Source organism: Enterococcus innesii (assembly GCF_022846515.1).
Taxonomy (GTDB): Bacteria; Bacillota; Bacilli; order Lactobacillales; family Enterococcaceae; genus Enterococcus_D; species Enterococcus_D innesii.
In genome coordinates, this window is sequence record NZ_AP025635.1 from 466,374 (window position 1) to 581,716 (window position 115,343).

Consider the following 115,343-nt stretch of genomic DNA (forward strand, 5'->3'; position numbering starts at 1 on the left):
TAAGACTTGCTGTTTGACCCGTTCTTGGATCTCCATTGCCACTTTAGGCACTGACATCCCATAAGTGATATAGCAGTAGATATCCACTTTGATCCCTGTTTCATCGATCGTTAAGTAGACCCCTTTGCCATGAGCTGCGCGACCTAATAATTCAGTGACACTGTTTGCCAGTGTTCCTCGCATCCCATAGACACCTTCAACTTTAGAAGCAGCGATCCCAATAATGATCTCGATCACTTCTGGCGCGATGACGATCTCGCCTAATTCAGGACTTGCATTTAATACAAGGTTTTTATCTTCATTCATACGTTTTTGCCTCCATTCTAAACAGCTGTACCGTATTGTTTGTAAAAAAATCGCTCGTTTTTTCCGTTTGAAGCAAACCAACGCTTGATTCAATCAATAACATCCATGGCACAGTGTTTCTTCTCGCTATAAGTTTATCATTTTCTGCACTGAGAATCTATAATAACCCACTATTCTCAATGAATTTTCTGAAAAACAAGGTCGATGAATCAGAGAATGATCAATTCTTTTGGTGAATGTGTCAACACTGTATTGCCCGTTTCGGTGATCAAAAGATCATCTTCGATACGAACGCCGCCAATTCCTGGAAGATAGATTCCTGGTTCATCTGTAATGACGTTTCCGACAACAAATGCTTTATCAGCGCGGAAAGATACATTTGGTCCTTCGTGGATCTCTAAACCAATCCCATGACCTGTTGAATGACCAAAGGCATCTCCGTAGCCAAAGGAAGCAATGTGATCCCGAGCGATCGCATCTAGTTCAATTCCGGTCATTCCAGGTTTTGCTGCTGCCAAGACTTTTTCTTGTGCTTCAAGTACGATTTGATAGATTTCCTTCAATTTATCGCCAGGATCGCCTACTGCAAAGGTTCTAGTCATATCCGACACATAGCCTTGATAGTAACAGCCAAAGTCTAACGTGATCAGATCACCTTGTTCAATCACTTTTTCACTGGCAACTCCATGGGGCATTGCTGAACGCAGACCACTAGCCACGATCGTTTCAAAAGATACACTTGTGGCACCTAATGAACGCATAAAGAAATCCAACTGATTCGCCACTTCGATTTCCGTCATTCCTGGGCGGATCATTTTCAAAATATGTTCAAATCCTTGATCGGCGATATGGCAGGCTTGTTGGATCAATGCGATCTCTTCCTCATCTTTGACTTCCCGCAAAGCCTCGATCATCCCCGATACAGGGGCTAGTGATGATTCCTCGATCAAGTCTTCTAAGACGGAGTATTCAGCAAAGCTGACGAAACTTTCTTCAAATGCTAAGACATTGATTTCTTCATTCTGGCAGATGGTTGCAACTTCTTCAAAAATCGGCCCGCTATTTTTTACGATCTCAAATCCTTGGGCTTGAGCAGCTGCTTGTTCTGTATAACGAAAATCTGTTACAAAAAAGGCTTTGTCTAACGTAATGACTGCTAAACCAGTTGTACCAGTAAAGTTTGTCAAGTAACGCAAATTGTATGGGCTGGTGATCAAGAACCCATCAATCGAATCTTTTCTCATTGCTTCACGTAATTTTTCGACTCTTAACATGTATCGTTCCCTACTTTCTTTTTCTATACGATAGTATTATAACAAACTTCCAGAAAAAGCGGAAAGTAAGCGAAAAGTTTTCTAAAAAATCAAACAATACGAATGAAAAGAATGGTATTTTAAAAAGACTCTAGTTTACTCTCTCGTTATTCTCTTCTAAATAGCTTCAATGCAAAAAAAAGCAACCCAGTCGATGGATTGCTTCTTTGATAATTATCTTTTCCGTCCCAAAAAGAACGATACGACAGCCACGAAAATGACTGCGCCAATGATTGCCGGCACGATTGCCATTCCTGCCACTTGTGGTCCCCAAGTGCCGAATAAGCCTTGTCCGATTGATGCGCCCACAAGTCCTGCGACGATATCAAAAATGCAACCGCGTTTTTCTCCTGCGATAGCACCGCCGATCGACCCGATGACCGCTCCCACGATCAATGTCCATAAAAAGTGCATAATAACCCCTCCTAAACTTTCTTATAAAAAGGGTAACACATTGAGAATCAATTGGAAAAACATATGCTCTCTTGTTATTTTCTACGGGTAATTGCCCGTTTCAAGATATCGAAAAAGCCAAGAGAATGGACCATATGATCTGGGTCAACGTATTCCCGAATTGCCCGCAGAACTTTTTTTGGTTCTTTTGATGAGAAGGTATACGTCCCATTCTTTTTGGTCCGAATCGCATAACGCGGGATCCAACGTCCTTTGAACAAGACCGAAGCGATCACATAGTCGACGTCTTCCCAAGGAATTTGAATAAACTTGCGTTTGTCACGATCATTGTAAAACTCAAAGGCATTATCGCCGATCATGATTTTGCCGTATTCATTGATACCTAAAAAAGACGTAGCATCGATCGTCAAATCAACTTTTGTATTAAGAGATTGTACCATTTGCGCTTACTCCATTCTATATCGTCTTATTGTTACCTATTATACGTGTTTGCGGCATATTTGGCGAATAAATAAAAAGATGCTTGGGTTTCCCCAAGCACCTATCATTGAAAAGATTATAACAATCCGATCAAGTGTCCACCGATACCGACTAAGAATAGACCGATAATAATGACGATTGGAGAAACTTTTTTCTTCAATAACCACATACATAACAAAGTAAGCAATAGTGCAGCTAAACCAGGAATCAATTGATCCAAGTTGTTTTGCAATGTTGTTACTTTTGTATCAGTCAATGCACGGCCTTCAGCTACTTGTTGGAAGGCTTGTTGCAAACCAGCTGAACCGGAAGGCAAGTTTGCCCAGTCGACATAGGCACCTTCATCAAGCGGTACGCTTGAGACAACTGGTGCAAAGGAAATCGAAACCCAACGTTGAACAAGTGACCCTAATACGAACATCCCTAAAATAGAAGCACCTTTTGTTACATCTTGTAGCAAACCACCTGAAAGGTCATCTGTGATTTTAGAACCAGCACGGTAGCCGAATTCTTGTGTGTACCACATAAATGCCCAACGGATGATGTTCCAAGCAACGAAGAAGATGATTGGGCCTAAGATGTTTCCGCCTAAAGCAAGAGAAGCACCTAATGCACCTAACATCGGACGGACAGTAAACCAGAACACAGGGTCACCGACACCGGCTAAAGGACCCATCATCCCAACTTTTACCCCTTGGATCGCTACGTCATCGACAGGCGCGCCATTGGCACGTTCTTCTTCTAACGCTAGTGTTACACCTAAGATTGGTGATGCGATATATGGGTGAGTATTAAAGAATTCTAAGTGACGCTTCAAAGCAGCGGCACGGTCTTCTTTTGTTTTGTATAATTTTTTGATTGCTGGAATCATTGAGAATGCCCAACCACCATTTTGCATACGTTCATAGTTCCATGAACCTTGAATGAAGGTAGAGCGCCATGCTACGGCTAAACGATCTTTTTTATTTAATTGAATTTTTTCTGCCATTTTTTTCTCCTCCTTCGATTCTAATAGTCATTCAAGATATCGCCTAGAGGGTCGCCAGTGTTACTGCCGCCTCCTCCATTTGATGATCCGCCCATTTTAGTTAGGTTCAAGTAGATCAAAGCGATTGCTACTGCCAAGGCACCGATAGCGATCAATGTCAATTCAGAGATAGCTGCGATAACGAAACCGATAATAAAGAATGGCCATACTTCGCGAGTTGCCATCATGTTGATAACCATTGCGTAACCAACGGCAACAACCATACCACCACCGATAGCCATACCATCCGTCAACCATGCAGGCATTGATTCTAAGAAGTTTTGAACAGTTGCAGCAGGGATTGCCAACAATGCAGCTGCAGGAATCGCAATACGAACCCCTTGCATACATACAGCGATCACGTGCCACATTTCAATTTTACGAATGTTGCCTTCTTCAGCAGCCGCATCCATAAAGTGAACGATTGGCACAGCCAATGTACGAACGATCATTGTCAAGAACAAACCAGCAACAGCTAGAGGGATTGCAACGGCAATCGCTGTATCAACACCAGCAGTTCCTTGTCCACCTAAAACTAAAATAATTGCAGATGCAACAGACGCCAATGCAGCATCAGGTGCAACAGCGGCACCGATGTTTGCCCATCCAAGTGCGATCATTTGTAATGATCCGCCCAAAATGATACATGCTTCCAAATTACCGGTCACTAAACCGATCAAAGTACACGCGATTAGCGGTTGATGGAATTGGAATTCATCCAAGATTCCTTCCATACCAGCTAAAAAGGCAACGAGTACTACTAATACCATAGATATAATAGTCATGATAGACCTCCTATTTAGTTGAATACGTTTCTATTTATTTGCCAATTCATTTTTGGCTTTGCGTAAGATTTCGTCCATGTTGTCTCGAGAGTCATTTGGTACTTTACGCACATCGAATTTGATGCCGCGTTCTTTTAGATCTTCAAATGTCTTCACATCGTCCGTACCCATCGACAATACTTTACTTACAACAACTTTCCCAACAGAGTGAGCCATTGAACCAACGTTCACTTCAGTGATATCAACGCCGCCTTCAACTGCACGCAACACATCTTGTGGGTTTTCAAATAAAAGTAAAGCTTTCGTATTCCCGAAACGAGGGTCTTTAGAAACTTCAATCATTTTATCCACTGGAATGACGTTCGCTTTTACTCCTGGAGGAGCTGCTTGTTCGATCAGTTTTTTACGCAAGTCATCTTTTGCCACCGCGTCAGAAACAACGATGATCCGAGATGGATTGACTGATTTTGTCCAAGCTGTTGCGACTTGACCATGCAACAAACGTGAATCGACACGTGCAAGTACGATTTTGATTTTGCCATCGCCTAGAACAGTTCCCGGAGGAAGTGATCCTTTAGGTTGATCGTCTTGCACTGCTTTTGGTGCTGCCGCTTCTTCTGGTTCAAGTTCTTCTGGTTTGACCTTGACCCCTTCTTTAGCTGTTTCAACGATATGCGCAGCGATTTCATGCGCTGTATTCATTGAAAAACGTGAAGCATAGGCTTCGATCACCATTGGTAAATTCATACCAGCAACGATTGCCCATTTGTCTTTGTGATCTTCAAACAAGCTGTTCGCTTGGTTGAAAGGAGTACCACCCCAAAGATCAACTAAGAATAATACTTCTTCTTGATCGTCAAATGTAGCAATTGCTTCTTGCATTTTTGCCTTGATGTCATCTGGACCTTCACTTGGCATCAATGTAACAGCTTTAACATTTTCTTGTTCGCCGAAGATCATTGAACCAGATTGCAAAATGCCGTTAGCAAATTCTCCATGACTTGCTAGGATAATTCCTACCATCTTTTTACCTCCTATATCAAAATTGAAAAATGTGACACGAATACGAAAGAAAAAACAACATCGAAAAACTAAGGGTGACTACCTTCTTTTTCCAAAATATCCTTCAAAAAGATTTTACGATCAGCTGGAACTTTGCGTATCTCCACTTCAATGCCTTGGTTTTGCAAGTAAAGCAATGAAGCAAGATCTTGATCATTGACTGACACGAAATTAGTGATCATCCGTTTTCCCATTGAAAAGCTCATGCCGCCGATATTGACGGAACGAATGTCAATGCCTCCTTTGACCAGAGTCACGACATCTTGAGGGTTGGTAAATAATAACATGACTTTTTGCGTATTAAATAATGTGTTATGCGCCACCTCAAGCATTTTTGCTACTGTCACCACATTAGATTTGATTCCTGGTGGAGCAGCTTCTTTCAAGAGAAACTTCCGTAATTGGTCATTTGCGACCTCATCACTGACCACGATGATTCGATTGATACCAGTCATTTTCGACCAAGCTGTGGCGACCTGACCATGAATCAACCGATCGTCGATTCGGGCAAGACGTATATCCATTCCCATTGTGCAAGCCTCCTACATCCATCGATCCGCTTTTCATATTGAGGATCTGTTCTTTTTTCAATCACCTCCTGTATCCACTTATATAGAAGCAAGAAGCGTGCCAAGTTTTTACGATACACTATTCTTGAAAAAACCTTAAGAATCAGCATTTGAATAATACACTAAAAAAGATACACTAAAAAATACTGTATCTTTTTTAGTGTATCTGTATTATTTTTCATGATTATTGGTATTGCTCTTTTTCCCGATGGTTCTTTACGAGTTCCATCAAGTAATACTCTTCCGCATCAGGAATCTCAATATTCATCAAACGACTAAACGACTGGACATGGACATGAAGCAGTGCGTAAAGTGGGTCCGAACGCATCGCCTCTAGCTCTTTCTCCCCAACTGTCAACGGCTGCCGCAAAATGATTCGTTCCAGCATACCTGCACTATGCATGACAAAGTTGATCAAAAAGCCTTGCTGCGCTTGCCCTAATTCAAGATCACGAATGATCTCCTGGCTGAACTTCCATAAAGGATCGACCACTTTTTTCGGATTGATATACGTAAAGTTTTCTTCTAGATACTGGACGCAGATTGCTTTCGCCTGTTGGTCATCCAGCTGAACTTCATCTTCAAAACTCAAATCATTCTCTAATAGGATATCATCTAACAAAAGATCGACATCTTGGTCAATAAAACGTTCCAGCGAAATAAATGGCGCATCTATATGGGGATCGATGATCCCCGTTGCAGCAATCAATCGATAACGCTGTTGAATCTGTTCCAAATCCGTTCTTAGATCCGCCACCGATAAGGTCACCACTTCAACATTTTGGTTTTGCCGTTTTGACAATGAACTTTGGATCAATTCTTTGATACGCTGCGCCGTTCCTTTTCCTGAAGCACAGACCGCTAAGATCGCTTTAGGGTGGTGGTTTTGTGTCACTGGTTCTTCCACAGTGACCGCTCCATATCCACGGAACTTCCGTAACGAATCATACAGTTGATCGAGGTCCGTTCCAATAACCGATGCTTTACGGACCGTCTCAAGGACGATGGAGGTGGTCACCATGTCGACTGTCCGCACAGCCACGCCTGTTTCCCGCTGGATCTCATTATTAAAGGTCGCTAAAGACCCCATGTCGACTAACAGGATCACTCCGCTACCGTCATTGACAGCACGCACACTATCCACGATTTTTTTCAACGCCACAGCCGGTGGCATATCTAACGGCATGTCCACCGCGGTAACTTGATCAACTTCCAGCAACTGTTTGACCACTTGTACCATACTACTGGCTGTGCTGTTGCCGTGGGCTGCAACGACGACCCCAATTTTCCCAGAGGAATGAGAGGTCCTAAGAGAAACCAGAAGAACCGCTAAATAATAAGATTCGCTCTCCGGAATCGCCACTTGGAAACTATCACCAATAAAATCGCGGACTTCTTTGGCGACTTCAAACTCTTGCGGGTAGTCAGCTACCATCTGACGAATATTGTCATTGGTTTGTCGTTCTTCTCCTAGATGGATTTTTTTCAAAAAGGAGCTGATGTGTAAGCTCATGGCATAGATAAAGTTTTGCTGAAAATCGTAATTTAAGCGTTGCCGAACCATCTCGTAGATTTGATTTGTTACACTGATCACTTTCTGGTCGACAAACTCACTTAGTTTATTGACCGAGTTAAAGGAAAACCCGTGATCTTTATAAAAAGACTTTAAGTGAACATTAATATCTGTTGAGATAAAATGATTGATCGCCTCTTGGTCTAACCCATCTGCTTTTAGCAAAGCAGCCTTGTCGCCGATAATATCGTAAAGATTATAAGGCAATTCATAGGAATCTGATTGGATATTGTTTAAGTTTTGATTCGGCTGAACACTGATTTTCGGTTCAAGGATCTTTGAAAGCTCTGCCAGCTCATTGCGACGATTTCCCAAGACGATCAACCCTGAACGGATCCCTTCTGGAAGATCTAATAAATCGATTTCAATTTCATCCTGCTGCATATGGTTTAGAAATCCACGGGCACAAACAAGCTGCACGTTCGACTTCAATTGCCCGATATTCCCAAAACTAACACTGCCGATCAGTGCTTTGACCACATCCTCTGTCAAGGTGATCGTCCGTTGGATGCGGGTCGCCTCTTGCCCAACTAATACCCGAACAAGGTCGACTTTTTCTGACGCCGGTCGTTTTTCAAAGAAAGGCAATTGAATGTTAATGGGAATCCGCCGGGTGAAGGTATCTAAGAGTGTTGAGTTGGGGTCTTCCGTAGTCGCTCCAACGATTCGGACATTCGCTTGATGGTTTTTGCCCGTCTCTCCTAGACGACTGAAGGTTCCATGATCCATAAAGTAAAAGATCATTTCCTGACCTTCTGGTGGTAAGCGATGGATCTCATCGAGAAATAGCATACTTTCATCTGCTTGATCGATAATACCGATTTTCTCTTGATCGGCACCCGTAAATGCGCCTCGCACATAACCAAACAAATGACTCATCAAAAGTTCCGGATTATTCGCATAGTCCGCACAGTTAAAGACAATCAATTCTTTGTCTTCGGCAATCACCTGATTGCTTTTGGCAAACTGAAACATCGCATGGGCAAAGTAGGTTTTCCCAGAACCTGTAGGACCTGTAATCAAGCAGTTTAGCCCCTTTGGCGGATACAAAATCGCTGCTTTGGCTTGCTCAACGGCGTTTTTCATACTGCCATTGGCACCAATGATTGTCGCAAAAATATCCCGGTCAGAAGGCTGTCCTTGTACTCGCTGAGGGAAAGCTTTTTCCCTTTGGGGACGATTTTCTTTATAGCTTGGGACATACTTTTCAGAACTGCTTGCGTCAATACCTGCTGCCCAATAGCGCACAGGACGTGAATCACTTTTTTCAACGCGTCCTTCTTTGACAAGCTGATTTAAATCTTTACTGGCATTACTGCGCTGAATGGCTAAGTGATCGGCAACTTCCGAAGTAGACAACCCCTTTTTCTCCCCTAAGCCGCTCCGCGTGTTTTCAAGGATATATTGATAGATACGTTCGATTCGCTTGCCCAACAGCTTCGCCTCCTTGTTTTTCCACTTGAATACTTTACTCATTTTTCTATAAAAATGCAACTTTTTTCCACATAGAAAAAACAAAATGCTTTGCATTTAGTAGCAATAGAAAAAATTTCCACCTGTTACTTTCAGCATAAAGCATTTTGCCAAAAAAAGATATTCAAAAGTCAGGATGCGTTAGGCTTTTTCATTAGGAATGAACGCTGGCACCTGGTCTGGAAATCGTTGTAGTTCTTTTTGCATCCATATCACATCGTGCCATTGATTGAACTTATAGCCGACATGCGCAAAATCAGCAACTTTCCGATACCCAAGTTTCTCATGAAAAGCCTCGCTTTGTTGATTGCCTCCTGTAATACACGCAGTCAGATTGACCACGTTTTGCGCTTTTAATTTTTCCTCAAGCGCTTGGTAAAGAGCGGTACCGAGCCCTTTTGCTTTTGCATCCGGGGCTAAATAAACGGTTACTTCAACGGTCCAATCATAGGCTGCTCGTTCTTTATAGGCTGATGCATAGGCATAACCGACGATTTCACCAGCCTCTTCTGCAACGAGATACGGGTAGCGTTTCAAGGTCTTGGCGATGCGTTCCGCGAATTCTTGAACCGTAGGCACCTCCGTTTCAAAGGTAATCGGTGTATTATCTACATAATAAGCATAGATTGCTGTCAAGGCTTGGGCATCTGCAATGGTGGCAGAACGTATCGTCATAGAATCCCTTCTTTCAGTAAATTTTTTCCAGTATACTCTTTCTAAAGAAAAAAAACAATCCGCTTTTGACGGATCGTTTCCTAATAATTGATGATTTAGCGGGTTTTTTCAGCGCCGCAATACACGGTGAGATGTTGTGGCAGCACCTGTACTGTGATTGGCAACTCAGGTCCTGGATCGCCATCGACACTCGTTTCGATCGTTGCCCCATCCTCCAAACGAATCGCAGCTTTATCAAAGGTTTGATAACCAAGAACATCATTTGATTCCGTAACTCCTTTGAGAAGCTCAGGCACACTTTTGACAGTTTCCCAAAGATTTGTATCCTTCAAGTAGATCAGATGCAATTTGCCGTCATCGGTACTCGCTTTAGGTAAAAGAGATTCAAAACCGCCAATCGTATTCGATGACCCAACGATCATCGTACTACTTTCCACAGCGATCGTCGTTTTTTCGCCATTATTTTCGGCGATCACTTCAAACTGATGACTTTCATTTTTCCGCACTTCCCGTAGACCAGAAACAAAATAGGCCATTTTTCCCAGCTTGGTTTTTTCTTCAGCTTCCACATTGTTGATCGCTGCTGGAATCATACCGATCGCCACCACATTGGTAAAATAAGCTTGATTGACCTGCCCAATATCGATTTTGCGGGTGCGATCCACTGCAAATGATTCGATGGCTTCCTTAGGATCTAGTGGAATCGCTAATGCTCTGGCTAAATCATTTACTGTTCCCAGCGGGAAGAAACCGAAATTTGGTCGTTTGTCATGAGGGGCTAAGCCATTGACCGCTTCATTGACGGTACCATCACCGCCCATTGCGAAGACACTGTCAAATTCTGCTGCCGCTTCAGAGGCAAAACGCGTGGCATCTCCTTCTTTTTCAGTATGTTTGACTACGACTTCCGCAAAGCTTTCCCGCAACTTGTCTGCTGCCATTTCCTCAAATTCTTTCGCTTGTTCACCACCAGAACTTGGATTGACAATCAATAATGCTTTCATAAAACAGCCTCCTTGTTTAGGTTCATTTTCTATAAATCCAGTATAACAAGTTTCACAAAAACTGTCTTAAACAACCTCCACTCCTCCGCTGCAAAAAAACACAGCCTATTTAGACTGTGTTTTTTCGAGCACTCACTTTATTTTATTAAACCAATCGTTTACGCAAGCGCCCAGAAATAAAATCAATGATCGTGACCGTCACAACGATCCCCAATAAAATGATCCCCACGCGGCTCCATGAACGTGCATTGATAGCAAAGATCATCGGTGTACCGATCCCGCCTGCCCCTACGATCCCTAAGATCGAAGCCGAACGGACAGCCAGTTCAAATCGATACAAGGTAAAAGATAGAAATTCTGGGATCAGTTGCGGCAATGTCGCAAAGCCTAATACATCCCAGCGGCTTCCTCCCGCACTAATGACGGATTCCGAGGGACCATGATCCATGTTTTCGATCGCTTCGCTATAGAGTTTTGCCAACATCCCAACGGAATGGACACTGACCGCCAGCACTCCGGCAAAGGAGCCGGGACCTACCGTTTTAATAAACATAATGGCTAAGACGATTTCTGGAAACGTTCGAATCGCCGTCAGTACGATTTTCCCAACTCCCGATAACCAGCGAGGACTATTTTTGCTGCGCGCCGCCCAAAAGGCAAAAGGAATACTTAATAGTGAGGATAAAAACGTACCCACAAAGGCGATCGCAACGGTTTCGATCATCAAACTGATCAAATCTTCGCCATCACCGGTATAAACATAGCCCCAATCAGGATGGATCAGCCCATAAAAGATTGAGCCGACAATTTGACCGACATTTTCTTTGACGCCGGCAAAAGGTACACCAGCGAAAGCCCAAATATAAAGGAAGATAACGACTACTGCGATCAGCCAATTCCGTATTTTTTTCTTTTTCGGTTCTGCTGGCAACATCATAACAATCGCTCCCTTAATCTATTACTGATGGTATCAATCACCAAAACAACTGCAAAAATCACTAAGACGATAATCGACGTCTGGTCATATCGAAACTGGCTTAAAGATCGTTGTAAGAAAACACCGATTCCGCCTGCGCCGATATACCCAAGAATCGTCGATGCCCGCACATTGATCTCAAAGGCATAAAGCAAGTAACTGAGAAAATGGCTCATGACTTGCGGTACGACTGCATAGCGGATGATATCAAACTTCGATCCTCCAGAAGCCGTGATCGCTTCGATTGGACCTTCATCAATCGTTTCAATCGACTCATAAAACAATTTGGTGATCATCCCAAAAGAAAACACAGAGATGGAGATCACCCCGGCTACGGGACCGATTCCGACAATGGCAACAAATAAAGCCGCCAGCATCAAATCAGGTACTGTCCGAATGATATTTAAAACAAAACGGAAACAACCGCTGATCCAATGATTCGTCATGATATTTCGTGCTGCTAAAAGTGAAAACGGAAAGGCCGCCAGTGCACCAAAGGTTGTACCGATGATCGCCATTTGGATCGTTTGCAAAATCGGCTCAACAATGATTTTGGCATATGCCCAATCAGGATGAGCCATCTTTTGTAAAATGACATTCATTTGACTGCTGTTGCTAAAGAACCGTGCCAAATCAACGCCAGAAATAGAGCCGCTAACGAACAATACCACTAAAAAAATGACGAGCCACAGAACATTTTTCCATAGTCCGCTGCGTTTCGGCAACGTATTTGTCGTCATTGTCCTGCCCCTTCCTGCTCTTCCATGATCTCGCTACCATAAATCTGTTTCAATCGCTGATCAGTCGCTTCACTGACAGGGCCATCAAAAACCAAGCCCCCATCTCGTAACCCGATGATCCGTGTGCCGTATTCTCTTGCCAATTGGACAGAATGTAAATTGACTACGATAGTGATACCCAGATCTTGATTGATCCGTTTTAAGTCATTCATGACTTTTTCAGTGGTTAATGGATCTAATGATGCAACCGGTTCATCCGCTAAAATAATTTTTGGCTCTTGCGTCAAAGCCCGAGCAATCGAAACCCGTTGCTGCTGACCGCCAGATAATTCATCGGCTCGAGTATAAACTTTTTCTGCAAGGTTGACCCGCTGCAGTGATTGATAAGCCAACTCCTTGTCCGCTTGCGGAAAGAGACCCAGCAGCATTTTGATCGTGGGATGATAAGCCACTCGCCCCGTTAAGACGTTTCGCAAGACACTCGAACGTTTCACCAAATTGAAGCTTTGGAAAATCATGCCAATGTCTCGACGAATCAAGCGTAGCTCTCTTCCTTTTGCTTTTGTGATCGACTTGTTATCGATTAAAATCTCGCCGCTTGTAATCTCGTGCAGTCGATTGATGGAGCGCAACATCGTTGATTTGCCTGCACCGGATAAACCCACGACGATGACAAATTCTCCTTTTTTGATATCGATGTTCAAATCCTTCAACCCCAACACCCCATTTGGGTATTGCTTGGTCACATTTTGAAATGAAATAATCGTTTCGTTCTCTAGAGCCATGATTCTCCTACTTTCTTTCCATTAGATAAAAATTGCTGTCCATTCGAAAAGGGTACCTCAAGTACCGGTACCCTCCCGATCTATTCATCTATTATTGTCCGACTTGTTCCGCATACTCTCTTACAATGTCGAAATTGCTGTCTTGTGAAACAACGTATCCTTCATGCGAGTATATATCAGAAATGATTTGTTTTCCTTCTTCATCTTTTCCGATCGCGATAAAGGCATCTTGGATTTTTTTGTCCCACTCTTCACTCATATCGCTGCGAACACTGATCGTATCGTTCGGGATCGGTTCGGTAAAGTACATTGGTTCTACCTCATCCATGATTTCAGGGTAATCATTTTTGACCGTGTTACGGGCATCTTCAAAAACGAAGGCCGCGTCAACGTCGCCATTCAAGACAGATAAGACCGCTTGGTCATGGCCTTTGACTTGAACAGTCGTCACATCCGTATTGATATCGATGCCTGCTTTTTTCATTTCTGCTACTGGCCAAACATAACCGGCAGAAGAAGTAACATCTTGCGTGGCAATCGTTTTGCCTTTTAAATCTTCCAACTCTTTGATGTCACTGCCGCTTTTTACGACGATCATTGAACGATAGCTATCAACCAATTCATCCGTTGATTCGCCACCAGGCTGCTTGATGCCATAACGCTGCGCTTGCAACAGTACCCTAACATTGCTTTGTTCATTTGCTAAAACGTAGGCATTCGGCGGTAAAAAGCCGACATCTACTTGTTTCGAAGCCATTGCTTCAACGATTGTATTGTAGTCAGTGGAAACACTCACTGTGACTGGAATCCCCAATTCATCACTTAACAATTGCTCAAGTGGTTTTGCTTTTGCTTCTAATGTTTCTGCTGCTTGTGATGGGACAAATTGAACGGTCAACTTTTCTGGTACATATCCTGCTTCCTCAGCCGCCGAGTCAGTGCTTGCTCCACCTGAGCCACATGCCGCCAGCGTAACTGCCGCCACCAAACCTAAACCAAACATTGCCGTTTTCTTCCAAACTTTCATCACTTTTTCTCCTTTTCATTAAAAAAATCGAACTCATGGAATTCCGAACTTTCCTTTTTGATTATAAAAAACCAACGAATTAAAAACAATCTTTTTCGAATTACGAACGTTTTCTTTTTTGATAATGTTCGTGTTTTGACAGAAATCATTCGTGAGCAGATTCTCAATAATCAACGTTTTTCGAAAGTTTCTTTCCATTTGTTCTACTTCCTCAGAGTATCAAATGAATATAAGGTTTATGTTATCAACGTGTAAAGATTCCGTTAATCGCAAAAGGAACTTTGTGAAGAACAAAGCATGGATATACTTGCAATTCTTGCCCTAAGTGCACAAAATTTCTTAAAACGTCTAACCAGAAGATGCCCGCACACTTTTTTGAACGAAACAACACAAAAAAAAGCAGAGAATTCCCTTAAGAACCTCTGCTTTTGAACTCATTCTCTTACTATAGAAAGAGTACGTTATCCTTGATCCGTTGACAGCTGCAACAAGAGTACATGCTCGTTATCAATCATTTCACCCGTCAAACCAAAGCCATTGCGTTCGTAAAGCTTCGTTGCGATCTCGTTGCCATTCACAGCGGAGATCCTTAATTCTTGCGCTTGGATATGGGTTTTGAACCAATCTAACCCAGCAAGAAACGCCTGAGTGCCTAACCCTTGATTTTGGAATTTTTCTGCGATCATAAACCGCTCGATCCACCATGAAGTTTTTGGATAATCCTCATCCGCCTCGTAAAAACTAAATAGCATAAAGCCGACCATTTCCTCCTCATTGTATAGGGCAAACGCCTGACGAGGTTCCTCATAGATTGCCTCTAACATTGAGTACCAATTGGGCGCAACAAAGTCTTCTTGCTCCTTCGTTGTCTTCAAATTCATACACGCACGATAGTTTTCCTTCGTGATTTCTTTTAATTGAATCATTGCTTCGCTCCTTTTAAAAGTCATTAATATTGACTACTTTGTTAAAACGGTTTCATTGATGTATAAAAAAACACCCAGGTTACTTTTACGTAATCTGGATGTCATTTTCTTATGCTTCTTGCGCTACTGGATAAACAGATACTTGTTTTTTGTCGCGGCCTTTACGTTCGAAACGAACAACGCCGTCAACTTTTGCAAACAATGTATCATCTCCACCGATACCTACGTTTACCCCTGGGTAAATTTTAGTACCGCGTTGGCGATAAAGGATTGATCCGCCTGAAACGGTTTGACCGTCAGCACGTTTCGCACCTAAACGTTTTGATTGAGAGTCACGTCCGTTAGAAGTAGAACCCCCACCTTTTTTGTGAGCGAAGAATTGCAAATTCATTTTCATCAACATGAGATGCACCTCCTAGTTTTCTTTAGTAGTTTTGATTTGGATATAATCGTTGTACTCTTCTTGAACTGATTGCAAGCCGATCAACAAATTCTCTAAAAGAATTTGTGCGATATTCGACTGCTCTTGGGTCAAACGAGAAGGCAGTGTGACTAATAAGTACCCACCATTTTCGTTATCTGCTTCAACTTTTGGCGCAACGCCAGCCAAAGCATCGATCCCATTGACTGCACTGATCGCTAAAGCGGATGCTGCAGCACAGACGATGTCTTTGCCGTATTCTCCTGCTTGTGCGTGTCCAGCCAGTTCAAAAGAAACAATCCGACCAGAGTCATTTCGTTTGAATGTCCCTTTGATCATATTCGTTACCCTGCTTTTCGTAAGAATTAAGCGTTGATCGCGTCAATAACAACTTTTGTGTAAGGTTGACGGTGACCTTGTTTACGGTGTGAATGTTTTTTAGGTTTGTATTTGAAAGTTACGACTTTCTTTTGTTTGCCGTGTTTTTCAACAGTCCCTTCAACAGTTGCTCCTGCAACGATTGGGGCACCTACTTTTGTTGATTCGCCACCTACTAAGATAACTTCATCAAAAGTAACCTTTTGTCCAGCTTCAACGTCTAATTTTTCAACGTAGATTGCTTGACCCACTTCAACTTTTACTTGTTTCCCACCAGTTTTGATAATTGCGTACATGCTCTACAGCACCTCCTTATAATATACTTAGACTCGCCATCCCAAGTGACTTTCGTACTTACTACTTGTTCTGTGCGGTTGTAGCTGTGGAGTCCACAATTACAACAGATTAACTTTATCAAAATGTTTTCCTAAAGTCAATCACTAATTAGGGAAAAGACAGAATTCTTTTGCTACTAGTCATTTCCTTTTGTGCATTTTTTATTTTCTATTACTATAGAAGAAAGAGCACAAGTGAAACAGAATTGGAGGAGTTTTCATGCAATACCCCAAAGAATTAGCCATTGCCGTTCAACAGGCGTCCCGCAATTATCCATTGGAAGGATTTGTTCCCGGTCAAGGACCGCTGCAGCCAAAACTGATGATCGTTGGTGAAGCCCCTGGTCGAACCGAAATCGAGAATTTTATTCCTTTTAGCGGACAAGCAGGAAAAGAATTGATGAAATCGTTGGCTTTAGCCGGTTTGACCCGTGAGGATGTCTACATCACTAGCGCTGTCCGCAGCCGCCCATATTCCGTCAAAGAACGGATCAACAAGCGCAGCGGTGCCCATGAGATCGTCCATCCCAATCGTACACCTACCAAAAAAGAAGTCTTGCTACACGCACCGCTGCTTGACTACGAGTTGTCCGTTGTAGATCCGCCCGTCATTGCAACTGTTGGCAATATCGGACTGCAGCGATTATTAGGCAACGCCTATTATATCAAAGACCACCATGGCGAAGTGATCCGTTCCAAAATACAAGAAAGCAATCCGACAAAGGATGGCTATCAATGGTCGGAAAAAGAATATTTGATCGTGCCGATGTATCATCCCGCTGCGATCTTTTACAATCGAACGTTGACTCCGCAAATCGAAGCTGATTGGCGAGGGTTAAGAAACATTCTCTCACAAATAACAGCCGACGAATAACGACCAGTCCCCTAGCCCTATTGCCAATACGCTGGAATCGTCTGCTCATAGGCGGTGATTTTCGCCTCTTCCTGCAAGGTGATACTGATTTCATCGAGACCGTGGATCAATTTGTGTTTCCAGGTAGCATCGATTGCAAAGAAATGCTCCTCCCCGGCAACGATCACACATTGCCTCGGCAAGTCGATGCTGATTTTTTCAGAAGCAGGCAGCGAGGCGATCCTTTGGCGAACAGTCAAAGGCAGCTCGATGGGCAGCAGCCCGTTTTTGGTGGCATTCATATAGAAAATATCACCGAAGCTACCAGCAATCACGGCTTTGAAGCCGTAATCCAACAGCGCCCAAGCCGCATGCTCTCGAGAAGAGCCAGAACCAAAATTATCACCAGTGATGAGGATTTGAGCGGTCTGATATGCTGGATCATTCAAGATAAATGCTGGATTAGGCTTGCGTTGCGGTAAATAGCGCCAATCGTCAAATAAAAATTCGCCAAACCCCGTTTTTTCGACGCGCTTCAAATAATTTTTCGGTAGGATTTGATCGGTATCAATATTGTCATTCATCAAAGGCAGCGTCGTACCTTCAAATTGCGTAAAAGCTTCCATTAACCAACACCTCCAACCACTTCTCGTACATCGACAAAACGACCATGAATCGCAGCAGCTGCTGCCATCGCTGGACTACAGAGGTGCGTCCGCGCGTTTTTCCCTTGCCGTCCAACAAAATTGCGATTTGACGTGGAGGCACAGTGGACCCCTTCTGGTACTTTATCAGGATTCATTCCTAAGCACATGGAACAGCCAGGCTCTCGCCATTCAAAACCAGCCTCGATAAAGACTTTGTCTAAACCGATCGCTTCCGCTGCTTTACGGACAGGGCGTGAACCAGGAACGATAATACCCGTGACCCCTTCTTTGATGGTTTGACCTTTCAAAATCGCCGCTGCCTCTTGCAGATCAGACAACCGACCATTAGTACACGATCCAATAAAAATGTATTCAATGGGGATATCAGCAGCTGTCTGTCCAGGTTGCAGCGCCATATATTCATAGGCTTGCTGATCATTGTGATCCCGCACTTCAGGAAACGCTTCGCTGACCGGTACCCCCATTTCTGGATTGGTTCCCCAAGTGATGTAAGGTTCTAAGGTTGCTGCGTCTAAGGTGATCAGGGTATCATAATTGGCATCTTCATCGGTATAAAGGGTTTGCCAATCAGCCACCGCACTGGCAAACGCTTGTGGCGCAAAGCGTCGATCCTTCACATAAGCAAAGGTCGTTTCATCAGGTGCGATCAAGCCCATTTTCGCCCCACCTTCGATCGACATATTGCAAATGGTCATGCGTTCTTCCATCGTCAGGCTACGGATCGTTTCGCCAAAGAATTCTACGGCATAGCCACCACCAAAATCAGTGCCATGGGTCGCGATCAATGCCAAAATAATATCTTTGGCGTACACCCCCGGCTGTAGCTGACCGGTGATCTCAACGCCCATCCGTTTCGGTTTCCTCTGCCAGATGGCTTGCGTCGCAAAGACATGCTCCACTTCACTCGTACCGATCCCAAACGCGATCGCGCCGAAAGCGCCATGGGTGGCAGTATGGGAATCACCGCAAACGATCGTTTTTCCTGGTTGCGTCAAGCCTACTTCTGGGCCAACCATATGGACAATTCCTTGGTTGGCAGAGCCATTGTCACACAATTCGATCCCAAAATCATGACAGTTTTTACGTAACGTATCCATTTGCTTTTTTGCAACCAGATCGGTGATAGTAAAAATATCTTTGGTAGGCACATTATGATCCATCGTTGCGAAGGTTTTTTCGGGACAACGGACTGTCCGTCCCGCTTGCCGCAACCCTTCAAAGGCTTGCGGTGTCGTCACCTCATGGATCATATGCAGATCGACGTAAAGCAGCTGAGCCTGCCCTTCTTCTCCTGTGATGACATGCCGATCCCATAGTTTATCAAACAGCGTTTTCCCCATAATTGCTCACTCCTAACTGTGCAATAACCGCTTCTGTAAAGGCAGTTGTCGTTGCCGTACCACCTAAATCACGGGTCAAGATCCCCGCATCCATTACCTCGTAACAAGCACTTTCGATGGTATCCGCCAGCTCTTCCTCTTGAAAGGACTCTCTTAGCATCATCACGACAGACAAAATCATGGAAACCGGATTGGCGCAATTTTGCCCAGCGATATCCGGTGCCGAGCCATGGATCGGTTCATATAAAGAAACCCCTTCTGCGCCATGACTTGCGCTAGGCAGCACTCCTAATGACCCTGGCAAAACCGAGGCTTCATCACTTAAAATGTCGCCAAAGAGATTTTCTGTCACGATTACATCAAAGTCTTTGGGATTTTGGATGATTTTCATAGCGGCGGAATCAACATATTGATGAGTCAACTGACAATCTGGGAATTCCTGTGCCGTTTCTTCCGCTAACCGGCGCCAAAGTCGGCTAGTCGCCAACACATTTGCTTTATCGACAGAGAGAACCCGCTTCTTCCGCGTGCGGGCGATCTCAAAGGCTTTACGCAAAATCCGTCGAATCTCTGCTTGATGATAATGATTGATGTCGTAGGCTTCTTCAGGTTTTTCTGCTTTTTCGCCAAAATAGATACCGCCAGTCAACTCACGAACGATGACAAAATCTGTCCCCCGAAGGATCGCTTCTTTAATGGGAGACAAAGCAATCACCGCATCAACTACTTTGATGGGTCGAATATTGGCGTATAGCCCTAACGCTTGACGCAAATTCAAAAGTCCTTTCTCGGGTGTTATCGGTGCGTTTTCCCAAACTGGATCACCAATGGCTCCTAAAAGGATCGCATCCGCCTGTTGGCAAGCTTGTAGTGTTTCTTGTGGCAATGGCTCTCCAGTAAGTGCCAGCGCCGCACCACCAAATGGTCGCTGGTCAAAATGAAAGCACTGGAGATGGTCAGGACAAGCCGCTTTCAATACCGCAAGGGCACTGTCCATAATTTCTGGTCCAATGCCATCTCCTGCTAAAACAACGATCTTTTTCAAACAAGGACACCTCGTTTCTTCAATGCAGCGCTGGCCTGCACATAGGCTTTGGCTGATGCCTGCAAGACATCAAAGTCTAAGCCAATCCCGCTGATTTTTTCATTGGTATCCTGACATTCAATGACCACGTGCACTTCGGCTTGCGCATCTTCCCCACTGGTCAAGGCAGTGATCTCATAATTCAACAGCTTTGGCTGCTGCTGGAAAATCTGATCGATCGAGTTGTAGATTGCTTGGATACTGCCGGCACCGATAGCTGATGCCACTTGTTTTTCCTCATCTTTGATGATAGAAACCACCGCTCCTTGATGGCCATTGGACACATATTGTAGCTGAACGGCGTCCAACTCACAGCCGCCTTCTTGACTGCGGCCTTGATCAGCCACCAAAGCCAGCAAATCTTGTTCGGTCACTTGTTTCTTTTTATCTGCTAACTCTTTGAAACGTTTAAACAATTCGTTGGTTTCTTCTTGGTCAAACTGGTACCCCAGTTGCTGCATTTTATCGACGAAGGCATGGCGGCCAGAAAGTTTGCCTAAAGGCAACGAGTTGGTTTCTACCCCCACCAACTGTGGGGTAATGATTTCGTAGGTCTCAGGATTTTTTAAGACGCCATCTTGATGAATCCCAGATTCATGGGCATAGGCATTGCCGCCGACAATCGCTTTGTTTTTCGGTACCGTGATTCCTGACAAACGCGCTACCAAATCGCTGGTGCGTTTCGTTTCATTTAATTTGATGTTGGAGCTAGCCTGATAGAAATCATTGCGAATATGCAACGCCAAGGCCACTTCTTCTAATGCGGTATTGCCCGCTCGCTCGCCGATCCCGTTGATCGTTCCTTCCACCCGATCAGCACCATTTTCGATAGCTGCCAGCGCATTGGCTGTCGCCATTCCCAAGTCATCATGACAATGGGAAGAAAAAATGATCGGCTGCTCACTCTTGATATTGGCGATTAAATAGGCGAAAAGCGCACCATATTCCGTAGGATTGGTAAACCCTACTGTATCGGGCACATTGATGATCGTCGCGCCGGCATCAATCGCTGTTTGAACCGCCTCAAGCAAGAAGGCCTTGTCGGTGCGGGTGGCATCTTCTGGCGAGAATTGAACTTTTTCAAAGCGTTCACGGGCATAAGCCACATGTTCTTTGATGGAAGCGAGTACTTCTGCTTTCGTCATATTCAGCTTGTACTGGCGATGCACCTCACTGGTTGCTAGAAAGACATGGATTTGCGGATCGCTGGCTTGATGAAGAGCTTCATAAGCACGATCAATGTCTTTTTTCTGACAACGGGCAAGTCCTGCAACGGTCATCCTCGTCACCGCCCCAGCAATCGCTTGGACTGCTTGGAAGTCTCCTTCTGATGCAATCGGAAAGCCTGCTTCGATCGTATCGATCCCCCATTTTTCCAATTGCAGCGCCAATTGAACCTTTTCTTTCGTATTGAAGTTGACGCCTGGGGTCTGTTCACCGTCTCTCAATGTCGTATCAAAAAACTGGATTTTTCTCATCACTAGTTCCTCCTAAGCTTTTGTAGATGCACGATTGGCTCGATATCATTCAAACACCATTGAAAAAATGGTATAAAAAAAGCACTCCATAAAGGGTTTCCTTCATGCAATGCGAATAGGACTCTTCAAATGATGCCTTAAAAAGGCGGGTCATAGAAAAAGAGTCCTTACGATAATAATAATAAAAATGCTGCTGTTTGTTTCAATCGTTTATCCATCGTCGTCACCTATCACTTTTTTTATCTTGTTATGAAGATACCAAACAGCAGGTTCCTCTGTCAACACTTTTCCCTGAATTTTCTGAATATTTCGATAAAAAGTTCGTTTTCACCCAGATGATGGGTTGCTTTTCTTCCTTGATGAAAATTTAAGCAGAACCTGACGAGATCTTCACAGGATTTTAACCAAAACTCCACATAGCACCGTTATGATAGAAATATCCCAAAAATATTTTTTCACCCCTTTATCCTGCCAGTCGTATGACTGGTTTTTTTGTTGTTCCCAAAGACTCGAAAAGATTGAACTTAAGGTAAGTTATTCGTATAATAAGGGGCAACGATAAATTAGGAGGATGAAGATGCGCAACGAAATGATGCATCGTCCAGTAGTCAAACCAGAACTAGTGGCGTTTATGCGTGAAAAACAAAAACAATTACCCGGCGAACTTGGTGAAATCGAGCAAGCCGCTCATGAAAAAGAAGTGCCAATCATCCCACATGAAACTGTGGTATTTTTGCAGTTTTTATTGGGACAGCTTCAGCCAAAAGAAATCCTTGAGATCGGCACAGCGATCGGTTTTTCTTCAAGCTTGATGGCACAATGTGTGAAAGAGGGGCATGTCACAACGATCGATCGCTTTGACGTCATGATCCGCAGAGCCAAAGAAACCTATGCTCGCTTAGGAAATGAAGACAAAATCACGCTCTTAGAAGGACAAGCGGCAGACGTCCTGCCTACATTGAGTGGCCCTTATGATTTTATCTTCATGGACAGCGCCAAATCGAAATACATTGAATTTTTACCAGAATGTCTGCGTCTATTACGTAAAGGCGGTGTGCTGATGGTGGATGACGTGTTTCAAGCTGGAACGATTCTACAACCCATCGAAGAAATCCCGCGCAACCAGCGAGCGATCCATCGTAAATTGAATCTTTTCTTGGATACCGTGATGAACCATCCTCAGTTGACCTCCACCCTCGTCCCTTTAGGAGATGGCGTGATTCTCATTACGAAAGAAGCCGATAGCGTAATACTTGAGGAACCTGAGAAAGGTTGAGGGCAGCTGCGCTTCCTTTTTCCAAAGAAAAAATAAGAAAAGGGCGAAAAGCGATTGACATTGCTGCGCCCTTTTTCTATAATGTTATTTGTTGCTGATTGATTTCAACAGCTTAGGCGAAGTGAGCATTCGCTGAAAATTATTTGTTCCAGTAGCTCAGCCGGATAGAGCATTCGCCTTCTAAGCGAACGGTCGGGGGTTCGAATCCCTCCTGGAACGTTATATTATCGTGCATAGCGTTAGCAGATCGTTAGGAATCTTGATTCCTAGCGATTTTTTCATTTTTCTAGATAAGTTTATCGTTACCCAAATCCTATTTTTCAGCTATCTAAAATCACATTAGATAATGTCTTTGGCACTTACTATCTCGAATGAAAAATACGTGCTATCATAGGTGCAGGAGGATCGAATATGAAAAAACATCCAGATGAACACATCATGCAATCCTTAATTGAGTTACAGCGAACAGAACATTCTATTATTGCTGCTGTTATAGATCCCGACCATAATATTGTAGCCATCGGGAAAACACGTGTTCTTGAAGACCATGACCCAACTGCTCATGCTGAAGTAATTGCCATAAGAAAAGCTTGTCAGCTTCTTAAGAAACATACTCTGCCAAAAGGCTATTGGATATATAGTACTTTCGAACCTTGCCCTTTGTGTAGCGCTGCAATTATCTGGTCAGAATTAGATGGCGTTGTTTATTCAAACAATCCTACTTATCGTGGAAATGAACAAAACTGGTCATTTATATCTTGCGCTGAGGTTCTTCAAAGTGGTGCCTATATTCATGAGGTTGTTTTAGAAAAGGATTTCCTGATTGACGAAATCAAAGACTATTTTATTTAGACTAACAAATTGTCAGTACTCCCCCTCCAGAAATAATTCCAAATATAGATAAATTCTTAATTGCATGTTTATTAATTAATTTTGTCATATATTTTCTCGAAAAATAACTTTTTGAGTTGTTATTTGTAACATATCAAAACCAACTAAACATGCAGAATATTTTTAGACTAGGTTTTCTTTAATCACTCGGATTGAACCCCCCTGTGGAAATCAATGATGAAGATAATTCAAAGAAGTTTTTTTTCGGGGGAAAGGGAGCTATCAAAAAGAAAGCAGGTGTCCTATGGAGATAACGGTACATATCGCAAGTGGGTTTAGTAAAAACCAAACGGGGGGCAACAAGGCTGGAGTCGTTCTGCTGGAACAGCCCCTTACGCCACAACAAAAGTTAGCCGTCGCAAAAGAGTTAGGCTTTTCAGAAACAGCTTTTTTATCGAAAGCCCCGCAGGCCGATTTCCGATTTGACTATTTTACGCCAAAAGAAGAAGTTGACTTATGCGGACATGCAACAATCGCTTCCTTTGCCCTATTATCGTATCTAAACAAACTTTCCAAGCAACAGTATCGCATCGACACCAACGCCGGACGTTTGTCGATCACCATCAAAGACGGTGTTATTTTCATGGAACAGAACAAACCGCTGTTTTCAGATGTGCTTTCACTAGAACAATTAGCTGACTGTTTCGATACCAATGCTATCAATGATCAAATTCCTATTCAAATCGTTTCGACTGGATTAAAGGATATCCTTGTTCCAATCAAAACAACGGCGCAGTTGCAGCAAGTTGTACCTGATTTTGAGGAAATAAAAAAAGTAAGTGCGCTTCAACAAGTAGTTGGCATGCACTTATATGCAATGGAAAAAGAACGAATCGTTTGCCGTAACTTTGCCCCATTGTTTGACATCAATGAAGAATCTGCCACAGGCACTTCCAATGCCGCTTTGGCTTGCTTCTTGTATCAAAAGTGTGCTCTCGAAAAAGAAGTGTATCGTTTTGAGCAAGGCAGCAATTTAAGTGAACCTTCTGAAATTTTTGTTAAACTCGCAACGAACTCACAAAAGGAAATCCAACATGTTTACGTTGGGGGCAGAGGGCATTATTGCGAGACGGTCACCATCGACACCGATACACTGGCATAATCATGGGAATTTGGACTGATCTTCCATCAGCCTTTTTTCCTCTTCACAAATCACGTTCTTTTTTCCATAACAGCCCATCAGTACCTCGAATACTAGTTTTCTCAAAAAAAAGAACCCAAATCGGGTTCTTTCCTCACATTGATTTTCTATGGCTTACCAACAAGTTCTGCTAACAGCTCACTGACTTCAGGCAGTGGCTCGTTTTGTAAGGCTGCTACAATTTTTGAACCGATCACTACCCCATCGCACACTTGGGCAAAGCGCTGCACGTCTGCATGGGTCGAGACCCCGAAACCAGCTAGTACTGGAATCGGACTTTTTTCCGAAATGGCTTGCAAATGCTGATCCAGCTGTTCGTTGTATTGGCGATCTTCTCCAGTGACACCGTTCACTGTCACAGCATAAATGAATCCTTCCGCTTCTTCGATCAGTGTCTGAATTCTGTCTGGCGGACTGGTCAAGGAAACCAATGTGATCAGCGCGAGATCCGCCGCATCAAACGTAGGCGTTACTAGCGATCGATGTTCAAAGGGCAAATCTGGAATAATCACCCCTTTCACATCCGTCGTTTTTAATTCATTTGCTAGCTGTTCAATGCCATAATGAAAGAATGAGTTGGCATACCCCATCAATACCAGTGGAACCTCGGAATGGATGGTTTGCAGCGCAGCAATGATCTTTTTTAAAGTGGTGCCATTGGCTAATGCCTGCATTCCAGCTGCTTGAATGATCGGTCCATCTGCGACCGGGTCTGAAAAGGGCACGCCGATTTCAATGGCGGCGGCGCCATGTGTCGTCAACAGTTCGATTTCTGCTGGCAGGCGTTCCAGTCCGTTGGCCCCCGCCATGATATAAGGGACAAACAGTGGCTTGCCTTGTTTTTGGCGCTCCTTTAGTTTCATCGTCAATGTTTTGCTGGTCATTTCGCTGCTCCTTTCCGGTCTTTGATTTGTTGAACATCTTTGTCCCCTCGCCCAGACAAACAGATCACTAAGCGTTCTTCTGCTGTCATTGTTGGGGCTAACTTTAAGGCATAGGCAACGGCATGAGCACTTTCCAAAGCAGGAATAATGCCTTCGATTTGAGACAAGAGATAAAAGGCGTCAACGGCTTCTTCATCAGTGACAGCGAAATACTCCGCTCGCTTGATTTCCTTCAAATAAGAATGCTCGGGACCGACCCCTGGATAATCCAAGCCGGCTGAAATCGAATAAGGTTCAATCACTTGCCCATCATCGTCTTGCAGCAAATGCATTTTGGTACCATGCAAAATACCGATACTGCCTTTCGTTAAAGTCGCCGCATGCTCGGTAGTATCCACGCCTTTTCCTGCTGCTTCAACGCCAATCAAACGAACGGTCTGATCGTCGATAAAAGGGTAAAACATCCCCATTGCATTGCTGCCGCCGCCAACACACGCAACGACTGTCGTTGGTAGTTGTCCTTCTTTTTCTAATAGTTGTCGCCGTGTCTCACTGCCAATCACACTTTGAAAATCTCGAACGATCTCTGGAAAAGGATGCGGACCGAGTACGGAACCCATCACGTAATGAGTGTCCTCGACGGTTGCGACCCAGTAGCGCAGCGCTTCATTGACAGCATCTTTCAATGTCTGATTGCCTGAAGTGACTGAAACCACTTTTGCTCCCAATAATTCCATTCGAAAGACGTTTAGTGCTTGCCGCTGAACATCTACTGCGCCCATAAAAATCGTGCATTCCATACCGAACAACGCGGCCGCAGTCGCGGTGGCGACGCCATGCTGCCCAGCACCGGTCTCCGCTACCACTTTCTTTTTCCCCATCCGTTTTGCTAATAAGACTTGGCCAAGTGCATTATTGATTTTATGGGCGCCCGTATGATTCAAATCTTCTCGCTTCAGATAAATTTTGGCACCGCCTAAGTGTTGTGACAAGCGCTGTGCATGATAAAGGGGGGTCTCTCTTCCTACATATTCTTGCAAATATTCCTGCAACTCTGCTTGAAAACTTGCGTCCGCTTGTGCTTCACGGTAGACAGTTTCTAATTGCTTGACTGCATACATCAATGTCTCTGGCACAAACTGTCCGCCAAAAGAACCATAAAATCCTGCTTTTGTGGGATACTGAGTCATCTTTTTTTCTCCTTTACTAAGTGAATAAATTGTTCGATTTTCCGACTGTCTTTCTTGCCCTGAGTTTCCACGCCTGAAGAAACATCGACAGCATAAGGCCTAAAAAGTTGGATCGCCTCTTCTACATTTTCCGCGTGCAAACCGCCAGCAATAAAAAATCGCTCAGACAACGGCAACGGTTTTCTCGCCGCTTTTTGCCAATCAAAGGATTGGCCGTTGCCGCCAGCATAAGGGTGATCTCTTACTGGAGCGTCCAATAACCCAAAATCTGCATCGCAGCTTAGGAAATCTTGTTCTAAAGTATCTGCTTCTCCATCAAAGGCTTGGATCACTGCGATCTTTTGATGAGCAAAAACCCCCTTTTGGATGGCTGTTTGCAAAGATAGCAGGACCTTTCCATGGAGCTGAATCGCTGTCAGCTGGGCGGCTTGAATTACTGCTTGCACTTCTTCAAAACTTGGAGAAACGAAAACTCCGACTTTTCCTATATTTTGGGGTACTTGCTCCGTTATCTTGCGGACTTGTGTCGGATCGATTCTCCGGCGGCTTTCGGCAAAAACAAAGCCAAGGTAATCTGCTCCAGCATTGATGGCAGCTTCGACATGGAAGCGTTCGGTGAGTCCGCAAATTTTCACTTTGGTCATGGGCGGCTCACCTGCAAATCTGCCGCTGTTTCAGCAATTCGATTGCTTCTCATCAACGTTTCTCCAACGAGGACTCCATGATAAAACGGTGCAAGCTGCAGCACATCGGCGGCAGTTCGAATACCAGATTCGCTGATGTAAATCGCCTCTGATGGCTGAGGCGCTAGAGCAACACTTACATCCAAGGAAACGTCAAAAGTTTTTAGGTCGCGATTGTTGACGCCGATGATTTTGGCACCTACTGCTTGGGCTTGTTGAAATTCTGCCGCATTATGAGTCTCAACGAGTACTTCCAACTCTAGTGCTTCGGCTTCTTGATACAGCGCGACGAAACGGGCTGGCTCCAACGCAGCCACGATCAATAAAACGATACTGGCACCCGCATTTTTGGCGCGAATCAATTGTTTTTTGTCGATAATGAAGTCTTTGCATAGTATAGGCACCGAAACGGCATTACTGACTGCTTCAAGATCTGCCAGCGAGCCGTTAAAAAACTGCTGGTCGGTCAAAACGGAAATCCCGCTGACACCTGCAGCTTCATACGCTTGCGCTTGAGCGACAGGATCGATCCCTTGGTTGATGTCTCCTTTGGAGGGTGAAGCACGCTTGATTTCAGCAATAAGGTGCATCTTCTGTGGTTGGTCCTTGACATGCTGATAAAATGATGGGCGTTTCGCTACGACCTTTTCGGTTTCTTGTGGCATCGCGGCAACTTCTTCAACTTTTTTCTGGATGATCGTTTCTAAAAAATCCATGTTTCTCCTCCTTACAACTTTCGTAGTTATTGACTATTTGACTGACGAATCAGCATCTGCAGTTTGTCGTAGGCGGCGCCCGAAGCGATACACGCTCGTGCCATCTCAAAGCCTTCCGCTAGGGTGGCGGCTTTGCCGTTGGCGTAAAAGCCTAAGCCTGCATTTAAGACCACTGTCTCAAGATAAACGGAAGGTTGATTTTTCAACACCGCAGTTAAGATCGCGGCGTTTTGAGCGGCATCCCCGCCAACGATCGCCTTGATCGGTGCTGACGTAAAGCCATACGCTTGCGGATCCAAAGAAAAATTCGTCACCTTTCCTTCGTGATAAAAACTGATCGCCGTTTCACCTGCCAAATTAGCTTCATCCATCCCATTGCTTCCATGGATCACCATTGCTCGTTGTCGACCAAGACTGCCTAACGCCTGAGCGGTGTCGGCCAAGCTCTCGCCGGCGTAGGTACCGATCAGTTGAGTGGTCAATGGCACAGGATTGATCAAGGGCCCGAGTAGGTTAAAAATCGTTGGTGTTGCTAATTCTTGCCGTATCTTCATCACTGCTTTCATCCCCGGATGCAACGACGGGGCGAAGAGAAACGCGATGCCGACTGTTGCCAATAGATCAGCGATTTTTTCTGGCGATGCTTGGATCGATACCCCCAAGCAGGCTAAGACATCGGCACTGCCTGAACGACTAGAGATACTGCGATTGCCGTGTTTTGCCATCGTGATTCCCCCGGCGGATAAAACGAAGGCTGCCGTTGTAGAGACATTAAAACTATTGGAGTGGTCGCCGCCAGTACCGCAATTGTCCATGGCGTCTCCTCCTTCATAAGGAATGGTCACGGCATGCTCTAACATAATTTCTGCTAAAGCAGTCAATTCGGCAGCTGTGATGCCGTTGATCTTCATCGCAACTAATGCTGCCCCCAATTGACTTTCTGAAAACACCCCGCTTAAAATTCCTTGAGCAAAGTGGCGCATCTCCTGATAACTTAAATGACGGCCATTAAATAATTGCTGAGTGATTTGTTGCGGCGGCTGTTTTTTTATTGCTTGCATTTACGATTCCTCCTTTTTTCATCTTGTTTTTTTTGCTGTATTATCTGAGACGAGTCCAAGAAACTGTTCTATGAAAAATGCCCCCTCGTTTGTTCCCATTGATTCTGGATGGAATTGGAGTCCTACGATTGGTTTTTCGCGATGCTGAATCGCCATGATGATCCCTTCTGTTTCAGCCAATACCTCAAATTCCGCTGGGAGTGTCGCTGGCTCAATGACCAGCGAGTGATAGCGCATGACCGTCATATCTCCTAGATAGGTTTCGAACACGCCTTTTTTCTGATACGTAAGGCTCGATTGCTTGCCGTGCATAATGGCTGGTGCTTGGACCACTGTGGCACCAAACGCTTCACCAATGGCTTGATGCCCTAAGCAGATACCTAAAAGCGGCTTGCTATCTTGGTAAGTTTTGATCAAAGGAATCATGAATCCTGCCTCTTCGGGCCGTCCTGGTCCTGGAGAAAAAATGATGCCATCTGCTTCTTTAGCAACAATAAAAAGCTCTGGATCGTCATTTCGCAAGACGATCGTATCCGCTGGACATTGCTGGACTAAGTTATACGTAAAGGAATCATAATTATCGACGAGTAAAATCATTGGCTGACACCTCCAATAGTGCTTTGGCTTTGTGTAATGTTTCTTGGTATTCAGATGAAGGATCAGAATCATAGACGACACCCGCCCCTGCCTGGACATAAGCGATCTCGTCTTTCAAAACCATTGTCCGAATCCCGATGGCAAAATCCGCTTGATCATTACGAGAAAAATACCCAACGGCTCCCGCATAGACCCCTCTTCGAACAGCTTCCCACTGATAGATGCGTGTCATGGCACGAATCTTTGGTGCCCCGCTGACCGTGCCTGCTGGCAGGGTTGCTTTCAAGGCATCCATTGCCGTCACACCTGCTCTGCGCTTGGCAGCCACTACCGAAACGATGTGCATGACATAGCGGTATTTCTCGATCACCATGTATAAAGGAACATGAACCGTCCCATGTTCAGCGATCCGCCCTAAATCATTGCGTCCAAGATCGATCAGCATCTGGTGCTCCGCACGCTCTTTTTCATCTGCCAACAGTTCATTTGCTAAAGCTTCGTCTTCCGCTTTGGTCGCCCCTCGTTTGCGGGTACCAGCGATGGGATTTGTGGTGATTTCGTCGCCTTGAACGCGAATCAGGCTTTCAGGTGAGCTACCGATTACTTTGAATCCTTGATCGAAATCAAGATAATAGAGGTAAGCGGAAGGATTTGTCACTCGCAGTTTGCGGTAATAGTCAAAGGGCTCTTGTTTAAATGACGCTTTCAGACGTTGCGAAGGAACAACTTGGAACATGTCTCCCGCCGTAATCCGAGCTTTCGCCTCTTGAACGATCGCTTCATAGGCTTGCTGTGTGACATTGCTGGTAAAATGTAGGTTTTCGTTTGACAATACACGGGTCTCAGCGGCGACTGGTGTCCTTAACTGCTGCTGCACTGCTTGCAATACCTGCTCCATCTCGACGGTTCCTCTTTGGCTGTAGCAATTTTCAAGAATGATCGTTAAAGTTTCCGTCTGATGGTCCAAAACGAGAAAAGTTTCGAAAAGCCAAAAGGCCATATCAGGCACCTGCAATTCATCTGCGGGCAGTTGTCCAATGTCTTCATAGCAAGCGGCGATATCATAGCCCGCATACCCGATAGCCCCACTTTGCAACGGCAGATCCGGTAAAGCGGTGATTTCTTTTTTTACTACATATCGTTCCATTTCTTTTAAAGGGTCCTGGCAGGGATACTTGTTGACCGTTTTTTTCAAAAGATCCTCCACTTGAAAAACACCATCCTTAAATGTCAGTTTCTGAACGGGATCAAAGGTAAGGATCGAATAGCGTCCGGTATCTTCTTCTCTGGGAATACTTTCCAATAAACATTTGTGCGCCCCTTGAATCCGTAAAAACACTGAGACAGGTGTCAAACAATCGCTGTTGATTCGTTCCATTCGATACATAAGCTGCTCCTTTCTTTGTAAACAAAAAGCCCTCAAGCAAACGCCATAAAAACGTCTGCTTGAGGGCGAATGATCGCGGTACCACCTCAATTGAAGTTGCCCAAATGAACAACTTCATCTCTATCAACCGTCTAACAACGGTCTTCCTCTATAACGGGAGTTCCCGCATTTTCCTACTGCCAAAAAAGGGTTCAAAAAATGATCGGCTAAGGCCATTTCCTTGATTTCTTGATATCGGACTCTCATCATCGCCGACTTTCTGTAGCCAAAAATATTCAAGTACTTCTCTTAGTTTGATTTTGTTGCTATTTTTCTCATTGATCGAGGGGCAAAAAAACAAAAAAGCCCTCAGGCAAACAAACTTGTCTGCCTGAGGGCGATTACTCACGGTGCCACCTCAATTGGTTCTCTCTAGATCGTCTATCAACGATCGCTCTCTGTAACGGGAGTTCCCGGAAAAAGCCTACTGATTTCAGCCTTTCGACACAAAAGTCCATTTCTGAAGCATCCATCTGCTGATTTACACCACCATCAGCTCTCTGCAAGACGAACATCCTCATACTTCTCTTTTGTATGGTCTTAATGAGTTATTGGTAGTTATATTACGTGGCTTTTGCTGATCTGTCAACAGGAAAAGATCATTTTGTTCTTTTATTTTTTAAATTATACTTAAAATCAATCTTATTCACTATTAACAATTATGAAAAATTTCTATAAATCATAGAAAAAAAGGCCATTTTCTTCATTTTCCATAGAAATCCCCGGACATTTCACCAATGCATGAAAAAAGCAATTTGCTTTAGGAAAGGAACTTATGTATGCTTTCTACGAGTAAATAAGAAAGGAAGGTTATATGATAGTAGATAAAAAAGAATTCTCTGCTTTTATATATAAAATGAGTTGTTTGGAATATACCTATTCTACAATAAAAAACGGCGATAAAAACATTAGCTTATCTAAACGAGAACAAGACGAAATTGAAACAATTATCAATCATTCTCTTCATAGAAAACTTTTAACTTCTAGTAAGAGAAAATGTTTTGGTTCCAAAGTAAAACTGACAAAAGAAGCTCAAGCACTCTACCGTAAACTTAAAGAATATGAATATCTAATAGATATATAGCTAATAAAGATATAGTCATTTATTTTATGAACGATAATTAAGCATTTTGTTTATTAGTATTACTTATCTTTTCATTTCAAATAATAACATTTGTCGACGGAGGATACAGATCTTCGTCCATTTCTTGTGCTAATCAGCTTACGATTCCTTCGATATAATCACTATACTTCTCACACAAAGAAGTTTTTTTGTTCTATTATACGGTTCGTTTTCTTCTAATTTTCTAAATCGTTACACCTTTCCACTAAATAAGCTTGCTTATTTTCCGCAACAGATCAATTATTTCGCATAGCCAAGTCCTTAACTTTAAGTTAAAATCAAGAGAACAACAGCTAACTTATTTGAATAAGACCTCGGTTCTTTTGATTACTTGTGGGAAAGGAAGTTTTTGTCATGGATGGGATGATGAAAAAAATCATTACGGAGAAAGATTTGTTGCGCCAGATCTTGCTCTTGGAACAGTTGGCCAATCACAAAATAATCACTGCCAAACATTTGGCAGAACTAATCAATACGACGGAACGAACGGTTTTTTCTGATATAACCTATATTCGTCAACAATTACCTGATGGTTGGCAGATCGAAGCTGCCAGTAGTGGCTTTGCTTTGACCCATGATGGCCCATTGCTGATGAGTCAGCTATGGGAAACATTTTTTCCTCAATCGATCGGAGTTTCTTTAATGAAAGCATTGCTTTTTTCTAGCGAACTCCGTACCCAAGAGATTCTTAGCCAAACAGGGACTTCCTATGAAACCCTGCGGCGGCATATCTCAAAATTAAACAAAAGTCTGACGGATTTTTCTTTGCGGATTCGCGTCACAAATCGAGTGATTCGTTTTGAAGGAAGTGAGATCAATATTCGCGTCTTCTTCCATCGTCTTTTACTGCCTTACACCCATAACAATTACTTTTTTGAGGAATATACGATTCATGAGTCCCACTATTATCATTTCTTGGATCGCTTGGCAAAAGCCAAGCTGCAAATTGATGTGGAACAAATCTTCGGCACCTGCTGGTTTTTTATCAATTCAATCCGTATCAAAGCCAATTGCCGCATTGATTCCTTCGAATTTAATGAAGATGATCCCCTTTATGGCCTTTTCCAACAGCCATTAAGTCAGCTCTATCAAAAAGAAGGTGTTTATTTAGAGCGCAGCGAACACTTCTTTAGCTTCTATTGCTTTTTAGAAAGTTGGAACTACAATAATGAATGGTCCGAAACAATTCAAACAACCCTTGAAACGTATCAAGCCATTTATAAAAAAACAACCTATTTTGTCGAAAAATTAGCCCGCTTGCTGCAGCTACCTCTCGCTAGTGGGACGCAACTGATTGAGAATCTGTTGCTGCTCTTGATCAAAACGCAAGAGTCTGCCAAACTCTCAGAATGGTTTGGGTTAGAATTTCACGAGATCCAGCGCCTGAATCAGCCCTATTCGTTACCGATCGAAGCAACGATCCATGACTTTTTAGAGGAGCAGACAAGCAGCCAAAGGGAGACGAGTTTCCCTTTGTGGTCTACCACCACCTTGTTGATTCAACAAGCAATTTTACAAATCAACCCTATCCGAGCAAAGGGATACTTTGTCTTTCAAGGGGAGCCGGCATGGAAAGCTTACCTTTTACAAGAATTGAATGACTTTCTCGGAGCTCGTATCCTTTTATCAGCCATCGAACCAGGTCAACTAGAAGGGCTATCGGCAATCGACGTTGATTTTGTCTTATCAAATTTTCCATTAGATGATGCTCCTGTCCCAGTCTTTTATTTATCGATGGTACCAACCAAAAATGAGCTCAATCAAGTGACTGAGCTCATTCAAACCTATTATTTAAGTTATCACTAGAATCATCAAGCTGCCTTTATTGTTTCACTGGGGCAGCTTTTTGACGTCCTTGCAACTTATTTGTAATAAATTTCTCACCTTCGACGAGTGTGAAAAGAAGTGCCCCGTTGGCTGCAATACTCAACTGCTGCATCAGCGTCAAAGAACCGATCCCTAAAAGCTGGTGTCCGATAGGTGTTAGGAAAATCGCTGCCTGCAATACGATCAGTAGTGCCAGGGAGACTAAGAGTGCTTTATTGGCAAAGAGTTGGCGATTCAACGCCGGATTTACCAGCTCACGACAGTTCAACAAGTAGACCGCTTGGGCGAAGACGATACTTTGCAGTAGCATGCTTTGCTGAAGGACCGTTCCTTCAAACTGAATCGCTAAGACGTAGGAAGGAATCATGATTAACAACGAGACGTAGAAGATACGGAACAGACTGTACCAAGATAAGATGCCTTCTTTGATTGGCCGTGGTGGTCGATTCATAACATCCGCACTCGCCTTTTCAAAACCTAGTGCGTATGAAAGCGTGATGGTTGTCACCATATTTACCCATAAAATTTGTACAGGTGTCAGTGGCAGTGGTCGGTTCAACAAGAGAGCCGCAATAACGATCAATCCTTGTGCAACGGCCGTTGGTAAGAAGAAGTTGATGGTTTTCTTCAAATTATCGTAGATCCGACGACCCACGCGGACGGCATTGGCGATCGTATGAAAATTATCGTCTGCCAAAACCATATCGGCTGCTTGCTTGGTTACTTCACTGCCTTTGATTCCCATAGCGATCCCAATGTCGGCTTTTTTCAGCGCTGGTGCATCGTTAACGCCATCGCCGGTCATTCCGACGATCTCTTCATTCGCCTGCAAAGCACTGACGATTCGTAATTTATGCTCTGGGGTCGTTCGAGCAAAGATATCTGTCTTTTGGACTGCTTGCTGCAATTCTTCCTCCGACAACAGGTCGATTTCTAGCCCTTCCAACACGTGATTCGTGTGCTTCAAGCCAATTTGCTTGCCGATGGCTTGAGCGGTCTTGCCATGGTCTCCTGTGATCATTTTGACTTGGATGCCCGCTTGCAAGCACTCTTTTACTGCTTTGATGGCACTGTCTTTCGGAGGATCAATGATGCCAGCGATCCCAACAAAGGTTAATTTCGTTAGTGCTTCGTGGGACAAGGACTCCTGTGCCGACAGCGTCAGATGCGCAAAGCCAATCAGCCGCTGCCCTTTCGCTGCTAATTTTGCACTTTCATCTAACCACCATTGCTTTTGATCTGAAGTCAGTTGGCTTTTCTCAAGCAATACTTCTGGCGCACCTTTGACAAAAATTACCGAGGCATTCGGCTCTTCTTGATTTTGATGACGGGTTGCCATGTACTTGTAAGAGGAATTAAAAGGAATCTTATCGACTGTTTTACGCAATGGTTGCTGCGCTGATTCTGCGTATTGCAACAAGGCTTTTTCGGTTGGGTTCCCAACGAGATCCGCAGCCTTTTGTTCTTCGTCCTGCTTCAAATCTTGACAATTTGCCATAATATCAAGCACCATTTCTTTATCCACGTTCGACTCAACCAAGACATCGACAACCGTCATTTCATTTTTGGTCAAGGTTCCTGTTTTATCTGAACAAATCACCGTCATGGCACCTAGTGTCTCCACTGATGGCATCGTTTTGATGATTGCTTGCTCCTCAGACATTTCCTTGACACCCATCGATAAAATCATGGTCAGCACGGCTGGCAAGCCCTCAGGAATCATTGCTACAACTAATGCAATACCTGATGAGAACAAGAGATCAAGATCAAAGCCGTAGCGGAAGGTAGTAAAGAAGATCAAGAAAATCACTAATCCGATAATTCCTTTAAAGATTTGGTGATTCAATTGCTTCATTTTTTTGATCAACGGGGTTTCTTGCGCTTTCACAGACTGAATTGCTTGATTGATCTGGCCGATTTGTGTATCGTCGCCTGTTTCAACGACGATCCCGCTGGCAGTTCCGCTTTCTACATGGGTACCAGAAAACGCCATATTCCGCTGGTCGCCAATCGTACTTTCCTGAGTAATAGCCTCGGTCATTTTTTGAACAGGCTCAGATTCGCCAGTTAAAATCGACTCTTCAATCACAAGATCATGGGTTTCGATCAAGCGCATATCTGCTGGTACGACATCTCCTGGTCCTAAAACGACTAAATCTCCATTTACTAAGGAAGAAACAGCAATTTTCTTCTTGCGGCCGTGAACATAAATCGTTGCTTCTTGCCCCATGAACTGCTTCAATCCATCCAGTGATTCTTGGGCTTTGCGCTCTTGCCAGTAGCCGACTAATCCATTGATGACGACGACCGCCATAATAATGCCGCTTTCGATATAATCACCAGAAATCCCTTTTAAGACGGCTGCGACGATCAAGACCAACATCAGTAAGTCGGTAAAGTGCTTGCCGACTTTCTTCCATGTGGGGATCTGCGCTGCCTCAGTAATTTTATTTTCACCTTGCTTTGCTAAACGCTGATTGCGTTCTTCGGAGGAAAGGCCCTGCCGTGTTGTTTGTAACGTGTGTAATAGTTCTTCTGTTGTGTTTTTGTACCAATTCATATTTTTTTCCTCCTTGTTTATTTATTTGATCTGAACATAGTATAAAACATTAAAACCATAAAATTCTGGCGATAATTTCAGCGGAGACTGAAAAAAATGAGTGCTTTTATTAAAGGGGAAGGGCGGCTTCGTCCCGTGGTTTCACAAAACCAACAGAAAACGTTTGTTGATTGTTTTTGTAGGTGGAATCAAGTAAACTAAGACACACCCAATCAATTGCTATCTGTCCCCATCATCCAAAGGTAAGATAGAAGAAAGGAGAAAATAAATGGCAATCTATACCGATTCAAAAATCGCGCAAGGACCTTTTCTTTTCATTTCTGGTCAAACGCCGTCACAAGACGGAGCCACACCTGAGGACCCGCAAGAGCAAACAGCCATCGTTTTGAAGAAAATCGAAGAGCATTTATCAGCCAATCAACTGTCTTGGTCATCAGTGGTCAAAATGACCGTCTTTTTAACGGATGCTGCCTACTTATCTGCTGTCCGTACGGCGTTTACAGCTATTTTGGCAGAAAACAAACCGGCTATGAGTCTCGTCATCGTCGCCGGATTGGTTGCACCTGAATTTAAAGTAGAGATTGAAGCACAAGCTACCATGGCTTAAGCATAGAGAAAAACACCAAAAAACTTCGTACCGGCTGCTGCCTTTTGTACGAAGTTTTTTTGGTGTCATCTTCTTATTCAGTCCCTTCTGAAACGTCTGATTCGATCTTTTTTTGCCACTGCTCCACAAAACCAGCGATCGCTTGAGCAGTCTGTTGAGCATTCACTAAGGTTCGCTTTTTCTCCATCGCTTCTGTCAACGAAATCGGACCTTGCTGGATACAAAAGACGGCAGATAAGAGTTGCGACAGTTTTCCTAGATCGTCGCTTCGAGAGCCGCAGATGGCAACGACTGGGACCTGATGTTTGTGGGCGAGCAACGCGACGCCATAGGGTACTTTTCCCCCAGCGGTTTGCCCATCGATGCGTCCTTCACCGGTGATCAACAAATCTGCGCCTTTGATTTTTTCCTCAAATCCAATCAATGAAGCGATCGTCGCAAATCCTGGAACCAATTGACCACCTGCCAAACGAACAGCACCACCAAGCCCCCCTGACGCACCAGCACCAGGGACTTCCAGATCGGTCCCCGTGGTTTGCTTGATGTGTTCAGCCAAACGCTTTGCTTGCTGATCCAACTGCTGGATCGTTTCTTTGGATGCCCCTTTTTGCGGACCAAAAACCGGCGCAAATCCTTGTTCACCTGAATAAGGATTTGTTACATCAGCTAAGGCAAACAATTCAATTTGCTTAAGTAGAGGATTCAACCCGCTGAGTTTTAATGCATCTGTTTGCAACAATGGATTTTTTTCCATTTGCCCATTTGTTGTGATTTTTGCTCCTAACGCAAGTAAAAAGCCTACGCCCCCATCAGAAGTGCCGCTACCGCCAAGGGTCAGGTAAATTTTTTTCACTCCTTGCTTGCAAGCTGCTAAGACCATTTGGCCTAACCCAAAAGAAGAGCTATTGCGGGTGGTCTCATCACTAGGTTCCACGAGTTGCAACCCAATCACTTCTGCAGATTCAATCAGGGCAATTTTTTCTTCGTTGATTTTGCTGACCAACATACGGGCTTGCAACTTACCGCCTAATGGCGCGGTCACTGAAACCGTTTCGTAATTTCCTCCCAGCGCAGCAATGACTGCTGCCATTGATCCTTCTCCCCCGTCAGCGATGGGAATACTGCGTTTTTCCCACTGGTCTGAGAACCCGCTTAAGACCGCTTGATTTAATTCTGCGGAAGTGGCACTTCCTTTGAAGGAATCGATTGCTGCTACAACTTTCATTTTTCTACCTCTCATTTACGATCATCTCTTTCCCAAAGATTGGAATACTTTGTCTTATAATCAACTTTTAGTTAATTAAATCAACCAAAAATTAACTAGCAATCCATTGTAAGTCATCCCTTCTCCTCTTATGATAGAAGTATACCAAACAAACCTATCGGAGGTGCACTATGGACTTACCAATTGGCGAGGAAATCGCTCGGAGAAGAAAACAACGAGGTATTACCCAGCAAGAATTAGCAGTGTTTATGAATGTGTCCAAAGCATCCGTTTCGAAATGGGAAACGGGACAGTCTTATCCAGATATCACCTCGCTGCCCTTATTAGCAGCGTATTTTGATTGCAGCGTCGATGAATTATTGATTTTGGACTCGCAGCTATCCCCTAAAGAGATTCAACGGATTTACCAACTATTAAAAGACGCCTTCCAAACAAAAACATCGACGGAAGTTCTCGCTCTTGCTCAAAGTTTTACCAAACGGTATTACTCTTGTTATCCGTTCTTATTACAGATGGGGTCCTTTTACTTAAATCATTGGGATCTACTGCCGGATGTCCCTGTAGGAAGCATCCCAGAAGGACAAACTTACGAAAACGCTCTAATGGAAGCGAAGAAAAACACCTATTTGAAGGAAGCAGAAACCCTGTACCAACGGATCATGGACCAAGGAGACAGTGAGCTGGCACAACAAGCGAAACAGATCGATGCTTATTGTCTGCTGATGAGAAACAAGCCAGAAGAAGTCTTGGCGATCCTTGGCACGAAAACTCACTCTTTTTTACCTAGCGAACCGTTGATTGCCGCCGCATTTCAGCAAAACAATCAGTTGCAACAAGCTGAGATCGTTACTCAAAGTGCGATTTATCAATACTTGATTATTTTTATGAGCTTACTGACGAATTATTTAGCAATGCTCACACAAGACGAGGAGCAACTGGAAAAAACCTATGCACGTGGACTGGCACTCAGCGAGAGCTTCCATCTGGCCGAACTGCATCCTATTTCTGTGCTGAACTTTTTAGCCGCTGGAATGGTTTCTTTTGCCGCTTTAGGAAAAGAGGACTTACTAGCAGATGCATTAGAAAAGTACGTCAAAACGATAGCAACAACACCTGAAGAAATCGTTTTGAAAGGAGATGATTATTTCAACAGCATCGATGAGTGGATCAGTGAATTAGAATTAGGCAGTCAGATCCCGCGTAACTCAGGTAGTGTCAAAAAACAATTTATTGAATTAGCACAGCTGACACCCTTGTTTGAACCGTATCAAGAAAAACCCCCATTTAAAGAACTATTTCAGCGCTTGAGCAAACTAGCTGAGCAAGCATCTAATTCCCAAAGGAGTGATTCCCATGGATAGTGTTCAACTAAATATTCCAAACAATATGGCTGATTATTTGCCCATACTGATTCCCCTAATTATCTTACAACTGGTCTTAATCGTCCTGTCAGTTCGGGATATTTTAAAGCAGGAACAGTTTAAATTTGGCTCTCGCACGTTATGGCTTTTAATATCATGTTGTATTAGCCTGATTGGTCCTATCCTTTATTTTGCTTTCGGAAAAGAGGACCAACAATGAAGATGATCGAGATCAATCATTTATCCAAGCGTTTTGGGCACAAACAAGTGCTGCAAGACCTAACCTTTTCGGTTCCAAAGGGCAGCGTTGTGGGTTTTGTCGGAGAAAATGGTGCCGGCAAAACAACGACCATGAAGGCGATTTTAGGATTACTCCCCATTGATGAAGGAGAAATCACCGTTTGTGGCGAACCGGTGCAATTTGGCTCAGCCAAGACCAATCGCTGGATCGGCTATCTGCCAGACGTGCCGCAATTTTACTCTTTTATGACAGCTGCAGAATATTTGACTTTCTGCGGAAAAATCCAGCCCAATCAAGAACCTTTTCAACCTCAGCGGGTAACAGAAGTCTTAGAATTGGTAGGTCTAGAAGCTTCGAAACAAAAAATCGCTGGCTTTTCTCGTGGTATGAAACAACGTCTCGGGTTAGCCCAAGCTCTGATCAACCGCCCCGCCATCTTGATCTGCGATGAACCAACATCCGCACTAGACCCTTTAGGTCGCAAAGCGTTTCTTGATGTATTGGCAAAAATCAAAGAAGAAACAACGGTTCTTTTTTCATCCCATATTCTTGCAGATGTCGAGCAGCTGTCAGATTACATTGCGATTTTGCATAAAGGCCAGATCCGGGCATTTGAAACGATGGATTCCTTAAAAAACCGTTATCGAAAAACCGCCTTTGGGATTGCCTTTGCCGACGAAGGTGAGCATGTGAAATTTGCCAATGTGTTAGCATCCCACGGCATTGCGGCGAAAAGAAAGAACAATCAATTACTGATCGACGAAACTGCTGACACGAATGTTGGAAAGCAGTTGCTGCGATTGCTCAATGAACAACAGATAGTACCTGAATCCTTTCAACGAATCGAACCAACGTTAGAGGCGATTTATTTGGAGGTGATCAAATGAAGACGTTTCTTGTTTTCTTAAAGAAAGAATTTCTCGGCGGCCTTCGCAATAAGAAATTGTTGATTTGCTTGATCCTGTTTGCCCTGATTGGTATGCTTTCTCCCTTTACAGCGAAAATCATGCCCGATCTGATGGCCAGTATGGTGCCAGAATCAATTCAGATCACGATTGCTGATCCGACTTCGATCGATGCATGGCTTCAGTTTTACAGCAACATCGGCACGATCGGGTTACTAGTGTTTGTGATTCTTTTTACCGATACGATCTCCGCCGAAATCAGTCATGGCACCTTTATTCAACTGATCACGAAAGGCTTACCGAAAACCACGATCGTCTTAGCCAAAGCTTGCTATTTATCGATCCTTTGGTCTTTGAGTTTCCTCCTAAGTGCCAGTGTCAGTGCTTTTTATACGATGATTTATTTCCATGATGACAGCGCTGTTCAAGTCCCTAGCGCTTTGGTCAGCTATTGGCTCTTCGGTTTATTAGCGATCAGCATCCTGCTGCTAGGTTCTAGCTTTGCTAAAAGTATCTATCAAGGACTGTTGTTTCTTGGTGTCTGTTATCTGATGGGTATGTTAGGCAATCTGTGGAGTCAATTAACAAATTGGAACCCTTACTCCCTTTCCAGCCAATTTCCTAACTACTTAACCGACCAAATCAAGTTAGGGGAACTGCTGCCAGCACTGTTGTTAACTTGCTTTTTGATCATCGCTTGTTTGACTGGTGCCATAGCTGTTCTAAGAAAAAGAAAATATTAAAAAACATCGGTGCAGATTTTTGCACCGATGTTTTGTTACTGCTATTTCACTCTACTTTTGCTGTCTCTTGGACTTCAACAGATTTTTTAGCCTGCATTCTTTGCTCGAGCCGCATGAAGAGCCGCATGAAGAAGGCAATCAAGTAAATTGAAAAGGCAGAAATAAGCGCTTCTTGCCAAGAAAAGATCAAAAGGTTCAGCAAGATGATGATCAAATTAGTTAAGAAAACCCCACTAGATCTGCGAATGCCATAGTATTTTTCCAAAATCAGCGGTGGGATCGTTACGCCACCGTTAGAAGCACCAATTTTATAGAGCGAAAAGATGCCGAAGCTAAAGAAGAAACTACCTAAAATCAATGAGATGGAATAAAAGCGCAGTACCATGATTTCGGGTAAAAGCGCCAGTAGAACGGGAAATGCCAAGCTACCGATAACCGTGTTGACAAAGACCTCTCGTTTCAAAAGTAAAAACGCAAGGGCCAACATCAATAAATTGATGCCCCAGACAATGATGTGCCGATTAATGGACCATCCAGTTTCAATAAGATAACCAATCGAACCAACGCCGGCAGAAGCAATGCTATGAGGTAACAGAAAAAAATTTAAAGCAATGCAAATCCACAGCACCCCAAGCAATAAAGCAAGATTTTTTTTGATTAATGAGTCCATCAACGTTCTCCTTTCAATCTGGCACCTATTTTTATGTAGAAAAGCTTCTGTTTATTCTATCAAAAAAACACTAAAAGAAAGAACCAATTTTTTCATGAAAACATGAAAAAATTGATTCTGACCTTCTAGAAAGTATTCTTGGTTTTTTTCACCAGAGAAGGTGGCCTTATGCAGCACAACCATGAAATATCGCCAGAATCTCATCTGCGATCGCTTTTTGCCAGGCATTTCGCTGCGCCATGCGTTCCTTCTCTGACGGCAAATGGACAAAGGAAACAATCAATTCTGATCCCGCAATCAAATGATAGGACATCAACCGATTTTTTTGCTGCAAAAGCAGCTGATGCGTTTTTGGGGGAAGGGAAAGATCAGATGAGGTTGCCAATTGCTTTAATGCCTCTGGCTGACACAGGTTTCTTTCTGGTGCAATACTGATCAACTTTTTGACGCCTGCTAATTTCATTGCTTCGATCACCCGTAGCGTTGCCCGCGAATCGTGAATATCCGTCAGACAAACATACTGACATCCTTGAAAGGCACGAACCAGTCGACCCAAGTCAAGAAAGTCACCATCTATGATGGTCTCACGTTCTGGATCTGCTGATTGCAAACGCTCCTTTGCACGACGAGCATAAAGTACCAGGGATAAATTGGTTCTTTCTAAAATTTTTTTACGTGTCAGCTGCCCAATCGTCCCAGCAGCACCTAAAATCGCAAGTTGTTTCATAAGCTTCCTTTCTTTTCGATTGTATTATGCAGAATGCTTCTGGTTTCCATTGCAACAAATTCAGTCATTAAGACTTAGTGACTAAATTGGCTTTTCGTTGACGCAATCGTTCTTCTGTCGGTAAAACATGCTCATCATAATGTTCAAGTTTGTATTCTAAGCGCTCGACAGCTTCCGTCATATCAGAGATTTTCTCCCTCAGTACCGCTATTTGGTCTGCTAGGAGCTGCTTTCGTTCAGGAACCGTCTCTCGTCCTTCTTCAAATAAAGCCAGGTAATGACTTAGACCCTCAATCGATAATCCAGCATTGCGCATTTGCCTTGCAAACCTGATCCACTTTAAGTCGTCATCATCAAATTCACGAACACCGTTTTTATTGCGTTTGATCGGCGGAATCAGCCCAATTTTTTCATAGTAACGGATGGTATCAGCCGAGACACCGCTCAGTTCACTGACTTTTTTGATATTCATGGCTTCACTTCCTTGTTTTGCATTTTTTCCTAGATCGTTTTGCATGCTACGAGCCAGAAGCCCTTTTGTTACTCGTTATACCGCCCCTACCACTGCATGAGGCAAGTAAGGTTCTTCCAAATACGCAATCTCTTCGGCTGTCAGCTTCAAGTCAAGGGCTGGTAATGCATCCAATAAGTGGCTTTCTTTTGTTGCGCCAATAATTGGTGCGACCACTTGTTCTTTTTGTAATAACCAAGCCAAGGCGATTTGCGCCCGCTTGCTTTGGTGTTTGTCAGCAATTTGTGCGACCCGCGCCACGATCTCCCGGTCTTGTTCCATCGTTTTGTCGTACTTTTGATTGGCGGTTTTATCCGTTAAGTACCGCTTGGTCTCTGCACCCCAATCTCTTGTTAAACGTCCGGCTGCCAGTGGGCTATATGGCGTCACGGCAATTTTTTGATCGGTACACAAGGGCATCATTTCTCGCTCTTCTTCTCGATAAAGCAAGTTCAAGTGATTTTGCATCGAAACAAATTTGGTCCAGCCATTTTTTTCAGCGACTGCTTGCGCTTTGGCAAATTGCCAAGCATACATCGCGGATGCACCAATATAGCGCACTTTTCCAGAAACCACCAAATCATGTAGTGCCTTCATGGTTTCTTCAATTGGCGTGTGGTAATCCCAACGATGGATGATATACAAATCAATGTAGTCCATTTGTAGGCGTTTTAAGCTTTGTTCGACTTGATAAAAGATCGCTTTTCGAGACAGCCCACCACTGTTTGGCCGTTGCTTCATTTTTGAATACAGTTTTGTGGCAACCACGATCTCATCCCGGGGCGCAAAATCATTCAATGCTCGACCGACGATTTCTTCGCTCGCTCCATAAGAATAGACATTTGCCGTATCAAAAAAGTTGATGCCCAGATCCAAGGCTTTTTTGATGACTTCACGACTGTCGTCTTCTTCTAAGACCCACTCATGAAACCCGCTGTTGGGATCGCCAAATCCCATTGTCCCTAAACACAAAGGTGACACATCAAGTCCTGTATTACCAAATTTTACATAGTCCATTTGTACGTCCTCCTGTTTTTTAAGTTACACTAAGCATACAGGTTGAAGTGCACTCTAAGTCAAGTGTATCAGCAAACTTTTTTTCATTTTACTCGCAAATGATCAAAATGCCATTTCATTAGCATTGTGTATTCTTTTAAATCAGCTTTTGGTAAACTAAAACCAAGTATCGATAAGCTATCTAGCTGATAAAAAAGGAGCGGAAGATTTTGACTTGTATTTTTTGTACTGCCTCAAAACATGCGATCATTGAAAACGAACGCTTTTATGCGATCGCTGATAAATACCCCGTCACCCCTGGACACCTGCTATTGATCCCCAAAGCGCATCGCAGGGATTATTTTGCCCTCACCCAAGAGGAATTACAAGACTTGCAGGCCTTGTTGCAGAAAGGCAAAGCCTATTTATTGGAAACCTATCGACCAGACGGCTTCAACATCGGCTTCAATTGTGGGGAGGCTGCTGGACAGACGGTCTTTCATTGCCATTGTCATTTGATCCCACGTTACCAAGGCGACGTGGAGCAGCCAAAAGGTGGCGTTCGTGGCGTGATTCCTAACATGCAAGCCTACTAAACCCAAACAAGCCGTTTCCTCCAGTGAAGGGAAACGGCTTGTTTGGGTTTGTTAAAATAAGGACGCTTAGGAATTGATCGCTGAATGGTTCATCAACCGATTGATATGAACGCCTAGATAGACGATTTCATTGACAGGGATCTTCGTTTGATATTCTTTGTCGATATAGGCTTTGACTTTTGTCGCGATCTCCATAGCATTTGGATAAAGAGCCCACATTTGACGGTATAGTCCTTCATCTTCTTCTTGCAGCAGACCATCCAAAAAGAACCGGTCAACGAAGAAACGCACGTGGGTAATAAAGCGATTGTAATGGATCGAATTGGTGTTGACGTCTTGCTGGATCGAGTAGCGTACCATATTGACGATCAACCCGATCAATTTGGCTTTTTTCAGCCCATCTTGATTTTCCTCGGTGTTCGACTGGGCATTGATCAAATGAAACGCGATATTGGAGGCTTCTTCTTCCGGCAGATCAATTTGATACTGCTCTTTCAACAAGCCTAGTGCCTGTTCGGCGGCTCGAAATTCCTCCGTATAGTAATTCTTGATTTCCCAATAGAGCCGATTCGTCACACTCAAGCCTTTTTGCTGACGTTCCACAGCAAAGTGCAAGTGATCCGATAAGGTGAGGTAAATCGTTGAATTTAGCGGATAAGGCAACATTTTTTGCGCTAGCTGAACGATTTCTTTGGTCATTTCAAAATAGTACAACGGAATCTCATCCACCAAATCGGCAAACTGACCCGATTTTTTTTCATCGATTGGCAGAAAAACTTGATCGATCTGGGTATCGGCTATGCTGTCGCCGACTTTCTTTCCATAGCCGATACCTTTCCCAAGTGCAATCATTTCTTGGCCTTCCTTATCAACAAGTACGACACTTGAATTTAAGACTTTCTTGATGTAAATCATGCACTCTCGCTCCTCACTGTTTATTCTGCCAAACTTGCGCCATTGGTGGCGATCACTTCTTTGTACCAGTCGAAGGAATCTTTTTTCAAACGGTCATAACTGCCATTACCTTCATCATCGGCATCCACATAAATGAAGCCATAACGTTTCGTCACTTGTGACGTCCCCGCACTGACCAGATCGATCGGTGCCCATGAAGTATAACCAATCAAATCGACCCCTTCATCGATGGCTTCCTTCATTTGTTTGAAATGTGCCTTGAAATAATCGACCCGATACGGATCATGCACATGCCCATCTTCGAGGATGTCAATGGCCCCCATGCCATTTTCAACGATCATCAATGGCACTTGATACCGATCATACAATGAAAGCAAGGAGATTTTCAAGCCTTTAGGATCGATCTGCCAGCCCCATTCAGTGGATGGCAGCTTGGGATTTTTTACTCCTAAAACTGTATTACCTGGCGTCCGTTCGGCATTTGGATCACCTGATTCAGCCATAGACATATAATAGCTAAAGGAGAGAAAATCAACGGTGTGATCTTTTAAGATTTGGCGGTCTTCTGGTGCCATTTCAATCTTGATGCCGCGCTTTTCCAGATCTTTTTCAATCATTCGCGGATAAGCACCTTTGACTTGAACGTCTGCATAGAAATCATTTTCCAAGTTTTTCTTTAAGGTCAATTCAACATCCAGTGGGTCACAAGTCAATGGATAGGTCATCAACTTCGTGATCATACAGCCGACTTTGTTGTCAGGATTTATCTCATGGGCGATTTTGGTCACTAATGAACTGGCCACAAATTGATGATGAAGGGCTTGATACACATCTTGCTCTTCCTTGCCAGCTTCTGATTGCTCAGGAATGAGGCCTGCTGTCGTAAAGGGATGACGATGGATACTGTCGATTTCGTTAAAGGTCAACCAGTACTCCACGTATTCCCCGAATTCTTCAAAACAGACGGTCGCAAAGCGGACAAAGTCATCGATCACTTTGCGTTCCACCCAGCCATTGTACTTCAAGCTCAGCGCTAGCGGCATCTCATAGTGAGACAACGTTACGATCGGTTTGATCCCCAAGCGCTGCATTTCTTGGAAGACATTGCGGTAAAAAGCGATCCCTTCTGGATTAGGTGTCGTTTCTTCCCCGGTTGGGAACAAGCGGGTCCACGCAATCGACAGGCGCAGTACTTTAAAGCCCATTTCCGCAAACAAAGCCAAATCTTCTGGATAGCGATGATAGAAATCGATCCCTCGGCGCTTTGGATAAATGGTATACGTTTGATCCGCCATTGCTTCTTTGACGGCATCAACAGTCACACTCATGTGTGCTGCATAGTTTTTCACGTCGACATGCGGTTTGTAAGTCGCTACATCTGCCACCGACAAACCTTTGCCGCCAAGATTCCAACCTCCTTCTACTTGATTTGCGGCGATAGCGCCGCCCCATAAGAAGTCCTTTGGAAAAGTTGTTTTAGTCATTTGTTCAATCTCCTTTTTACATTGTTTTTGTTGCATTGCTGATTTGTTTAGACGAGCGGTGCGATCGATAGAACACCTTGGTCGTTGCGCTCATCGCTTGATTCGATCGGTTTGACCGTAAAGTTTTCTTGATTGGTGACCACACAGATCACGATTGGATCAAAACCAGCTGCTTTGATGGCATCTAGATCAAATTGGATCAGGGGTTGCCCTTGTTTCACTTGATCCCCCGCTTTTACATAAGGGGTAAAGTGTTTGCCTTCTAATTGAACGGTATCCAAGCCGATATGAAAGAGCAATTCTGCGCCATTACGGGTTTTTAACCCGATCGCATGGTTAGTTTCAAACAACATCGTGATCTCGCCATCTTCTGGTGCGATCAATTCGCCAGACGTCGGGATGGTCCCGAACCCTTCTCCGATCATACCGCTTGAAAAGACTTCATCGTTGACTTCAGAGAGGGCTACCACTTGACCTTCTACTGGTTTACTCAATACTTCGGCTTTCGGATCGGCAACAGTCGTCTTATTTTCTACTACTTTGTCTTTGAATAAGAAAAGGACAAGGACGAAGGAAACAGCAAAGGATATCCCTAACGTGACCAAAGCCCACACAAGATTCATCGGGTTGGCTTCATCTACGAACATAGTGATACTTGCTAGGCCAGGGCCAACTAATGCGAAGGCCTTGATGGCAAACAACCCAGCCACCGCTCCACCAACTAGGCTGGAAGCCATCACGCCGTAAAGCACTCGTTTATGCAGGATCGTCACCCCATACAAAGCAGGCTCAGTGATGCCAAAAAGGGCGGAGATGCCTGCAGAAACAGCGGTTGAACGAAGTTTTTGGTCTTTGGTCCGAACACTCACCGCAAAACAAGCACCAGCTTCTGCAATGTTATGTGCCAATGAGGCAGGCAAGTATAACAGCTCTGCCCCCATCTCACTCATGGACGAAACAGCATAGGGAATCATGGCTTTGTGCATACCGGTAACCACCATTAATGGTAAAACAGCGGCTAAGATCCCTGTTGCCACCCAACCTAAATGGGCATACAGCCAAATGATCGCTGCTGAGAAAATCGTTCCGACTTCAAAGCCTAATGGGCCTAAAATCAATAAAGCAACTGGAACCGTAATAACTAAGCTCATCATCGGAACAAAGAAGATACGGATCGGTTTTGGTGAGATTCGGGTAAACAGCTTTTCAATTTGAGCGTAAAATAAAACCGTTAAAATTGCTGGAAATACTTGTGACGCATAGGCGATATTTTGTAAACCGAAGCCCATGAACGCTGCGCCATCTGTCAATAGTGTCGTTAGTTCAGGCAAAATCAAGGCACCGACAGCGGAAACCGCCACCAATTGGTTGACCTTTAATTTATTTGCCGTGGTGATCGCCACTAAAATCGGTAAGAAATACAATGGTGCGCCACCGATCAGATTCAAAATTTGATACGTCTGGCTCGTATTGTCCATCAATCCAGTGACAGAAGCAAGTAATAGTAAGGATTTCAAGACGCCCCCACCAGCGACCGCTGGAATCAACGGTTGAAAAATCGAGATAATAAAATCAAGCAGGACCGCCCCCCACGATTGTTTTTGTTTCGCTTCACTTCCTCCATCCGCTGTTAGCTCATGACCTAACACGTTCATCACCTCATCATACACTTCGACGACATCATTGCCGATGATGACTTGGCATTGGACATTTTGTCGCACCCCAATCACGCCATCGACTTTTTCCAAGGCATCTTTTTGTACGAGGCTATTGTCTTTTAAGGTAAAGCGCAAGCGTGTGGAGCAATGTTCCAAATGTGCGATATTTTCTTTTCCGCCAATCAACTCAACGATGGCAGTTGCCGTTTCTTTTACATTCATAATTTTCTTCTCCTTTAATTAGTTTTCCTTTGTTGGCCAAACAAAGAAAAAAGCAGGCAGCACCTACAAAAACATTGAACGGAATCCAACGATCCCTTCCATGTTTTTTATAGGTCCTGCCTGCATTACCAGTCACATGCCTGTTTTATTACTTGCATAATACCATGCTTTTTTTGAAAACGCAACCACCGTTTTAAAAATATTTTGCTAAGCCTTTTGCTGAAACGAGAAGTTTGCTACACTTAATGGATAATCAGTTGTTTCGTCTTCCTTGGCTTGCACCAGAAGCAAGAAGAACATCGCTGGCTAAACGTATCACAAGAAAGGATGAATCGAATGACGCCATTGAATCACTCACTGCATGTTGCCGTCCCCACAGCATTTGATCATGAAGAAAGACTTGACACGAAAAGGACGATTGCCCATATCTTGCAGCTGCAAAAACTAGGGATCAAATCGGTTTTGGTGTGCGGCTCCACCGGTGAACAGCACTCATTGACCTTGACAGAAAAAAGACAGCTTCTACATGCCTTAGCGCAAGAAACCAGCTGGGCAGCCGATTTCGAATTCCTCTTCGGTTTAGCTGGCATCGTATTTCATGAAACGCTCGCGTTGGCAGAAGCAATCAGCAAAAATCCCCGAATCGATGGTGTGGTTTTAGGCTTTCCCCCTTATCTCTGCCTGAGCCAAAAGGAAGCCGTGCTCTATGCTCAGGGATTGATCAATACTTGCGAAAAACCAGTTATTTTATACAACAATCCCCGCCGCACGGGCTTTGATTTATCTGCAGAAAGTCTCTTGACCTTAATCGCTGACCCTCGGGTGATCGGCTTAAAGGAAGCTGGCAGTAAAGAGCGAGTACCTCAACTAAAAACAAAGACGGCTGTCGATTTTCGCTTTTATGCTGGTGGTGAAGCGGACTTGGCGGAAAAGGTCGCACTAGGGTTTAACGGTCTGTCATCAATGGCAGGCAACCTTTGTCCCAAGGAGATCGAGGTGATTTGGCAGGGCTTATTGAAAGGCGATGCAACGATTTCGACGTCGAATGAATGGCAGAAAATGGAACAAGCAGCTGCCGGCGATCCAACAGATACCATCAGCTATCTTCCGTGGCTTAAGCAACAAATCACCATTGATGGACAGCCCTTTGGCTTTTGTCGTCAGCCGCTAGGTCTAGAAACGAGTGATCGGTTTGGCACTGGCTCAATTCCCCCTGATCTAGCATAAGAAAGGCAGGAGAACCAGACAAATGAAGATTGATCCACACCTAAAGCACTATATTGAAAGCTCCATCATCCCGCAATACAACCAATTGGATAGCAGTCACTCCCCAGCGCACGTCCACCAAGTGATCCAAAATAGTTTTGAGATTGCTGAAACATTGCCTGTTGACCTGAATATCGTCTATACGGTAGCTGCCTACCATGATATCGGCTTGCTCTATGGCCGCAAAAACCACGAAAGCAATTCTCGCAAGATCGTTGAACAAGATGCTGTGTTGCCACGCTTTTTCTCTCCTTCAGTCATTTCAATGATCGGTGAAGCTGTAGAAGATCATCGCGCCTCGCTGCCCTATGAGCCTCGCTCGCTTTATGGCAAAATTATTTCCGAAGCCGATCGCGACTTAGATTTTGAGCGAATCCTCAAGCGAACCTTGCTTTTTGCTTATGAGAAAAAGCAGCTCACAGATTTAGAACAATTGCATCATGAAGCGTATCAGTACATTTCAAAGAAATACGGTCCTCAAAGTGAGCTGAAGGTTTGGTTGGATTATAGCAAAAACCAAGACGGTTTGGCGATCATTTATCAAAAATTAGCACAACCTGAAAGCTTCCGTCACTCCTTTGAAAAAATCGTGCCGTTAGTTATCGCTACAAGTGGAGAAACTGACAAGTAACAATTCATTCCAACAACTTTCTTTAAAATAGAAACCCTCTGATTTAGCGTCGCTTCTGTGTGTGCGCTGAATCAGAGGGCTTTTACTGTTATCCTAGTTCTTTTTTCACTATAGTCCCCCCTCTCCTTCACTGCTCCCTCGCGCCTATTGAAATCAGGGAGCAGCAACTGGTTTTCTTCAATCAACAGACGCCCCTTCTACATAACCTCCTTTTTTTAACCGAATTTACTCTTTGTAAGCAAGATAGTTTGCTGAAAATAAAAAAAATGGTATTTTTATTTTATCAAGTGATAAAATAGTAGGAGGAATCGTTATGTTTTTGGCAATCAATGAAATACGCCATTCCAAATTGCGTTACGCCCTAGTCACAGGGGTCATGTTTTTAATCGCCTATTTGGTCTTTTTTTTAACTGGGTTAGCTTACGGGTTGGCTCAAGATAATCGGATGGCGGTCGACAAATGGGAGGCAGATCAAATTTTGTTGACCGAAGAAGCAAATGATAATTTAAACATGTCGATGCTTCCTCGCAGTCTTTATGATGAAGTCGATGCACCAGAAAAAGCAGTTTTGGCGCAAACCGCTGGGGTTGTGACCAAAGAAGACAACGGTGAAAAAGTCGATGTCACCTTTTTCGGCATTGATCCAGATCAATTTTTAGCACCAAATATTACCGATGGCGAGATGTTTGCGTCAGATGATGAAGCGGTCGCCGACAGCAGTATTGAGGAAGAATACGGGATTTCCATTGGTGACACCATCAAATTAGCCGGCAGTGACAAAAAATTAAAAATCGTCGGTTTTACAGATAACGCCCGCTTCAGTGTCGCTCCGGTCCTCTACACGTCGATCGGTGCCTATCAAGAAATTCGTTTTGAAAAAGAAGATGATTCTGAAAATGCCCGTATCAACGCGATCGTAACTCGTGGCAAAATCAAAGAAGTGCCAGATGATCTGGTCGCTACGGATATCAGCAAATTTATTAATGAATTGCCTGGTTACAACGCACAAGTGCTGACCTTTGGCTTTATGATCGGGTTCTTGATCGTGATCGCTGCCATCGTTATCGGAATTTTCATCTATGTGCTAACGATGCAAAAATCAGAAATTTTCGGTGTCATGAAAGCCCAAGGGATCTCTAGCCGCTACATTGCTTTTTCGGTGATCGCCCAAACGTTCTTATTGGCAACCTCGGGTGTTTTGATCGGTGGGTTGGCAACGATCGGTACCGCCCTCGTGTTACCTGCGGCAGTGCCTTTCCAAATCAATCTATTATTCTTTGCTAGTATCAGTGTCATGATGATTCTGATCGCGATGCTAGGTGCTTTCTTCTCGGTGCGAACGATTGTAAAAATCGACCCATTGAAAGCAATCGGATAGGAGGAAAAAACATGAGTGCCATTGAATTCAAACAAGTCAAAAAATCATTTAAAGATGGTGACGCGACGATTGAAGCCTTGAAAGAAACCAACTTCTCGGTAGAAAAAGGCGAATTTGTCGCCATCATCGGTCCTTCCGGCTCTGGGAAAAGTACCTTTCTAACGATCGCCGGTGGTCTGCAAGCCCCCTCTGAAGGCGAAGTGTTTATCAATGACGAACCCTTCAGTAAACAAAAAGAAAAGCAACGGGCAAAAACTCGTTTCAAAAAGATCGGCTTTATTTTACAAGCTTCCAACCTTGTCCCTTTTTTGACGGTCAAAAAGCAACTCCAATTGGTGGATAAGGTCAGCAAAGAACCCCAAGAGCAATCAGCTACTGAATTGTTTGAACAACTAGGGATTGAAAAGCTGCAGAACAAATACCCCGATGAACTATCTGGTGGTGAAAGGCAGCGGGTGGCTATTGCCCGAGCGCTCTATCATGATCCCACCATCATTTTGGCAGATGAGCCAACGGCGAGTCTTGATTCAAAAAAAGCCGTCGAAGTCGTCAAAATCTTAGCGAAAGAAACCAAAGAAAAACAAAAAGCCACCATTATGGTGACCCATGATACCCGTTTAACAGATTATTGTGATCGGGTCCTCGTCATGAAGGATGGCGTTTTAGAAGAAAAAGAACACACGAAAAAAGAAGCCGAATCAAGTGATTCGCAGAAGGAGCAAGCATGAAAAAAATTATTGTTGTCGGTGCGGGCGTGTCAGGATTAGCTGCTGCTGTCCGTTTGCAAAAACTTGGCTATGACGTCACCCTCTACGAAAAAGAAGGGCAACCTGGGGGCAAAATGAATCAGATCAAGGAAAACGGCTTTACCTTTGATGTGGGCCCCACCATCGTGATGATGCCGGAAATTTATCGTGAAGTGTTTGAATTTGCTGGCGTTGATCCGAATGACTATATTCCTATGGAGAAAGTCGATCCGATGCTGCAGCTGTATTTTGCTCAAGACGAACCGCTGACCTTCTCAAATGACTTAGTAGAATTGACCAAAACCCTCGAAGCGATCTCGGAAGAAGATGCTCAAGGCTATTTTGCCTTTTTAGCAGATATCTACAAACGCTATGTGATCGCCAAAGAGTCCTTCATCACCAAATCATTTCGGACATGGCGAGACTTTTACAATCCCAAATCCTTATGGGCAGGGTTAAAGCTGCGGACGTTTAGTGACGCCTACTCTTCTATTTCTAAATTTGTCAAAGATGATCGCCTGCGAAAATCATTGGCGTTTCAAACCTTGTATATCGGTGTCTCCCCTTACCAAGGGCCGTCCCTTTATACCATCATCCCTATGATCGAGTTGATGTATGGGGTCTATTTCATCAAAGGCGGCATGTATACGCTAGCCACTGGGATGGCACGTTTGTTCCAAGAATTAGGCGGTACGATCCATTACAATACCCCGATCGATGAATTATTGATCGAAAACAAGCAAACCAAAGGCGTTCGTGTCAATGGAGAAACGATTACCGCAGATGCCGTGATTTGTGCGGCTGATTTTCCTTATGCCATGGAAAGCTTGATTCCTGATGAATCAAAACGCGGCAAATACACCAATCAAAAAATCGCTTCGATGGATTATTCTTGTTCTTGTTTCTTGCTTTATTTAGGTCTGGACAAAAAATATGAGGATAGCGCACTCCACAGCATTTATTTTGCCAATGATTTCAAACGCAATGTAGACGATCTTTTCGAAGCTGGCAAACTGCCAGAAGATCCTTCCTTCTACTTGTATCGTCCAACCCTGAAAGACTCTTCCTTAGCACCTGATGGTCAAGAAGGTCTTTATGTTTTAGTCCCAGTGCCTGAATTATCTAAATTTGATCAATGGACGGATGAAACGATCCAAAGCTACCGCCAGCAGATCATTGGATTATTAAAAGAAAAAACGATCTTTACGGATATCGATGAACACATCGTGTATGAAAAAATGTATACGCCAGATACGTTCAATGACCGGTTCAATGCCTACAATGGTGCGACATTTGGGTTGAAACCAACCTTGGCGCAAAGCAATTACTATCGTCCCCATAATAAATTTGATTATGCAGAAGGTTTATACTTCTGCGGCAGCAGTACGCATCCGGGAGCGGGTGTGCCAATCGTGATGCAAAGTGCCAAGTTAGCTGTGGAGGAGTTGTTAAAAGATGACCGTTAAATCATTAAGCGTCTTTGATGAATACGACAACGATTTTTTATACTGTGAGGCCATCATAAAAAAGCATTCAAAAAACTTTCATACCGCCTTTTCTCAATTGCCAAAAGACAAAGCACGCGCCGTCTATGCCGTCTACGCCTTTTGCCGACGCGCCGATGATGCCGTCGATGAAAAGCAAGACCCTTTGTTGATCGAAGCCATGAAAAAACGCTTGGAAGAAATGCAAAAACAAGTATCAGACGATGCGATCGACTTGCCGCAAGCCGTCAAAGAAGAAGATCCTGATGAAGCCATTTGGCGGGCATTGACCCTTTCTTTCCAACAGTTTGATCTGCAGTTTCAACCCTTTTTCGATCTATTGGTTGGGCAAAAACAAGACCTTGACTTCCAGCAGCCCACCTCTGAAAAAGAGCTTTCTGACTATAGTTACTACGTAGCTGGCAGTGTGGGTCTGATGCTCTTGCCGATTCTCTCGCAAGCAGCCACTGCGATTCAAGAACCCGCCATCAAATTGGGTGAAGCGATGCAGCGCACCAATATTTTACGTGATATTGGCGAGGATCTGCGGATGGGCCGCATCTATTTGCCGCAAACGGTCTTGGCGCAATTCAACCTTTCGCGAGAAGCATTAGCCTCTGGCAATCAAAACCAGCAGTTTATCGAGATGTGGGAACACGAGGCGCAACTGGCAGAGACGCTTTATCAAGAATCTTTTGTCATGATGCCGCAAATCGATGAAGATTGCCGTGAAGCTCTATTAGCAGCTGCTTTGATCTATCGGGAAATCTTGACTGTGATTCGCAAAAACAACTATCAAGTCTTTGCTGAAAAAACAGCGGTACCGAAACAACGGAAAATCCAACTTTTGTTCACCGCGAAAAAAATGCTTCGTCAGGAACGTTGGGAGGGCTGACTTTGAACTTGCGGGAAAAAATATTACGAGTCGCAGAAAACCTGTTTATGCAGCAGGGGTATCAAGCAACTTCTACTAGACAGATCGCAGAAGCCGTCGGCATCACCCAACCCAATCTTTATTATCACTTCAAAGGCAAAGAAGCCATCTATTATGAAGTGATGGTCTCTTTGGCACAAGAGGTTTCTGGAAAACTAAATCAGACCGTTGAAGATACTTCCTTGACGATCTCTGAAAAAATCTTAAACATGTTTCTTTTTTTAAGAAGTCGGCATCGCATCAATTTTTATATGATGATGCACGACATTCAGCATACCGTTTCTGAGGACACTTCTAAAAAACTGTACTTGCTTTGGCGGAAAAATTACAAAGAACCGTTTCTTGACTTGTTTCGTCGCAGTGATTCCAATCTCCGTTCGGATGTCGACCCAGAATTTGTCACCAGTCAGTTGTTAGTACTAATGGCGGCTCATTTGGACTCACCGGGAAAAGAAGACAAAATGCCAGAAGCGATCGATTTGTTTTTATTCGGTGCATTAGGCAATGGGCCAATGGCGAAATAAGTGGAACGTGGGCTTTTGTCCCGAGAATAATCATTCGACGAATTTCTGACAATCGCGTACACTGATCCAGTAAACAGAAACTTAAAAGGATGGATGTACATGTCAAAAAATCGAATCGAAGCCTTTACGGATGCGGTCACTGCGATCGTAATGACCTTATTAGTACTGGAATTGCACCAGCCCGAAGGCGATACCTTTGCTTCTTTTTTAGGAGTGGAACAGCAATTTATTATTTATTTGATCAGCTTTGTGATGTTAGCGATCTACTGGAACAATCACCATCATCTATTTCAAGTAGTATCTAAAATCGACGGTTGGACCTTGTGGGCGAATCATTTATTGATCCTGGCACTGACCCTCTTTCCTTTCGTGACGTCATGGGTCAGTCGTTATCCAGTCGCTCTTGCCCCTCAGCTGCTATACGGGGCTGTCATATTATTGACGGATTTTAGCTATTTCTTAGTCGGAAAGATGTTGGTTCGTGCCAATCCTGACAATCAAGCCATCGTAGAACTGTTTCGCGGATATAAGAAACTCTATTTTACATTGTTTATCAATGTGCTGGCATTGCTCCTCGGCTGGCTGATCCATCCCCTATTTATCATCACGCTGGATAGTCTCGTGCTATTATTGTGGGTGATCCCTGAGAAAAAAGTAGAAACCTTTTTAAAACAATAAAAACACTTGCGTCCTTCTCATAGAAGCGATGAATGATTGCGCAAAAGCAGCCATCCATCAAGAGAAGGACGCAAGTGTTTTTTCTAGCGAATCAAGTCTTTCCCAGGTGCCTGTAAGACTTGTTCCACTTGTTCTTTGGTGGTTAAGGGAACATCTCCCAGCATCGTATGAGCCAAAACTGCATTCGTGATTGCAAAATCAGCGGTGCGTTGGAGTGACCATTTTTCGGCATAGCCTAATAATACGCCAGCGGCATAGGCATCCCCTGCCCCGATCCGATCCAAGACTTGCAGCAGCTGCGGTGCCGTTTCATAGGCATCCTGTACCGTAATGATCCTTCCGCTGATAAATTGCTTGTCTTCCACGGCTAGACGCCGTGTCCCACAGAACCATTCTAGTTGATACTGGTCAATAAAGGATTGGATCAACGCAAGCTCGGCGCCTTCGGTTTCCTCTAAGGGATAAGCCAATAGCTCCTCCAAGTCACGGACAGAGCCGAAAACTAGGTCACAATAGGGTAGAATCGTTTCATACCGTTGTTTCAGTACCTCCCGATTTAAATCTTCATTCAAGCTTGGACGGAAGTTGAAATCAAAGCAGACGCGAATCTGCTTGGCATGGGCCTGTTTCGCCAAAGCCAATGCAGTTTGCCAGGTTTTCTCAGTCAAACTAAGTGAGATCCCGCAAATATGAATGAGATCGACCGTTTCTAAAAACCCATCGATGGCATATTCTTCTGGACCTGAAACACCAAAGGAACTATGATGGCGATTTTGATACGTCACATAGGTCGGACGAGCGCCGTAGCCGATCTCGGCGAAATAACTGCCGATATGACTATATTTTTTGCCAACAAATGCCGTTTGAATCCCATAGGAACGCAAGCTGGCTTTTGCCGTATCTCCTAATCGGTTGGCTGGCACCTGTGTCAGCATCGACGTCGTCAAGCCGAAATGCGCCAAATTACCTAACAGATTGACCCCTGTTCCCGTAAAATCCATCCGCAAAGAGTGGGTCTGTTCCAATGTTCGATATTCTGGTGGCGTCAACCGCATCATTACCTCACCGTAAGCACCGATCCGCATCATTGATCCCCCCTATTTGGCTGCTGCCAACACCTTTTTCGTCATTTCTGCTAATGTCTGTACATCTTCAGGGCGTGTGTCCCCTGTTTCTCCATCGATGATCGAGCTGTAAATATGGGGAATGATTTTTTTCACGCCTGCATCAACAGCGATCTGCAAGATTTCTTCAAAGTTTTCTAAATCGATACCGCCGGTCGGTTCCAGATAAAAATCATTCGCAGCACAAGCCTCGGCTACCGCTTGATATTCTGCTTTATGAGCCAACCCTTTCATTGGAAAATACTTGATAGAACTAGCGCCCATGTCTTTTAATAAAGCGATCGCTGTTTCGACTGGGACTTCTGCAGCTGGAGTTTGTGAACTCAATGGTCCAGTAGCAATATTGACATAGCCGACTTTTCCCGTTGGTGAAACAAGGGCATTGACGATCGTTTCAGATTGTCCTAGCAAAGCTCGTGAGGTCCCCGCTCCCGTGAACACTTGGTTAACATGCTGTGGCTGTAGAACAGCGGAAATTCGGGAGACCATTTCACTTTGGTTGGGGTCGCCAGCACCAAGCCCTACAGAAAGGGCATTATTTGTTGCCGCTTGATAATTTTTCATGTCAGCGATGGCTGCTTCATCGCTAGCATAGTTTTTTGATAAAACACCTAGGACGATGTTGCCCTCTGCTGCTTCGTAACAAGCTTTCGCATTGTCGATGGAGTTTGCTAACACATTTAGACAGACACGGTCAGCGAAATAATTGGGTGAAGTTTTCATTTTTGGGTTGCTCCTAACATAATTTCTTGTAAGCGATCGGTGATCACTGCCATTTCTTGTTCATTGACTGCTCGGATATCAAATTCAATAATGCCGTTATTGGCTTGGTACTCACGAGTATAAATCGCTGGTTCTCCTGCTTTTAGCGCGTCGATCACTGCTTTGGCACTTGGTTCTTTCACTTTGACACTCGCTCGGTAAATATCTCTGCCAGCGCTGTCTTGAACGATTTTTGCTTCTAAACCAGTGATTTCATTGATTGCCGCAATAAATGGTTGCAGGCGCTCTTGCATCGAAGCGCCAGATTCTGTTCCCTCCGCTAGATAATCCATCACGGCTTGGGTAAATCCGAGAATATTGTCTTTACCGATTTTCATTGCTCGACCAATCCCTTTGGATTGCAGGCGCACCCAAGAGACATAGGGCTGCTTGCCGATCACTAAGCCAGCACTTGGTCCTGACAGTGCTTTCGCACCTGAATAGATCACTAAATCAGCACCGGCTTGGGTATAGGCAATCAAATCTTCCTCAGCAGCCGCATCAACGATCAATGGAAGATCGTGTGCCTTGGCAACTTGGGCCGTTTCTGCTACTGTCAACATACTTTTTTGAACGGTGTGATGACTCTTTATGTAGAGGATCGCCGCCGTTTCGGGCGTGATCATCTGTTCAATGTGCTCGGGTGTACACATATTGGCATAACCTGCTTCCACGACTTTCCCGCCGCCTTGCGCCACCATCACTTCCACTGGTGTGCCATAATCTACGTTGTGGCCTTTGGGCAAAATGATCTCCCGTTTACTGATTTTCTCACTGTAAGGGTGGTACAAATGATAGCTGTCGCCTTGACCGATGAGTGCCGCCACTGATTGGGCGATCCCCGCTGAAGCAGAAGAAACGATCTGTGCATCTTCCGTTTTCAACAATTTTGCCAAATAGGCACCGGTTTTTTCTGCTAGATCTGCCATTTCAAAGAAATGTTCCCCGCCATAGCGCTGGGCTACAAGTACGCTTTCGCTGACTTTCGAGACACCTAGAATCGTCATTTTGCCAGAAGCATTGATGACTTCTTTCAAGCCTAATTCTTCAATATTCAGTGTCAAAAAGTTCCCCTCCTATCACCGCTTTTTGCGGCACGATCTGTTGTGTCGTGATTCGGCGATTGCCGTTAGAATCCGTCAATTCCTTTTCGCCCTCTTCAAAGCGGAAAATCGTAAAATCAGCATCATACCCCAATGCGATCTCGCCTTTGTTCTGTAAATGAAATTGCTTCGCAGGGGCACTGGTCACCTTCTCGATGATCTCACGCCAATCATACCCTACGACCGCTAATTTTTCCATAGTCGTCGTTAAATCAAAGACTGGTCCATTGGTACGATTGCGGATGTAAATATCCGTACTAATGGAAGAAGCCTTCAGCTGATTGGCAAAAGCCGTCTCCGCCACATCAAAATTGAAACTGTCTGTCCCATGACCAATATCAAAGACCAAGCCTTTTTCATAGGCAGCAAAGACGAAAGGCTTTATGGTTTGGTGCGTCTGATCCAAAATCCCATTGGCTTTGCCGTTAAAGCAATGGGTCACCACATCGCCTGCTTCCAATTCAGCGAGAATCTCTGCTAAATTCGGTGGTGCTGACCCAATATGGACCATCAGAGGCAGCGGTTGATTTTCAGCCTGGATCGCTTTGGCTAATTTCAACGGTGTGATGCCATTTTCGCCGATCACCGTTTTGCTCATTCGGGCTTTGATTCCGACGATAAAGTCAGGAAACTTCTGCAGCGCTTCTTTGACCAATTCTTTTTTGACTTTTGACAGATCCGCAAGTTCATCCTGCTCTACGATCCCCCATTTGGAAATATTGACTAAAGCAAAGACATTGGTTTTGGCTTCTTTGGCTAAATCATAAAACCGATGGATATTTTCGGCGCCAGTCGTCCCCGCATCGATAACGGTCGTGACACCTTGTTTGACACCGATCTCGTCTGGATAATCATAATAGAGCGTCATTTCCTCGAAACAATGGACATGGTCATCGATCCAACCGGCTGACAAAAACTCCCCTTCTGCTAAGGTCAGCTCTTGTTTCGCCTGCTCCTGCAACGTAGGTGCCAAAGCAGTGATTTTGCCGTCTTGAATCCCAATATCAAATACTTCTTCATCGATTGTGCGAGCTTGACGAATAATCAAATCAAACATCTCATTACACCTTCCTCTCTGTGAAAGTGAATTTCGACCAAGGATGGATAAACGGCAGCAGAACTAACTCTTGTTCGACGATCGAACCGATTTTATTTTTTCGTGGATCTGAGTGGGGCTCCAGCACTACTTGTAGCTCGTTTTTGTACTTGCCAAAACGATCATTGCCGATCACAACATCCCCTCGTTGAAAGACGCCTTCGTGGTCATGGACAGGATTGTCATGGTTCTTATACTTTTTACGAACTTCTGTGGAACGGATCATCCGGTCCGTGATGTCGCCTCGACGGTAATGCTGCTCGTCCAGAGCGATTTGGCGTTCAACTTCATTGATTTCAGGTACAAATTCAATCGCAAATGCGGTCTGGTAGCGATCAATCGCTCCTAGTGCCGCCAGTTCTGCTTCAGAAGCATAAGCATTGCCGATAATGACATCGTCAATCAAACCTGTGGCAAACAAATGCTTTGCGGCAGTTTCTACAGGCATTCTTCGGTGCATTTCTAAGGTCGGTAAGCCATCATTGATATCCCAAGGTCCGATCGTTCCCGTTTGAGAAGAGATAAATGCGGCGGTTCGAATGCCTTTTTCCTTGAAACGACGACTGCACTTCTCAAAGAAATCATAAGGCAAGGCAGTCCCTTCTTGTGGATAGAAATTGTGGCAGCCGTATAAGTAAGGAATGTTGGCTTGATAAGTCAAAATATTGTCTAAATACGCTACATCATTGCTCATATTCAATTCAACAGCTAAGCCAAAGGGATTGTAGGTCAACATCGCTTCTTTATTGCCGTCAAAACCTAAATCTAAACGAATCCCATCGGCTCCTAGTTCATGGAAAAAGGTCAAGTCATCATAGGAGATGCTTAGTTCAGAAAAGATGGCTGGTGCCACGTCTAAAATCGTTTCATAGCCTAATCCTTTGGCAAAATCAATCAACGCTTTAAATTTTTTCTGCACGTTTTCTTTGCCGTCACTCACTTCCAACATACTTATAAAAATGCGGCTAAAGCCATAATCATGGGCTAATTGCAGATAGGCTTTGTCTGTTTCAAAATCACTGTGATCGGGATACACCGATACTCCTAGTTGTCTTTTCAACTTATCTCATCCTCATTTCTTCATAAAAAACAGTAAAACGTGTCAGTAAAAGCGAACTGCAAACAATCGTCGCCGTCATCGTCAAAAATGGTCCCCACGGAAACTGACGGCTCAGTATGATCGCTGCAGCAACGCCAAGAATCCCGAACAAAAGCATCCGCCAAAACGGCACTTCTTGAATTTTTTTCCCTTGTGCTGATTTTGTTAACCAAATTTGACAACCAAAAAATAAACAAATGGCATAAATCCCCATGTTTGCACCTCACTTTTTTTGTCTTGCTTAAGCGGCAGTTTCTTCTTCTTGTTCGCGGGCAATCTGCTGTTTCTCAAAGACTTTAAAGAATGGGTAATAGATTGCGAGTGTGATAAAGAAGTTGACGATCACTAAAATCGCTGCTGCGATACTCCAGTCCGTACTCATCCAGGCGGCGATTGGTGCTGGAATGGCAAACCCAAGTCTGGCAGCCATCATCGGTACGACGCCCGTAATGGTCGCGAAGTAAGAAATCGTTGTCGTAATCAACGGTGCCACCAAGAAAGGAATGCCTAAGATTGGGTTCATTACGATCGGTGCACCGAAAATCACTGGTTCATTAATATTGAATAGGCCTGGCAAGATGGACAAACGGCCCAATTGTTTCAAGTATTTTGATTTGGAGAAGAAGAACAAAACGACCAACGCTAAGGTCGTACCGGCTCCACCGATCCACACGAACCATTGTAAAAATTGTTCTGTAAAAATATTAGGCAATTCATGCGCATTGCCAGATGCTTGGAAGGCTTCCATATTTTCAGCGATGGAAATATCCCAAAATGGACGAATAACAGGACCCATGATCGCTGGTCCATGAATCCCCAGTACCCAGAAGAAACAGATCAAGAAGACAGTCAATAAACCACCAAACAAGCTGTTACCCGCTAGCACGTCTTTTAACGGCATCAACAAGTTACTTAAAAAGCCATTGATATCAAAACCGAGCATATGACGGATCACCCAGAACAAAATCAAGATCGCTCCACCGGGAATCAATGCCATAAATGAATTTGTCACTTCTGGCGGCACACCATCTGGCATTTTGATAGTAATGTTTTTTACGATAAAGAAACGATAGATTTCAACGGACAAGATCGCCGTAACGATCGCACCAAACAAAGAGCCGGAGCCTAGGTTGGCCACATTGATATAACGCCCGGCATCAATGATGCCTTCCACAGAATCAAAGACTCGCAACGGTGGTGCAGCGGTTACAAGAAAGGACATCGTTGCTAAGATACCCGCAGTCAATGAATCCAGCTTGTAGCTTTTGGCTAGCGATGAAGCAATCCCATACGTTGCATATAATGCCAATAATCCGACTGTATAACGAAAGGGAATATCCAAAACTTCCCGATACGGTTCAATCACTGCAGCGACTGATTCGATGGGAAAATTCAGTAAGATCGTGAAGAACGACCCAACGATCGTTAAAGGTAAAGTAGCGATGATCCCCTTGCGAATCGCTACCATGTGCCGTTGCATCCCCACTTTATTTGCAATCGGCATCAATTTCTGTTCAATAAATTCTACAAACCCTTTCATAATTGCCTCCTTAGTTTATAACATTATAATGTTTATACAAGGATAATAGCACAGAGGATCTGGGTTCGTAAATAGTTTTTTAAACAGTAGATAGAATAATCTTTTCGCAATAACATTTCTTACAGTAACCATCAAGCGTCCTATCGTTGTCCTTTCGGTAGATACTGATACATAAATCGATTTTGGATGACGGTACAATTGATAATAAGTAACACAATGAAAACTGGTGCCAAAGGAGTGCGGATCAACAAGAAAAACAAACTGAGTAAGAAAAGCAAGGAAACAAGTAAAAGTTTCCAAAAAGCCAGCGTGATTCTGGCATTATTTTTTTCTAAAAGAAGATGGGTCAGAAAAATCAAGAGCAAACAACTCACTACTAGAACCATTCTACTCACCTTCTTTAGCTGTTTCTAGCTCTTGCGCCACTTGAAGTTTCTCAAATGCTTTAAAGAATGGATAGTAAATCGCTAACGAAACGAAGAAACAGACGAAGACCATCAAACAAGCAACCCAATTCCAATTTGAGGTAATCAATGCGCCAAGAGGTGCGGGAATCGAAAATGGTGGTTTGACCATCATCTTAGGCATCCAATCTAAAGCGGTAACGATATAGACTAAGATAGTATTAGCGATTGGCACAAGAATAAACGGAATTGCCAACAGTGGATTCATCACAATTGGCGTCCCAAAGATCATCGGTTCATTAATATTAAAAATCCCTGGTAAAATGGAAAGACGACCCAATTGTTTTAAATAGTTTGAACGAGAGAACATAAACAAAACAACCAATGCAAGCGTTGATCCAGTACCACCCATTTGCGCATACCATTGATAAAATTGTTCCGTAAAAAGATTTGGTAGATCAAAGGCAGACATACCGTTTTGGAATAATTCCGCATTTTCTAAAATTGCTTGATCCCAAAATGGACGAATGATGGGTCCTAAAACGGCATGGCCATGAATACCCAATACCCAGAAAACGCAGATAACAAATTGTGTGATGATTCCGCCAACCAAATTATTGCCTGTTAAGAAACCTTTTAAAGGAGAGATGGCGATCGTCAGTAATCCATTTAAATCGAAGCCGAAAAAGTGGCGCGGAATCCAAAAGACTAAGATAACCAGCAAGGTTGGTAGGAGTGCCGCAAAGGATTCCCCTACAACAGGCGGTACGCCTTCTGGCATCTTGATTTCCAAGTTTTTTGCTTTTGTAAAATGATAAATCTCTACTGAAACTAGCGCCGCAATGATCGCACCGAATAATCCTTGTGATCCAAGTGAAGCGATGGGTAAATACCTTCCTGCAAGTACGGCATCTCCTGTCGTGCTGATGCCTTCCGCCAAATTGATCGGAACGACCATTAAAATCGTCGCTAACATGGATAAAAACCCACTTGTTATTCGATCGAGTTTGTAACTAGCACCTAAGTTGGAGCCAATCGTAAATGAGGCATAAAGAGACATTAACCCCACCGTAAATCGAAAAGGAATGTCAAGTGCCGGTAAATAAGGAGCGACCCATTCGGTATAACCAGGAATCGGCAAATTTAAAATAATGGTGAAAAAAGAGCCAACGATCGTGAGCGGCAAAATAGAAATCAACCCATTTCGAATTGCCTGCAAGTGCCGCTGTTGTCCAATAGCATTGGCAATCGGTAATAACTTCATTGCAACCGAGTCTAAAACTTTCATTATAAAACCCTCCTAAAATTCGTTTGAAAAACCATTTTTTTGAATCACTTCTTTAAACCATAGCCCAGACTTTTTCATCGTTTTTTCTCCCGTTTCTAAATCCAGACGATAAAAGCCATAGCGATTTTTGAACGCATTCTGCCAACTCCAACAGTCCACAAATGTCCACATGTGATACCCCAGACAGTTACTCCCCTCCATCATTGCTTGATGAAGCTCAATTAAATGCTCTTTTAAAAAAGCAATCCGGTAGTTGTCCTGCACTTGCCCCCCTTCGATAAATGTTTCTTCTCCCTGAATCCCAATCCCATTTTCTGAAACAAACCAATCAATATTCCCAAATTCTAACTGGATTTTTTTAGCGATATCATACAAGCCATGAGGATAAATCTCAATCCCCCTAGAAGAATTCATCCTTCTGCCGGGCATCTCGTAATCATCGTAAAACCATTCTGGCGAGAAAACTCCCTCGGGATTAGGCAAAGATTCTTTGGCTTTCACTCGCCGTGGACGATAATAATTGATCCCTAGCAGATCAATCGTTGTTTCAGCAATCAATGCAAGATCCTGTTCTTCCACTCGTGGCATTTGGTCATAGCGCGTTAAAATAGCCTTTAACTCCTGAGGATAACGACCTTTTAATATCGCTTCATTAAGGGAGCGAGTATAGAAGAGGTCTGCCATTTCCGCTGCCTTTAAGTCGGCAGGATGCTGGCTTCTTGGGTAAACTGGGATCACATCCATGATGATACCGATTTTTCCTTGATAAGGTCCTTGTCGAAAGACCTTAACTGCCTCACAGTGAGCAAGGATGATATGGTGAAGTACTTGTGCCGCCCGTTTAAAATCAACTACATAAGGATAGTGCCGGTCATGCAAATAGCCGGCTTCTGCTGGAATCATCGGCTCATTAAAGGTAAACCAGTACGCAACTTTCTCATGAAATAGATCAAAACAAATTTTTGCATACGCCCGATACGCTTCGATGACCTCACGATTTTCAAATCCGCCGATTTCTTGCAATTTCATTGGCATGTCAAAGTGATAAAGATTGATAAACGGTTTGATGCCTCTTTGATTTAACCCATCAAGCATTCTGGTATAAAAGTCAACAGCTTCTGGATTAACTTCCCCTGTACCTTCGGGAATAAGACGTGACCAAGAGATCGAAGTCCGAAAAGAATTAAAAGAAAGTGCCGCCATTCGATCCAAATCCGCTTCCATTTCCTGATAAAACCTTGATGTATGTTCTGTTGTAACTCCTTCAAAAAACCGATGGTTATAGTTTTTTGATGCATAATCCCAAATGTTTTCTCCTTTATTGTCTCCAGCTATCGTTCCTTCTGATTGTGTCGCACTCGTTGCTGCACCCCAGAAAAAGTCCTTCGAAAAATTATACTCCATGTCGCCCTCCTACAATTCCTTTTTTACTAAGCGAAGCATCCGCTTACATTGTTGAACAACGAAAGTATAGCATGAAGTAAAATCAATATAATGTTATAATCCTAAATAGAGAACGTTTTCATACCTTGTCATTTGTTCCACAAAAAAAACACTTTGTTACAGAGGTGCATCATGCTTTTTCTTGACTACAATCCTGAACTTACTGCACTAGAATACGAGGTTTACCGATTTGTATCAAAAAACTTGGCTTCAGTATCTAAAATGAAGATGAAAGAACTTGCCAAAGAGACCCATACCAGTACTGCTAGTATTAGCCGTTTTTGCAAGAAATTTGAATGTGATACGTTTACCGAATTTAAGATCAATTTGCGCTTTTACTTAGATTCTCTCGTAAAATCTAAAATATCCGATAGTGATGAGTCCCAAACAATTGATTTTTTGAAGCGAGTAAACCAGCCCTTTTTATCTGAAAGAATCGATCGAGCAACAGAGATTCTTAAGAACAAAAGCTTCGTGCTATTTATTGGATCAGGCTTATCTGAAACGATTGCGGAATATGGCGCACTCTATTTTACTGACTTGGGAAAAACGGCATTAAAAGTTGACGATCCCTCAAATTATCCTATCGACTGGTTTCCAGAAGACATATTGTGCAAAACCGGTATCATTGTTTTGTCGATTTCTGGGGAAACACAAGAAATGATTCGATACTTACAAAAGTTAAATCAAAAAGATTGTCAGATTATTGCCATCACGAATACCGAAGATTCAACCATCAGTCAGTTATCCGACTTAACGGTGCCTTATTACATCGAAAGAGAGACTATTTTTAAAGCCAGTCAGAAAAAAGAGAAAACCATTGAACTGACTTCTCAACTACCAGCAATCTATTTAATTGAAAAAATTGCCAAAAGAATACGCCTATCAGAAGAACTTCTCTGATAGGCGTAGGTAGTTTCATTTTATTCAGCGATCTTCACAATCTGTAACTAAATCAAATAGAAGTTCCACCAAATAAATGGCTGGAATTTGTGAGGACAATGAATCAGCTTCTTGATTATCGGAATAATAATAAGCAAAATTTTGCTCAGAAAGTTTGGCAATTGATGTTGTTGAGCGATTTGTTAGTGAAATGGTTGAAATTCCAGCGGTGGTACATTCAGTAATCAAGGATTCAAGAAATGGATCGGCACCTTTATTAGAAAAAACCAGCAACGTGGCTTCGCTACTTAAGGTTTGCCAAACAGATTTAATCAATGTTGCTTCTTCCTCTACGCTCACGATTTTATCTAAGCGTGCAAACTTTTGTTGGGCATAGGTCAATGCAAGTGTCGATTCCCTGTCACTGGCTAAAATCAAAAGTTTTGCTTTGCTTATTCGTTTGGCGATCGTAAATAATGTTTCTCGATAGAAGGATTCATCCATACGTTCAAAAAAATAGTGCAGGGCTTTTTTATCTTTTTTGAATAATCGATCAGTCTTTCCTTGTTTCTGTAATGTCTTTTTCAATTTGATTTTAAATTCTGAAAAACCTTCGCAATCAAATTTTCGACAAAACCGCAGAACAGTCGTTGAGCTAGTTTCTGTTGCATCCGCCAACTCACGAATAGACATCGAACAGACCTCTGCTTGCTGATTTAATACGTATTGAAATAGTTGCCATTCTTTGTTACTAAACGACTTATTCTTGGCAGTAAGTTCCATCAGTATTCTCCTTGTTGCGCACCTTCGCCTTCAGCAATCTCCTTCTCATAAATAAAATCATCCATCACAAATCCCGAACCAATTGCAACGCTACGTTCAGAAACGCGTTGAAAGCCGCGATGCTCATAAACAGCGATTGCTTGCTGGTTTTGTTTGTTGACGTTTAAATGCAGCGTTTTGCCCGAGGCGATCTCCTCATACCAATCAAAGACTTGGCTGGCATAGCCTTTGCCTCTAGTGGATTGGTGGAGATACAATTTACTTAAATAAAGCTGCTGCGGCGTTTCTTCATACGCTGTATACCCCACTGCTTGGTCACCTTCCATTAGTAAAAGATAAACTGCTCCTTGCTGGACTTCCTTTTGAATCGCTGCTGGTGATTGGTAATGAGCTAGCATATACGCGACTTGATCGGAACCAATGATTGGTGTAAACACTTCTGGCCAGATTTCTTTGATCAAACGATCCAACGTTTGGAAGTCTTCTGGTGATTGAATGATTTTTTGTGTGATTGCCATAAGAACCCCTTCTTTCTCCTGCACGAAACAAAAACTCGTTTATAAATATCTCTATTATAAGGGAAGAAGCAAAAAAAGAAAGGGCACGTTGAATAAAGACCCCTAAAAGTCTCAAAAGATGGTAAACTAGAAGTGAAAAAATGGCTACGAAAAGGAGGTAGCAACACGATGCAACTCTTACAACTACTTTTACTGGCAATCATTTTTGTTTCTTTCTTCATGGCGCTGATTGGCTGGGTTTTATCGATGACCAATGGCTTAATCTTCTCTCGTTCTCCTCAGCAATTTAAAGCGCACGCTCATGATCCTAACTATGAAAAAGAGCGACAAGCAGGCAAGCGTTTGAAAGAGATTATATTCCGACGTATTGTTCCTTTAGGAATAGCTTCTTTGATCGTCTATGGGTTATTCGCATTATTAAACGTCCTTTAAAAGTTTTTTAAAAGACTCAAACAAATTTAAAAATAACCGGCATCTTTTCCTGTTGATCAACACTCCTTTCGCTTTTGCTGAGAGGAACATCAATGCGTAAGATGCCGGTTTGTTTTTTTATTTGCTTACTGCTGCTTTAGAGGCTTGAACTTTTTTCAGTAAAGCAAAGAGGACTTGGCTATCATCGATAGCCGCAATATATTGTTGGCAAAGTGCCATCATTGCTGTTTCATCCATTTTATCTAAAGAAATAACTAAATCATTTTCTACTACCTGTTTATTATTCATAAGGCTCCCTACTTTCTTCCTTTGTTACCTCTAGTTTGCCATGAATCAGCAGGTTCCGTAAGAACTTTTCAGTTTACAAATAGGAAACGGGTGGTTTACATCCTTGTCCTATCAAGGTTTTGCCATAAAATTTATTCGGTAGCAGGCTCAATGTGGATGTCAGTATCAAACACCTGAAAACGATCAGCTAAGAGATCTTCAATAGCATCTGCCACATTATGACTCTTTTCAACCGTCAAAGATTTGTCCATCGTCACGACGACATCGAGAAAAACATTGGCGCCATACATTCTTCCTCGAATCGATTTGACAGATTTCACTTCAGAAAAACCAGCGATTGCCGCTTCATACTCCACGACTAACGATTCATCAAACCCATCAGAAAGTGAAAAGGCACTCTCACGAAAAATATCGACGGCGGTTTTGATAATCAAAAGAGCTACCACGATCGCAGTCAAACTGTCTAACCAACCGATACCAAATGAGGCGGCAAAAATAGCGATCGCCGTTCCAATACTCGTCCAGGCATCACTCCGATTGTCTTTAGCAGCTGCTAGCAAAGCGGAGCTTTTTACACGAGCAGATAATCGCTTATTGTAGTAATACATGCCATACATCAAAATAGCTGAAATGATACCGACGACTGCCGCGATCATATCGGGACTTTGCGTTTCACCGAGTAGAATTGTTTGAATGGAGGACCATAAAACCTGCAGACCAACCGCCAGCATAATCAAGGATGTTACGAGACTCGCCACATTTTCTGCTTTCCAGTGTCCATATTTATGGTCTTCGTCTGCTGGTTTTTGTGCCAAACGTAAACCGATCAAGACAGCAATAGATGCCACGATATCCGTCGCATTGTTTAATCCATCTGCCCATAATCCTTCAGAATTTGCCAAACGACCGATGGCAAGTTTGGCGATGGAAACAAAAATATAGGCAACGATACTTAAGATAGCGCCTCTTTCTGCTTGCTTTAATTCTGCATATCTTGTTTGATTCATGTCATCCCCTCCAATTAGTCAACTTGAAAATAATAGCTGAAATTTTCATCCATTGCATCATTTATTTGAGAGATTTTATTTTTTAGGAGCGGCAAACATTCACTTCTAGTGAAACGAATTTCTGTTCTGAGGACACCAAAAAAGCAGGACTCATACGGGACTCCTGCTTTTTCTACTTTTTCATTCACAAAGAAGCATGGCTACTCATTCACCAACAACTGACGATTTCTTTCACTGAATTTCTCATTGTGGGAAGAAACCATCGCCTGTGGGACACTGGTCGGCTCTAAATAATGTTTGATCTGATTGACTGCTTGCGCAGCATCTTGAAAGGCTCCCGCCAAAAGATTCACTTTGCCTTTGAAATAATGGATGTCACCAGCTGCAAACACACCGGGATGACTGGTTTTTGTTGGAATCTCACAGTTCAAATAAAAGTCTTCATGACGTGCAAGATCAAAGGAAACTTTATCTAACAAGCCACTGTCACGGTCATAACCGTGTTGGATCAGTAGATGATCGCATAAAAAATCGATCGTCTCATGGTTGGCACTGTTTTTTAGTCGTAGAACCATATTAAATGTTTCTGCTTGATTCACCCCATCGATGGTGTGATTCATCAGCACTTGAATCCCTTCTGCTTTCATCTTCTTTACTTGTGCTTCATGGGCTTTCAGTTTTTCCCCTCGATAGCACAACGTGACTTTGGCACCATAAGACACTGCTTCGATCGCATAATCCACCGCCGCATCGCCGCCGCCAGAGATCACTAGATGTTTGCCTTGGATCGCTTGCTGGTCAGGAAACTGATAGTGGATATAGTTGTCGACATTATTATGGATGAAACATGGCAATTTTTGCGGAGAGACGACACCGCCGCCAATACAAACTAAAATGGTGCGTCCAACATGAGTCCTCCCTTGGTCATCCACTGCATAAAAAAGGTTGTCTTCCTTGGTCAATTCGATGATTTTCGTTTTCAGATAGATCGTTGGATCAAACAACTTAGCCTGTTCAATCAAGTGTTCTTTGACTTTCTTCCCCTTGGTTGGCGGCAATGCACCCACATCCCAGACCATTTTTTCAGGATAAAAATTGATCTTCCCGCCTAATTCGGCTTGTGCTTCAAACAATACGACCGATAGATCACGTAATCCGGCATAAAAACTTGCATAGAGCCCCGTAGGCCCTCCTCCGATAATCAAAACATCTGCTATAGTGGTCATTGGCTAGCCTCTCTTTCGTAAATGAAAATCATTCTCAATTAGTTAGTTCGATTATAGACAACGTATCCGGGTTTGTAAAGAATTTTCTGAAAACAAATTAATTAACTTAGCCGATTATTTTTCTTTACATTGTAAAGAAAAAAGCCTTTTCCTGAACTTCTGGTAAAAAAAAGATGAGCAGATTGTTATTTTTTCTCATTTTATCTAGTGATATGTTTGTGATAGCCCCTGACTTCAAGGTATACTCTTAGAAAGTAGGTGAAAAAATGGAAGTTGAAAAATGTTACGCGCCCTTACCGGACGGGTCTGTCCTCTATTACGAGAAAACCGGTTCAGGACGCCCACTTTTTTTACTGCACGGAAATGGCGGCAGCAGTGCCTATTTCTCAAAGCAGGTCGACGCTTTGCGTCAAAAACATCAACTGTATTTAATCGATAGTCGAGGACATGGCAAATCCACCAATACGCAGAAGAAAATCGATTTTTTTAAAATGGCAACAGATCTCTTAGCAATCATTCAGCAAGAAAAGCTAACGAAAATCGCCTTACTAGGATTTAGCGATGGTGCCAATCTGGCGATGGTCTTTTGCCATCTCTACCCAGAGTATGTCAGCTGCATGATTTTAAACTCTGGCAACACGGAACCGCGAGGTGTACGGCTCTTTTCTCGAATCGGCAGTGTTTTGCAATATCTGATCGTTTGGCTTTGTTCTCCATTCTCCAAAGGCATGCGGGGCTTTCTGCCTATTTTGGGATTGTTGTTTCGTCCAATCGGTCTCTCCACCGCCGATTTGAATCACCTCAGTGTGCCGACATTGATCTTGGTTGGCAAACGTGATTCGATCAAGCTCTCCCATTCATTTTATATTGCAAACAGTATTCCTCAGTCCAATTTTATCGTCGTCAAAGGACAAGGACATAGTTTTGCACGAAAGAATCCAGAAGTATTTAATACGAAAGTATTATCTTTTTTAGAAAAGGTCGGTGAATAACTATGAGAATCTTTACTTGGCTCCGCGACCACCGCTCACTGTTTAAAACACTCTTCTTAATTGCAGTAGCCGTGATCGTGTTCGGCGAACTGCTTTCCTTAAGCAAGACGATCTCGATTGATCAACTAAAACAATTGTTTGCGCAACTATCCCTTTGGCGAGTGGCTTTAATGGCTGTCATTGGCTTACTGTGTGTCTTTCCCATGGTCTTATATGATATCGTCTTGAATCGCTTGCTAGGGGACAAACCTGATCGCCGGTATTTACTAGAAACCAGCTGGATCATCAATACCATGAACAATTTGATCGGCTTTGGCGGTTTCATCAGTATCGGGTTACGGTCGGAATTTTATGGCAAAGGAAAAAAAGGCAAAGACGTTGCCCAAGCAATTTCAAAGATTTTTATCTACTTAATGTCTGGTCTTTCGATTTTGTCGCTTGCTGCGCTGGCATTCGTCCTCTTCGGGCCCACGACCGATTATCTACAACAGTATTGGATCTGGCTTTTAGGCGGCAGTCTTTATTTTCCAATCGTCTATGCCCTTAGTTTTTCCAAAAAAAATGCCTACTTAGGTGGGCTGCAACGACGTGATCGTCTGCAGCTGATCGCCGCTTCCTTATTGGAATGGCTGGGTGTTTTTGCCGCCTTCTTCACGACGGGTCTCTTGATGGGTATCTCGGTCGATGTGTTTCAACTGTTGCCGCTTTTCATCGCTGCTTCCGTGATTGGAATCGTATCGATGATTCCTGGGGAACTTGGAACGTTTGATGTAATGATGATCATGGGAATGGGTTCACTGCAAATTCCCCGTGAAAGTGTTATTGCTTGGCTCTTGCTGTTCCGCCTGTTTTATTACATTCTTCCCTTTTTGATCGGTTTGATCTTTTTCTCAAAAAATGTTGGCGTCTCCCTCAACCAGCGCTTTTCTGGGATTCCCAAAAGCTTGTTGTTGGAAGTATTCCATAAGATCGAAGTGTTGCTGCTTTATCTGACGGGAACGATGTTGGTACTCTCCGCCACGATCCCAGAAGCCTTTGACCAAATCAAATGGTTAGCCCACCTCAATCCGATTCGCTTGAATTTCGTGATGCAGTACCCGAGTATCTTTCTCGGCTATCTCTTTTTGATTGCCGGTCGCGGCATCTCTGCCCGTGTCAGTCGCGCGTATGTGCCGACACTTTTGTTGATTGCAGCAACGATCGGTTATGCTATTTTTGCGGGTTTCCGCTTTTCGACCATGCTGTTTCTTCTATTATTATTAGCGATCATGATTTTTTCAAAAAGCGAGTTATTCCGTAAACAGCTAGTCTTCTCGTGGGAATGGTTGACGGTCGATGGTTTGTTGATTGGTTCGCTGACGATCCTCTATGTCATTATTGGGGTCTACAATATGCCTCATCTCAATCGACATCCGACGCACCACCATTCGATGGACTTTTTGCTTTTCCCCTCTGAAAAATTGTGGCTCCAAGGCTTCGTTGCGATTTTATTTGTCGCCGTTGCGATGCTGCTGTTTGCCCGCTACTTGATGGGACCAAAGCACCAACTAGGCGTCAGTGCCGCCACTGATAAAGTGAAACATGTTTTGAACACCTATGGCGGCAATAGCGACAGCCATCTTGTTTATTTAAAAGACAAGCAAGTGTACGTTTATCCAGAAATCGGCGAGCCGACGGTCTTTTTTCAGTTTACGACCTTTAATAATAAATGCTTGGTCATGGGGGATCCTTCTGGGAAGCAAGCAGACTTTCCGCAGGCACTGGAAACCTTCTTAACAGAGATGGATCAGTGGAATTACTTGCCGGTCTTTTATGAAAGTAGTGAAGAAATGGTGATGCTGCTACATGAATTCGGGTATGACTTTATCAAATTCGGTGAGAAAGCTTATGTGGATCTACCTAGCTTCACCCTTTCAGGAAAAAAAATGAAGGGACAGCGGGCATTGAACAACAAGATCACCAAAGAAGGCTTTACTTTTGATGTGCTCACTCCACCCTTTTCAGCCGAAACCTTTGCAACCCTTAAAGAAATTTCTGACAACTGGCTAGATGGACGGAAAGAAAAAGGGTTCTCCCTTGGATTCTTTTCAGAATCTTATCTAAGTACCGCACCAATTGCAGTCGTCCGCAATCAGCAGCAAGAGATCGTCGCGTTTGCCTCCTTTATGCCCACGTATCAAACAGGTCTGGCCTCCATCGATTTGATGCGCCACGATCCTGAAAAAGCGCCAAATGGAACGATGGATTTCTTGTTTATTCAGCTATTCGACTATTTTAAAGAACATGGGTATCAACAATTCGATTTAGGCATGGCACCGTTAGCCAATGTTGGTACTTTCCGCAGTAGTTTCTTGCAAGAGCGGATCGCCTATCTCGTTTACACCTTTGGTTCTCGCTTCTATTCTTTTGAAGGGCTACGAGAATACAAACAGAAATATGCCGCTTCTTGGTCCCCTCGCTACATCTTATATTCTCGGGACAGTTGGATCGGTTATGTCATGATTGCCCTGTTGATTGTCGATAATCAATCGGCAGACAAAACGAAATAAAAAAAGCTCAAATGCGCCGATTTGTACTCGGAGCATTTGAGCTTTTTTAATTGTTGTGCTTAGAAGTTATTCTGCTGATTTAGATGGTGCGTTCTCCCAAAGTTGTTTGACGACTGGAATATTTCCCAGTTCCGTCATGTTTGATGGCAGAATGACCGTATTGGTATTGCTATTGACCACATCTTTAAAAGCTTCGATTCCTAGATATGATAGTGAGCGCTCGTCTAGTTGACTTTCTTTGATAGCTTCATTGATGGCTAAAATCCGCTTGCGTTCGGCTTCTGTGATTTTGGCGATTCGTTCCGCTTCTGCCTCGGCATCGATCCGGACACGTTTTGCCCGTGCCTCCGCGTCGATTTGGGTTTGTTCCGCCCGAGCTTGCGCATCGATTGTCATCTGAGAAGCTTTGGCTTCCGCACTCAAGACAGAAGAAGATTTCTCCCCCTGGGCTCTTGTGATCATCGACTCTTTGTCTCTGGAAGCTGTGATCAGTTTGTTCATTGATTCAATGATTTCTTGAGAAACTTTGATTTCCCCAATGTTGATTCGGTCGATTGCTAGACCATAGCCGGCCGTGATGTCTTTGATTGAAGTAAACAGTGCTACGTTGATTTCTTCTGTCCCATTTAAAACCTCATTCAGATCCATTTTCCCAATGATCCCCCGTAAATTTGATTGGGCATCTTGAATCATTGAGATAACGGAGTTTTCATTTTCGTAAACAAAGGCACGCACATCTGTGACGTGGTATTTGATTGCTTCATCGATCTGCACGATCACGTTGTCTTTCGTAATTGCACTTTGCGGTTCGATCTCCAAAGGAATCTGTTTCAAGGACACTCTTTCTCTTACTGTATATAAAATCGGAACAAGAAAATGAAGACCTGGTTCCAACGTTCGAACATATTTCCCAAAACTTTCCACGACTTTGACTTCCCCTTGACGAACGATCACAGCAGTGCTTGCGATCAGCCAAATCAGAATCACTAATACGAAGATAACTAAAATAATTTGGATAATGATCATTGTAAAAACCCTCTTCCATTTTCAAATAATGTATTGTTTACACGGGTCAATAAGACACCGTTTTCAACCCCGATAATCTCTAACATCACATTTTCAGCAGGAATCCCTGCAATCACCCGATATTCTGTGTAGGTGCCATAAAGACGGATATAACCTGAATAATGATCCGTCAGCGATCGAAAATAGCGTCCAACCGCTCGTTGTTCCATGTAGTCTACGATGATTTTCCACCCTCTTTGCCTGCATGCAGTAAATTCTTCGTTTCAAACTAATTGTTCATTCTGTTACAAGTGTTACTAACTATAATAGCACGTTTCACCCAAGAGAACAGTAAACTTTTTATAATTCCCTCCTTTTTAGAAAAAAAAGACAAACTGAAAACCAATTCCTTGCATTCTTCAATTAAATTGCATACAATTAAATTGTACAAAATACAAAAAACACAGGAGTGAAGAAATGATGAAAAAAATGTATTCAACAAAGATGATCAACACTGGTGGCCGTTCAGGAGAAGTACACAGCCCTGATCATTCATTTGAACTAAATATCACTGCACCTGGCAAACGAGTAGAAAATGCAACGAATCCGGAACAACTTTTTGCAGCTGGCTTTAGCGCTTGTTTCAATAGTGCCCTTGAATTGGTGAAAAGCAGCAAAGGGATCGAAGGTGCTTCTACCGTTAGCGCACAAGTGACCTTATACGCAGAAAGTGAATCAAGTTTTGTCTTGGGAGTGGAGATCGAAGGCCAAATCGAAGGTTTGTCAACAGAAGAAACACAAGAATTGCTTGAGATCGCTCATACCGTATGTCCTTACTCAAAAGCTACAGCTGGCAACATTGAAGTGACAGTCAAAGCCGTTAGCGAGTAGACTTTCGTTGAAAAAACAGCTATGATAAGAGGCGGATGTTAGAAAAAGGGGTGAAAACATGAATGTCTTAGCGTTAGAAAACCAATTGTGTTTTCCTCTATACGCCGCTTCAAAAGAAATTATCAAACAGTACAAAGACTTACTAGATCCGTTGAATTTGACCTATACCCAATATTTAGTGATGTTGGTGTTATGGGAAGAAGAAGCGATCAGTGTCAAAGCATTGGGGAAGCAATTATGTCTCGATTCTGGCACACTGACACCGGTTTTAAAAAAGCTTGAGGCAAAAGGCTACCTCGCAAGAAATCGAAATCAAGACGATGAACGTTCCTTGCGGGTTACACTGACGGAATCCGGCAAAGCACTTCATAAGCAAGCGCTAGAGATTCCCTACAAAGTGACTGAATTCTTGCCCCTTGAACCGGAAGAACTGTCAGTCCTCCATGAATTGACGACAAAGATGGTACAAAAATTTCAAGAACAAGAAAAATGATCCGCTGTTTTCACAGCGGATCGTTTTTTTATCATCCAAACGAGTTTTATTTAAGAAGCTTTGGTTTTCAATTCACCGATCACATTTAGTAACTGAGTTAATTGTTCTGGGTCCTCAATTTTTTTGATGGCGATTTTCACTAATTCAAAAATTTGATCATCGGTTAGACCGGTCTGCAATATCTCTAATTCACTTACAGCTGGTTGAAAACGACGAGCCAAAACTGATCCACTCATTTTAATGCTCGCAATTTCTAGAACTCCTTGGTTAACTAATTTGCGAATCACGGACAATGATGTGTTACGATTCAAGTTGAAACGTTCACTAAATTCTGTACAGCATAATGGTTCATCTACAGCCCAAAAACAAACTAAGACTTCCCACTCTTTTTTTGAGAAACTTAAGTAATCCATAATTGCTCCTTTCCACGCCGATTAGGCTAGTTTCTATTTTCTAATTAAAACAATCGCAGCTTTTTCAATCAGCTGGCTATCCTCTTCCTCTTACCGATTGTTTTTTCTTTCACTAAAAGGATTATATATCAATAATAATCTATTTTATTCATAATTTCAAAATATTTTTTATTTTAATGATAAATAACGTGTTTAATTATTCTTTTTCTTGATAAAAAAAACGACTAGCTTACCTAGTCGTTTTCTTACTCTACTTGATACTCCTACGAAAAATAGTTATTGAACACTAAAGATCAAACTCTCATGCTCTTGTTCTTTCAAGGAATAGCCACAGAATTCTTTATTCAAATTCGGATAATCCCGTTCGATCATTTGAAGGATTTCTAGCTCCGTCAACAATTTGTCTTCTGACAATTGCAGAGAGTTCAACAAAACAAAACGAGAATCGTAGCCTAAAATTTCCGGCATCAACTGCCAAAAGTTCGTGCTGTCAATTCGTTGGATCGTTTCCTCCATAGAAGCGATCAGTTTTTGGACATGATCATAGACTTTGGGATAATCAGTTTTTAATAGATCCAACAGCGCTTGATCCAGCACTTTATCAAAATAAGCCTTTGTGTCAGTATAAATTATTGAAGAAATCACTTGTTTCATCAATCCTTTCATTCAAATGCCATATTCGACATCGTCAAGGATGGCTCCTTGTTCCTATATATAGCATACTATCGGTGATTTTCGTTCTCAAATTAAGGACAGAATTTAGAAAAAAAAGAGAAGCTACTATTCTAACCCCTAATCTTACTCAACAATAGCAAAATTTTGCCAAACTGATAAGCAAAGCGAATCAGCACTTGTCGAAAATGAGAAAATTGTCAGATTCCCTTCTTTTTTATCTAGCGCGGTCCCTCTCCAACAGGAACTGCAACTGCATTCGCTCAGTAATTATACACTTCTACGCTTGCCTAATGAATGTAGGGTTTGTCTCATTTTCACAAACGACTGACACAGCATAATTTCAGACAGAACCTTATACAACATGTATAATTAAATTATAGAAAGACATCAAAATAAAACGAAACGAGGAGTGGATCACAGATGAAGAGTCATTGTAAATGCGGAAAAAAATTGAGTGCCCATGAAAAAAGCTGTCCAGACTGCAAACACAAAAAACAGCAAACTTTAGAATCCTTGGAAAAATTCGTTAAATACGGCAGCTTCGCATTAGCCGGTCTGTCATTAGTTTTGAAAATTGCGAAAAGCCGCCAAAGCTAACTTTATCGCTTCAGTCAACAAAAAAAACGCCCAGATGGCGTTTTTTTTGTTGCTATTCATCGATGATCGTACTTTCCAACCGCCAATTGATAGCGCCTGTATAAGTTCCGGGTGAAATTAGCTCCATTTTGGGAACAAAGCGAAAGTAACAATCGTATTCTTTAAGATCAACCGTTAAATTTGCTTCGTCTGTTGGTTGCTGTTGAAAAATCACTTGTTCCTCAGAGGTTATGGAAGCCATCAGCTGATTGGTCTCCGGATCATAGAGAACCAATTGGATTTCATCCGCCAGCAGTTGTTGCTCTTGCAAAAAATCCGTCATCTGACCATTTAATTGCCAAGTTCCCTCACTAGTATTCGTGATTGATAAAAGAGATGGTTCTTCGTCATAAGAAAGTGCTAGATAAGCATAGCCATCGTCTCTGATGGAACGCGCCAGCTCATTTACCGTGACTACAGTTCCATTGATTGAGGTAGGCGCCTGGTGAAATTCCACGATCCCACGAAAGTCGATGCCATAAAAACGGGTCTCCGATCGATTCCCTTCCGTGTCGATCACATAAACCGCCAGATAATACGTCGTACCCGGTGCCAACGCATTGGTATCCAACATCAATGTATCCGTCAAAGGCTCGGTTATTGCACTTCGTTCAATGAGTGCCATCTCTGAAAAATCATCTTCAGTGATAGCCGTTTCTTCGGTAAAAAAATCCGTAGCGTACACTTTGGCTTGAGTCGAATTTTGGTCCTCGATCGTAATTGGTAGATAACAATTACGCTTTTGTCGCACGATCTGTCGGTTTGCTTTTGCTTCTGTTAACGACACCGAACCTGTGGTCAAGCTCGGCGGAAAGTCTCCGGTCATTTGATAGTAGTGGGTTTCTGGATCCCCCGAGGTCAAACTAGAGACAAAGGCATTCCCATTAAAAATCGTTTGGACAGGAATGATGGCATCCAGATTCTCATCGATCGGAGCTTCTGTATAATTGACGGAAAAATGAACAATGTAGTCGTTTCCTTTGACCATATCAGGCAGTGTCGTAATTAACTGCCCATTTTCAATGACAAAGGGTAAGGCGGTTCCGCCTTCCGGCAGACCATTGACCATAATTTCGCTGGCCTTACCGAAATAGACAGCTTCCGGTACGAGAGACAAGCCCTCTGGAAAAAGACTGGAAAGCGTGATGCCTGATTCTAAATCAGCTAAATCGCTGGTGTCCTTGTAGGAAAGATAGGTCGCATAAATAATGGTTTTGCTATTGTCGACAGTGGCTGGCTGGGCAAGTGTCGTACCAGTATCCAACAATAGTTTGACTGGGTCTTTTTCAAAAACACCGGTTCGCATATCAAGATCTACTAGTCCTTCAACATCGACAAAGGCCACAGCTTTTTCTTGAACATAGCCACCGTTTGCACCTGTAAAACCAAAATAGACCGGTGCACTATTGGTCAGGTTCAAATTCGATTTGAAGGTGTCATCAACAGGTACTGTTACATCAACACCGAAATCTGGTACGGTGTAACGCAACGTTTGCGTTGGCTGATCAAAAACTACTGTAAAACTATGCCACAACCCATCGGAAATATCACTCACTGATACTGTATCACGATGATTTAAGACTTTGTCGATAATCAGCCAGCCATCGGTGGTATATGCGTCATTTGAGCCGGGAAAATTCCATGCGATATGATGGCCGGAAGGAACATCGCGATCCATCATACCGTCCCCAGTCAAACCGGCATTATTATAGAACGTATCGAATTCAATCGCAAAACTTTGTGGGATCGCTCCCGTACTTAAAGGAGTTGTTCCTCCTGTATTTGACCAGACTCCAATCGTCGGTCCTGCTTGTTCTGCCAGTGCATTTAAGCCACTGCTTTGCATCACAAAAGCTATCCCATCGCTGTCCGTTGCTGTATTATCGATACAAAATGCAATTTCTAACCGAAAGGAGCGAGTAAAAGAAACCGGCTTATTGAACCAGACACCACCACTGGAGTTGGTGGTAGCTCCATCATTGACCTGAACATAATTGAAGCCCGGTTCTCCTTGTGGCGAACCCGCTTGGCCCACAGGAGTGATCAGAGAATCGTCAATCGCTAACGTAGGAAAATCTGGCGCAGATACCGCAGCAAGGACGATTTCTTGTTTCCCGCACAGCAGCAAAATGCTAAAAAAGAACACATAGCCCCATCGGATAATGCCAAACTTTTTCATCACTGTCCTCCGCTTTCTTCATTCTGATTCTTCTTTCACTGCCAGCCCATCATCTACTTCTGCTTTATTACGTCTCTTATAAAAAATGAACAAGAGAAGTAGGACAAGCAGGAAGAGAAGTATCCCTCCTGCATAGAGCCAGTACTGTTTTTGAAGATATGCTGCACCTAATGTTGTCTGGCGGTTGATAAGCTTGGCTTGCTTGCGATCAACCACCACCGAATCCTCAAATACCCACGTTCCTTTAGGCGCATTCAACTCGATCCGTAACATATAGGTCCCCGGTTCGAGAATGTTCTGATCAAAGGCACTAAACAGCTCCAAAACCGAATTCGGAGCTATTTGAAAATCCTCTGCAGAAAACCCACCGACCTTGTTGCCGCTGTCTTGCTCACGTATGATCGTTTTCACAGATATTTTGCCAAATGCTGTGGGCTGACTATTGCGGATACTGCTTTTGAGAGCAGCAGAACCATTTCTTTCCACCGCCTCAGAATTGATCAAAGACAATTGGGGATCAGGCATGGTTGCCACATTCTGACGCAAGCGGATCCCTTGCTGAATTTTATAGTTGGCTTGCAGATTTGTTTGCTGGCTTTCAGTTGTCTCTGACGGTTCTTCTTCAAAGGCAAACACACCAAGTATTTCTCCTGCAAATTCTTCACCTTTCATTGAAAGGGTAAAATGAACCTGATGACTTTCTCCAGGATCAAGTTTAATCGTCTGCCTTGGGTTCTCAATCAATTGACTAAACGAGATTCCTTGGTTCTCTTCGGCGGTCTGTTCTGCTTGGTACGCAATAATCCCAGTAGAGGCCGTATAACTATTTAGTGCTGTTGCTTTTATGGTCAATGGGTCTGAGCTTGTATTATGAAGGGCAACAGTCAAATCCTGTTTGGTCTCATCCGTTACCAGTAAGTCAAAGTAACTGACATCGCTAAGTTGATTTTGGGGAAGTTCTGGGGTTACTGTGAACCGCGTCGTTTGTGCATAACCGGTAACTTTTATAAAGCAAAACAGACTAATAAAAAAGCTGATGAGTACCAACCACTTGATTTGTTTTTTCATTGTCGCCCTTCCTTTGTTATTCTGCTTGATAAGTATTTGATAATGTCCAAGTAATCGTGCCGCTATAAGCACCACTATTGACGTTTTGTTTTGGAATCGTCAAGGTTGCACTTGTAAAATCAAAATCATTTGTTGCCAGACCCGTCGTTCCATTAGCACTAGCAATCAGCGTAGGATCTGTTGCCCCTACCATCAATTCTGTTCCTGAGACGAGGGAGGCATCGCCGGAATCAATTGACCCATTGAGGGTGACTTTTGCATTTACAAGTTCATTGTTTGCAGCATTTGTCATTTTTGATAATTGAGCAGTCAACTGCCAGCCTGCTTCATTGGGTCCACGATAATCGGTAATTGACGTTGCCTCATTCGTTGCAGTGGTAAGCACTTGATCGCCTGTCGCAATATCTTTGATGCTCGTAGTACCAAAATCAAAATTCGTCACTTGATCTAACGATAAGATTCCTTGTTCGATGGTTATTGTCGCCTGACTGGTCATTGAAGCAGTCGGATTCGCTTCCGCCGCAAATGCCCTAACAGGTGATAGTGCCAAACTGATACCGATTAAAACTAATACTCCCGCCTTTTTCTTCATTTTTATCTCTTCCTTCCTTTTTTGATGAGTAGTCGATGGATGAAAAAAGCACCGATAAAAAATAATAATTTAGTTTGTATTTTTTCATCTTATTCTCATCTACTATAAGTATAATCCATCATGGTTATCATACGGTTCACAGATTTAGCGTAAAAAAAACGCCAAAAAGGAGAATGCCTTATGTATCGAGAATTTATTTCTCCCGCAGAAGAAAAGAAATTAGCTATTTTCAAGTATGTGTGTAATTCGAATGGAGTAACACTCGTTAAACTCTCAGAAGCCCTAAAGATCCCATTAAAAAGCTTACAAAAGTACATCTATTTTTTAAACGAAGATTTGCAGCAACTTTCACCAACGTTACTTTTGAATAAAAACAATTACAATCAATATTTTGTGGATTGTGGTGAGGAAGAAGAGCAACCTTTTTATTCCAAGCTGATGTATCATTATTTGCTCAACTCCACACAATATCACTTTATCCATTCATTGATTGGCCGTAACCAAACAACCCTCACACAGCTATGCCTTGATTTACACATTAGTCAGTCTCATGTGTACCGCTTGATCAAGAAAGTCAATCAATTACTAGAAAAGTTTCAGATTGTTATCCGAACAGATCACCAAAATCGGATTGAATTAGCGGGCAAGGAACTTGATATCCGTATTTTTATTTATAGCTTTTTAACTCAAAGTGCCCCTGCTGAATTGTGGCTTTTGTCAAGTATCTCTCCAAAAGAGACCGCCAAGTTTACCGCCTATTTTGAAACTTCGGCTTTTGATCAACTAACAAAAAACAAATTAGCTGCATTTTGGCAAACCGTTGTCGGCCGCAGTATCAAAAGAAAATATCTGCCAATAATCCCTGATAAGTATTTGGAGATGATGGAATTCTACTGCTTTTTACCAGCAGATATTCTTGACTCACTCTTCTTAAGTGCTGAGTATGTTTCAGACAAAACGCGTCGATCAGAGTATCTGTACTTGAATTTCTTCCTCCATGTCTTTTTACCGGGGGTTGTTCCCCAAGAGAAAACACAAGCCATTATTCAAGCAATTAAGTACTCTAAAACGGATCTTGTCTGTTTTTTCACTACTATGATCGAAGATTGGCATACTACCTTTGCTCCTAATCAGGGAAAAGCCGAATTCGAAAAGCTTTTGAGCAGTTGCCTGCTAGTCTTCAACCTATCGATCATTATTGGGATCGATCTCTTGGAAGTTTGGCAGCTAGAACACGAAATGCTGACGGAAAACGCTCCAACAAATGACGAGACCTATGAGGCCATCAGCCAACTTTTACTGACCCACGTTAAAAACTACCCATTTGCCGACCTGGATAAAGACTATTTTAAACAGACACAATTGCCTTATCTGACTCATCTCTTATATTTGGAAACACTGATGAACACGCCCCCTACCGTATCGATCTATATTCAAACGACGATCCAATACCGCACAAAGCAAATGATTGAGACGAGGATTCGTTCGATTTATGCTAAAGCTTCTGTGACTTTCGTCAAGCAAATGGAAGCCGCCGATTTATTGATCACGGATAATTATGAAGAAGTGATGTTCTCCGAAAAATTAGTCTTGCTGTCAAACCTGCAAGATGAACAAGAGTGGGCAGCGATTTTTGCAAAAATCAATCAACAAATGATGACAAAGATGTTTGCGAAACAAGAGAAGTAAGCTGCCGATTCCATTTACATCCGCAAAAAAAAGCCCGAGCATCTTTGCTCGAGCTTTTTTACTACTATTTTTAGTCCTGACAATTTTAAGCGAAGAAGCTACCACCAGTTACACTGTACACTTGGCCAGTTACATAACTTGCTTCATCAGAAGCTAAGAAAACGTAAACGGGTGCTAGTTCCACCGGTTGACCGGCACGTTTCATCAATTCTTTTTGACCAAATTCTGGGATCGCAGATTGTGGTTGACCACCAGAAATTTGAAGTGGCGTCCAGATTGGACCAGGCGCAACGGTATTGACCCGAATACCTTTTTCACTTAATTGCGCAGCTAACCCCTTACTAAAGGAAGTAATGGCACCTTTCGTGGCTGCATAGTCTAACAGATGGGCACTTGGTTCCGCACTTTGGATCGAAGTGGTGGTGATGATGCTTCCACCGGCTGGTAAGTAATCCAACGCTTCTTGAACAGTCCAATACATGGAGATGATATTCGTTGTAAAAGTATCTTGAATTTGTTGCGTAGTCAACTCTTTGATGTCCTTCACCGCTTGTTGCATCCCAGCATTTAGAACTAACGTATCTAAACCGCCTAATTCTTTGGCTGCTTCATGAACCAATTGACGAGCGAAGGTCTCATCTTTTAAGTCTCCTGGGATCAAGACTGCTTTGCGTCCAGCTTTCTCGATGACTGCTTTGACTTCTTGCGCGTCTTCTTCTTCAAAAGGAAGATAGTTGATTGCCACATCGGCGCCTTCTTTGGCAAAAGCGATGGCTGCAGCTCGACCAATACCAGAATCACCACCGGTCACTAATGCTTTGCGTCCAGTTAATTTGCCTGAACCAGCGTAGCTTTCTTCCCCGCAATCAGGTACTGGCTGCATCTTCCCTTGAATCGCCGGTGCTTCTTGCACCTGTTTTTCAAATTTGCCATCATAATACTTCGTTAACGGATTGTTGATTTTTTCTGACATGCTCGTTTCCTCCTTGATTATTTCTACTTCAATTTGCCATATTTTCTTATGACCTTACTTAAAAGTGTAAAGGAAGATGGAGGGAATGAGAAACGAAACGCTCAGTAGAACAAATGAAGCCCAGAGGAAAAGGAGCTTTGTCCAAGTTGGAAATCGCCCTAGATCACAATCGAAAACGTCACCATCGATGATCCATTCTTTTAGGAAATGACTCATCAATGGTGACGTTTAAAAATGTCTATTTTACCAAAAATGTGCGAAGTGCCTGACGAAACGCCTCCATCTCCTCGGCGGTCTGTAGAAAAACATCGGGATGACTGTGGTGGCTGTCGATCATCCAATTTTTAGTATCTGTAACGTTAAGAAAATCTGCTACTAAGGCATCCGTTTGCTGCGGTTGAGTAGCTTGGGCGGTTTTCAAGAGATAGAAATCTTCAATTCCCCGCTGTAGTTGTTTATACCGTAAGGACAACAACAAATGTCCATGATTGCCGGGATAAATGAAACATAGATCGCCGATGGGTAGTGAGCTCGTATTGTAACGGATATCGGTTCGGGCATTTTGCGGCCAGCAATTGTAAGCCCACCGCAAGAAGCCGTCTGTTTTAAACTGATAGGCCAAGATTCCTTGCATTCGCGTCTCTAATAAAGGACTGTGCAAAAAAGTGTTGGGTTTGTCTGGGTAATTGCAAACATAGTACTGAGTCCGACCCGGATGACTTTGCGTCAGTGTTTCGTAATGGTTGCAGGTACAGTAATAGGAAGTCACGGGATGATCGATCACTGGCAGCAACTCAAACAAAACGTCTTCTTTATCAAACGCTGCTTTGATCTGGATCGTCTCATCAATGTCTTTTAGGACAGCCAAAGAAGCTCGGAAACTGTCGATTTGATGTTTCTTCGGTTCGTCAGAAACGATCCGAACCTTCTCCCACAGATTGTTCCCTTTAAAATAAACAAATACTTGACGTAGATATTCCTGCAACTCGGCCTTTTGATGAATAAAGCCGAAGGTGCCTTTTCCCTCATCGTAAAAGCGAATCACCAATTTTTCTGGATGGTCCAAGTCGACCAGTGGGAAAAACGGCGGTTCCCAGACACCGAGTAAGCCAAATACATCGATTTCTTCAGAGATACCCGCTTCAAAAAAACATTCGAGATAGCGAGTAAGGATAGAAAAATCACAATGCAGCTGTCCGCCTTGAGTCTTTTTAACTTTGACCATCGAGTATTCATATAAATTGGCCGGATAGTCTTTGACGATATAGTTGAACCACCCCTTCCAAGGGATTTCTCCAGCAATCACCGTGATTGCTTTTTGTCCGATCGCCGATAAGCTTTTCGCCATTTCTTTGATCAAGTCGAAGTGGGCATCACTCCATAAAGGAACGTCAAAGGTGCGAGCCAAATTGCTGGGCTGCTGCCACATATTCAAGTGGAATGTCTCTAAATATTCTTTTGGAAAAGTAAAAGCGTCCACTTCAATCGTTAGGCTCTTTTCTAACAAGCACTCCTCTTGGCTAGTCAAGTGTGTACGATAGACCTTGATTTTCACGGGATAAGCTTGCGGTTTGATCGTTTCATCGATCTGCCACTCCAAATAAAGCGGTGCATAGCGATCACCAGGATAGGTTTTGGCTGTTTGCTCAAGCAATTTATCGGCGTACGCCAGTTCATGCTGTCCGACATAATAATCGATGAATTGCGCTTTGACCGGCAATTCGCTGATGATTTCAATGCGGATCATTGGAATCTCAATTTCATCGGGAATCGAAAATTCTTCCCCTATGATGTAATGATTCCGTTTGCCATCGTGTAGCAACAGCTGACAAGCAGCGTGGCTGTTGCGAACAGCTGATAGCGTGGTAATGGGTTGCGGCTCCCGGGTTAGCAACGCCGTTGATGCCTTATAACTTTCATGTACAAGGATTGCCTTCATGCTTCTTCTTCCTTTCTAGGATCAGTCAGCCGTGCAACAAGGGCTTGATAGGAAACTTGCTCAAATGCTTCCGGCATGATCGCTAATAACTGCTGCAGGCTGATATTCTTTACAATTTTTAAACGACTTTTGTCTGTCCATGATGGAAAAGCCTGCAACAGCAAGCGTTTGTTTTCATCTGAGTCGAACAATACCCGAATCGGCCACTGGCCAAGATCAGGTAGCAAAGCTGGTTTAGTAACCTTTTCTGCCCAATTCAACTCTAGCCATTCGACACATTCATCAAACCAGCGAGCAAAGCGCGGATCGACCATTTCTTTACGATTGCCAAAGCGTTCGGTCGCCAAAGAAAGACCGTGACGTCCTTTTTGGAAAATATGACTTTCAAAAGGGACCTCATGCTCTTCTAGGGCTTGTAAGTAGGCCAGCGAGTTTTCGATAGGAACAACATTGTCTTCATAGGTTGAAAACAAAAAGGTGGGCGGCGTATCTTTCGTGACACATTCATTTAATGAAGGCGCGTCGATCTGCATGACTGTGGCAAATGAGGACAAAATCGCTGGATATCCTAACAGACATAAACTTGGTTTCATAGGGGAGATCGTCGATAGCGCCGCCGCTAGATGACCGCCGGCCGAAAAACCGATCACAGCGATTTTTTCGGCGTCGATTCGCCATTCACTGGTTAGTTCTTGGATTTTAGCAATCGCTTTTTCGGCATCTACTAAGGAAAGGCTGAAACTGCGATGCACCCCCACATGATAGCGTAAGACCCCGGCGTGAAAGCCTTGGGCAGCAAAATTTAAAGCGATCGGCTCGGCTTCTCGCTCACTGCAAAAGGAGTAGCCGCCGCCAGGGATCACCAAGACAAACGGTCGATCCCCCACCCGATCATACTCCGCCTTTTCCTCGTGCAGATAAACCGTCAACCCGGCTTGTGCTTCTTGATCAAATAGATATTCCTGAATAAACACCGCTTACTCTCCTAACCCGTTTTTATCGATGACGTTTTGATACCAATAAAAACTGTCTTTCTTGTATCGCGCCAAGTCCAGCAGCTGCTCATCCGTGCTATTGACATAGATAAACCCGTAACGTTTAGCGATGCCTTCATGAGTACTGACTAGATCGATGGCACTCCACGGACAATAGCCGATCACATCGACACCATCATCGATCGCGAGTGCCATTTGTTCAATGTGCTGTTGCAAGTAGTCGATGCGATAATCATCGTGGATTTTACCATCGGTTGTCAAAACATCTTTGGCACCGATCCCGTTTTCCGTGATCAAGAGAGGCAGACGATAGCGGGAATAAATTTCATTCAACGTAAAGCGAAAGCCTTCTGGATCAATAGGCCAACCGAATTCAGTCATTGGCAAATGGGTGTTTTCTACTGCTTGGAAAAAGCCAGGAATCCCGAAACCAGACTGTTGATCGAGTTTTGTCTCTTTTTGAAAATAGCTGCTGACGGTCATCGTATTATAATAATTCAATGCGATGTAATCACATGTTCCAGCTGCCAAAATCTTTCGATCTGCTTCAGTGACTGTAGGTGCTGCACCAATCGTCTCTAACAAATGCCATGCGTTATGGTTGTATGTGCCGAAAACAGCCGCATCTAGGAACAACCAATTTCTCAGGGCACTCATATAAAGAGCTGCCAGCTGATCGGCTGGTTTTTCAGATGCAGGATAGACACTGGCGATATTCGGTGCCGGGCCAATCCTGCCGCTAAAATTGCCTGCATGAAATTGCTGAGTAACCAATGCTTGTGCCACCAGCATATGATGATTTTCTTGAAATTTTTCTTTCATGGATTTTTGACTCGTACCAATGACCGAACCAGCAAGCGCCATCACATTTTGTTCATTGATGGTTTGCCATAGTGGGACTTGTTGACCAAAGTTCTCGAACAGCACTTGGCAATAATCAGCAAATGCTTGGATCGTTGCTCGGTTTTCCCAACCACCTTCTTCGGCAATGGCAACGGGCAGATCAAAATGAAAGACTGTTACGATTGGTTGGATCTCATTTTCAAGTAAAAGGTCGATCAACTTCTGATAAAACGCCAATCCTGCTGGGTTGACTTTACCATCGGGCATGACTCGGCTCCATGAGATGGAAAAACGATAGGCTTTTAACCCTAATTCTTTAAACAATTTCACATCTTCTTCATATCGGTGATAGTGATCTGATGCTACTTTAAAATCAGTGGTCCCTTGCGGAATCTCTTTGATGTCTTGCACTGAGGGACCCTTGCCGTCTTCTGCCCATGCGCCCTCTACTTGATAAGCACTAGTGGATGCTCCCCACAAAAATGCTTCTGGAAAATTACTCATTCCAAGGTTCCTCCTTAACTGCACCGATCAAATTGGCATCCGCTTGAAAATAAGCGGCTTGGATCGCAACTGGTTGCAGTGTTTTTTCAATGATTGGTGCCGTTTTAAAAATCCCTTGATAGCTGGTGGTTATGGCATCGATCACACGCGGCTGACGGCTGATCCCGCCACCGATAACGATTTTCTCCAGTCCCAATAGACACTGAAGATCAAAACATAAAACGGCGACTTCTTGGGTATAGGTCGAAAGCAATGCCTCTGCTTCAGGGTCACTGGTTTTTTCAAGCGTTTCGAAAACCAGCGGGCCATCAGCTGTTACCTTCAAACAAGCAGCCAAACGCTCAATCAAGCCGACGGCGGAAAGACCGACACCAACGAAGGAATTTCTGTCCATGATTCGCCGATCACGGATCATGAAACTGACCTCCCCTGCTTGACCGCGATTTCCACGATAGAGCTTTCCATCAAGGCAAATTCCGACACCAACACCCGTTCCTAAAATAATCGCCGCCCCATTTTGAATGCCTTGCAGATTTCCAGCTTTCATTTCTCCTAACACTGCGGCCTTTGCGTCATTTTCGACCGTAATGGTTGTCACCTTTTCTTCACTTAACTGGCAGAGCAAATCGGGTAAGTTCACCCCATCGAGGTACGGCAGGGCGCCGCCAAAGAAGACCGTCCCTGTTTCATCGACGGAACCAGGAACTGCGATAGCTACTTTGGTGAAAGAATCTTGACGAGCATAGGTCTGGAGGATCATTTTGATGGTTTCATTAAATGCCTTCAGTGTTGTCGGGGTGGGAAAACACTGTCTTTCATTGACCTCGTTGTTTTTGACCCATCCCGTTTTGATGTGCGTCCCGCCGATATCAATTCCTAAATAAACCAATTGTGCCACTCCTTTGTTTACGCTTGTACTTCTTCGGTGATTTTTTCTGTCATTCCTGTTGCTTCACTTGCTTGCTTTTTTTCAGCAGCCAGTTCTAATTCATACTCTTTCTTGTCGGCAATTTTTAAGAATGGATACCACATAACAATCCCAATCAGCATACAGATGACCATCAAGATCGTGTAATTGAGCCCTCCTGAAAACGGCATTTTGATGAAGGTCGGTGTCGTCCACGGCAACAAGCTCATAGTAGGATTCAAGCTAATAGGTAAGATCGTTGTCGCCAATCCCCAGGTCACGAACCCAGCAATCAGTTGTGTGAATACCTGTGGGATAAAGAACAAGGGATTCAAAATAATCGGCATCCCAAACATGATCGGTTCCGTGATGTTAAAGATTGATGGGATAAATGACAACTTTCCTAGTTGTTTCATTTTTGCCGATTTGCTGCGGATCATAAAAAAGGTGACAAAGCCCATGAAGCCGGCAGCATACATCCCCATGTAGATCACAGAAGGAATCAGATAAGGCAACGCTTGGCCTTGTTGGTAGGCGGCAATATTTGAAACGACCATGGTCATGCTAATCGCCCCGAGCGGCCCTTGTAAGACTGCGTTATGGATCCCAAAGAACCATAAGACGGCTAATAATTCCATAATGATGATGATCGATAATGGGCTAGCAACCAATGAATTTAACGGTGCATTAATTACATCAATAAAGAATTGGAAAATCGAGCCTGATGAAGTAAACCCAAACAAGACGCGTATGACAAAAACGACGACAAAAATAATCGTGACCACAAACACTGGTGCTAAGGATTGGGTTACCATTGGGGGAACACTATCCGGTAGCTTGATCATGATATTTTTTCTTGATAAGAAAGCATAGAAACGTGTCACCAATAAAGCCGTCAGCATGCCGATAAACAGTCCTTGGCCGCCTAGAAAATCAAGCTTCAATGCTCCGATCGTTTGTTCCACTGCTTGGCCATCTTGCATGGCAGTTGTTGCGACGGTTTGGGGCATCAACATAATAAAACTAGCTAATGAAATAATCGCCGAGTTGCGTTCGTTGCTTCCCAACTGTTTTGCGTAAGAATACGCCAAACTGTATACGACATACAATGCAAAAACGCCAGTTGCTCCATTAGTGATCGCTTCAACATGTTGAAAGATGCCAATTTTCGTCAAATAGTCTGTCCAACCTGGGATCGGAAAGTTACCCACGATTGTGATAAAGGCGATCCCTAAAGTGATGGGACTTGTTCGAATAAACCCTTCCATCAAAGCCGCCAAGACTTTGTTTTGCTGCAATTTTTGTGACATTGGTAATAGTTTGCTACTTAAAAATGCTTCTAATTTTTCCATTTTCTCTCACTCCTTTAATTTATATGGTTACGGCAAGCAACGTTTCTTTTTGATCGATCCGCATCAGGAATCGATAGGTACCATTAGATAAGTGTTTTGCCCCTTGATTGTCATAAAATCCGAGTACTGATATCGGCAACGACAATCTTTTCTCTTTGTCTTCTTGGGGTGCCAATAAGACGAGGTCACTCGCAATCAATTGTCGACTTGGACGAACCATCGATGCAGGGCGCTGCAATAGATAAATCTGAACGACGGTTTCTCCAGCTACTTCCGCTTGATTTTTGATGCGATAGTCCAGTTGGATCGTTTCACTGAGGACCGCACTCTCTAGCCATTCACCAGTAAACATACCATAACTGAGACCTGTCCCGAATGCGAATAAGGGTTCATTTGATTCATCGCGGTATTTTGACAAAAAGCGATCAGAATGCTCACTATCTGTCAAAGGTCTCCCCGTTGGCAGCTGGGCACTGTATATTGGAATCTGCCCTTCACTGCGAGGAAAGGTCATGGACAGTTTTGCCGTCGGAGAAGCCTGACCACTCAGCAGATTGGCAATTCCGATCCCACCCATCGTTCCCGGATACCAAACTAGCAGTAGGCTGTCAAACAGCGGCTCCACTTGGGTCAAGACGAGAGGCCTGCCAGTGTAAAGCACGCCAATCAAAGGCTTACCAGTCTTTTTCAACGCTTGGATCAAGCGAATTTGTTTCAGCGGCAGCTGCAAATGAGCTTTTGATGCACCTTCGCCGCTCTCCATAAATTGTTCTCCAAAGGTCAAGACGATGACCTCTGCTGCCTCAGCCGCTTTGACGGCTTCCACAAGCAGCTGATCTTCTGGTTCGATTGGTCCATTCAGCTGCTCGATGCCGGCTTTTAAAGGACCGAATTGCTCATAAGAATCAAACAAATTGTATCCGCGGGCAAAGATCAGGTTCTCAGCTGCGAAATGTTGCAACAACCCGGTTTTTAAAGGAATCGTGTCTTGTGGCTTGCCACTGACGGATGCCCAAAATCCTAAGGTCAACCGGCTTTCTCCATAAGGACCGATCACAGCGACGGTCTGGTCTTTTTTCAAAGGTAAGCTGCCATCATTTTTTAACAACACACAGCTTTTTTCTACTAGCTTAACGGCTAGCTCTTTGGCTTCATCCGATAAAACCTCTCCAGTGTGTTGCGTTCTCAACCCTCGATAAGGATTTTCAAACAGTCCTAGTTGATTTTTCAATACCAGAATACGCCAAACTGCTTCATCTAATAAAGCCGCAAGTTCAGGTTGCTTGATCAGTTCTGGTAAGTGAGTTGCATAGACCGAAGTCATCATATCAAAATCGACGCCTGCTTCCAAACCTTTTTGGGCGGCTTCTCGTTCATCTTTGGCAAACCCATGAGGGACCAATTCCTTGATGGCTGCATGATCGGAGACCAGTACCCCATCAAAACCGAAACGTTCGCGTAAAATCTCTCGATTCAGCCAGCGACTGCCAGTTGCGGGCTCACCATTCAGTACATTGAAGGCCGTCATCACCAGCAATGCTTGAGCTTCGATTGCCGCCTGATACGGTTGCAAGTATTCATTGAATAAGCGCTGATTGGACATATCGACTGTATTGTATTCTCTACCCGCTTCTGGTGCACCATAGCCAGCAAAATGTTTGATGCAGGCAGCTACGTGATTTTCTGCCAGTCCATGGGTGAGATCGCCTTGATAGCCCGTCACGACACTTTGGGCAAAACGCTTTGCCGTATACACATCCTCTCCTGGCGACTCCATTACTCTGCCCCAACGAGGATCCCGAACAAGATCCAGCATGGGTGAAAAAATAACATGAAGACCATTTTGGTAACATTCTTTGGCGGTCATCTCAGCGGCTTGCTCGATCAAATCAAAATCGTAGGAACCTGCTTGGGCAAGCGGAATTGGAAAGATTGTCCGAAACCCATAAATGACGTCGGACATAAACAACATAGGAATCTTAAGTCGACTGTGTTCTAACGTTTCCCTCTGTAACTGAATCAATTTTTGGTAATCGTTCACATTATAAATCGAACCAATCTCGTGAATCTTCAAATTTGGTGGAAGCCCTAAATCGTGCATCGGGCCGGTAGTCATCACCTCATTTTCGATGACCAGACTCCCATTTAGTTGAATCGTCTGGGCGATTTTTTCTTCAGGAGTTAGTTGCTGAAACAACTCTTTCAATTTTTCACTATCCATGTTTGATCCTTTCTGTAACCGTTTTATTTAACTGAATTATAGAAGGAAAGAAATCTTATATATACTAAAAAACTAGTACTTATAGCAATATATTTATTGAATACGAAAAAAATTACGTTATACTAAAAGAAAAATACGACTAAACTTTGAGGTGTTTCCATGAATAAAACAACGCTGACCACCGCAATGGATCTGCTTTATCGCAAATACTTGATTCCCATGATCCTCTTGGACCAAGACGGGAGTCCTTTATATCCCTCACTGACCTTAACATCCAACAATTCCCTCAAACACTATTTGGAAGAAACGAATGGCCCAGTTGCCAACCTCTATCATTTTGGAAAATATATGCTGGGGTGTTTTGCGTTTCAGTTAGCCGGAAGAACCTGTTATATGGTCATCGGTCCCTGTGGCGTGATCGGCACACCCGAGACGTCTTACACGTTTCTTGAACATGAATACCACTATAATGTGCATTATTCCAAAGAAGATACATACTCCTTTGAAGAATACATCCAGCTGCTTTATACGCTGTTTGTGGAGCGGCCACTGGAAAAAGACCAAATCCATTGGCATTACCAAAATGATCCCCACGATCGATCAATGCAAACGGATCTGAGTCTGGAAACCAATCTTTATGAACGTCGTGTGCATGAAGCCACCTTTGATTCTTATCATTTTGAATTGCGTTATCTTGATTACATCAAGCGAAACGAGCCTGAAAAAGTGGTTTGGGTATTTAACAAAATGAAAGAGACTTATAGTGTTTCTCTCTCCCCTTATGAACTTGAAAGCTTGAAGCTAAAGTTCTCAGCCTTTGTCGCTGTCGTGACCCGCATGAGCATTGATGAAGGCGTACCAGTCAACCAAGCATTTGGTTTATCCGACTCTTTGATTCAAGGACTAGTTTATATTCATTCTGCCGAAGAATGCCTCCGCTATATCAAAGAAGCAACTTATCGTTTTATGGAACTTTTGCATAGCTATCCATTGGCAAAAAAATCACTATTGGTCAAAACGATCGTTAATTATATTGATAGCCATCTCTATGAAAAAGTGACCATTGATGACCTCGCTGCCATTACTGAAAAACATAAGACGCATCTATGCAATCAGTTCAAAAAAGAAATGAACAAAACGATCCACAATTACATTCAAGAACGAAAAATCAGTGAAGCCAAACATCTATTGCTGTTCACCGATTATTCCTACGAGAAAATCAGCACCCAGTTGGCATTTGCGAATCAAAGCCATTTTATCCGTAATTTCAAGGCCGTTACTGGGCAAACACCAAAAGAATTTAAAGAAAAACATTACGCTCACGCTTTAAGTTAACACACGTTTTTCTTCACTACGCCTCATCAGCAAGGGTTATTATTTTTAATAACAAATGTTGTAAGCTATCCTTTTACTCAAATCAATTTGAATGAGGAGAGATAAAATGATCCAACTTGCTCGCTTGATCTTTTGGGTACCAGTCATCTTTTTTTCGTTAGGATTGATCATCGTAACGAAACGATTGCCGCGTTTCACTTGGGTTTCCTTATCCATCACGGTTTCTTTAGTGATCTTTGTTTGTAAGATCTTAGAGTATTCCTATGAGATGGCTGATGCACTGTTAATCTTTTATTTCCTAGGATTTTTGCTTTCCGCTAGTCTCCTCGGCTATATTTTTTACTTACGAACTAGAAAACGTTGACTGATAGTTGCTGACTACACACTTACACAGGTCGTGCATTCAGCAACTAAGCACACGTAGCTCCATCAAATATGCGGTTTCTTCCAATAGTTCCAACCACCAGCATCCCCTGAAAAGGGGGTTTTTATTGAGGGCTCTGATTCTATCCTCAAGCATACTCCGTTACTCTGTTAGATTTTGAACTTAAGTTCAATGACATGCCAATCGTTTGTCTATCCCCTTCTTTCAAACGATCACTACTCCCATAAGCAGCTTGCCTCCTTGATAGATTAAATATATAATTAAATTGTAATTTAAAACACATAACAAAAAACGCCAACACTCTTGAAAGGAGCGTGCTCTATGAATTGGCTCACCTTTATTATCCAACCACTGACCCTGTTGTTTTTTCTTACAGTATTCTCTCTTGTCTAATTGATGCCCGAATCCGTTGTGCCTAAATTAAAAATGAAAAAATGGGCGTTGACTGTTTCATTGATCTTTCTAGCATGGCAGCTGCTAACCCCCTTTCTTTTCTTTTTTTACTGAGCACAACAAAAAAGCGGCTCTCTTTGGTGAGAGCCGCTTTGGTTTATTTTAATCCTGCAACAAACTACCGCCATTGGTAGCAATGACTTCTTTGTACCAGTAGAAACTATCTTTACGGGAACGGTCAAAGCTACCGTTTCCTTCATCATCCGCGTCTACATAGACAAAGCCGTAGCGTTTCGACATTTCTGACGTTGAAGCCGAAACTAAGTCGGTACAACCCCAAGGCGTATAGCCCATCAATTCCACACCATCTTCGATTGCTTCATACATTTGTTCGATATGTGCCTTCAAATAATCGATGCGATAGCTGTCATGGATCGATCCATCCTCTTCCACCGTATCCAAGGCACCTAAGCCGTTTTCAACGATAAACAACGGTACTTGGTAGCGGTCGTACAAGTTATTCAAAGTCACACGCAAGCCGATTGGATCGATTTGCCACCCCCAGTCAGAGGCTTCCAAGTAAGGATTTGATTCGCCTAAAGAAAAGTTTCCGGCAGTTGCTTCGCCACCTTCTTCAGGATTGTGGCGGGCAATAGAACTCATGTAGTAAGAAAAGGACATGAAGTCAACAGGGTATTGCGCAAGAATATCTAAATCGCCGTCTTCGAAGGTCACTTCGATGCCATTTTCTTTAAAGAAGCGCTTCGTATATGCTGGATATTTCCCACGAACTTGGACATCAGAGAAGAAGAGATTCTCGTGATCACGCTTGATTTCTTCCATCACATCTGCTGGATTTGGTGTTGCTGGGTAAGCTTGCATTCGTGCCAACATCATTCCTACTTTGATGTCAGGATTAATCTCGTGGGCAAATTTTGTTGCTAAACTAGAAGCCACAAATTGATGATGCACAGCTTGATACATGTCAGAAAGGTTTTGCGTGCCATCTTCGGATAATAAGGCACCGCCAACATAGCCAGAGATCCCCATGATATTGATTTCATTGAAGGTCAACCAGTATTTGACTTTGTCTTTGTAACGGGTCAAGACGGTTTCAGCGTATTTAACAAACAAATCGATTACTTGACGATTTTTCCAGCCGCCATAGTTTAACGCGATCCCAATAGGTGTTTCGTAGTGAGAGAGGGTCACTAAGGGTTCGATCCCGTATTTTGCACACTCATCAAACACATTGTCATAAAATTGCAAGCCTTCTTCATTTGGCTGAGCATCGTCACCATTTGGAAAAATTCTTGACCAAGCGATGGATAGACGGAAGGTTTTGAAGCCCATCTCTGCGTACAAGGCGATATCTTCTTTGTAACGATGGTAGAAATCTGACCCCCAACGTTTTGGATACAAGCCTTCTTTGTCATTTAAGGCAAACAAGACTTTTTCCCGGGTCATTGGTGCAGCAAATTCTGCCATGTTTTTGCGGTCTTCTGGTTTGACAGCAATCGCTGTATCGGATGTGGCTGGACCACGTCCGCCTTCGTTCCATGCTCCTTCAAATTGGTTGGCTGCAGTGGCGCCGCCCCATAAAAATCCTTTTGGAAATTGTTTTTCTGTCATGATTAGCCTACTTTCTTTTTTCTCATTGATCGGCACAGTGGATCAGCAAGAAAGCAATCTTACTGATCCAACGACGTGCCGTTAAACCTATTTATTTTACGACTTCAATCAAATCGTCCTTCGCTGTTACTTCTTTTGACTGTGTCGTTTGGATGTCACTGTAGTCGCTAGAGTTCGTGACGATGACTGGTGTCAGCAAGGAATAGCCTTCCGCACGAATCGCCTCTGTATCAAAAGAGATCAATTTTTGTCCGGCTTTGACTTTATCCCCTTGGTTGATGTAGGCGGTAAAGTGATTGCCTTCTAATTCAACGGTATTCATGCCGATGTGGATCAATAGTTCTGTTCCATCTTCTGTCACTAAGCCGATGGCATGTTTTGTTGGAAACAAGATTTTGACTTCTGCATCTGCTGGAGCAGTGATTTCACCGATCGCTGGTTCAACGGCGATCCCTTTTCCCATAGCACCTGAAGAAAAGACTTTGTCTTCCACATCTGCTAAAGCAACCACTTGACCGGTTACTGGGCTTTTGACTGTTTCATCTTTGACGCTGGCAGAAACGGTTTTTGCTGCTGGTGTTGGTGCTGCTGGTGTTGCTTGACCGTCGACTGGTGAATCAACAGTTGTATACAAAGTTGGTACTTTCAACAACATCATGATGATAAAGGATGCCACGATCGCAATCACTGTACCGATTGCTAAGTGGATCACGCTATGGAAGCTGCCTGTTGCTGGATCGATATATGCAGGATACAAGAAGATGCCCATACCGCCCATTGCGTAACCAGTGACGTTAAAGATTGACAAGTAGATACCAACGAAACCTGAAACTAAACAAGAAACGATAAATGGTGTTTTCATTGGCAAAGTGTACCCGTAGATCGCAGGTTCAGTCACACCGAAGATCGATGAGATCAATGCTGGCATTGCGCCTTGTTTTACTTTTGGTTCTTTCGTTTTCAACCAAATCGCTGCTAACACACCCGTTTGTGTGAAACATGGTAGCACTGCGGCGGTCAAAATAATCGAAGAGCCGTTTTGGGCCATATCCATGATCGCCAATGGCACAAGACCCCAGTGAAGACCAAACATTACCAATACTTGCCATAATGCCCCTAAAGCAAATCCATAAATGATTGGGCTGAAATCATAAACCGCTTGGAAAGCAATACCGATCCAGCTAGATGCTGTATTCGCGACTGGACCTACCACAAAGAAGGTCAACGGCACAGTGATCAAAATCGTTACAAAAGGAACCACAAACATTTTGACTACGTCAGGTGTAACTTTGCGCATAAACTGCTCAATTTTTGAAGCGACAAAAATCGCTAAAATAATTGGAAGTACGCTGTTAAAGTAACCCCCTGCTGGTAAGGTCAAGGTTAGACCGAAGACTTTGCTCGCTTCAGCCACGCTTTCTGCTAAGCCCGGATAGACCATCGCCCCTGCGATCGCCAAAGCCGTATAGGTATTCATCTTGAATTTCTTCGCTGCGGTCACGGCTAAGATCATTGGTAAGTATTGGAACAAACCATCGCCTAGGGTATTCATTACCACATAGATACCATTGGTTGCTTCCATCCCAGTTGCTGCAAGTAATGCCGTAATTCCTTTTAAGATACCGGCTGCCGCTAATGGACCTAAGAACGGTTGAAACAAACTTGAGATGACATCGATAAAGCGATCAAACAAACTGCCTTTCTTTTCGTCACCTTCATCGATATCAAGGCTGCCACCATCGGCTAATCCGCCAACTTTCAACACTTCATCATAGACGTCTGGTACATGATTGCCGATAACCACTTGGTATTGTCCACCTGCTTTGACGACTGTTACAACACCGTCACGTTTTTGCAAATAATCGGTATCGGCTTTGCTTTCGTCTTTTAAGTGGAACCGCAAGCGTGTCACACAGTGTTTTACAGAAGAGACATTTTCTTTGCCGCCAACGTGGGCCAAAATGTCTTGTGCTAATTCAGTATATTTTGCCATTTTGATTTCTCCTTTTTAATAGATCATTTAATAAAAATAAAAAGACCGGCCATTTCTACAATAAACAAGCAAGAGTATCACCCATAAAAAACGAGACGGATCTACTCAACGAGTATTGTAAGAAAGTGCAGGTCTTGCCAGCCGAACTGTAACGAATCCATTTCCATTCTTAAGTCAATTTTGAGTGAGCGGCTAAGTTGCCGATATGCAGAATCAAATACATCAATTCCATATCGTTGACATGCCAGCCCTTTTGTTCAAATAAGTATTCTTTGATCGAATCTGCGGTTTCTTTTTCTTTCGGATAGCTGCTGAAAGCCAAGGCAATCATCGGATTAGCCAATACTGGCTCTTTTTTTTCTTGACTTTGTCGAATTAAATAATAGCGAATGTGGGTCACAAACCGTTGGAAGTAGGAAGAATTCTCATCGTACTCGATGTTCATGCTATACTTAACGATCCGTAAAATATTGTTGGTCAACTCGGTGTGCTCATAGGCACTTTGATTGGCGCTTTTTTCAATTTGCGCATTGACGAAATGCAAGGTAATAAAAGCAGCTTCTTCTTGTGAAAAATCTGGGTACAGCTCTTTGCGGATCAACTCCACCGCTTGAAGACTGACCGCATATTCTTTGGCGTAAATCTTCTTGATTTCCCAGTGCATGGGATTGGTCAAAACAATGTCTTGCTTTTGACGACTGATGGCAAACAAGATATGATCCATCAGTGTGAAATAAACATTCGGATTGAAATCGGTTCCAACACTTTCCCGAAAAAGACGCACGATTTCATAAATCACGGCCATTTGTTTTTCATCAGCCTTCGTCATGACTTTCGACATATGTTCCACTGTCAAGTCATCTTCTGGGTAGTATTTTTTTTCGATTCGCTCAGCCGGAATCAGGTCACCCGGTTTCGTTTGAAAGCCGATCCCTTTTCCCATTAAGATCACTTCAACTTCATCTTCTTTTGAAAGTACAACATTGTTGTTGATCCTCTTGATAATCTTCACGAACGATCCTCCTTGATCAGCATAGCCCGCTCAATACCATACATGGCTTGTCTTCTATGCAGAAGGTCTTTTATTTTTTTCTCTGAATTGCCCCTAAGTGATAAGAATACTAACTGTACCATACAATGATGCAAAAATTATTCAAACCTAGCTGGCAGTTCATTGGCGCTCCTCTTCTCCCCTCCTTCGATGATCAATGACTGGATCTTACCTTGGAACCGGTTCTTTTTTAGCGAATAGAAATTATTGAGCAAAAAAAGAAGACCAAAGCAAAAAAGTGTACAACCCAAGAAAATTTTGGGTAATCAACGCACTTTTTTCCTCTGGTCTTGCCTGCCGAACAGTAACGAATCCAGTAATGAGAACACTCTCGTGTTCCGTTGAGATAATAGTACTCATTCTGAGAAAAAATGTCAACACTTTTTTTGCAAACGTTTTTCTTTTTTTGTTTTTGACTTTTTTTCACTATCTTTCTCACTGAATTTCTTGTCTAGCTTTGGTCTTTTAGTTCACTTGAAATAAACGGTTTACTGTGTAGCACAATAAGATCACAAAAAAAACCGTAATCTTCGTGCATTACGGTCATAGCTGGAAGTATGATGCTTGAAAGACGATCAATCACAAAGAATCAGAAAATTGGGGAAGGTCTGGTGCATGACAGACATTCAATGGACTGACCACCTTGCGCGATTCATGCGTTTCATGACTTCCACAAACGAAAAGGTCTCTTTGAGTGGGGGAATCAATCAAATAACCTTTCGATTCTTCAAGATCTTCTCTTTCCTGCTTAGAATGTTCGCAGTTCGCCGCGAAAAAAGCAGGAGCTAAACGAAATTTCATTCATCAATCTGTCACTGATTATTCAATGATAAGTATCTAAATGAAAGCCTGTACTAGTTTTTAAATGGGTTGATTTCCCAAGGACCAAATGGTTCAAATTCCATGAAAAACGACCTCCTTTATTATTTGCTATACCCTATTATATTTGATAACATGTTATTAAAATCACATTGTTCAGAAATGCGTCACAGTTAAGGAGGTCCCCCATGAAACAGCAAGGCTCTTTAATCAAAAAACTGCGCACGGATCGCAAAATCTCGCAAGCCATGCTTGCCGAAGGTATTTCCTCTCGTACCACCCTTTCTTCTTTCGAAAATCGTAAAACAAACCTCTCTTCACAAACCCTGTTTGATTATTTAGATAAGATGAATATCACAGTTCATGAGTTTAGTCTGCTTCTTGACAGCGAAGCCACGGATCAAAAACGACAGCTCGTACAAGACTTCTATACCCGTTATTATGACAGAACACTCACCCTTGATTACTTGACGAGCCTAGAAGAACGTTACTTTGAGACACAAAATTTTTTTTATTATTCTTTGTATATCCAAGGCCTGTTACTGCTCAATCGAGAATCATTTCTTAAGAATCAGCAAGCGTATTCGAAAGAAGTTGAATTAGTGAAGCAATATTTGTTCGATATCGAAACATGGGGACGCTTTGAACTGAATCTGTTCTCCAATTTGTTATTTATTTTTGACCAAGAAACCATCAGCTATTATTTAGACCATGGAATCAAAAAAATTCTTCGCTATGCCAATGATCCCTTTTATGCAAATCTGTTAAGTGTCGTGATCTTAAACGGCTGTGCATTCGCCAGCGAGAATAAGGATTCCTACTTGCTTAACAAGTTTCTGCTCTTGTCTCATCCCTTGCCTAATACACCTCTTTATTTTTATTTAAAAATCCATCAAGTGTTGTATCAAGAGATCTATTCGTACTTACAATCTTCTCAATTAAACAAAGAAGTGTTAAGAAACAGCTTAATCGTTATCGAACAAGCCGGGTATCAGAATCATAACATCGATTTAAAAAATCTGATTTATGCTGTGACGAGCATCTCCATTTAGTTTTCAGCGCTTCGTGCTTTCCTATACTCCCTGTCTGCCATCTAAAGGACGTTTTTTCAGACAGGCATACTCTATACTTCTACACAAAAAAACAGTTAGGCCCATAGGCCTAACTGGTACTGGTACGGGTCCGTCTGTCAGAAAACAGAGTCTACGACTATTCTTATGGTTTAGCTTCCCGACTAACGAGATTCTGAAGTAACCCCAATAGTCGCCCATGGGTTATGATCTGGATCATATGCCCAAGTGAAGTTTGCGACCCGATCAGAGATCGGCAATACTTGGTTACGGTACAAGGTTGGAATAGCAAATGCTTCTTCAAATGCATATTCTTGCCACGCGTCAAATGCTTCTTTACGTTTTTCTTCATCGAATGAATCATTTGAATCGATAGCAGCTAACAACTCTGTATTACGTTCAGACTCGTAACGAGTATAGTTAAAGGCTGAGTTTGGTCCCCATAAGCTAGTTGGTGATGGATCAGAACCAGTAGACCAAGCAGCTTGGAAAACATCGATATCTGGATCATCATTTTTCAGTTTGTCGTAGAATGCTTGGAAGTCAATCAAACGTCCTGTTGAGTATTGAACATCCAAACCGATTTCTTGCCATTGTTGGACATAGTAATCCGCCAATGGTTGCGCCACTTCTCCACCCGACATTGAAGCAAAATTAATGGTCAGCTTGTTGCCATCTGGGTCTTCACGGAAGCCATCGCCATCCACATCAATAAAGCCAGCATCATCTAAGAGTTGATTTGCTTTATCCATATCTAAGTGGTAGCCTTCAACATCAGTGCTATGCAAACTACCATAAACTGGCGGGATCAATGTTGTACCATTTGAACGCAAGCCATGGTAGAAACGCTCACCAATCGCATCATTATCGATGGCATAGCCCATTGCTTGACGCAATGATTTGTTGGCCATTTTTGCGTTTGGATCAAAATCAACACTATTTGTTTCGTCATTCCATGTTCCTAAATTAAAACCAAGATACGTATAGGATTGTTCTGGTCGACCTAACATTTGGTAGCCATCCATATCTTGATACGTATCAAAGGTATCTGTTGGCATTTTCAATACTAAATCATATTGTTTTGCATTTAGGGCTTCATTGATTGATGCAGATGGTACATTGCGCATCACAATTTTTTCTAATGTTGGTGTTCCGCCATAATAATGTTCATTTGGAACATACTCTACGGTTTCACCAGGTACAATATTACTCATTTTGTAAGGACCAAAACCAACTGGATTCGTTCGTACAGGATCACTAGAAGGCATATCTGCTACTTCAATACCTTCAAATGTATGTTTTGCTAGTGCAGAATTCCAGATTGCTCCTCCAGATTGTTGCATACCAGGATGCATTTCTTTAAATTCAATTTCAACAACTTTATCACTGACTGCTGTAATTCCCGAGATGGTATCCGCTTCTCCGCTATGGTATTCTTCCATTCCGACAATATTCGTAAAGTCATTGTTGTAACGAACGCCATCATAATCTTGATGACCAATGACTTCATAAGAGAAAATAACGTCTTCTGCTGTGACATCTACCCCGTCTGACCATTTTAGTTCATCACGCAATGTGATCGTCGCTTTATTGTTTTCGACATCCAAGTCTAAGTCTGCAGGTCCTCCATCAATAATCTTGAAGTCCTCATCTTGTAAGAATAGATATTCATGACTTGGCAACATAAAGTCACGGTCATAGGCATCCTGATAGAACTCCCATTGGAATAATCCTTGGAACTGGGTGTCCATTACAACAGCAACGTCTAGAACGCCACCTTCAATCACTTCATCATCATTGACTACCGCTAACGGTAAGGTGCTGATATCTGATGCTGCCGCGTCTGATGACGACTCTCCTGTATCTGTGGCTCCTGTTCCACCTTCATTACTTTGTCCGCACGCACCTAAAACAAGCGCTGCCAATAAAGTGATCATGCCAAACTTCGTTTTCTTCATACTCTTCCTCCTTATTAAAACCCCTCATTTATGATTCACTGATAAAAAAACCAAGCAAACAGTTTTTTTATCTTAAAATGGCTTTTTTATTAGAAAATCTGAACGAGATTAACTAAATTATAACAATTTTCGCAAAATTCTTTCTGTCAATAATTTCATTAGGTAATGAAATTATTGAAAAAACCGCTAGAATTCTTACTAAATCGCTATTATTTTTCTCTAAAAATTCTTAATTTTTTCTTTTATTCAAACTATTCTTCTCATCTTCCTTAAAAAAGAGGCTGCCGTAAACTGTCAGGAAACCCTTCTTTGATGAGAAAAGATGTGATACTATGAAAAAAAGGAGCGTTCATTGAAATTATGTCAGACAAACGAATTTTCTTACAAACAAAATCGAAACCTTTCGCACCCATTTCGCAGCTCTTAACCCAGCGCTTGCTTTTGGCGTATAGCATCGCCTTGATTCTTATTGGCTTCTTCGCCTCGCCTCCCCAAGCATTGTGGCAAGGATCGTTGGCCATTTTGAATGCCCCTAGCAATTTGATTTCAGATTATTTTGCAATCGGCAATCTTGGAAGCGCCTTTTTAAATAGCGGCTTATTGACCTTGATCAGTATCCTATTGGCTAAAAAGCAAGGAACCATTATTAGTGGTCCGATGATCGCTGCTTTCTTCACCATATCCGGCTTTTCTTTTTTCGGAAAAAACCTCTTTAACTCGATCCCCATTCCCTTGGGTGTCTACTTATATTCTTACATACAGCAGCGTCCTTCTACCCAATATTCACTGGTTGCTTTATTTGGCAGTGCAGCCTCGCCAGTCATTAGTTACTTAGCATTTGGCTTAGGATTACCTTTGCCACTAGGAATCGCGCTAGGTTATGGGGTTGGCGTTTTGATTGGCTTAACATTGCCACCTCTGGCAGCACAATTTTTGCAATTCCATCAAGGATTTTCTTTGTACAATATTGGGTTTGCCACTGGAATTATTACCATGTTTTTCACTAGTTTTTTACGCTTGTTCGACATGGAGGTCTATTCAAACAAACAATTGACGACTGAATACCACTATTACTTGACGGCTTTCTTGCTCATCCTTTGTTTCTCCTTGTTTCTTATCGGTTATTTTTTAAACCACCGATCTCTCAAAGGCTTAAGAGACCTCTTCAAAACATCAGGGAAACTTATGACTGATTATGTCACGATTTTTTCTCTTGGCGTCACCATGATGAACATGGCAATGATGGGGCTCTTGATGCTAGTCTTTATTTTTCTGCTCCAAGGCGAACTTTCTGGTCCCCTATTAGGGGCAGTGCTGACCGTGATCGGCTTCAGTGCCTTTGGGAATCACTGGAAAAATAGTTTACCTGTCATGATCGGTGTAGTTTTAGCAACCAAAGTCGGTTTGACATCTGATATATCGACCTTCAGCTTATTGTTAACAGCGATCTTCGGCACAAGTCTGGCTCCTATCAGTGGTTACTATGGTCCGATAGCTGGTGTCTTAGCTGGAATCGTCCATGCAGCGCTAGTCACCAACATCACCTATTTACACGGTGGATTGAACTTATACAATAATGGTTTTTCCAGTGGATTTGTAGCAGCAGCAATGGTACCATTGTTAGATGAATACCAACAAATCAGAAGGCGGAGAAAAAATGATTGAAAAAGAACGGGCACGGCGAATCGTCGATGAAGTGGTCACCTACTTTTTGTCCCATGACTGTCAAAAGATAACAAGTGAGATGGCCTTTGAAGCAGAGGGATTCAAAGCAGTCGTCGAAGGTCCTTTCCCAGAACAGCCCTCTGATTTAGAACATTTTATCGAAATGCTAAATACCCCAAGAGACAGTACTTTAGAAAACTATTATGTTGAATTATTAGGCGGTCACCAAACGATCCATGAAGAAAAAGACTACTATTTACTGGGTTTGATGATCGATGAAGCCGCCATAATGTATGATGAGGGACACTTAGTCGTTGAACTGTTTCGCAAAAAATACAATTGAAGAGCAATTAGCATAAAACGTTTCTGCTTTGTGAACCCCACAATTCAGAAACGTTTTTTGTTCGTTCGTCGTGACAAAATTGAAAGTTTATTGATAGATTTTTCACACTACTTTTCAGAAAACTAGCGTTATACTTTCATCATAATAAAAAACGAGGTGACCTATTGATGAAAAAATTTTTGATTGGACTGGCAGTTGTCGTACTTGTTGGATTCGGTGCATTGCAAATTGCTGAATCAGTCATCATGGGAGGCGATAGCTATTATGTTCAAATCACGACAGATGGTGAAAAAACGACTTCTAAAGATGACAACGGTAATGTCTTTACCCAATACCACTATGAATTGCCGGGATATGACGAAAATGGGAAAAGCAAAACCCTTGATTTCAATGGCTTCCAAGAACGTCCTTTGCGTAAAGAAGCCTATCTAAAACTTACTTGGAATGAGAAAAAAGGCGTGACTAGCTATGAAGAGGTCAAAGAAAAAGATATTCCAGCGAAAGCATTAACTCAATTAAAAGGAGCGTAACTCAATCATGGAAAAAATTATTCAAGCAAATGAACTGACCAAAGTTTACGGAAAAGCCAACGAAAAACAAACCGAAGCCTTAAAAGGCATCAGCTTTGATATTGGAAAAGGCGAATTTATCGGAATCATGGGGGCTTCTGGTTCAGGAAAATCTACCCTACTAAATATTCTCTCAACCTTGGATCATCCAACAAACGGTACGATCCGCATCAACAACAATGATATCACGAAACTTAAAGGCGATGCCTTAGCAGATTTTCGCAGCCGCGAGATAGGGTTCATCTTCCAAGATTTTAATCTTTTAGAAAACTTAACAGCGTCAGAAAACATTGCCGTTCCCCTATCATTGCAAGGAGTCAAACCAAAAATGATCCAACAACGGATCAAACTTGTTGCAGAACGTTTGTCTATCACCCATATTCTCGACAAATATCCAGCAGCAATCTCCGGTGGGCAAAAACAACGGGTGGCAGCTGCTCGAGCCTTGATCACAGAACCAACGATTCTTTTTGCCGACGAACCCACGGGTGCCTTAGATTCAAAAAGCGCCAAAGATTTGTTGAATATGATGGATGATTTGAATACCAATGACCAAGTATCGATTTTATTGGTGACCCACGATCCTCTTTCCGCCAGCTATTGCCAACGTATTTTATTTATCAAAGACGGAAAGATCCATCAAGAAGTTAAACGAGAGGATCAAAGCCGCGAAGAATTTTATCGCAAGATCCTTGTCATTCTAGGAAACTTGGAACAATAAGGAGGAAGAACACATGCTTTGGAAATTATCACTTACCGGAATCAAAGGCCGGTTGAAGGATTATATCGTCCTCTTTTCTGGTTTAGTCATGGCCTCAGCCATCTTCTATATGTTCGAATCGATGGCCAGCAATGAAGCCTTTTTAAAAAGCAACTCAATCATTAGTATGGTAGTTTTCGTCTTTCGCTTTGGGTCTGTGTTACTAGGAATCATCACTTTTGCCTATATTTTGTATGCCAACTCATTTTTGATGGCAATGCGGCAAAAAGACTATGCAATGTTTATGATGCTTGGTGCTAAGGGACGTAAAATCGCCCAGATGATTTTTATCGAAACCTTCTTAGTCGGAATCGTAGCTACTGCTGTGGGTTCTTTGTTAGGGATTGGCTTGGCAAGTGGCGTGAATACCTTACTAGTGAATCAATTGAACTTGCAAATCAGTCATTATGCGGCATTTAGTCCTCAAGCATTAGTAGTGACCGTCATTTTCTTCTCCGTTCTCTTTTTGATTGCTGCTATTTTCAATGCACGGGCCATTGCCAAAAAATCCATATTGGCACTGCTTCGTGAAACAAGCACGCCTGCTCAGGCAAAACAACGGCCTATTTTATTGCTCTTGCAGACAGTGTTAGGGATCTGCTCTTTAGCGATTGGCTATTATATGATGAGCGATTTGTTGAAATTCCAATTGATTGGCATCGGCATCGCCCTCGTAACGATTGTTTTGGGTACCTATCTTGTTTTCCGATCAGTGATAATCACGATCTTAGGTCTTTTGAAGAAATCGGATGGGATCGCATTAAAACGACTAAACAATTTCACGCTCTCCCAATTAAGCTTCCGAATTCGTGATTATACTCAGATGCTCTCAATGGTGGCAATGCTCTTTGCTTTAGCCTTAGGCGCTTTGACTGTAGGTCTTGGCTTTAAAAACCAAATTCCGATCATGGCAAAAACAGCAGCCCCTTACGACTTATATTTAAACAATGCACAAGCCGTTTCAGATGAAAAGATCACTGCGTTAAAGCCAACCACAGATGTCAATTATACGTTGAAGGAAAGTAGTGATAGCATCTACTTTGTAAAAGAAGAATTTGATGATGCGAACTTATTGACCTCTGTTTACGACAACCTCAGTGTTGACGTTCATTACACCAAGGTTTCTGGTGAACAATTAGCAACCGATCCTACTCAACAAGATCAGTTACGTCAATATTTGCTCCCAGATCAACGTAGTAAAGAAATTAAAATTGTTGATCAAGCAGACTTTGATCGCTTGAGTGATCCTGAATCGAGTTTACGCATGATACAAGTCAAAGATTTTCAGTCCAACTACGAGGCATTGCATGAATTGGCTCAAGAAAATCAAACAGCAAATTCTTCTGAAACGCCGGACATGAATTTCACTCAACGAGTATTTGTCTATGATACTTACAACGGTATTTTTTCCGGCTTTGAGTTCATGGGCTTCTTCTTAGGAATCGCCTTCTTAACGATGTTAGCTAGCTGCTTGATGTTTAAAATTCTTTCTGGCGCAAACAGTGACATTCAACGTTACGCTATGTTGAAAAAAATCGGTACACGAACTAGCTTGCTGAAAGGATCGATTCGTAAAGAAATCGGCGTCTTGTTCCTAGTTCCCGGTATTTTAGGCATGATCCATGTCTTGTTCGGTCTCCAAATGTTCACGACGTTGATGATCGATCCGTATCATAACCTCTGGCTACCTTTTGGCATCTTTATCGCGCTCTATGCCGTTTATTACATGGTGACCATCTGGCTGTATACCAACATCGTGTTAGAACCAAAGAAAAAATAACTAGTAGAAACTTTCTGAATTGCTCAACGCAAAGAGACCATCGATCCGTTCGATGGTCTCTTTCATTTACTCGTGTTTTTTTAATCAAGGAGCGTTCTCAGTTTTGAGTTTTGATCCCCATGTGCATCGCTGCTGCTCCCCCTGCATAACTTTTGACTTGTAATATGCCAAAACCCGCTGCTTGAAATTCATTTGCTAACGTTTCTTTATCAGGAAAATCCCGTGCTGACTCTTGTAGCCAAGAGTATTCTTGGTAACTTTTTGCGAAAAGTTTGCCAAAAAAGGGCATGACATAGTGAAAATAAAAGGTGAACAACTGCCGCCAACCAATCAACGTCGGCTGCGACGTTTCTAAACAAACGATTTTCCCGCTTGGGCGCAGGACCCGGTGAATCTCCGCTAAGACTTGTTGACGATCAGCGACATTTCGCAAGCCGAAACCAATGGTCACATAATCAAAACTCTCGTTTGGAAAGCTTAATGCCATCGCATTGCCGGTCTGCCACAGGATTTGCGTTTGCTGTTTTTTCTGTGCTTTTTCTTGGGCAACCGTTAACATTTCTTCACTAAAATCAACACCTGTCACTTGTCCTGTCGGACCGACTGCTTCATTTAAGGCAAATGCCCAGTCTCCAGTTCCGCAGCAGAGGTCTAATATTTCAGCACCTAGCGGCACTGCCATTCGTTTCATTGTATCCTTGCGCCACCGTTTGTGTAGCTGAAAAGAGATAATACCGTTCATTCGATCATAACGGGAAGCAATCGATTCAAATACATCATGTACTTTGGTTTCTTTAGCTGTTGCTGCCATTACGGCACATCCCTTCTTTTCCTCGTTTTAGACGCTAAATTCTCAACCCTTAGGTGTCAGTTGCTATAAGTTGCTGATGATTTTAGTCTAGCACGAAAAAATGGGGGGAACAAAGACCATGCTTGCTATCGTTTTTAGTCGATTTACATTGTTAATAACTTAAAGTATTATCTTTTTGTGCATATACAGGGTTGCCATCCGATAATCATAATGAATCATCGAAAATGCCAATAGTTCGCCATTTCTTAAATAACTATCATCCCTTACAATCAATGCTGGCATGCCTTCTTCTAAATGAAAGAAGGCAGCTTGTTCCTTCGTTAACGGTTTGCTCTGGATAAACTTGTCGATGAAGGCAACCGTCAGCTGTTTTTCTTCTGCCAAAGCTTGGAACATCGACCCATCCATCATTGTTTCTGAGATCTCCCCTACGATTTCAGGAATATAATAGGAACGTTCAATTAAATACGGTTTGTTATCTAGCGTACGAAACCGCTGAACTTCGATAAAGTGTTGATCTTTCGCAAATTGTTTATGACTAGGGAGAAACAACGCATCGGCTGCCTTGACCAGTCGTTTTGAGGCTTTGACTGTTCGAATATTTTTCTCACCTCGCGTCAAATCTTCATTGAAGCCAAGATCTCCTTGTTCAATGGTGGGTTTTTGGTTGCTCTGAAAGCGAATATAAGAACCTCGCCCTTGCATTTGATAGATCCAACCCATCTTGCTCAATTTATTGAGGGCTTGGCGTAACGTATAACGAGAAACGGGATAAATCGCCAAAAGCTCTCGTTCACTGGGCATCTTCCCCTGCTCATTTCCAATGTCACCGGCTTCAATCTTTCTGATCAATTCTGCTGCTAAGTCTTCAATACTGAGTTTGGTCATCTAGCTACTCCTTTCTATTCGATTCTTTACTACTATTATCATCCTCGGCGTAAAAAAAGCCAGCTATTTTTCATAGCTGGCTTATCAAAAAACGGATAGATTATGCCTTCGTTGCGTTTGCTTGTTCGTCCTTGTATAATTTGCCATCATACATTTTGATGAATGGGAACCAAATCAAGAAAGCAACGACTGCACAGATGATTGCTAAAACAAAGGCACGCCAGTCACCACCTGAACCAATAAAGCCAGATAAGCCAATTGGCGTCGGCCACGCTACTTGAGCAATCGGTGGGTTAACAAAGCCTAGGTTGATGCCAAAATAAGCAACGGACATTGAAGCCATCGGTGCTAAGAAGAATGGAATCGCTGTGTACGGGTTGTATACCACTGGCATCCCGAACAAAATCGGTTCATTGATATTGAAGAAGGACGGCACGATCGCTGCTTTTCCTAAAGCACTTAACTGCGCTGATTTTGCAAAGAAGGCGATGAAAATCACCATTCCTAATGTCGCTCCTGAACCACCGATCGTAACAAAACTATTGTTAAACTCGCCCGCAAAGGCAATGTTGGCACCATTTTGGTTTTCCACCATATTCGACAATACGATTGGCGTCAAGAATGAGGTCACGATCGTTGCCCCATGAATACCGACGATCCAGAGTGCATGCATGAAGAAGTAGATAACAAGTAGTCCGACCCAGGTACTGGTCAATTGCGTCACGAAACTAAAAGGAATCGCAATGACTTTGAAAATATCTGTGCCCATTGCGACTAATGCACCATTGATGACGATTACAGTGAGTGCGATTAGGGCTGTAGGAATCAAAGCAGTAAATGAGGAAGAAACACCTGTAGGTACTGTATCAGGCATTTTGATGACAATATTGCGTTTCACACAGAATGCGTAGATTTTTACCGCAATGATCGCCATGATGATCGCTGTAAAGATCCCAGTTGTTCCTAAACGAGTAACGCCTCCTCCGATTTCCCAACCATTAATGATTTTTTGATCGTCAGAAATCACTTCTACTAGCGTGGCTACTCCGCCTTCAAACACTAGTTGCGGTAAGCACATAAAGAACGCCATCATTGAAAGCAATGCCCCATTGACTGGACTTAAAACAAGTTTTTCTTCTTGTGCTTGAATCTTAGTATACTCATATCCAAAGACAATACAAAAATATAGTGCTAAAATCCCCATTGTTGCAGTATTACCCAGCATATAGAGATTAACTACTTTATCAAATGATGTGCTCCAAATGCCCTCTAATACAGGAAAACTTTGGGGTAAAACGCTGATGATCAAGAACATTGATCCTACAATAGTGAAAGGAATCGACGCCATCCCGGCTGCCATGACCCCACGAACGATCCGTAATTGTGAGATTTTTCCCATTGGACCCATTAAGTAGCGGTCCAAGAAGGCAAACATTTTGTTATTTTCTGAATCCATTGACTGTTCCTCCTTGTGTTTCAAATGTAGTCAAATACGTGAAATACTTGTCGCGATCATGCTCGATCAACCAGGCTTTACGCTGGATGAATAGGCACGCCATCATGCCGACAGTAAACAAGCCAAGTAAGATGCCTCTACCCGATTGATTCATAAAAGGAATCAATGTTGCTTGCTGTCCGATCAAAATAAATAGAATTGCAATCAGATTGACACCGAATTGGAGCCAATACCCGATTTTTGTCACCAGTAAACGATTCGATTGCTGCCAATATTTTTGAGTTTGTTCAATAAGTATAAGTCCATCAACGATCAATAAGGCAATGGGAATCAAACCAGCCCATGTCCATTGAGACAGACTCAATATGGTCCAATAAAGATTGACAAAGAAAAAGATCGCAGTCATATAACGAAAAAGTAAAAAACGATTAAACCGCATACTTTTGTTTGCATATTCTTTCTTGGCTGCTTGGGTTACCGGTTTCCTTTTGGTCACAAGTCCTCCTCCTTTCTTTTTGCTTTCGCTCAACAACTTGTTCGAACAAGTTATATTCTAGCAGAATTCCTGTTGAATGCAACCGATTTCTTTTTGAAAGTGTTCTCTGAAAATAACCTGCTTTTTCATATGTTATTTCTAAAAAGTTAAGCCGATCTCAAGGAACCGTGCAGGATAATACTGGAATGTTCCTGATGTTTGGCTTTTGTTCGAGCAGAAAAAAAGTTATTTTTAGCATTACTTTTGCAAAAAATATTTGTTTCTGAAGGCTTTATCCCCCACGCAAGGCAACAGGTTTGTAAACTTACAAACTTTACAGTACACTCTAAGTTACAAAATAGTTGATTTCGAACATGCGTTATTTTTATTAATCGACATTCCCTATACTCGTTCCTTAAAACGAAAGGAGATCCTCCCAATGGATGTATTAGAAACTTACTTAGCTAGCATTGAAGATCC

General features: G+C 43.0%; 112 protein-coding genes, 1 tRNA gene and 3 other annotated features (2 of these 116 cut by a window edge). Of the genes, 37 read left to right on the forward strand and 76 right to left on the reverse strand.

All coding sequences use genetic code 11. From position 1 onward, the window contains the following. The 19 genes from ENLAB_RS02225 to rplU all read right to left on the reverse strand — a co-directional run. On the reverse strand, positions 1 to 306 hold the 5' portion of the coding sequence (locus ENLAB_RS02225; protein ID WP_005225770.1) for an Asp23/Gls24 family envelope stress response protein. The gene continues 120 nt to the left of window position 1, outside the view; only the first 306 of its 426 coding nucleotides appear in the window; the start codon lies at positions 304 to 306; its stop codon lies beyond the left edge, outside the window. 209 nt (positions 307 to 515) lie between these two features. After that, positions 516 to 1,580, reverse strand: coding sequence for a M24 family metallopeptidase (locus tag ENLAB_RS02230; protein ID WP_200124735.1), 1,065 nt, complete (start codon positions 1,578 to 1,580; stop codon positions 516 to 518). 213 nt (positions 1,581 to 1,793) lie between these two features. Further along, positions 1,794 to 2,033: a GlsB/YeaQ/YmgE family stress response membrane protein gene (locus tag ENLAB_RS02235; RefSeq protein WP_005225767.1), complete on the reverse strand. Its 240-nt coding sequence runs from the start codon at positions 2,031 to 2,033 to the stop codon at positions 1,794 to 1,796. A gap of 74 nt (positions 2,034 to 2,107) precedes the next feature. Beyond that, positions 2,108 to 2,473: a DUF956 family protein gene (locus ENLAB_RS02240; RefSeq protein WP_005235348.1), complete on the reverse strand. Its 366-nt coding sequence runs from the start codon at positions 2,471 to 2,473 to the stop codon at positions 2,108 to 2,110. Between the two features lie 116 nt (positions 2,474 to 2,589). Continuing rightward, positions 2,590 to 3,501: a PTS system mannose/fructose/sorbose family transporter subunit IID gene (locus tag ENLAB_RS02245; protein ID WP_005235347.1), complete on the reverse strand. Its 912-nt coding sequence runs from the start codon at positions 3,499 to 3,501 to the stop codon at positions 2,590 to 2,592. Between the two features lie 20 nt (positions 3,502 to 3,521). Then, positions 3,522 to 4,325 carry a PTS mannose/fructose/sorbose transporter subunit IIC gene (locus ENLAB_RS02250; RefSeq protein WP_081118064.1) on the reverse strand — a complete coding sequence of 268 codons (804 nt, stop codon included), beginning with the start codon at positions 4,323 to 4,325 and terminating at the stop codon, positions 3,522 to 3,524. Positions 4,326 to 4,355: 30 nt separating this feature from the next. Continuing rightward, positions 4,356 to 5,348: a mannose/fructose/sorbose PTS transporter subunit IIA gene (locus tag ENLAB_RS02255; RefSeq protein WP_096741307.1), complete on the reverse strand. Its 993-nt coding sequence runs from the start codon at positions 5,346 to 5,348 to the stop codon at positions 4,356 to 4,358. A gap of 68 nt (positions 5,349 to 5,416) precedes the next feature. After that, positions 5,417 to 5,911: a PTS sugar transporter subunit IIB gene (locus ENLAB_RS02260; RefSeq protein ID WP_026008065.1), complete on the reverse strand. Its 495-nt coding sequence runs from the start codon at positions 5,909 to 5,911 to the stop codon at positions 5,417 to 5,419. Between the two features lie 229 nt (positions 5,912 to 6,140). Next, entirely contained in the window at positions 6,141 to 8,963 is a 2,823-nt protein-coding gene (locus tag ENLAB_RS02265) for a sigma-54-dependent transcriptional regulator (protein ID WP_244352399.1), read from the reverse strand. Positions 8,964 to 9,143: 180 nt separating this feature from the next. Further along, positions 9,144 to 9,677: a GNAT family N-acetyltransferase gene (locus ENLAB_RS02270; RefSeq protein WP_081118061.1), complete on the reverse strand. Its 534-nt coding sequence runs from the start codon at positions 9,675 to 9,677 to the stop codon at positions 9,144 to 9,146. A gap of 95 nt (positions 9,678 to 9,772) precedes the next feature. Further along, the gene (locus ENLAB_RS02275) at positions 9,773 to 10,681 is read right to left on the reverse strand and encodes a diacylglycerol/lipid kinase family protein (RefSeq protein WP_244352401.1); all 909 of its coding nucleotides are present in this window, start codon (positions 10,679 to 10,681) and stop codon (positions 9,773 to 9,775) included. Positions 10,682 to 10,826: 145 nt separating this feature from the next. After that, positions 10,827 to 11,618, reverse strand: a complete 792-nt coding sequence (gene phnE, locus ENLAB_RS02280) for a phosphonate ABC transporter, permease protein PhnE (protein WP_244352403.1) — start codon at positions 11,616 to 11,618, stop codon at positions 10,827 to 10,829. Next, positions 11,615 to 12,397, reverse strand: coding sequence for a phosphonate ABC transporter, permease protein PhnE (gene phnE / locus ENLAB_RS02285; protein ID WP_005235330.1), 783 nt, complete (start codon positions 12,395 to 12,397; stop codon positions 11,615 to 11,617). Before phnE (ENLAB_RS02285) ends, phnE (ENLAB_RS02280) begins: the two co-directional genes overlap by 4 nt. Beyond that, positions 12,394 to 13,182: a phosphonate ABC transporter ATP-binding protein gene (gene phnC / locus ENLAB_RS02290; protein WP_016610305.1), complete on the reverse strand. Its 789-nt coding sequence runs from the start codon at positions 13,180 to 13,182 to the stop codon at positions 12,394 to 12,396. The genes phnE (ENLAB_RS02285) and phnC overlap by 4 nt, the downstream gene beginning before the upstream one ends. A 91-nt stretch (positions 13,183 to 13,273) precedes the next feature. Further along, positions 13,274 to 14,209 (reverse strand): phosphate/phosphite/phosphonate ABC transporter substrate-binding protein, encoded by a 936-nt coding sequence (locus ENLAB_RS02295; protein ID WP_244352405.1) that lies wholly within the window; start codon positions 14,207 to 14,209, stop codon positions 13,274 to 13,276. A 461-nt stretch (positions 14,210 to 14,670) separates the two neighbouring features. Next, positions 14,671 to 15,135: a GNAT family N-acetyltransferase gene (locus ENLAB_RS02300; protein ID WP_140964932.1), complete on the reverse strand. Its 465-nt coding sequence runs from the start codon at positions 15,133 to 15,135 to the stop codon at positions 14,671 to 14,673. A 109-nt stretch (positions 15,136 to 15,244) separates the two neighbouring features. After that, entirely contained in the window at positions 15,245 to 15,538 is a 294-nt protein-coding gene (rpmA, locus tag ENLAB_RS02305) for a 50S ribosomal protein L27 (RefSeq protein WP_003126181.1), read from the reverse strand. Between the two features lie 12 nt (positions 15,539 to 15,550). After that, positions 15,551 to 15,895 (reverse strand): ribosomal-processing cysteine protease Prp, encoded by a 345-nt coding sequence (locus ENLAB_RS02310; RefSeq protein WP_005225752.1) that lies wholly within the window; start codon positions 15,893 to 15,895, stop codon positions 15,551 to 15,553. Positions 15,896 to 15,921: 26 nt separating this feature from the next. Next, the gene (gene rplU / locus ENLAB_RS02315) at positions 15,922 to 16,230 is read right to left on the reverse strand and encodes a 50S ribosomal protein L21 (RefSeq protein ID WP_005225751.1); all 309 of its coding nucleotides are present in this window, start codon (positions 16,228 to 16,230) and stop codon (positions 15,922 to 15,924) included. A gap of 19 nt (positions 16,231 to 16,249) precedes the next feature. Further along, positions 16,250 to 16,320: a sequence feature (ribosomal protein L21 leader region), on the reverse strand. Between the two features lie 169 nt (positions 16,321 to 16,489). Here rplU and ENLAB_RS02320 point away from each other — a divergent pair. After that, complete coding sequence (locus tag ENLAB_RS02320) at positions 16,490 to 17,143, forward strand: uracil-DNA glycosylase (protein ID WP_081118056.1); 654 nt, start codon at positions 16,490 to 16,492, stop codon at positions 17,141 to 17,143. 17 nt (positions 17,144 to 17,160) lie between these two features. On the opposite strand, the gene leuD is transcribed toward ENLAB_RS02320, so the two are convergent. Genes leuD through ENLAB_RS02340 form a run of 4 tightly spaced genes read right to left on the reverse strand, consistent with a single transcriptional unit; the run spans position 17,161 to position 21,692 of the window. Next, on the reverse strand, positions 17,161 to 17,748 hold the full coding sequence (leuD, locus tag ENLAB_RS02325) for a 3-isopropylmalate dehydratase small subunit (protein ID WP_244352407.1): 588 nt from the start codon (positions 17,746 to 17,748) through the stop codon (positions 17,161 to 17,163). After that, a complete protein-coding gene (gene leuC / locus ENLAB_RS02330) occupies positions 17,748 to 19,130 on the reverse strand; it encodes a 3-isopropylmalate dehydratase large subunit (protein WP_244352408.1) in 1,383 nt (460 codons plus the stop codon). The genes leuD and leuC overlap by 1 nt, the downstream gene beginning before the upstream one ends. Next, positions 19,111 to 20,175 carry a 3-isopropylmalate dehydrogenase gene (gene leuB, locus ENLAB_RS02335; RefSeq protein ID WP_244352410.1) on the reverse strand — a complete coding sequence of 355 codons (1,065 nt, stop codon included), beginning with the start codon at positions 20,173 to 20,175 and terminating at the stop codon, positions 19,111 to 19,113. The genes leuC and leuB overlap by 20 nt, the downstream gene beginning before the upstream one ends. Further along, positions 20,172 to 21,692, reverse strand: a complete 1,521-nt coding sequence (locus ENLAB_RS02340) for a 2-isopropylmalate synthase (RefSeq protein WP_077454347.1) — start codon at positions 21,690 to 21,692, stop codon at positions 20,172 to 20,174. Before ENLAB_RS02340 ends, leuB begins: the two co-directional genes overlap by 4 nt. A gap of 577 nt (positions 21,693 to 22,269) precedes the next feature. Between ENLAB_RS02340 and ENLAB_RS02345 the strand changes: the two genes are divergently transcribed. The 4 genes from ENLAB_RS02345 (at position 22,270) to ENLAB_RS02360 (ending at position 24,961) form a co-directional block, all read left to right on the forward strand. Further along, on the forward strand, positions 22,270 to 22,968 hold the full coding sequence (locus tag ENLAB_RS02345) for an O-methyltransferase (protein WP_195264995.1): 699 nt from the start codon (positions 22,270 to 22,272) through the stop codon (positions 22,966 to 22,968). A gap of 145 nt (positions 22,969 to 23,113) precedes the next feature. Next, positions 23,114 to 23,187, forward strand: a tRNA-Arg gene (locus tag ENLAB_RS02350). A 192-nt stretch (positions 23,188 to 23,379) separates the two neighbouring features. Further along, positions 23,380 to 23,820 carry a nucleoside deaminase gene (locus tag ENLAB_RS02355; protein ID WP_244352412.1) on the forward strand — a complete coding sequence of 147 codons (441 nt, stop codon included), beginning with the start codon at positions 23,380 to 23,382 and terminating at the stop codon, positions 23,818 to 23,820. Between the two features lie 283 nt (positions 23,821 to 24,103). Continuing rightward, entirely contained in the window at positions 24,104 to 24,961 is an 858-nt protein-coding gene (locus tag ENLAB_RS02360; protein ID WP_244352414.1) for a PhzF family phenazine biosynthesis protein, read from the forward strand. Between the two features lie 146 nt (positions 24,962 to 25,107). On the opposite strand, the gene trpA is transcribed toward ENLAB_RS02360, so the two are convergent. The 7 genes from trpA to trpE are packed head-to-tail and all read right to left on the reverse strand — an operon-like array spanning position 25,108 to position 31,518. Next, positions 25,108 to 25,884: a tryptophan synthase subunit alpha gene (trpA, locus tag ENLAB_RS02365; RefSeq protein WP_244352416.1), complete on the reverse strand. Its 777-nt coding sequence runs from the start codon at positions 25,882 to 25,884 to the stop codon at positions 25,108 to 25,110. Beyond that, positions 25,881 to 27,074 carry a tryptophan synthase subunit beta gene (gene trpB, locus ENLAB_RS02370; protein ID WP_244352418.1) on the reverse strand — a complete coding sequence of 398 codons (1,194 nt, stop codon included), beginning with the start codon at positions 27,072 to 27,074 and terminating at the stop codon, positions 25,881 to 25,883. The genes trpA and trpB overlap by 4 nt, the downstream gene beginning before the upstream one ends. After that, the gene (locus ENLAB_RS02375) at positions 27,071 to 27,718 is read right to left on the reverse strand and encodes a phosphoribosylanthranilate isomerase (RefSeq protein ID WP_244352420.1); all 648 of its coding nucleotides are present in this window, start codon (positions 27,716 to 27,718) and stop codon (positions 27,071 to 27,073) included. Before ENLAB_RS02375 ends, trpB begins: the two co-directional genes overlap by 4 nt. After that, positions 27,715 to 28,473 carry an indole-3-glycerol phosphate synthase TrpC gene (gene trpC, locus ENLAB_RS02380; protein WP_244352422.1) on the reverse strand — a complete coding sequence of 253 codons (759 nt, stop codon included), beginning with the start codon at positions 28,471 to 28,473 and terminating at the stop codon, positions 27,715 to 27,717. Before trpC ends, ENLAB_RS02375 begins: the two co-directional genes overlap by 4 nt. A 26-nt stretch (positions 28,474 to 28,499) precedes the next feature. Further along, positions 28,500 to 29,534: an anthranilate phosphoribosyltransferase gene (trpD, locus tag ENLAB_RS02385; protein WP_244352424.1), complete on the reverse strand. Its 1,035-nt coding sequence runs from the start codon at positions 29,532 to 29,534 to the stop codon at positions 28,500 to 28,502. Positions 29,535 to 29,552: 18 nt separating this feature from the next. Further along, positions 29,553 to 30,131, reverse strand: coding sequence for an aminodeoxychorismate/anthranilate synthase component II (locus tag ENLAB_RS02390; RefSeq protein WP_244352426.1), 579 nt, complete (start codon positions 30,129 to 30,131; stop codon positions 29,553 to 29,555). Next, the gene (trpE, locus tag ENLAB_RS02395) at positions 30,112 to 31,518 is read right to left on the reverse strand and encodes an anthranilate synthase component I (protein ID WP_244352428.1); all 1,407 of its coding nucleotides are present in this window, start codon (positions 31,516 to 31,518) and stop codon (positions 30,112 to 30,114) included. Before trpE ends, ENLAB_RS02390 begins: the two co-directional genes overlap by 20 nt. Before the next feature lie 58 nt (positions 31,519 to 31,576). Beyond that, positions 31,577 to 31,821: a binding site (T-box leader), on the reverse strand. A 66-nt stretch (positions 31,822 to 31,887) separates the two neighbouring features. Continuing rightward, positions 31,888 to 32,102 (reverse strand) — a binding site (T-box leader). A gap of 269 nt (positions 32,103 to 32,371) precedes the next feature. On the opposite strand from trpE, the gene ENLAB_RS02400 reads away from it, so the two are divergent. Together ENLAB_RS02400 and mafR are read left to right on the forward strand one after the other, a co-directional pair. Continuing rightward, entirely contained in the window at positions 32,372 to 32,641 is a 270-nt protein-coding gene (locus ENLAB_RS02400) for a hypothetical protein (RefSeq protein WP_074931674.1), read from the forward strand. 393 nt (positions 32,642 to 33,034) lie between these two features. Next, positions 33,035 to 34,486 carry a global transcriptional activator MafR gene (gene mafR, locus ENLAB_RS02405; RefSeq protein WP_195264986.1) on the forward strand — a complete coding sequence of 484 codons (1,452 nt, stop codon included), beginning with the start codon at positions 33,035 to 33,037 and terminating at the stop codon, positions 34,484 to 34,486. A 16-nt stretch (positions 34,487 to 34,502) separates the two neighbouring features. Here the strand turns inward: mafR and ENLAB_RS02410 are convergent, their stop codons facing one another. Next, complete coding sequence (locus tag ENLAB_RS02410) at positions 34,503 to 37,067, reverse strand: HAD-IC family P-type ATPase (RefSeq protein ID WP_195264984.1); 2,565 nt, start codon at positions 37,065 to 37,067, stop codon at positions 34,503 to 34,505. Positions 37,068 to 37,335: 268 nt separating this feature from the next. Between ENLAB_RS02410 and ENLAB_RS02415 the strand changes: the two genes are divergently transcribed. After that, the gene (locus ENLAB_RS02415) at positions 37,336 to 37,674 is read left to right on the forward strand and encodes a RidA family protein (protein ID WP_074931685.1); all 339 of its coding nucleotides are present in this window, start codon (positions 37,336 to 37,338) and stop codon (positions 37,672 to 37,674) included. 73 nt (positions 37,675 to 37,747) lie between these two features. On the opposite strand, the gene ENLAB_RS02420 is transcribed toward ENLAB_RS02415, so the two are convergent. Then, a complete protein-coding gene (locus ENLAB_RS02420) occupies positions 37,748 to 38,899 on the reverse strand; it encodes a glycerate kinase family protein (RefSeq protein ID WP_244352430.1) in 1,152 nt (383 codons plus the stop codon). 170 nt (positions 38,900 to 39,069) lie between these two features. On the opposite strand from ENLAB_RS02420, the gene ENLAB_RS02425 reads away from it, so the two are divergent. The 4 genes from ENLAB_RS02425 to ENLAB_RS02440 are packed head-to-tail and all read left to right on the forward strand — an operon-like array spanning position 39,070 to position 42,149. After that, a complete protein-coding gene (locus ENLAB_RS02425; protein ID WP_142424362.1) occupies positions 39,070 to 40,260 on the forward strand; it encodes a helix-turn-helix domain-containing protein in 1,191 nt (396 codons plus the stop codon). Continuing rightward, complete coding sequence (locus ENLAB_RS02430) at positions 40,253 to 40,480, forward strand: PLD nuclease N-terminal domain-containing protein (protein WP_074931695.1); 228 nt, start codon at positions 40,253 to 40,255, stop codon at positions 40,478 to 40,480. The genes ENLAB_RS02425 and ENLAB_RS02430 overlap by 8 nt, the downstream gene beginning before the upstream one ends. Beyond that, a complete protein-coding gene (locus ENLAB_RS02435; RefSeq protein ID WP_074931699.1) occupies positions 40,477 to 41,388 on the forward strand; it encodes an ABC transporter ATP-binding protein in 912 nt (303 codons plus the stop codon). Before ENLAB_RS02430 ends, ENLAB_RS02435 begins: the two co-directional genes overlap by 4 nt. Further along, a complete protein-coding gene (locus tag ENLAB_RS02440; protein ID WP_244352432.1) occupies positions 41,385 to 42,149 on the forward strand; it encodes an ABC transporter permease in 765 nt (254 codons plus the stop codon). Before ENLAB_RS02435 ends, ENLAB_RS02440 begins: the two co-directional genes overlap by 4 nt. 46 nt (positions 42,150 to 42,195) lie before the next feature. Here ENLAB_RS02440 and ENLAB_RS02445 read toward each other — a convergent pair whose 3' ends face one another. The 4 genes from ENLAB_RS02445 to ENLAB_RS02460 all read right to left on the reverse strand — a co-directional run bounded on the left by ENLAB_RS02445 (position 42,196) and on the right by ENLAB_RS02460 (position 45,074). Further along, on the reverse strand, positions 42,196 to 42,819 hold the full coding sequence (locus ENLAB_RS02445) for a YitT family protein (protein WP_081118031.1): 624 nt from the start codon (positions 42,817 to 42,819) through the stop codon (positions 42,196 to 42,198). A 166-nt stretch (positions 42,820 to 42,985) separates the two neighbouring features. After that, positions 42,986 to 43,546, reverse strand: a complete 561-nt coding sequence (locus ENLAB_RS02450) for an NAD(P)H-binding protein (protein WP_216681831.1) — start codon at positions 43,544 to 43,546, stop codon at positions 42,986 to 42,988. A 67-nt stretch (positions 43,547 to 43,613) separates the two neighbouring features. Continuing rightward, positions 43,614 to 44,018: a MerR family transcriptional regulator gene (locus tag ENLAB_RS02455; protein ID WP_244352434.1), complete on the reverse strand. Its 405-nt coding sequence runs from the start codon at positions 44,016 to 44,018 to the stop codon at positions 43,614 to 43,616. Positions 44,019 to 44,093: 75 nt separating this feature from the next. Further along, positions 44,094 to 45,074 carry an aldo/keto reductase gene (locus tag ENLAB_RS02460; RefSeq protein ID WP_244352436.1) on the reverse strand — a complete coding sequence of 327 codons (981 nt, stop codon included), beginning with the start codon at positions 45,072 to 45,074 and terminating at the stop codon, positions 44,094 to 44,096. 209 nt (positions 45,075 to 45,283) lie between these two features. Here ENLAB_RS02460 and ENLAB_RS02465 point away from each other — a divergent pair, with 209 nt between their 5' ends. Beyond that, positions 45,284 to 45,649 (forward strand): HIT family protein, encoded by a 366-nt coding sequence (locus tag ENLAB_RS02465; RefSeq protein ID WP_244352437.1) that lies wholly within the window; start codon positions 45,284 to 45,286, stop codon positions 45,647 to 45,649. Positions 45,650 to 45,715: 66 nt separating this feature from the next. Here ENLAB_RS02465 and ENLAB_RS02470 read toward each other — a convergent pair whose 3' ends face one another. From ENLAB_RS02470 to ENLAB_RS02480, 3 genes are read right to left on the reverse strand one after another with little or no spacing between them, the layout of a single operon-like run. Further along, positions 45,716 to 46,564: a PRD domain-containing protein gene (locus tag ENLAB_RS02470; protein ID WP_244352438.1), complete on the reverse strand. Its 849-nt coding sequence runs from the start codon at positions 46,562 to 46,564 to the stop codon at positions 45,716 to 45,718. Between the two features lie 20 nt (positions 46,565 to 46,584). Beyond that, entirely contained in the window at positions 46,585 to 48,048 is a 1,464-nt protein-coding gene (locus ENLAB_RS02475; RefSeq protein ID WP_244352439.1) for a glycoside hydrolase family 1 protein, read from the reverse strand. Between the two features lie 47 nt (positions 48,049 to 48,095). Further along, a complete protein-coding gene (locus ENLAB_RS02480; RefSeq protein WP_244352440.1) occupies positions 48,096 to 49,928 on the reverse strand; it encodes a beta-glucoside-specific PTS transporter subunit IIABC in 1,833 nt (610 codons plus the stop codon). Between the two features lie 336 nt (positions 49,929 to 50,264). Here ENLAB_RS02480 and ENLAB_RS02485 point away from each other — a divergent pair, with 336 nt between their 5' ends. From ENLAB_RS02485 to ENLAB_RS02520, 8 genes are all read left to right on the forward strand, one after another. After that, complete coding sequence (locus ENLAB_RS02485; RefSeq protein WP_195264975.1) at positions 50,265 to 51,155, forward strand: dihydrodipicolinate synthase family protein; 891 nt, start codon at positions 50,265 to 50,267, stop codon at positions 51,153 to 51,155. Positions 51,156 to 51,177: 22 nt separating this feature from the next. Next, positions 51,178 to 51,825 (forward strand): HD domain-containing protein, encoded by a 648-nt coding sequence (locus ENLAB_RS02490; protein WP_077454464.1) that lies wholly within the window; start codon positions 51,178 to 51,180, stop codon positions 51,823 to 51,825. A 313-nt stretch (positions 51,826 to 52,138) separates the two neighbouring features. Further along, positions 52,139 to 53,203 (forward strand): ABC transporter permease, encoded by a 1,065-nt coding sequence (locus ENLAB_RS02495; RefSeq protein WP_005235249.1) that lies wholly within the window; start codon positions 52,139 to 52,141, stop codon positions 53,201 to 53,203. Between the two features lie 11 nt (positions 53,204 to 53,214). Continuing rightward, positions 53,215 to 53,931: an ABC transporter ATP-binding protein gene (locus ENLAB_RS02500; RefSeq protein WP_005235241.1), complete on the forward strand. Its 717-nt coding sequence runs from the start codon at positions 53,215 to 53,217 to the stop codon at positions 53,929 to 53,931. Then, positions 53,928 to 55,415, forward strand: coding sequence for a phytoene desaturase family protein (locus tag ENLAB_RS02505; protein ID WP_200124805.1), 1,488 nt, complete (start codon positions 53,928 to 53,930; stop codon positions 55,413 to 55,415). Before ENLAB_RS02500 ends, ENLAB_RS02505 begins: the two co-directional genes overlap by 4 nt. Then, on the forward strand, positions 55,405 to 56,328 hold the full coding sequence (locus ENLAB_RS02510; RefSeq protein ID WP_200124807.1) for a phytoene/squalene synthase family protein: 924 nt from the start codon (positions 55,405 to 55,407) through the stop codon (positions 56,326 to 56,328). Before ENLAB_RS02505 ends, ENLAB_RS02510 begins: the two co-directional genes overlap by 11 nt. Before the next feature lie 2 nt (positions 56,329 to 56,330). Beyond that, positions 56,331 to 56,891, forward strand: a complete 561-nt coding sequence (locus ENLAB_RS02515; RefSeq protein WP_081118019.1) for a TetR/AcrR family transcriptional regulator — start codon at positions 56,331 to 56,333, stop codon at positions 56,889 to 56,891. Between the two features lie 99 nt (positions 56,892 to 56,990). Then, a complete protein-coding gene (locus ENLAB_RS02520; RefSeq protein WP_244352441.1) occupies positions 56,991 to 57,569 on the forward strand; it encodes a TMEM175 family protein in 579 nt (192 codons plus the stop codon). 83 nt (positions 57,570 to 57,652) lie between these two features. Here the strand turns inward: ENLAB_RS02520 and ENLAB_RS02525 are convergent, their stop codons facing one another. The 10 genes from ENLAB_RS02525 to ENLAB_RS02570 all read right to left on the reverse strand — a co-directional run bounded on the left by ENLAB_RS02525 (position 57,653) and on the right by ENLAB_RS02570 (position 67,389). After that, a complete protein-coding gene (locus tag ENLAB_RS02525; protein WP_140964961.1) occupies positions 57,653 to 58,657 on the reverse strand; it encodes a sugar kinase in 1,005 nt (334 codons plus the stop codon). Between the two features lie 9 nt (positions 58,658 to 58,666). Further along, positions 58,667 to 59,416 (reverse strand): 2-dehydro-3-deoxy-phosphogluconate aldolase, encoded by a 750-nt coding sequence (dagF, locus tag ENLAB_RS02530; RefSeq protein WP_077454471.1) that lies wholly within the window; start codon positions 59,414 to 59,416, stop codon positions 58,667 to 58,669. Next, positions 59,413 to 60,519 (reverse strand): DgaE family pyridoxal phosphate-dependent ammonia lyase, encoded by a 1,107-nt coding sequence (locus ENLAB_RS02535; protein ID WP_244352443.1) that lies wholly within the window; start codon positions 60,517 to 60,519, stop codon positions 59,413 to 59,415. The genes dagF and ENLAB_RS02535 overlap by 4 nt, the downstream gene beginning before the upstream one ends. Beyond that, positions 60,503 to 61,615, reverse strand: a complete 1,113-nt coding sequence (locus tag ENLAB_RS02540) for an amidohydrolase/deacetylase family metallohydrolase (protein WP_244352445.1) — start codon at positions 61,613 to 61,615, stop codon at positions 60,503 to 60,505. Before ENLAB_RS02540 ends, ENLAB_RS02535 begins: the two co-directional genes overlap by 17 nt. Before the next feature lie 4 nt (positions 61,616 to 61,619). Continuing rightward, on the reverse strand, positions 61,620 to 62,714 hold the full coding sequence (locus ENLAB_RS02545) for a DUF871 domain-containing protein (RefSeq protein ID WP_244352447.1): 1,095 nt from the start codon (positions 62,712 to 62,714) through the stop codon (positions 61,620 to 61,622). Position 62,715: 1 nt separating this feature from the next. After that, the gene (locus ENLAB_RS02550; protein ID WP_244352449.1) at positions 62,716 to 62,967 is read right to left on the reverse strand and encodes a hypothetical protein; all 252 of its coding nucleotides are present in this window, start codon (positions 62,965 to 62,967) and stop codon (positions 62,716 to 62,718) included. Between the two features lie 27 nt (positions 62,968 to 62,994). After that, positions 62,995 to 64,293, reverse strand: a complete 1,299-nt coding sequence (locus ENLAB_RS02555) for a PTS sugar transporter subunit IIC (protein ID WP_005225702.1) — start codon at positions 64,291 to 64,293, stop codon at positions 62,995 to 62,997. A 140-nt stretch (positions 64,294 to 64,433) separates the two neighbouring features. Continuing rightward, positions 64,434 to 64,679: a hypothetical protein gene (locus ENLAB_RS02560; protein ID WP_140964966.1), complete on the reverse strand. Its 246-nt coding sequence runs from the start codon at positions 64,677 to 64,679 to the stop codon at positions 64,434 to 64,436. 1 nt (position 64,680) lies between these two features. After that, complete coding sequence (locus ENLAB_RS02565) at positions 64,681 to 65,985, reverse strand: PTS sugar transporter subunit IIC (RefSeq protein WP_015509459.1); 1,305 nt, start codon at positions 65,983 to 65,985, stop codon at positions 64,681 to 64,683. Between the two features lie 12 nt (positions 65,986 to 65,997). Next, positions 65,998 to 67,389, reverse strand: a complete 1,392-nt coding sequence (locus ENLAB_RS02570; protein WP_140964967.1) for a glycoside hydrolase family 1 protein — start codon at positions 67,387 to 67,389, stop codon at positions 65,998 to 66,000. A 171-nt stretch (positions 67,390 to 67,560) separates the two neighbouring features. Here ENLAB_RS02570 and ENLAB_RS02575 point away from each other — a divergent pair, with 171 nt between their 5' ends. Further along, positions 67,561 to 68,331 (forward strand): MurR/RpiR family transcriptional regulator, encoded by a 771-nt coding sequence (locus ENLAB_RS02575; RefSeq protein ID WP_015509458.1) that lies wholly within the window; start codon positions 67,561 to 67,563, stop codon positions 68,329 to 68,331. 24 nt (positions 68,332 to 68,355) lie between these two features. Here the strand turns inward: ENLAB_RS02575 and ENLAB_RS02580 are convergent, their stop codons facing one another. Both ENLAB_RS02580 and ENLAB_RS02585 read right to left on the reverse strand, forming a co-directional pair. Next, positions 68,356 to 69,093: a MurR/RpiR family transcriptional regulator gene (locus tag ENLAB_RS02580; RefSeq protein ID WP_140964969.1), complete on the reverse strand. Its 738-nt coding sequence runs from the start codon at positions 69,091 to 69,093 to the stop codon at positions 68,356 to 68,358. Further along, positions 69,093 to 69,611: a GNAT family N-acetyltransferase gene (locus ENLAB_RS02585; protein ID WP_140964970.1), complete on the reverse strand. Its 519-nt coding sequence runs from the start codon at positions 69,609 to 69,611 to the stop codon at positions 69,093 to 69,095. Before ENLAB_RS02585 ends, ENLAB_RS02580 begins: the two co-directional genes overlap by 1 nt. A gap of 168 nt (positions 69,612 to 69,779) precedes the next feature. Here ENLAB_RS02585 and ENLAB_RS02590 point away from each other — a divergent pair, with 168 nt between their 5' ends. Continuing rightward, complete coding sequence (locus ENLAB_RS02590) at positions 69,780 to 70,043, forward strand: hypothetical protein (RefSeq protein WP_086292126.1); 264 nt, start codon at positions 69,780 to 69,782, stop codon at positions 70,041 to 70,043. Positions 70,044 to 70,160: 117 nt separating this feature from the next. On the opposite strand, the gene ENLAB_RS02595 is transcribed toward ENLAB_RS02590, so the two are convergent. The 3 genes from ENLAB_RS02595 to ENLAB_RS02605 all read right to left on the reverse strand — a co-directional run bounded on the left by ENLAB_RS02595 (position 70,161) and on the right by ENLAB_RS02605 (position 72,564). Next, complete coding sequence (locus ENLAB_RS02595) at positions 70,161 to 70,331, reverse strand: hypothetical protein (RefSeq protein WP_189372199.1); 171 nt, start codon at positions 70,329 to 70,331, stop codon at positions 70,161 to 70,163. Positions 70,332 to 70,462: 131 nt separating this feature from the next. Further along, positions 70,463 to 71,338 (reverse strand): cation diffusion facilitator family transporter, encoded by an 876-nt coding sequence (locus tag ENLAB_RS02600; RefSeq protein ID WP_077454478.1) that lies wholly within the window; start codon positions 71,336 to 71,338, stop codon positions 70,463 to 70,465. A gap of 200 nt (positions 71,339 to 71,538) precedes the next feature. Then, a complete protein-coding gene (locus ENLAB_RS02605) occupies positions 71,539 to 72,564 on the reverse strand; it encodes an NAD(P)/FAD-dependent oxidoreductase (protein ID WP_077454479.1) in 1,026 nt (341 codons plus the stop codon). Between the two features lie 266 nt (positions 72,565 to 72,830). Here ENLAB_RS02605 and ENLAB_RS02610 point away from each other — a divergent pair, with 266 nt between their 5' ends. Both ENLAB_RS02610 and mprF read left to right on the forward strand, forming a co-directional pair. Further along, a complete protein-coding gene (locus tag ENLAB_RS02610; RefSeq protein WP_195264961.1) occupies positions 72,831 to 73,556 on the forward strand; it encodes an alpha/beta fold hydrolase in 726 nt (241 codons plus the stop codon). 2 nt (positions 73,557 to 73,558) lie between these two features. Further along, positions 73,559 to 76,105 carry a bifunctional lysylphosphatidylglycerol flippase/synthetase MprF gene (gene mprF, locus ENLAB_RS02615; protein WP_244352451.1) on the forward strand — a complete coding sequence of 849 codons (2,547 nt, stop codon included), beginning with the start codon at positions 73,559 to 73,561 and terminating at the stop codon, positions 76,103 to 76,105. 66 nt (positions 76,106 to 76,171) lie between these two features. Here the strand turns inward: mprF and ENLAB_RS02620 are convergent, their stop codons facing one another. Both ENLAB_RS02620 and ENLAB_RS02625 read right to left on the reverse strand, forming a co-directional pair. Continuing rightward, positions 76,172 to 77,131 (reverse strand): SPFH domain-containing protein, encoded by a 960-nt coding sequence (locus ENLAB_RS02620; RefSeq protein WP_010747934.1) that lies wholly within the window; start codon positions 77,129 to 77,131, stop codon positions 76,172 to 76,174. Then, positions 77,128 to 77,340, reverse strand: a complete 213-nt coding sequence (locus ENLAB_RS02625; protein WP_005225691.1) for a hypothetical protein — start codon at positions 77,338 to 77,340, stop codon at positions 77,128 to 77,130. Before ENLAB_RS02625 ends, ENLAB_RS02620 begins: the two co-directional genes overlap by 4 nt. A 250-nt stretch (positions 77,341 to 77,590) precedes the next feature. On the opposite strand from ENLAB_RS02625, the gene ENLAB_RS02630 reads away from it, so the two are divergent. Together ENLAB_RS02630 and ENLAB_RS02635 are read left to right on the forward strand one after the other, a co-directional pair. Next, positions 77,591 to 78,001, forward strand: coding sequence for an organic hydroperoxide resistance protein (locus tag ENLAB_RS02630; protein WP_081118133.1), 411 nt, complete (start codon positions 77,591 to 77,593; stop codon positions 77,999 to 78,001). Between the two features lie 58 nt (positions 78,002 to 78,059). After that, complete coding sequence (locus tag ENLAB_RS02635; protein WP_081118006.1) at positions 78,060 to 78,494, forward strand: MarR family winged helix-turn-helix transcriptional regulator; 435 nt, start codon at positions 78,060 to 78,062, stop codon at positions 78,492 to 78,494. A gap of 50 nt (positions 78,495 to 78,544) precedes the next feature. Here the strand turns inward: ENLAB_RS02635 and ENLAB_RS02640 are convergent, their stop codons facing one another. The 5 genes from ENLAB_RS02640 to ENLAB_RS02660 form a co-directional block, all read right to left on the reverse strand. After that, positions 78,545 to 78,907 carry a hypothetical protein gene (locus ENLAB_RS02640; protein ID WP_077454481.1) on the reverse strand — a complete coding sequence of 121 codons (363 nt, stop codon included), beginning with the start codon at positions 78,905 to 78,907 and terminating at the stop codon, positions 78,545 to 78,547. A gap of 276 nt (positions 78,908 to 79,183) precedes the next feature. Beyond that, positions 79,184 to 79,552 (reverse strand): DUF7006 family protein, encoded by a 369-nt coding sequence (locus tag ENLAB_RS02645; protein WP_077454484.1) that lies wholly within the window; start codon positions 79,550 to 79,552, stop codon positions 79,184 to 79,186. A 679-nt stretch (positions 79,553 to 80,231) separates the two neighbouring features. After that, a complete protein-coding gene (locus ENLAB_RS02650; protein WP_244352453.1) occupies positions 80,232 to 82,397 on the reverse strand; it encodes a lectin-like domain-containing protein in 2,166 nt (721 codons plus the stop codon). An 18-nt stretch (positions 82,398 to 82,415) separates the two neighbouring features. Next, positions 82,416 to 83,465, reverse strand: a complete 1,050-nt coding sequence (locus tag ENLAB_RS02655) for a WxLIP family cell surface protein (protein ID WP_244352454.1) — start codon at positions 83,463 to 83,465, stop codon at positions 82,416 to 82,418. 16 nt (positions 83,466 to 83,481) lie between these two features. After that, positions 83,482 to 84,057 carry a WxL domain-containing protein gene (locus tag ENLAB_RS02660; RefSeq protein WP_244352455.1) on the reverse strand — a complete coding sequence of 192 codons (576 nt, stop codon included), beginning with the start codon at positions 84,055 to 84,057 and terminating at the stop codon, positions 83,482 to 83,484. 180 nt (positions 84,058 to 84,237) lie between these two features. Here ENLAB_RS02660 and ENLAB_RS02665 point away from each other — a divergent pair, with 180 nt between their 5' ends. After that, positions 84,238 to 85,746: a helix-turn-helix domain-containing protein gene (locus ENLAB_RS02665; protein ID WP_244352456.1), complete on the forward strand. Its 1,509-nt coding sequence runs from the start codon at positions 84,238 to 84,240 to the stop codon at positions 85,744 to 85,746. 85 nt (positions 85,747 to 85,831) lie between these two features. Here the strand turns inward: ENLAB_RS02665 and ENLAB_RS02670 are convergent, their stop codons facing one another. The 7 genes from ENLAB_RS02670 to ENLAB_RS02700 form a co-directional block, all read right to left on the reverse strand. Continuing rightward, on the reverse strand, positions 85,832 to 86,719 hold the full coding sequence (locus tag ENLAB_RS02670) for an SDR family oxidoreductase (RefSeq protein ID WP_077454560.1): 888 nt from the start codon (positions 86,717 to 86,719) through the stop codon (positions 85,832 to 85,834). Positions 86,720 to 86,957: 238 nt separating this feature from the next. Beyond that, the gene (locus tag ENLAB_RS02675) at positions 86,958 to 88,658 is read right to left on the reverse strand and encodes a DUF4091 domain-containing protein (RefSeq protein WP_244352457.1); all 1,701 of its coding nucleotides are present in this window, start codon (positions 88,656 to 88,658) and stop codon (positions 86,958 to 86,960) included. Further along, on the reverse strand, positions 88,655 to 89,632 hold the full coding sequence (locus ENLAB_RS02680; RefSeq protein ID WP_244352458.1) for an alpha/beta hydrolase: 978 nt from the start codon (positions 89,630 to 89,632) through the stop codon (positions 88,655 to 88,657). Before ENLAB_RS02680 ends, ENLAB_RS02675 begins: the two co-directional genes overlap by 4 nt. 3 nt (positions 89,633 to 89,635) lie before the next feature. Continuing rightward, positions 89,636 to 91,000 carry a glycoside hydrolase family 1 protein gene (locus ENLAB_RS02685; protein ID WP_244352459.1) on the reverse strand — a complete coding sequence of 455 codons (1,365 nt, stop codon included), beginning with the start codon at positions 90,998 to 91,000 and terminating at the stop codon, positions 89,636 to 89,638. Continuing rightward, positions 90,993 to 91,898 carry an ROK family protein gene (locus ENLAB_RS02690; RefSeq protein ID WP_081117996.1) on the reverse strand — a complete coding sequence of 302 codons (906 nt, stop codon included), beginning with the start codon at positions 91,896 to 91,898 and terminating at the stop codon, positions 90,993 to 90,995. Before ENLAB_RS02690 ends, ENLAB_RS02685 begins: the two co-directional genes overlap by 8 nt. Positions 91,899 to 91,906: 8 nt before the next feature. After that, positions 91,907 to 93,259, reverse strand: a complete 1,353-nt coding sequence (locus ENLAB_RS02695; RefSeq protein ID WP_244352460.1) for a PTS sugar transporter subunit IIC — start codon at positions 93,257 to 93,259, stop codon at positions 91,907 to 91,909. 19 nt (positions 93,260 to 93,278) lie between these two features. Continuing rightward, positions 93,279 to 95,480, reverse strand: coding sequence for a glycoside hydrolase family 3 N-terminal domain-containing protein (locus ENLAB_RS02700; protein ID WP_244352461.1), 2,202 nt, complete (start codon positions 95,478 to 95,480; stop codon positions 93,279 to 93,281). A 159-nt stretch (positions 95,481 to 95,639) separates the two neighbouring features. On the opposite strand from ENLAB_RS02700, the gene ENLAB_RS02705 reads away from it, so the two are divergent. Together ENLAB_RS02705 and ENLAB_RS02710 are read left to right on the forward strand one after the other, a co-directional pair. Further along, entirely contained in the window at positions 95,640 to 96,815 is a 1,176-nt protein-coding gene (locus ENLAB_RS02705) for a helix-turn-helix domain-containing protein (protein WP_244352463.1), read from the forward strand. A 106-nt stretch (positions 96,816 to 96,921) separates the two neighbouring features. After that, the gene (locus tag ENLAB_RS02710) at positions 96,922 to 97,179 is read left to right on the forward strand and encodes a hypothetical protein (protein WP_086292114.1); all 258 of its coding nucleotides are present in this window, start codon (positions 96,922 to 96,924) and stop codon (positions 97,177 to 97,179) included. Positions 97,180 to 97,755: 576 nt separating this feature from the next. On the opposite strand, the gene ENLAB_RS02715 is transcribed toward ENLAB_RS02710, so the two are convergent. The 3 genes from ENLAB_RS02715 to ENLAB_RS02725 form a co-directional block, all read right to left on the reverse strand. Further along, positions 97,756 to 99,225, reverse strand: a complete 1,470-nt coding sequence (locus ENLAB_RS02715) for a glycoside hydrolase family 1 protein (protein ID WP_015509445.1) — start codon at positions 99,223 to 99,225, stop codon at positions 97,756 to 97,758. 91 nt (positions 99,226 to 99,316) lie between these two features. After that, on the reverse strand, positions 99,317 to 101,218 hold the full coding sequence (locus ENLAB_RS02720; RefSeq protein ID WP_077454570.1) for a beta-glucoside-specific PTS transporter subunit IIABC: 1,902 nt from the start codon (positions 101,216 to 101,218) through the stop codon (positions 99,317 to 99,319). A gap of 169 nt (positions 101,219 to 101,387) precedes the next feature. Beyond that, positions 101,388 to 102,230 carry a PRD domain-containing protein gene (locus ENLAB_RS02725; RefSeq protein ID WP_244352465.1) on the reverse strand — a complete coding sequence of 281 codons (843 nt, stop codon included), beginning with the start codon at positions 102,228 to 102,230 and terminating at the stop codon, positions 101,388 to 101,390. 1,046 nt (positions 102,231 to 103,276) lie between these two features. On the opposite strand from ENLAB_RS02725, the gene ENLAB_RS02730 reads away from it, so the two are divergent. Further along, the gene (locus ENLAB_RS02730; RefSeq protein ID WP_081117988.1) at positions 103,277 to 104,140 is read left to right on the forward strand and encodes a helix-turn-helix domain-containing protein; all 864 of its coding nucleotides are present in this window, start codon (positions 103,277 to 103,279) and stop codon (positions 104,138 to 104,140) included. 182 nt (positions 104,141 to 104,322) lie between these two features. On the opposite strand, the gene ENLAB_RS02735 is transcribed toward ENLAB_RS02730, so the two are convergent. Next, positions 104,323 to 106,116: an oligopeptide ABC transporter substrate-binding protein gene (locus ENLAB_RS02735; RefSeq protein WP_244352467.1), complete on the reverse strand. Its 1,794-nt coding sequence runs from the start codon at positions 106,114 to 106,116 to the stop codon at positions 104,323 to 104,325. Between the two features lie 360 nt (positions 106,117 to 106,476). Here ENLAB_RS02735 and ENLAB_RS02740 point away from each other — a divergent pair, with 360 nt between their 5' ends. The 5 genes from ENLAB_RS02740 to ENLAB_RS02760 all read left to right on the forward strand — a co-directional run bounded on the left by ENLAB_RS02740 (position 106,477) and on the right by ENLAB_RS02760 (position 111,233). Then, complete coding sequence (locus ENLAB_RS02740; RefSeq protein ID WP_077454574.1) at positions 106,477 to 107,781, forward strand: DUF1576 domain-containing protein; 1,305 nt, start codon at positions 106,477 to 106,479, stop codon at positions 107,779 to 107,781. Beyond that, positions 107,774 to 108,124: a hypothetical protein gene (locus tag ENLAB_RS02745; protein ID WP_077454575.1), complete on the forward strand. Its 351-nt coding sequence runs from the start codon at positions 107,774 to 107,776 to the stop codon at positions 108,122 to 108,124. The genes ENLAB_RS02740 and ENLAB_RS02745 overlap by 8 nt, the downstream gene beginning before the upstream one ends. Positions 108,125 to 108,291: 167 nt before the next feature. After that, positions 108,292 to 108,654 (forward strand): YxeA family protein, encoded by a 363-nt coding sequence (locus ENLAB_RS02750; RefSeq protein ID WP_077454576.1) that lies wholly within the window; start codon positions 108,292 to 108,294, stop codon positions 108,652 to 108,654. A gap of 7 nt (positions 108,655 to 108,661) precedes the next feature. After that, on the forward strand, positions 108,662 to 109,414 hold the full coding sequence (locus ENLAB_RS02755) for an ABC transporter ATP-binding protein (RefSeq protein WP_244352469.1): 753 nt from the start codon (positions 108,662 to 108,664) through the stop codon (positions 109,412 to 109,414). A 13-nt stretch (positions 109,415 to 109,427) separates the two neighbouring features. After that, positions 109,428 to 111,233, forward strand: a complete 1,806-nt coding sequence (locus tag ENLAB_RS02760; protein WP_077454578.1) for an FtsX-like permease family protein — start codon at positions 109,428 to 109,430, stop codon at positions 111,231 to 111,233. Positions 111,234 to 111,330: 97 nt separating this feature from the next. On the opposite strand, the gene ENLAB_RS02765 is transcribed toward ENLAB_RS02760, so the two are convergent. The 4 genes from ENLAB_RS02765 to ENLAB_RS02780 form a co-directional block, all read right to left on the reverse strand. Beyond that, complete coding sequence (locus ENLAB_RS02765) at positions 111,331 to 112,044, reverse strand: demethylmenaquinone methyltransferase (RefSeq protein ID WP_140964989.1); 714 nt, start codon at positions 112,042 to 112,044, stop codon at positions 111,331 to 111,333. Positions 112,045 to 112,203: 159 nt separating this feature from the next. Beyond that, a complete protein-coding gene (locus ENLAB_RS02770) occupies positions 112,204 to 112,932 on the reverse strand; it encodes a GntR family transcriptional regulator (protein ID WP_244352471.1) in 729 nt (242 codons plus the stop codon). Positions 112,933 to 113,032: 100 nt separating this feature from the next. Continuing rightward, positions 113,033 to 114,388, reverse strand: coding sequence for a PTS cellobiose transporter subunit IIC (gene celB / locus ENLAB_RS02775; protein ID WP_244352473.1), 1,356 nt, complete (start codon positions 114,386 to 114,388; stop codon positions 113,033 to 113,035). Continuing rightward, the gene (locus ENLAB_RS02780) at positions 114,372 to 114,884 is read right to left on the reverse strand and encodes a hypothetical protein (protein ID WP_244352475.1); all 513 of its coding nucleotides are present in this window, start codon (positions 114,882 to 114,884) and stop codon (positions 114,372 to 114,374) included. Before ENLAB_RS02780 ends, celB begins: the two co-directional genes overlap by 17 nt. 418 nt (positions 114,885 to 115,302) lie before the next feature. On the opposite strand from ENLAB_RS02780, the gene ENLAB_RS02785 reads away from it, so the two are divergent. Beyond that, a protein-coding gene (locus tag ENLAB_RS02785; RefSeq protein WP_081119320.1) for an iron chaperone crosses the window boundary here: on the forward strand, positions 115,303 to 115,343 show its 5' portion. Its footprint extends 328 nt past the window's final position; 41 of the gene's 369 nt are visible here — the first part of the coding sequence; the start codon lies at positions 115,303 to 115,305; its stop codon lies beyond the right edge, outside the window.

Excerpts from the sequence above, each read along its gene's own strand:
- phnE (WP_244352403.1), bottom strand. The coding sequence starts at position 11,618 with ATGATGTTGCCAGCAGAACCGAAAAAGAAAAAAATACGGAATTGGCTG.
- ENLAB_RS02540 (WP_244352445.1), bottom strand. The coding sequence starts at position 61,615 with ATGTTTGATTTGATTATTCGTCAAGCTCGCACAATCGATGAAGAAGTA.
- ENLAB_RS02660 (WP_244352455.1), bottom strand. The coding sequence starts at position 84,057 with ATGAAGAAAAAGGCGGGAGTATTAGTTTTAATCGGTATCAGTTTGGCA.
- ENLAB_RS02770 (WP_244352471.1), bottom strand. The coding sequence starts at position 112,932 with ATGACCAAACTCAGTATTGAAGACTTAGCAGCAGAATTGATCAGAAAG.
- trpA (WP_244352416.1), bottom strand. The coding sequence starts at position 25,884 with ATGACCAGCAAAACATTGACGATGAAACTAAAGGAGCGCCAAAAACAA.
- ENLAB_RS02765 (WP_140964989.1), bottom strand. The coding sequence starts at position 112,044 with ATGGCAGCAACAGCTAAAGAAACCAAAGTACATGATGTATTTGAATCG.
- leuC (WP_244352408.1), bottom strand. The coding sequence starts at position 19,130 with ATGGGGAAAACGCTGTTTGATAAACTATGGGATCGGCATGTCATCACA.
- ENLAB_RS02525 (WP_140964961.1), bottom strand. The coding sequence starts at position 58,657 with ATGATGCGGATCGGTGCTTACGGTGAGGTAATGATGCGGTTGACGCCA.
- ENLAB_RS02755 (WP_244352469.1), top strand. The coding sequence starts at position 108,662 with ATGGAAAAAATTATTCAAGCAAATGAACTGACCAAAGTTTACGGAAAA.
- rpmA (WP_003126181.1), bottom strand. The coding sequence starts at position 15,538 with ATGTTGATGAAAATGAATTTGCAATTCTTCGCTCACAAAAAAGGTGGG.
- ENLAB_RS02345 (WP_195264995.1), top strand. The coding sequence starts at position 22,270 with ATGCGCAACGAAATGATGCATCGTCCAGTAGTCAAACCAGAACTAGTG.
- ENLAB_RS02475 (WP_244352439.1), bottom strand. The coding sequence starts at position 48,048 with ATGACTAAAACAACTTTTCCAAAGGACTTCTTATGGGGCGGCGCTATC.
- ENLAB_RS02400 (WP_074931674.1), top strand. The coding sequence starts at position 32,372 with ATGATAGTAGATAAAAAAGAATTCTCTGCTTTTATATATAAAATGAGT.
- ENLAB_RS02710 (WP_086292114.1), top strand. The coding sequence starts at position 96,922 with ATGATCCAACTTGCTCGCTTGATCTTTTGGGTACCAGTCATCTTTTTT.
- ENLAB_RS02550 (WP_244352449.1), bottom strand. The coding sequence starts at position 62,967 with ATGGGGATTTATGCCATTTGTTTATTTTTTGGTTGTCAAATTTGGTTA.
- ENLAB_RS02500 (WP_005235241.1), top strand. The coding sequence starts at position 53,215 with ATGAGTGCCATTGAATTCAAACAAGTCAAAAAATCATTTAAAGATGGT.
- rplU (WP_005225751.1), bottom strand. The coding sequence starts at position 16,230 with ATGTACGCAATTATCAAAACTGGTGGGAAACAAGTAAAAGTTGAAGTG.
- ENLAB_RS02490 (WP_077454464.1), top strand. The coding sequence starts at position 51,178 with ATGAAGATTGATCCACACCTAAAGCACTATATTGAAAGCTCCATCATC.
- trpB (WP_244352418.1), bottom strand. The coding sequence starts at position 27,074 with ATGACTCAGTATCCCACAAAAGCAGGATTTTATGGTTCTTTTGGCGGA.
- ENLAB_RS02520 (WP_244352441.1), top strand. The coding sequence starts at position 56,991 with ATGTCAAAAAATCGAATCGAAGCCTTTACGGATGCGGTCACTGCGATC.
- ENLAB_RS02440 (WP_244352432.1), top strand. The coding sequence starts at position 41,385 with ATGAAGACGTTTCTTGTTTTCTTAAAGAAAGAATTTCTCGGCGGCCTT.
- ENLAB_RS02355 (WP_244352412.1), top strand. The coding sequence starts at position 23,380 with ATGAAAAAACATCCAGATGAACACATCATGCAATCCTTAATTGAGTTA.
- ENLAB_RS02415 (WP_074931685.1), top strand. The coding sequence starts at position 37,336 with ATGGCAATCTATACCGATTCAAAAATCGCGCAAGGACCTTTTCTTTTC.
- ENLAB_RS02495 (WP_005235249.1), top strand. The coding sequence starts at position 52,139 with ATGTTTTTGGCAATCAATGAAATACGCCATTCCAAATTGCGTTACGCC.
- ENLAB_RS02700 (WP_244352461.1), bottom strand. The coding sequence starts at position 95,480 with ATGGATAGTGAAAAATTGAAAGAGTTGTTTCAGCAACTAACTCCTGAA.
- ENLAB_RS02635 (WP_081118006.1), top strand. The coding sequence starts at position 78,060 with ATGAATGTCTTAGCGTTAGAAAACCAATTGTGTTTTCCTCTATACGCC.
- ENLAB_RS02460 (WP_244352436.1), bottom strand. The coding sequence starts at position 45,074 with ATGGACTATGTAAAATTTGGTAATACAGGACTTGATGTGTCACCTTTG.
- trpC (WP_244352422.1), bottom strand. The coding sequence starts at position 28,473 with ATGGATTTTTTAGAAACGATCATCCAGAAAAAAGTTGAAGAAGTTGCC.
- ENLAB_RS02740 (WP_077454574.1), top strand. The coding sequence starts at position 106,477 with ATGTCAGACAAACGAATTTTCTTACAAACAAAATCGAAACCTTTCGCA.
- ENLAB_RS02565 (WP_015509459.1), bottom strand. The coding sequence starts at position 65,985 with ATGAAAGTTTTAGACTCGGTTGCAATGAAGTTATTACCGATTGCCAAT.
- ENLAB_RS02230 (WP_200124735.1), bottom strand. The coding sequence starts at position 1,580 with ATGTTAAGAGTCGAAAAATTACGTGAAGCAATGAGAAAAGATTCGATT.
- ENLAB_RS02560 (WP_140964966.1), bottom strand. The coding sequence starts at position 64,679 with ATGGTTCTAGTAGTGAGTTGTTTGCTCTTGATTTTTCTGACCCATCTT.
- ENLAB_RS02450 (WP_216681831.1), bottom strand. The coding sequence starts at position 43,546 with ATGAAACAACTTGCGATTTTAGGTGCTGCTGGGACGATTGGGCAGCTG.
- ENLAB_RS02240 (WP_005235348.1), bottom strand. The coding sequence starts at position 2,473 with ATGGTACAATCTCTTAATACAAAAGTTGATTTGACGATCGATGCTACG.
- ENLAB_RS02705 (WP_244352463.1), top strand. The coding sequence starts at position 95,640 with ATGAATAAAACAACGCTGACCACCGCAATGGATCTGCTTTATCGCAAA.
- ENLAB_RS02420 (WP_244352430.1), bottom strand. The coding sequence starts at position 38,899 with ATGAAAGTTGTAGCAGCAATCGATTCCTTCAAAGGAAGTGCCACTTCC.
- ENLAB_RS02300 (WP_140964932.1), bottom strand. The coding sequence starts at position 15,135 with ATGATTCAATTAAAAGAAATCACGAAGGAAAACTATCGTGCGTGTATG.
- ENLAB_RS02445 (WP_081118031.1), bottom strand. The coding sequence starts at position 42,819 with ATGGACTCATTAATCAAAAAAAATCTTGCTTTATTGCTTGGGGTGCTG.
- ENLAB_RS02580 (WP_140964969.1), bottom strand. The coding sequence starts at position 69,093 with ATGGAACTTACTGCCAAGAATAAGTCGTTTAGTAACAAAGAATGGCAA.
- ENLAB_RS02260 (WP_026008065.1), bottom strand. The coding sequence starts at position 5,911 with ATGGATATACGTCTTGCCCGAATCGACGATCGGTTGATTCATGGTCAG.
- ENLAB_RS02275 (WP_244352401.1), bottom strand. The coding sequence starts at position 10,681 with ATGAAAGCATTATTGATTGTCAATCCAAGTTCTGGTGGTGAACAAGCG.
- ENLAB_RS02510 (WP_200124807.1), top strand. The coding sequence starts at position 55,405 with ATGACCGTTAAATCATTAAGCGTCTTTGATGAATACGACAACGATTTT.
- ENLAB_RS02735 (WP_244352467.1), bottom strand. The coding sequence starts at position 106,116 with ATGAAGAAAACGAAGTTTGGCATGATCACTTTATTGGCAGCGCTTGTT.
- ENLAB_RS02430 (WP_074931695.1), top strand. The coding sequence starts at position 40,253 with ATGGATAGTGTTCAACTAAATATTCCAAACAATATGGCTGATTATTTG.
- leuD (WP_244352407.1), bottom strand. The coding sequence starts at position 17,748 with ATGGAAGCTTTTACGCAATTTGAAGGTACGACGCTGCCTTTGATGAAT.
- phnC (WP_016610305.1), bottom strand. The coding sequence starts at position 13,182 with ATGGCTCTAGAGAACGAAACGATTATTTCATTTCAAAATGTGACCAAG.
- ENLAB_RS02595 (WP_189372199.1), bottom strand. The coding sequence starts at position 70,331 with ATGAATAATAAACAGGTAGTAGAAAATGATTTAGTTATTTCTTTAGAT.
- ENLAB_RS02255 (WP_096741307.1), bottom strand. The coding sequence starts at position 5,348 with ATGGTAGGAATTATCCTAGCAAGTCATGGAGAATTTGCTAACGGCATT.
- ENLAB_RS02295 (WP_244352405.1), bottom strand. The coding sequence starts at position 14,209 with ATGAAAGTTTGGAAGAAAACGGCAATGTTTGGTTTAGGTTTGGTGGCG.
- ENLAB_RS02435 (WP_074931699.1), top strand. The coding sequence starts at position 40,477 with ATGAAGATGATCGAGATCAATCATTTATCCAAGCGTTTTGGGCACAAA.
- ENLAB_RS02390 (WP_244352426.1), bottom strand. The coding sequence starts at position 30,131 with ATGATTTTACTCGTCGATAATTATGATTCCTTTACGTATAACTTAGTC.
- ENLAB_RS02455 (WP_244352434.1), bottom strand. The coding sequence starts at position 44,018 with ATGAATATCAAAAAAGTCAGTGAACTGAGCGGTGTCTCGGCTGATACC.
- ENLAB_RS02585 (WP_140964970.1), bottom strand. The coding sequence starts at position 69,611 with ATGGCAATCACACAAAAAATCATTCAATCACCAGAAGACTTCCAAACG.
- celB (WP_244352473.1), bottom strand. The coding sequence starts at position 114,388 with ATGGATTCAGAAAATAACAAAATGTTTGCCTTCTTGGACCGCTACTTA.
- mprF (WP_244352451.1), top strand. The coding sequence starts at position 73,559 with ATGAGAATCTTTACTTGGCTCCGCGACCACCGCTCACTGTTTAAAACA.
- phnE (WP_005235330.1), bottom strand. The coding sequence starts at position 12,397 with ATGACGACAAATACGTTGCCGAAACGCAGCGGACTATGGAAAAATGTT.
- ENLAB_RS02730 (WP_081117988.1), top strand. The coding sequence starts at position 103,277 with ATGAAACAGCAAGGCTCTTTAATCAAAAAACTGCGCACGGATCGCAAA.
- trpD (WP_244352424.1), bottom strand. The coding sequence starts at position 29,534 with ATGCAAGCAATAAAAAAACAGCCGCCGCAACAAATCACTCAGCAATTA.
- ENLAB_RS02480 (WP_244352440.1), bottom strand. The coding sequence starts at position 49,928 with ATGAATGTAAAAGAAACGGCAACTGCCATCGTTGAGTTGATTGGCGGA.
- ENLAB_RS02505 (WP_200124805.1), top strand. The coding sequence starts at position 53,928 with ATGAAAAAAATTATTGTTGTCGGTGCGGGCGTGTCAGGATTAGCTGCT.
- mafR (WP_195264986.1), top strand. The coding sequence starts at position 33,035 with ATGGATGGGATGATGAAAAAAATCATTACGGAGAAAGATTTGTTGCGC.
- ENLAB_RS02470 (WP_244352438.1), bottom strand. The coding sequence starts at position 46,564 with ATGATTTACATCAAGAAAGTCTTAAATTCAAGTGTCGTACTTGTTGAT.
- ENLAB_RS02250 (WP_081118064.1), bottom strand. The coding sequence starts at position 4,325 with ATGACTATTATATCTATGGTATTAGTAGTACTCGTTGCCTTTTTAGCT.
- ENLAB_RS02665 (WP_244352456.1), top strand. The coding sequence starts at position 84,238 with ATGTATCGAGAATTTATTTCTCCCGCAGAAGAAAAGAAATTAGCTATT.
- dagF (WP_077454471.1), bottom strand. The coding sequence starts at position 59,416 with ATGAAAACTTCACCCAATTATTTCGCTGACCGTGTCTGTCTAAATGTG.
- ENLAB_RS02310 (WP_005225752.1), bottom strand. The coding sequence starts at position 15,895 with ATGATCAAAGGGACATTCAAACGAAATGACTCTGGTCGGATTGTTTCT.
- ENLAB_RS02620 (WP_010747934.1), bottom strand. The coding sequence starts at position 77,131 with ATGATCATTATCCAAATTATTTTAGTTATCTTCGTATTAGTGATTCTG.
- ENLAB_RS02320 (WP_081118056.1), top strand. The coding sequence starts at position 16,490 with ATGCAATACCCCAAAGAATTAGCCATTGCCGTTCAACAGGCGTCCCGC.
- ENLAB_RS02655 (WP_244352454.1), bottom strand. The coding sequence starts at position 83,465 with ATGAAAAAACAAATCAAGTGGTTGGTACTCATCAGCTTTTTTATTAGT.
- ENLAB_RS02340 (WP_077454347.1), bottom strand. The coding sequence starts at position 21,692 with ATGAGAAAAATCCAGTTTTTTGATACGACATTGAGAGACGGTGAACAG.
- ENLAB_RS02640 (WP_077454481.1), bottom strand. The coding sequence starts at position 78,907 with ATGGATTACTTAAGTTTCTCAAAAAAAGAGTGGGAAGTCTTAGTTTGT.
- ENLAB_RS02625 (WP_005225691.1), bottom strand. The coding sequence starts at position 77,340 with ATGGAACAACGAGCGGTTGGACGCTATTTTCGATCGCTGACGGATCAT.
- ENLAB_RS02750 (WP_077454576.1), top strand. The coding sequence starts at position 108,292 with ATGAAAAAATTTTTGATTGGACTGGCAGTTGTCGTACTTGTTGGATTC.
- ENLAB_RS02675 (WP_244352457.1), bottom strand. The coding sequence starts at position 88,658 with ATGAAGGCAATCCTTGTACATGAAAGTTATAAGGCATCAACGGCGTTG.
- ENLAB_RS02360 (WP_244352414.1), top strand. The coding sequence starts at position 24,104 with ATGGAGATAACGGTACATATCGCAAGTGGGTTTAGTAAAAACCAAACG.
- ENLAB_RS02410 (WP_195264984.1), bottom strand. The coding sequence starts at position 37,067 with ATGAATTGGTACAAAAACACAACAGAAGAACTATTACACACGTTACAA.
- ENLAB_RS02555 (WP_005225702.1), bottom strand. The coding sequence starts at position 64,293 with ATGAAAGGGTTTGTAGAATTTATTGAACAGAAATTGATGCCGATTGCA.
- ENLAB_RS02575 (WP_015509458.1), top strand. The coding sequence starts at position 67,561 with ATGCTTTTTCTTGACTACAATCCTGAACTTACTGCACTAGAATACGAG.
- ENLAB_RS02425 (WP_142424362.1), top strand. The coding sequence starts at position 39,070 with ATGGACTTACCAATTGGCGAGGAAATCGCTCGGAGAAGAAAACAACGA.
- ENLAB_RS02650 (WP_244352453.1), bottom strand. The coding sequence starts at position 82,397 with ATGAAAAAGTTTGGCATTATCCGATGGGGCTATGTGTTCTTTTTTAGC.
- ENLAB_RS02605 (WP_077454479.1), bottom strand. The coding sequence starts at position 72,564 with ATGACCACTATAGCAGATGTTTTGATTATCGGAGGAGGGCCTACGGGG.
- ENLAB_RS02245 (WP_005235347.1), bottom strand. The coding sequence starts at position 3,501 with ATGGCAGAAAAAATTCAATTAAATAAAAAAGATCGTTTAGCCGTAGCA.
- ENLAB_RS02600 (WP_077454478.1), bottom strand. The coding sequence starts at position 71,338 with ATGAATCAAACAAGATATGCAGAATTAAAGCAAGCAGAAAGAGGCGCT.
- ENLAB_RS02715 (WP_015509445.1), bottom strand. The coding sequence starts at position 99,225 with ATGACAGAAAAACAATTTCCAAAAGGATTTTTATGGGGCGGCGCCACT.
- ENLAB_RS02610 (WP_195264961.1), top strand. The coding sequence starts at position 72,831 with ATGGAAGTTGAAAAATGTTACGCGCCCTTACCGGACGGGTCTGTCCTC.
- ENLAB_RS02570 (WP_140964967.1), bottom strand. The coding sequence starts at position 67,389 with ATGGAGTATAATTTTTCGAAGGACTTTTTCTGGGGTGCAGCAACGAGT.
- ENLAB_RS02745 (WP_077454575.1), top strand. The coding sequence starts at position 107,774 with ATGATTGAAAAAGAACGGGCACGGCGAATCGTCGATGAAGTGGTCACC.
- ENLAB_RS02670 (WP_077454560.1), bottom strand. The coding sequence starts at position 86,719 with ATGTCAGAAAAAATCAACAATCCGTTAACGAAGTATTATGATGGCAAA.
- ENLAB_RS02485 (WP_195264975.1), top strand. The coding sequence starts at position 50,265 with ATGACGCCATTGAATCACTCACTGCATGTTGCCGTCCCCACAGCATTT.
- ENLAB_RS02270 (WP_081118061.1), bottom strand. The coding sequence starts at position 9,677 with ATGACGATACGTTCTGCCACCATTGCAGATGCCCAAGCCTTGACAGCA.
- ENLAB_RS02685 (WP_244352459.1), bottom strand. The coding sequence starts at position 91,000 with ATGAGTAATTTTCCAGAAGCATTTTTGTGGGGAGCATCCACTAGTGCT.
- trpE (WP_244352428.1), bottom strand. The coding sequence starts at position 31,518 with ATGTATCGAATGGAACGAATCAACAGCGATTGTTTGACACCTGTCTCA.
- ENLAB_RS02720 (WP_077454570.1), bottom strand. The coding sequence starts at position 101,218 with ATGGCAAAATATACTGAATTAGCACAAGACATTTTGGCCCACGTTGGC.
- ENLAB_RS02630 (WP_081118133.1), top strand. The coding sequence starts at position 77,591 with ATGAAAAAAATGTATTCAACAAAGATGATCAACACTGGTGGCCGTTCA.
- ENLAB_RS02590 (WP_086292126.1), top strand. The coding sequence starts at position 69,780 with ATGCAACTCTTACAACTACTTTTACTGGCAATCATTTTTGTTTCTTTC.
- ENLAB_RS02235 (WP_005225767.1), bottom strand. The coding sequence starts at position 2,033 with ATGCACTTTTTATGGACATTGATCGTGGGAGCGGTCATCGGGTCGATC.
- ENLAB_RS02375 (WP_244352420.1), bottom strand. The coding sequence starts at position 27,718 with ATGACCAAAGTGAAAATTTGCGGACTCACCGAACGCTTCCATGTCGAA.
- ENLAB_RS02695 (WP_244352460.1), bottom strand. The coding sequence starts at position 93,259 with ATGGAAAAATTAGAAGCATTTTTAAGTAGCAAACTATTACCAATGTCA.
- ENLAB_RS02760 (WP_077454578.1), top strand. The coding sequence starts at position 109,428 with ATGCTTTGGAAATTATCACTTACCGGAATCAAAGGCCGGTTGAAGGAT.